General features: G+C 43.5%; 81 protein-coding genes and 5 pseudogenes (1 of these 86 only partly in view). 12 read left to right on the forward strand and 74 right to left on the reverse strand.

The genetic code is table 11. The features are described from left to right. The 8 genes from gucD to G475_RS0101685 form a co-directional block, all read right to left on the reverse strand. Nucleotides 1-352: the 5' end (the start) of an alpha-ketoglutaric semialdehyde dehydrogenase GucD gene (gucD, locus tag G475_RS0101650; RefSeq protein WP_035709777.1), read on the reverse strand. The gene continues 1,091 nt to the left of window position 1, outside the view; the window shows 352 of its 1,443 coding nt (coding positions 1-352); the start codon lies at nucleotides 350-352; its stop codon lies beyond the left edge, outside the window. Then, the gene (locus G475_RS0101655) at nucleotides 336-833 is read right to left on the reverse strand and encodes a TRAP transporter small permease (RefSeq protein WP_026699771.1); all 498 of its coding nucleotides are present in this window, start codon (nucleotides 831-833) and stop codon (nucleotides 336-338) included. The genes gucD and G475_RS0101655 overlap by 17 nt, the downstream gene beginning before the upstream one ends. A gap of 3 nt (nucleotides 834-836) precedes the next feature. Beyond that, nucleotides 837-2,120: a TRAP transporter large permease gene (locus G475_RS0101660; RefSeq protein ID WP_026699772.1), complete on the reverse strand. Its 1,284-nt coding sequence runs from the start codon at nucleotides 2,118-2,120 to the stop codon at nucleotides 837-839. Nucleotides 2,121-2,195: 75 nt separating this feature from the next. Continuing rightward, nucleotides 2,196-3,260, reverse strand: coding sequence for a TRAP transporter substrate-binding protein (locus G475_RS0101665; protein ID WP_026699773.1), 1,065 nt, complete (start codon nucleotides 3,258-3,260; stop codon nucleotides 2,196-2,198). Nucleotides 3,261-3,281: 21 nt separating this feature from the next. Then, nucleotides 3,282-4,931, reverse strand: coding sequence for a thiamine pyrophosphate-dependent enzyme (locus G475_RS0101670; protein WP_026699774.1), 1,650 nt, complete (start codon nucleotides 4,929-4,931; stop codon nucleotides 3,282-3,284). Beyond that, on the reverse strand, nucleotides 4,921-5,406 hold the full coding sequence (locus G475_RS0101675; protein WP_026699775.1) for a RidA family protein: 486 nt from the start codon (nucleotides 5,404-5,406) through the stop codon (nucleotides 4,921-4,923). The genes G475_RS0101670 and G475_RS0101675 overlap by 11 nt, the downstream gene beginning before the upstream one ends. Continuing rightward, nucleotides 5,399-6,346 carry an NAD-dependent epimerase/dehydratase family protein gene (locus G475_RS0101680; protein WP_026699776.1) on the reverse strand — a complete coding sequence of 316 codons (948 nt, stop codon included), beginning with the start codon at nucleotides 6,344-6,346 and terminating at the stop codon, nucleotides 5,399-5,401. Before G475_RS0101680 ends, G475_RS0101675 begins: the two co-directional genes overlap by 8 nt. A 12-nt stretch (nucleotides 6,347-6,358) precedes the next feature. Continuing rightward, nucleotides 6,359-7,495, reverse strand: a complete 1,137-nt coding sequence (locus G475_RS0101685; RefSeq protein ID WP_026699777.1) for a mandelate racemase/muconate lactonizing enzyme family protein — start codon at nucleotides 7,493-7,495, stop codon at nucleotides 6,359-6,361. Between the two features lie 160 nt (nucleotides 7,496-7,655). On the opposite strand from G475_RS0101685, the gene G475_RS24005 reads away from it, so the two are divergent. Beyond that, nucleotides 7,656-8,291 carry a GntR family transcriptional regulator gene (locus G475_RS24005; protein ID WP_035709778.1) on the forward strand — a complete coding sequence of 212 codons (636 nt, stop codon included), beginning with the start codon at nucleotides 7,656-7,658 and terminating at the stop codon, nucleotides 8,289-8,291. A gap of 50 nt (nucleotides 8,292-8,341) precedes the next feature. On the opposite strand, the gene G475_RS26225 is transcribed toward G475_RS24005, so the two are convergent. The 28 genes and pseudogenes from G475_RS26225 to G475_RS0101830 form a co-directional block, all read right to left on the reverse strand. After that, nucleotides 8,342-10,291, reverse strand: coding sequence for a CDP-glycerol glycerophosphotransferase family protein (locus G475_RS26225; RefSeq protein WP_051302052.1), 1,950 nt, complete (start codon nucleotides 10,289-10,291; stop codon nucleotides 8,342-8,344). A gap of 366 nt (nucleotides 10,292-10,657) precedes the next feature. Further along, nucleotides 10,658-11,845, reverse strand: coding sequence for a mandelate racemase/muconate lactonizing enzyme family protein (locus G475_RS0101705; protein ID WP_026699778.1), 1,188 nt, complete (start codon nucleotides 11,843-11,845; stop codon nucleotides 10,658-10,660). A 66-nt stretch (nucleotides 11,846-11,911) separates the two neighbouring features. Beyond that, the gene (locus G475_RS0101710; RefSeq protein WP_051302054.1) at nucleotides 11,912-13,264 is read right to left on the reverse strand and encodes a 2-hydroxycarboxylate transporter family protein; all 1,353 of its coding nucleotides are present in this window, start codon (nucleotides 13,262-13,264) and stop codon (nucleotides 11,912-11,914) included. Nucleotides 13,265-13,325: 61 nt separating this feature from the next. Next, on the reverse strand, nucleotides 13,326-14,378 hold the full coding sequence (locus G475_RS0101715) for a tartrate dehydrogenase (RefSeq protein ID WP_026699780.1): 1,053 nt from the start codon (nucleotides 14,376-14,378) through the stop codon (nucleotides 13,326-13,328). Nucleotides 14,379-14,843: 465 nt separating this feature from the next. Then, nucleotides 14,844-15,542, reverse strand: a complete 699-nt coding sequence (locus G475_RS0101720) for a GntR family transcriptional regulator (protein ID WP_026699781.1) — start codon at nucleotides 15,540-15,542, stop codon at nucleotides 14,844-14,846. A gap of 420 nt (nucleotides 15,543-15,962) precedes the next feature. Then, nucleotides 15,963-16,862 carry an arginase gene (gene rocF / locus G475_RS0101725; RefSeq protein WP_026699782.1) on the reverse strand — a complete coding sequence of 300 codons (900 nt, stop codon included), beginning with the start codon at nucleotides 16,860-16,862 and terminating at the stop codon, nucleotides 15,963-15,965. A gap of 72 nt (nucleotides 16,863-16,934) precedes the next feature. After that, nucleotides 16,935-17,855 (reverse strand): LysR family transcriptional regulator, encoded by a 921-nt coding sequence (locus G475_RS24015; protein ID WP_051302056.1) that lies wholly within the window; start codon nucleotides 17,853-17,855, stop codon nucleotides 16,935-16,937. Nucleotides 17,856-17,924: 69 nt separating this feature from the next. Then, nucleotides 17,925-18,955 (reverse strand): annotated as a pseudogene (locus G475_RS24020) (YfcC family protein). Beyond that, nucleotides 18,952-19,311, reverse strand: a complete 360-nt coding sequence (locus G475_RS27865; RefSeq protein ID WP_267880093.1) for a hypothetical protein — start codon at nucleotides 19,309-19,311, stop codon at nucleotides 18,952-18,954. Before G475_RS27865 ends, G475_RS24020 begins: the two are co-directional and overlap by 4 nt. A gap of 38 nt (nucleotides 19,312-19,349) precedes the next feature. Then, on the reverse strand, nucleotides 19,350-20,075 hold the full coding sequence (locus G475_RS27020) for a peptidase dimerization domain-containing protein (RefSeq protein ID WP_156911595.1): 726 nt from the start codon (nucleotides 20,073-20,075) through the stop codon (nucleotides 19,350-19,352). Between the two features lie 21 nt (nucleotides 20,076-20,096). After that, entirely contained in the window at nucleotides 20,097-20,297 is a 201-nt protein-coding gene (locus G475_RS27025) for a M20/M25/M40 family metallo-hydrolase (protein WP_156911596.1), read from the reverse strand. 57 nt (nucleotides 20,298-20,354) lie between these two features. Next, nucleotides 20,355-20,531, reverse strand: a complete 177-nt coding sequence (locus tag G475_RS27030) for a hypothetical protein (protein ID WP_156911597.1) — start codon at nucleotides 20,529-20,531, stop codon at nucleotides 20,355-20,357. Between the two features lie 214 nt (nucleotides 20,532-20,745). Next, the gene (locus G475_RS0101745; protein WP_026699783.1) at nucleotides 20,746-23,871 is read right to left on the reverse strand and encodes an alpha-mannosidase; all 3,126 of its coding nucleotides are present in this window, start codon (nucleotides 23,869-23,871) and stop codon (nucleotides 20,746-20,748) included. Between the two features lie 34 nt (nucleotides 23,872-23,905). Beyond that, a complete protein-coding gene (locus G475_RS0101750) occupies nucleotides 23,906-24,748 on the reverse strand; it encodes a carbohydrate ABC transporter permease (protein WP_051302058.1) in 843 nt (280 codons plus the stop codon). Beyond that, entirely contained in the window at nucleotides 24,748-25,668 is a 921-nt protein-coding gene (locus G475_RS24030; protein ID WP_233275712.1) for a carbohydrate ABC transporter permease, read from the reverse strand. Before G475_RS24030 ends, G475_RS0101750 begins: the two co-directional genes overlap by 1 nt. Nucleotides 25,669-25,683: 15 nt before the next feature. After that, nucleotides 25,684-26,952, reverse strand: coding sequence for an extracellular solute-binding protein (locus G475_RS0101760; RefSeq protein WP_026699785.1), 1,269 nt, complete (start codon nucleotides 26,950-26,952; stop codon nucleotides 25,684-25,686). 244 nt (nucleotides 26,953-27,196) lie between these two features. Continuing rightward, nucleotides 27,197-28,466: pseudogene (locus G475_RS24035) on the reverse strand (ornithine--oxo-acid transaminase). 175 nt (nucleotides 28,467-28,641) lie between these two features. Continuing rightward, nucleotides 28,642-30,036: a sigma-54 interaction domain-containing protein gene (locus G475_RS0101770; RefSeq protein ID WP_026699786.1), complete on the reverse strand. Its 1,395-nt coding sequence runs from the start codon at nucleotides 30,034-30,036 to the stop codon at nucleotides 28,642-28,644. 133 nt (nucleotides 30,037-30,169) lie between these two features. After that, nucleotides 30,170-30,373 (reverse strand): hypothetical protein, encoded by a 204-nt coding sequence (locus G475_RS27035; protein ID WP_156911598.1) that lies wholly within the window; start codon nucleotides 30,371-30,373, stop codon nucleotides 30,170-30,172. A gap of 41 nt (nucleotides 30,374-30,414) precedes the next feature. Continuing rightward, complete coding sequence (locus G475_RS0101775; protein WP_035709785.1) at nucleotides 30,415-31,269, reverse strand: SurA N-terminal domain-containing protein; 855 nt, start codon at nucleotides 31,267-31,269, stop codon at nucleotides 30,415-30,417. Between the two features lie 373 nt (nucleotides 31,270-31,642). Continuing rightward, complete coding sequence (locus tag G475_RS0101785; RefSeq protein ID WP_026699788.1) at nucleotides 31,643-32,107, reverse strand: hypothetical protein; 465 nt, start codon at nucleotides 32,105-32,107, stop codon at nucleotides 31,643-31,645. Between the two features lie 163 nt (nucleotides 32,108-32,270). After that, nucleotides 32,271-32,768 (reverse strand): transposase, encoded by a 498-nt coding sequence (locus tag G475_RS0101790; RefSeq protein WP_026699789.1) that lies wholly within the window; start codon nucleotides 32,766-32,768, stop codon nucleotides 32,271-32,273. 188 nt (nucleotides 32,769-32,956) lie between these two features. Then, complete coding sequence (locus G475_RS0101795; RefSeq protein WP_026699790.1) at nucleotides 32,957-35,728, reverse strand: S-layer homology domain-containing protein; 2,772 nt, start codon at nucleotides 35,726-35,728, stop codon at nucleotides 32,957-32,959. Nucleotides 35,729-35,898: 170 nt separating this feature from the next. After that, nucleotides 35,899-36,039: a hypothetical protein gene (locus G475_RS27040; protein ID WP_156911599.1), complete on the reverse strand. Its 141-nt coding sequence runs from the start codon at nucleotides 36,037-36,039 to the stop codon at nucleotides 35,899-35,901. A 96-nt stretch (nucleotides 36,040-36,135) separates the two neighbouring features. Further along, a complete protein-coding gene (locus G475_RS26230; RefSeq protein ID WP_156911600.1) occupies nucleotides 36,136-36,555 on the reverse strand; it encodes a hypothetical protein in 420 nt (139 codons plus the stop codon). Between the two features lie 85 nt (nucleotides 36,556-36,640). Next, a complete protein-coding gene (locus G475_RS0101815; protein ID WP_026699792.1) occupies nucleotides 36,641-39,757 on the reverse strand; it encodes an efflux RND transporter permease subunit in 3,117 nt (1,038 codons plus the stop codon). Further along, nucleotides 39,754-41,403 carry an efflux RND transporter periplasmic adaptor subunit gene (locus tag G475_RS0101820; protein ID WP_169728501.1) on the reverse strand — a complete coding sequence of 550 codons (1,650 nt, stop codon included), beginning with the start codon at nucleotides 41,401-41,403 and terminating at the stop codon, nucleotides 39,754-39,756. Before G475_RS0101820 ends, G475_RS0101815 begins: the two co-directional genes overlap by 4 nt. 404 nt (nucleotides 41,404-41,807) lie before the next feature. Further along, entirely contained in the window at nucleotides 41,808-43,109 is a 1,302-nt protein-coding gene (locus tag G475_RS0101830; RefSeq protein WP_026699795.1) for a TolC family protein, read from the reverse strand. Between the two features lie 287 nt (nucleotides 43,110-43,396). Here G475_RS0101830 and G475_RS24045 point away from each other — a divergent pair, with 287 nt between their 5' ends. The 4 genes from G475_RS24045 (at nucleotide 43,397) to tatC (ending at nucleotide 46,682) form a co-directional block, all read left to right on the forward strand. Beyond that, nucleotides 43,397-45,046 (forward strand): flavin monoamine oxidase family protein, encoded by a 1,650-nt coding sequence (locus G475_RS24045; RefSeq protein ID WP_051302060.1) that lies wholly within the window; start codon nucleotides 43,397-43,399, stop codon nucleotides 45,044-45,046. A 16-nt stretch (nucleotides 45,047-45,062) separates the two neighbouring features. Continuing rightward, complete coding sequence (locus tag G475_RS0101840; RefSeq protein WP_035709787.1) at nucleotides 45,063-45,599, forward strand: RidA family protein; 537 nt, start codon at nucleotides 45,063-45,065, stop codon at nucleotides 45,597-45,599. 34 nt (nucleotides 45,600-45,633) lie between these two features. After that, a complete protein-coding gene (tatA, locus tag G475_RS26620) occupies nucleotides 45,634-45,912 on the forward strand; it encodes a twin-arginine translocase TatA/TatE family subunit (protein WP_084413940.1) in 279 nt (92 codons plus the stop codon). A gap of 65 nt (nucleotides 45,913-45,977) precedes the next feature. Next, nucleotides 45,978-46,682 carry a twin-arginine translocase subunit TatC gene (gene tatC, locus G475_RS0101850; protein WP_035709949.1) on the forward strand — a complete coding sequence of 235 codons (705 nt, stop codon included), beginning with the start codon at nucleotides 45,978-45,980 and terminating at the stop codon, nucleotides 46,680-46,682. A gap of 217 nt (nucleotides 46,683-46,899) precedes the next feature. On the opposite strand, the gene G475_RS0101855 is transcribed toward tatC, so the two are convergent. The 8 genes from G475_RS0101855 to G475_RS27045 all read right to left on the reverse strand — a co-directional run bounded on the left by G475_RS0101855 (nucleotide 46,900) and on the right by G475_RS27045 (nucleotide 53,797). Further along, nucleotides 46,900-47,553 carry a class II aldolase/adducin family protein gene (locus G475_RS0101855; RefSeq protein WP_026699798.1) on the reverse strand — a complete coding sequence of 218 codons (654 nt, stop codon included), beginning with the start codon at nucleotides 47,551-47,553 and terminating at the stop codon, nucleotides 46,900-46,902. A 21-nt stretch (nucleotides 47,554-47,574) separates the two neighbouring features. Next, nucleotides 47,575-48,843 carry a TRAP transporter large permease gene (locus G475_RS0101860; protein ID WP_026699799.1) on the reverse strand — a complete coding sequence of 423 codons (1,269 nt, stop codon included), beginning with the start codon at nucleotides 48,841-48,843 and terminating at the stop codon, nucleotides 47,575-47,577. Next, nucleotides 48,840-49,340 (reverse strand): TRAP transporter small permease, encoded by a 501-nt coding sequence (locus G475_RS0101865; protein WP_026699800.1) that lies wholly within the window; start codon nucleotides 49,338-49,340, stop codon nucleotides 48,840-48,842. Before G475_RS0101865 ends, G475_RS0101860 begins: the two co-directional genes overlap by 4 nt. Nucleotides 49,341-49,356: 16 nt before the next feature. Then, nucleotides 49,357-50,367, reverse strand: a complete 1,011-nt coding sequence (locus tag G475_RS0101870) for a TRAP transporter substrate-binding protein (RefSeq protein ID WP_233275713.1) — start codon at nucleotides 50,365-50,367, stop codon at nucleotides 49,357-49,359. Between the two features lie 10 nt (nucleotides 50,368-50,377). After that, nucleotides 50,378-51,406 carry a zinc-dependent alcohol dehydrogenase gene (locus G475_RS0101875; RefSeq protein ID WP_026699802.1) on the reverse strand — a complete coding sequence of 343 codons (1,029 nt, stop codon included), beginning with the start codon at nucleotides 51,404-51,406 and terminating at the stop codon, nucleotides 50,378-50,380. 22 nt (nucleotides 51,407-51,428) lie between these two features. Beyond that, a complete protein-coding gene (locus G475_RS0101880) occupies nucleotides 51,429-52,049 on the reverse strand; it encodes a GntR family transcriptional regulator (protein WP_026699803.1) in 621 nt (206 codons plus the stop codon). A gap of 27 nt (nucleotides 52,050-52,076) precedes the next feature. Then, on the reverse strand, nucleotides 52,077-53,420 hold the full coding sequence (locus tag G475_RS0101885; RefSeq protein WP_026699804.1) for a four-carbon acid sugar kinase family protein: 1,344 nt from the start codon (nucleotides 53,418-53,420) through the stop codon (nucleotides 52,077-52,079). A gap of 221 nt (nucleotides 53,421-53,641) precedes the next feature. Beyond that, nucleotides 53,642-53,797 carry a hypothetical protein gene (locus tag G475_RS27045; RefSeq protein WP_156911601.1) on the reverse strand — a complete coding sequence of 52 codons (156 nt, stop codon included), beginning with the start codon at nucleotides 53,795-53,797 and terminating at the stop codon, nucleotides 53,642-53,644. 310 nt (nucleotides 53,798-54,107) lie between these two features. On the opposite strand from G475_RS27045, the gene G475_RS0101895 reads away from it, so the two are divergent. Further along, on the forward strand, nucleotides 54,108-56,312 hold the full coding sequence (locus tag G475_RS0101895; protein ID WP_169728502.1) for a YcdB/YcdC domain-containing protein: 2,205 nt from the start codon (nucleotides 54,108-54,110) through the stop codon (nucleotides 56,310-56,312). 465 nt (nucleotides 56,313-56,777) lie between these two features. Here G475_RS0101895 and G475_RS0101900 read toward each other — a convergent pair whose 3' ends face one another. The 17 genes and pseudogenes from G475_RS0101900 to G475_RS0101985 form a co-directional block, all read right to left on the reverse strand. Further along, on the reverse strand, nucleotides 56,778-57,206 hold the full coding sequence (locus tag G475_RS0101900) for a Na+/H+ antiporter NhaC family protein (RefSeq protein WP_324603198.1): 429 nt from the start codon (nucleotides 57,204-57,206) through the stop codon (nucleotides 56,778-56,780). 411 nt (nucleotides 57,207-57,617) lie between these two features. After that, on the reverse strand, nucleotides 57,618-58,613 hold the full coding sequence (locus G475_RS0101910; protein ID WP_026699808.1) for a Gfo/Idh/MocA family protein: 996 nt from the start codon (nucleotides 58,611-58,613) through the stop codon (nucleotides 57,618-57,620). Between the two features lie 63 nt (nucleotides 58,614-58,676). Continuing rightward, the gene (locus tag G475_RS0101915) at nucleotides 58,677-59,816 is read right to left on the reverse strand and encodes a Gfo/Idh/MocA family protein (protein ID WP_035709789.1); all 1,140 of its coding nucleotides are present in this window, start codon (nucleotides 59,814-59,816) and stop codon (nucleotides 58,677-58,679) included. Between the two features lie 81 nt (nucleotides 59,817-59,897). After that, on the reverse strand, nucleotides 59,898-60,791 hold the full coding sequence (gene iolE / locus G475_RS0101920) for a myo-inosose-2 dehydratase (RefSeq protein WP_026699810.1): 894 nt from the start codon (nucleotides 60,789-60,791) through the stop codon (nucleotides 59,898-59,900). Between the two features lie 91 nt (nucleotides 60,792-60,882). Then, a complete protein-coding gene (locus tag G475_RS0101925) occupies nucleotides 60,883-61,752 on the reverse strand; it encodes a carbohydrate ABC transporter permease (RefSeq protein ID WP_051302062.1) in 870 nt (289 codons plus the stop codon). A gap of 14 nt (nucleotides 61,753-61,766) precedes the next feature. After that, nucleotides 61,767-62,714, reverse strand: a complete 948-nt coding sequence (locus tag G475_RS24055) for a carbohydrate ABC transporter permease (RefSeq protein ID WP_051302064.1) — start codon at nucleotides 62,712-62,714, stop codon at nucleotides 61,767-61,769. A 58-nt stretch (nucleotides 62,715-62,772) separates the two neighbouring features. Further along, a complete protein-coding gene (locus G475_RS0101935; RefSeq protein ID WP_026699812.1) occupies nucleotides 62,773-64,074 on the reverse strand; it encodes an extracellular solute-binding protein in 1,302 nt (433 codons plus the stop codon). Nucleotides 64,075-64,096: 22 nt separating this feature from the next. Next, a complete protein-coding gene (locus G475_RS0101940; RefSeq protein WP_026699813.1) occupies nucleotides 64,097-64,924 on the reverse strand; it encodes a sugar phosphate isomerase/epimerase family protein in 828 nt (275 codons plus the stop codon). Nucleotides 64,925-65,220: 296 nt separating this feature from the next. Then, complete coding sequence (locus G475_RS0101945; protein ID WP_407636182.1) at nucleotides 65,221-66,078, reverse strand: class II fructose-bisphosphate aldolase; 858 nt, start codon at nucleotides 66,076-66,078, stop codon at nucleotides 65,221-65,223. Then, nucleotides 66,065-67,078 (reverse strand): inositol 2-dehydrogenase, encoded by a 1,014-nt coding sequence (gene iolG / locus G475_RS0101950; protein WP_026699815.1) that lies wholly within the window; start codon nucleotides 67,076-67,078, stop codon nucleotides 66,065-66,067. Before iolG ends, G475_RS0101945 begins: the two co-directional genes overlap by 14 nt. Nucleotides 67,079-67,096: 18 nt before the next feature. Continuing rightward, a pseudogene (locus G475_RS24060) lies at nucleotides 67,097-68,691 on the reverse strand (solute:sodium symporter family transporter). Between the two features lie 16 nt (nucleotides 68,692-68,707). Then, nucleotides 68,708-69,606 (reverse strand): annotated as a pseudogene (gene iolE, locus G475_RS24065) (myo-inosose-2 dehydratase). After that, nucleotides 69,575-70,600 (reverse strand): Gfo/Idh/MocA family oxidoreductase, encoded by a 1,026-nt coding sequence (locus G475_RS0101965; RefSeq protein WP_026699816.1) that lies wholly within the window; start codon nucleotides 70,598-70,600, stop codon nucleotides 69,575-69,577. Before G475_RS0101965 ends, iolE (G475_RS24065) begins: the two are co-directional and overlap by 32 nt. A 16-nt stretch (nucleotides 70,601-70,616) precedes the next feature. Further along, nucleotides 70,617-72,536 (reverse strand): 3D-(3,5/4)-trihydroxycyclohexane-1,2-dione acylhydrolase (decyclizing), encoded by a 1,920-nt coding sequence (gene iolD, locus G475_RS0101970; protein WP_026699817.1) that lies wholly within the window; start codon nucleotides 72,534-72,536, stop codon nucleotides 70,617-70,619. A 6-nt stretch (nucleotides 72,537-72,542) separates the two neighbouring features. Continuing rightward, entirely contained in the window at nucleotides 72,543-73,502 is a 960-nt protein-coding gene (gene iolC / locus G475_RS0101975; RefSeq protein ID WP_156911602.1) for a 5-dehydro-2-deoxygluconokinase, read from the reverse strand. A gap of 2 nt (nucleotides 73,503-73,504) precedes the next feature. Further along, a complete protein-coding gene (gene iolB, locus G475_RS0101980) occupies nucleotides 73,505-74,323 on the reverse strand; it encodes a 5-deoxy-glucuronate isomerase (protein WP_026699819.1) in 819 nt (272 codons plus the stop codon). A gap of 2 nt (nucleotides 74,324-74,325) precedes the next feature. Next, nucleotides 74,326-75,798 (reverse strand): CoA-acylating methylmalonate-semialdehyde dehydrogenase, encoded by a 1,473-nt coding sequence (locus G475_RS0101985; RefSeq protein WP_026699820.1) that lies wholly within the window; start codon nucleotides 75,796-75,798, stop codon nucleotides 74,326-74,328. A 212-nt stretch (nucleotides 75,799-76,010) separates the two neighbouring features. Here G475_RS0101985 and G475_RS0101990 point away from each other — a divergent pair, with 212 nt between their 5' ends. Both G475_RS0101990 and G475_RS0101995 read left to right on the forward strand, forming a co-directional pair. Continuing rightward, on the forward strand, nucleotides 76,011-76,769 hold the full coding sequence (locus tag G475_RS0101990; protein WP_026699821.1) for a DeoR/GlpR family DNA-binding transcription regulator: 759 nt from the start codon (nucleotides 76,011-76,013) through the stop codon (nucleotides 76,767-76,769). A 29-nt stretch (nucleotides 76,770-76,798) separates the two neighbouring features. Next, nucleotides 76,799-77,188 carry a tautomerase family protein gene (locus tag G475_RS0101995; protein WP_026699822.1) on the forward strand — a complete coding sequence of 130 codons (390 nt, stop codon included), beginning with the start codon at nucleotides 76,799-76,801 and terminating at the stop codon, nucleotides 77,186-77,188. A 15-nt stretch (nucleotides 77,189-77,203) separates the two neighbouring features. Here G475_RS0101995 and G475_RS0102000 read toward each other — a convergent pair whose 3' ends face one another. From G475_RS0102000 to G475_RS0102015, 3 genes are all read right to left on the reverse strand, one after another. Next, nucleotides 77,204-77,524, reverse strand: coding sequence for a PTS lactose/cellobiose transporter subunit IIA (locus G475_RS0102000; RefSeq protein WP_051302068.1), 321 nt, complete (start codon nucleotides 77,522-77,524; stop codon nucleotides 77,204-77,206). Continuing rightward, on the reverse strand, nucleotides 77,524-77,826 hold the full coding sequence (locus G475_RS0102005; protein WP_026699824.1) for a PTS sugar transporter subunit IIB: 303 nt from the start codon (nucleotides 77,824-77,826) through the stop codon (nucleotides 77,524-77,526). The genes G475_RS0102000 and G475_RS0102005 overlap by 1 nt, the downstream gene beginning before the upstream one ends. A 1,250-nt stretch (nucleotides 77,827-79,076) precedes the next feature. Next, complete coding sequence (locus tag G475_RS0102015; protein WP_026699826.1) at nucleotides 79,077-81,857, reverse strand: metallophosphoesterase; 2,781 nt, start codon at nucleotides 81,855-81,857, stop codon at nucleotides 79,077-79,079. A gap of 793 nt (nucleotides 81,858-82,650) precedes the next feature. Here G475_RS0102015 and G475_RS27050 point away from each other — a divergent pair. The 3 genes from G475_RS27050 to G475_RS0102035 all read left to right on the forward strand — a co-directional run bounded on the left by G475_RS27050 (nucleotide 82,651) and on the right by G475_RS0102035 (nucleotide 85,305). Continuing rightward, a complete protein-coding gene (locus tag G475_RS27050; RefSeq protein ID WP_156911603.1) occupies nucleotides 82,651-82,833 on the forward strand; it encodes a hypothetical protein in 183 nt (60 codons plus the stop codon). Nucleotides 82,834-83,236: 403 nt separating this feature from the next. After that, entirely contained in the window at nucleotides 83,237-84,475 is a 1,239-nt protein-coding gene (locus tag G475_RS0102030; protein WP_026699828.1) for a SulP family inorganic anion transporter, read from the forward strand. A 380-nt stretch (nucleotides 84,476-84,855) separates the two neighbouring features. Then, nucleotides 84,856-85,305 (forward strand): Lrp/AsnC family transcriptional regulator, encoded by a 450-nt coding sequence (locus G475_RS0102035; RefSeq protein ID WP_026699829.1) that lies wholly within the window; start codon nucleotides 84,856-84,858, stop codon nucleotides 85,303-85,305. 477 nt (nucleotides 85,306-85,782) lie between these two features. On the opposite strand, the gene G475_RS0102040 is transcribed toward G475_RS0102035, so the two are convergent. The 7 genes from G475_RS0102040 to G475_RS0102070 are packed head-to-tail and all read right to left on the reverse strand — an operon-like array spanning nucleotide 85,783 to nucleotide 92,595. Beyond that, nucleotides 85,783-86,316: a chromate transporter gene (locus tag G475_RS0102040; protein WP_026699830.1), complete on the reverse strand. Its 534-nt coding sequence runs from the start codon at nucleotides 86,314-86,316 to the stop codon at nucleotides 85,783-85,785. Between the two features lie 37 nt (nucleotides 86,317-86,353). Further along, nucleotides 86,354-86,881: a chromate transporter gene (locus G475_RS24070; protein WP_035709794.1), complete on the reverse strand. Its 528-nt coding sequence runs from the start codon at nucleotides 86,879-86,881 to the stop codon at nucleotides 86,354-86,356. A gap of 32 nt (nucleotides 86,882-86,913) precedes the next feature. Continuing rightward, entirely contained in the window at nucleotides 86,914-87,759 is an 846-nt protein-coding gene (gene dat, locus G475_RS0102050) for a D-amino-acid transaminase (RefSeq protein WP_026699831.1), read from the reverse strand. 34 nt (nucleotides 87,760-87,793) lie between these two features. Then, nucleotides 87,794-89,401, reverse strand: coding sequence for a gamma-glutamyltransferase family protein (locus G475_RS0102055; protein ID WP_026699832.1), 1,608 nt, complete (start codon nucleotides 89,399-89,401; stop codon nucleotides 87,794-87,796). A 25-nt stretch (nucleotides 89,402-89,426) separates the two neighbouring features. Beyond that, the gene (locus G475_RS0102060; protein ID WP_026699833.1) at nucleotides 89,427-90,923 is read right to left on the reverse strand and encodes a tripartite tricarboxylate transporter permease; all 1,497 of its coding nucleotides are present in this window, start codon (nucleotides 90,921-90,923) and stop codon (nucleotides 89,427-89,429) included. 51 nt (nucleotides 90,924-90,974) lie between these two features. Further along, a complete protein-coding gene (locus G475_RS0102065; protein ID WP_035709797.1) occupies nucleotides 90,975-91,514 on the reverse strand; it encodes a tripartite tricarboxylate transporter TctB family protein in 540 nt (179 codons plus the stop codon). A gap of 16 nt (nucleotides 91,515-91,530) precedes the next feature. Continuing rightward, nucleotides 91,531-92,595 carry a tripartite tricarboxylate transporter substrate binding protein gene (locus G475_RS0102070; RefSeq protein ID WP_051302070.1) on the reverse strand — a complete coding sequence of 355 codons (1,065 nt, stop codon included), beginning with the start codon at nucleotides 92,593-92,595 and terminating at the stop codon, nucleotides 91,531-91,533. Nucleotides 92,596-92,928: 333 nt separating this feature from the next. On the opposite strand from G475_RS0102070, the gene cuyA reads away from it, so the two are divergent. Next, a complete protein-coding gene (gene cuyA, locus G475_RS0102075) occupies nucleotides 92,929-93,924 on the forward strand; it encodes a D-cysteate sulfo-lyase (RefSeq protein WP_026699836.1) in 996 nt (331 codons plus the stop codon). A 598-nt stretch (nucleotides 93,925-94,522) separates the two neighbouring features. Here the strand turns inward: cuyA and G475_RS24075 are convergent. The 3 genes and pseudogenes from G475_RS24075 to G475_RS0102090 all read right to left on the reverse strand — a co-directional run. After that, on the reverse strand, nucleotides 94,523-94,840 hold the full coding sequence (locus G475_RS24075) for a sortase domain-containing protein (protein WP_026699837.1): 318 nt from the start codon (nucleotides 94,838-94,840) through the stop codon (nucleotides 94,523-94,525). A gap of 553 nt (nucleotides 94,841-95,393) precedes the next feature. Next, nucleotides 95,394-96,384 (reverse strand): annotated as a pseudogene (locus G475_RS24080) (ISL3 family transposase); the annotation flags it as partial. An 18-nt stretch (nucleotides 96,385-96,402) separates the two neighbouring features. Continuing rightward, the coding region (locus G475_RS0102090) for an ATP-binding protein (protein WP_026699838.1) at nucleotides 96,403-96,684 on the reverse strand (282 nt) is incomplete at its 5' end.

The raw sequence follows: 96,684 nt of genomic DNA on the forward strand, positions 1-96,684 counted from the left end.
TTTTCCACCCTTCGGCTGCATAATACCGCAGAATCTGTACTCCCCGCATCGTTTCCCCTTTGGCCTCCGCGAACGTTTTCCCCATTTCTTTCGTTAAACAGGCAGCAACGTCGTCGAGTCTCTCCTCCAGCTTCTCTGCCGCCCGGTACAGCAGACTTCCACGCTGTATCGATCCTGACTTCACCCATCCTTCCTTCGCTGCCCCTGCTGCGCGGACCGCTTCTTCTACCTCTTTTGGTGTAGAAGATGGAACTGTACCGACCAGCTCCCGGTTGTCCGCCGGGTTATAATTCGAAATATGGCCGCCAGCTGCTTTCCATTCTCCGTTAATGTAATTAAGACAATTCAACATGTTTCCGCTCCTTTCGATACTTCTTAAAAATCTGTACGAGGGACTCTATTAAAAACAAAACCATGATGACACCACTGACAGGAAGGGACAAATAGGCATAGCTGGTCGACCATCCTAGAATGGTGTAACGGATTCCCTGCTGCGCCTCTACCACTTCCCATCCTGTAACGGTCAAAATGATGAAAAACAGTAAAAATATCGTTCTTGTTATTAAATCAATAACTGTTCCCCATTTCTTAGGAATTTTATATTTTAAGTAATCGATGGCCAGATGCTCATTCCGCCTCAATGCCACCACCGCCCCCAAAGCAACGATCCAGATAATAATAAACTGAGACAAATCCACAGACCATAGTAGGGAATAACTGGTCAGCGTCCTGAGTAATATCTGGGTAACATTAAGCAGAAAGAGAAACAAAAAGATGACGCCTACCGTGTAGAATAAAACAGTCTCGATACCTTTCATTGTTTTTGTCCACATTTTCTACTCCCCCATCATAGAGTACGGAATCCAGGTAACTAAGGACGGTACAAAGGTAATAAGTAATAACACCGCTAGTAACGCAAGCACAAACGGAAAAATGGAACGACCTACGACATGGAAAGGGATCTTCCCAATCCTGGAAACGATATATAACAACGCTCCAACCGGAGGTGTGACAAGGCCGATCATTAAGTTCACGACAACCACCACACCAAAATGAATCGGATCCACCCCTAGTTCCAACGCTAATGGAAGCAGGACAGGGATAAAAATCAACATAGCAGGCAGCGCATCCATGATCATGCCGATAAATAACAAAAAGATGTTAACCAAAATGAGAAAGGTAACAGCATTGACATGTAAGGACAAAAACAATTCGGCTAATTGATCTGCCACCTGCTCTCCCGCCATGATCCAGGAAAAGATTCCCACAATGGAAAACAAGACCATGATGGTGGAGGCAAACACGCCGGTACTGGCAAAGATATGCACAAGATCTTTCCAGGAAATAGCCCGATAGACAAACATTCCTATTAATAACACGTAAGCTGTAGCAAGGATAGCCACTTCTGTTACCGTTACCATCCCTGTGATAATTCCAAGGATAATAATAACCGGAGCCACTAAAGCAAAAAAGGTATCTTTAAATAACGACATGAACTTTTTCCAGGACCTCTTGTAATCGACCACCGGCAGATCCTGCTTTTTCATCAGAACATAACAAATTACTAAGAGAGCGGCTCCCATAAGAAACCCAGGAATAATCCCTCCAAGAAATAACCGGCCTACAGAAAGGTTTGTGATAAGTGCCAGGAATACCATGGGTATACTGGGCGGAATGATGGGGCCGATGGTTGCTGCGGCCGCGTTAATAGAGGCGGAAAATCCCTCTTTGTATCCATCCTTTTTCATAGCCGGCAGCATGACAGACGAGACTGCACTGCAATCCGCAGGTGCGGATCCTGATACCCCGGCTGAGAATATGTTGACTCCGACCGCAGAGTAAGCGAGGCCTCCTTTTAATTTTCCAATAAAAAATTTTGAAAACTCTACCAGGCGTAATGTCATCCCCGACCGGTTCATCAGTTCTCCGGCCAATATAAAAAAGGGGATAGCAAGCAGCGTATAACTGTCTATTTCTTTCACCATGGTGGATGTTAATAGGTTAAGCGGAGTATCCGTTGCTACAAGCAAATAAATCATGGAAGCCGCACCCATGGAGATATAAATTTCCAGCCCTAACGCCATGAATGCAAACATTAGCACAAATAATAAAACAATCATTTCCTTCCCCCCTTTTTGCCAGAGTAGATCATCAGTTTGTTCTTCAGGTGAAAAGGGCGAGAAAATCTCCCCTCTTTATTGTTCCTTTAATTCATTGACGGTGTCTAAAAGCCCCTCCGGCCATAAGTCCCCATCAAATTCCTCTGCTGTGGGTTCCAGCGCTTCACGAATAGAGTCTACATCCGGCTCAATATATTCCATGTTTTCCTTTAGAAAATCAAGAGATTCATTGATCTGCTCCCGGGCTAATTCTGTCTGCATTTCGCCGGCTTCCACTGCTGCCTCTGACATGATCTCCTGCTGCCCGCTGCTTAAGGACTGCCAGAGCTCCTCACTGATATACCAACTTTTTACATCCCGGATGTAGTTCGTTTCCATGACGTAATCCTGGACTTCATAAAAGCTGCTGTTTTCCACGGTAATAAACCCATTTTCCTGAGCATCTGCTGTGCCTTGATTGAGAGCCATATACAAATCAGAAAAAGGCACGACGACCGGCTCCGCTCCGAGAGCTTCCATCGATCGTTGCACAATCGGAGCTTCCGCTGTACGTATTTTTAACCCATTAAAATCGTCGGCTGATTCGACGGGCTGGTTTGCAGTTAACTGCCTTGCTTCAGTATCACCAATGGATTTAATCACCCTTACCCCGGTTGCTTCTGCAGCTTCGTCAAATATGGGTTGAAATTCTTCCGAGTCAAGGATCTCTACCATCTGATCATAGCTTTCCCAGTAAAAAGGAAGAGATAGAATATTAAACGCTTCAGCTCCTTCCATCCAGCCGTAGGAAGATATTCCTTCATACATCATGTCTACCGTGTTGGTATTCATCCCGGAGAACATGTCATTAATGTCACCCAGTTCGCTGTTTGGAAAGACATCCACCGTGATAGAACCATCGGATTTCTCGTTTACCAGTTCCGCAAAATGATTCGCAGACTGGGTGGTTGGATCATCCTCTGTCCTAATGGTACCTAGTTTCAAGGTTATGTCTTCTTCTGCGGCAGCCTGCTCATTCTCTGATCCGCCTGCTTCTCCCGACGTTTCTTCTTCTCCCCCGTCACTTCCCGTCTCACTGCCACACGCGGCTAATACCAGCCACAGGCCCAATAACGCCGCCAACAACCAGAATTTTTTCATGGGTTATTCCTCCTAAAGGTTTTATTTATGAAAATCGGAAAGGTCCGATAATACCGAAATTTTCTCCGGGTCACAGATTACTTCAATAACAGCAGGTTCCTTTTGCTCCATGGCTCTTTTTAACGCGTCCGCAAACGAAGCGTCATCCTTTATACGCTCGCTTCTTATACCTATAGCTTCTGCCAATCCAGTAAAATCAATATCTGCCAGTGATGTTCCAATCACATGGCCTGGAAACTGTTTTTCCTGATGCATACGGATGGTACCGTACATGCTGTTATTAAATACAAGGGCAATCACCGGCACATTTTCTCTTTTGGCTGTTTCCAGCTCCTGCACCGTCATCATAAACCCGCCATCCCCGGATAACGAAACGACTGTCTGCTCCGGCCGGGCAAGTTTCGCGGCGATCGCTGCCGGCAGGCCGTAGCCCATTGCCCCGCTGGTAGGACCTATATAGGTATGGGCATTATGAAACTGATAGTAGTTGTGGAGCCAGGCGGAAAAGTTCCCCGCATCGTTTGTAATAATCGCATCCTCCGGCAGAATATTCTGCATGTTTCTAATAATTTGTTGCATGTCTACGGTGTCTGGGTGCGGCCTGTCTGGAATGGCCGTTGCTTCCAAATAGGCATTCCGACGCTGCTTGGCCCACTCTTTCCACTCCGTTTTAGGCTGCACCGTACTTTCTAATAAAGCTGTCAATGCTTTGGCAGCGTCTGCCGTTACGCCAACATCAGGAGGATAAACTTTTCCCAGCGTATCTGGGTCAATATCGATGTGAAGAAGCGTCATTTGCTCTGAAAAGAGTGAATAACTTTGAGTTGTAATTTCGGAGAAACGAGTTCCAATAGCCAGTACTACATCGGCTTGACGGGCCGTATCCAGAATAGCCGGAAGGGTCCCAAGACCAGAATGTCCTACATATTGTTCGTGATTGTTTGGAATGACGTCATGGCGCCGAAACGAAGCCAGCACTGGAATATTAGTCTTTTCAGCAAAGCGTTGTAATAACGCTTCAGCATCGGATAAAAGGACACCGCCTCCGGCCACGATCAACGGCCGTTTTGCTGTTTGCAATAATTCAACGGCTTGATTAATTTCATTTACTTCCGGAAAGGGGCGGGACACCTGGTAACCCGGAAGCTCTTTATAGGCGCTTTTTTCTCCTAATAGATCGGCCGGCAGAGAGATAACCACCGGTCCCGGCCGTCCAGATTGAGCAATCCGGAAAGCCCGACTGACCATTTCATTTGTTCTTCCAGGGTCTGTTAATTCATACGTCCATTTCGTCATGGGGGCGAACATCTGCTCAAGCTCTATTTCCTGAAACCCTTCCCGCCCCCGGAATCGCCGCTCGACCTGTCCGAGAAAAACTACCATCGGGGTGGAATCCTGATAAGCTGTATGCACTCCGATGGCAAGGTTGGATGCCCCTACTCCCCTGGTTGCTGCAGCTACCCCGGGTTTTTTCGACGCTTTTCCATATGCTTCCGCCATAAAAGAGGCTCCGCCCTCGTGCCTCGCAGCGACAAAATCGATGCTCCCGTCCTTATAAATTTCGTCCATTAGATCAAGAAAGCTTTCTCCCGGAACAGAAAAGACACGGTCAATTTGTTCCCGCTTCATGATCTCGACAATTTGCTTTGCAACGGTCCAGTTATTTTCCATAAAAATCCCCTTCTTTGTTTATTGCAGCTATCATTTCTATCTCTACCGGGGTGCTTCTGGGAAGCGCATTAACACCAATTGCAGCACGGGCATGCCGTCCTTTTTCTCCAAACACGCTTCCTAAGAGAGCAGAAGCGGCGTCTATCACACGGGGCTGGGCATCAAACCCTTCGGAGGACTGAACATATCCGGTTATTTTTATAATTTTTTCAATAGCATCAAGCGAACCGGTATGTTGTTTAATACAGGCGAGGCCTTGTAAAATACAAGTAATGGCAGCTTCCTTCGCTTCTTCTATGCTCACCACCGCAGGCACTTCTCCTTTTACTTTCACCTCCCCCTCCACTTTTGGAAGCTGGCCGCTGACGTAGGCTATATCGTGGTGAACAACAACAGGCACATAGTCAAAAGAAGGTTTAGCCGCAATAGGCAATAAATATCCCATTTCTTCCAATTTGGTTTCATAGTTAGACATGTTCATCCTCCAATACTTTTAAGTAATCCCGACAGGCTTTCCTTACGTCATAATCAGGAACATATCGTAAATCCTTCTCCACTCTGGAAACGTCAATCAGCGGGTAAGTATTCTGTTGGGAGGACTGTTTTTCCGCCCGGATGAGAGAGGACTCTGTCCATTGATTGACCGTCTCTGCAAGTTCTTCCCAGGTGGTCGTGTGGCTTTTTACGTTGTATATGTTTTCGAGTGGCCTGGCAGTTATAGCTGCTTTATAAAATAGCTCTCCCACATCTTTTACATACATTAAGTCCATAGGCTGCTCATGCTGTTTGATGGTTAATGACTGCTTCCGGTGGGCGGATTCAAATAAATCTACAAGACTATTTCCTGCTCCTTTATACCAGCGGCCGGGCCCATACACGAGCGGCAGCCGGAATGCTGCGATTTCCATCTGGTACATATCACGATAGTAATTGGTCATCAACTCATCCATGACTTTCGTGGAGCCGTAGAAGGTGTGCGGATTAACCGCCATCTTTTCATCCACCTTAACCGGGGCGTATTCCTCCTTCCATCCATATACCGTTGTGGAACTGGACCATAATACTTTATTAATCTGCGCAATTTGAGCAGCTTCGATCACGTTGTAAAACCCATGAATGTTTACTTGAAGAGCTTTATCGGGATGATGCCGGGCCCCCTGAGCCAGTCCGTCTTTTCCGGCGCCAAATGCGGCAAGATGAATAAGCACATCCGGTTTTACTTTTAAAAGACAACGCTGCAAGGAAGGAAAATCGGTGATATCTCCCTTGATTTGCTGAACATTTTCTCCAAGATCCTCCAACAGATTTTCTCCCACGCCAGGGCCGAACGTGGTGACTGCAGCGCCATGATGTATGAATGTTCTGGCGATATGGGATCCAATAAATCCGTCGCCTCCGATAATAACTGTTTTCATTTTCCCTCCCCCTTAACTAATGCAGTAGTGCTGTACTTTCTCTTCATCCAGTTCTACTCCCAGGCCGATTTTGTCCAATAAGGTGATTGTTCCATTTTCAAGCTGGATCGGTGAGGTGCCTATCTCGTCGCGCAGGCCATTTTCTCCAAGATCATACTCAAACATCATAGGCTCAGGTTCTTTTAAAGAATGAGGATAATAAGGGATAGACGCCATCAATTGTAATGCTGCGGATCTCCCTACAACTCCGCCCCATACATGTGGGGAAATCCTGATATTGTTTGCCTGAGCCATCATTGAAATGGCTTTGGCTTCATATATGCCCCCGCATTTAGCAAGATCGGGCTGGACGATATCCACTAACTTTTCTTGTATTAACTCTCGGAAACCATAGCGCGTATACTCCGCTTCTCCTGTTGCCAGTGTAATCCCGGGCTCCGCATGCTTAATTTGCCGAAAACCATGCAGATCGTGCGGCGGTACCGGTTCTTCCACCCAATAAAGCTCAAAGGGTTTCAGTCTTTCAATCATTTGAATAGCAAGATCAGGGGTGTAGTTCCCATTAATATCCACCATGATTTTAATATCCGGCAGGAGTGTACGAACGATTTCCACTCTTTCTATATCTTCCTGCAGGCTGGTTCCGACTTTTATCTTAATGGCCTGGAGACCGCTGCTTTCTACTAAATGAACCTCCTCCTTCAGTCTTTCCAGGCTGTTTGATTCTGTGATATAACCAGTAGACCCGTATGCCATAAAGGTATCCCGTGCTTTGCCGCCCAGTAATTTATGAACCGGCATCCCCAGTGTTTTTCCCATCGCATCCCAGGCTGCCATTTCTATGCCGCTGATGGCGCATACTAAGTAACCTTTCGACGCAAGATGATAAAAACCATTCAGTAGTTTGCTGGCAATAGTTGGATAGTCAAACAATTGCTTGGACAAGAACCATTCTCTTAATTCTTCAATCAAGGAATGAATAATCTTTGGAGATCCGAAAGCCTCTCCGTAACCAATCATTCCGCTTTCGGTTTTCAGTTTTACCAGGGTACATTGTCTTGCTGTCACTAATCCGCGTGCATTTCCATAGCTGTCTCCATTTCTTAATGGATAGCTTAAAGGAATGGAGTCAATTTCCACCACTTTCACTGTCGTCACCTCGATTTTATTTAATTGCTATAAATATTAATTTTCTGAAATATAAGATTGTTAACAATACTACAATGAACTTACAATATTGTCAACAATCTTATGATTTTCCTTGTTTTTATTTTTATCTTCCTTCATGATAGAGAAAGAGGTGAATAGAATGAAAATTGAGATAGATAAGCATCTTCCTTCTTCCCGGCGGGAACAAGTATTTATAAGAATTAGAGACGCGATTTTAACCGGAGAAATACAACCCGGAGAACGAATCCGGGAAAAGGAAATTGCAGAACTATTTGGCGTCAGCCGGGGGCCTATCCGAGAAGCGATCCGGCAGCTGGAACAAGAAGGCTTGGTTCATTCTTTCCCCTACAAAGAGACCGTAGCTGCCACGTTTACGGAAGAAGAAATTCATGATGTGTTTATTCCTATTCGGATTATACTGGAAAGCAATGCCATCAAGCGGTTTGAAAAAGAACCGATTCAGGACGAGGACCTTCAGCAATTACAACATTTCGTCGATCAGATGGTCGAAGCAGGAGAACATGAAGATTTGCCAACGCTGGTGGAAAACAATCTAAACTTTCATAAATATTTAGTCACTCTTTCTGGTTCAAAGTCTCTCGAACAAATCTGGAACAGCATTATCAACAGAATACGAATCCATTTTTATAAGCTCGGCCAGCAGCTTGACACCACATTGAAAGACCATGCCCTGGAGCACCAGGAAATTATAAACGCCATAGAAGCACAAGACATGGACCGGGCCATTACTTTATTAGAAAAGCATATAAAATAAAGTTTCAGGTGACAAAAAAATCGGCACATACAATAAAAGCTCTGTAGAGTTTATCTCCACAGAGCTTTTATTAGTGGCATTCGACAAAATCCGGGGGGTGACAGGCACGTTATCGTTCCTTTTTCGTTTGACGTTATTTGGACGTCATGTTTCCCGTGAGAGATGTGCGTCGTATCGAACTTGTCCAGGCGCGTTGTCAGGAAACGTCTCACGGCTTGGTTTTGGCTTTCATATTTTAGTTCAAAGACCGTCCCTGGTTTCATTATGTCTGTGATATCGATCCGGTAGGAGTCCTTTGTTTTTTCAAAGTAGTATTTAGCTGCACTGGACCGGTCTTCCCACAATAATTGGTTTTCCTTCAGAAATTCCGGAGACACCTCTGTGATTTCCACAAATGGCGGCGTTGCTTTTATTTGTTCCGCTACTTTCTTGCTTTGGCTGATCATCAGTATGCCTTTCTCATTAAAAGTCACCAGATAGTTGTGATGGAATTCCCCTCCTGGTACAGCTTCAGGATTAGACATCGCGTGATGGTTGACCTTCAGGCTTGTCATTGCACCATTTGACTTGATATTTAACAATACCTCGAACTGTTTATGCTTATTTTGCAGCTTTTCACAAGTCTGTACGACATCTTTCAGGGAGATCCTGTCCTCCTTCATCGGGAAGACGATATCCAGTGGAGCCTTTTCCGATTGGCTTTTTACCATAAGCTCTTTTTTCTCAATCACACCTCCGGCTGATGCCGTGTCCCTTACTATTAGGTCCCCGTCCTGGTACCTGACACGAACATCGTCTTCAGTAACGGCGGACGAGAGGACGTCGCCTTTTTGAAGAAGCGCGATCACTTTATCCGAGGCCCGGCCGTCATCCAGCGGATTAAATTTTTCCAGAAACGCCTCATATTTTTGCCGGCAGGCTCGGGCATTGTCTGTCACATGATGCACGGCTTCTGCAAGCTCCCGGTTATTCCGGACAATCGGACCAGGTACTTCTTTTTCGTAGTCAAAATAAAAACCCCGCAGGGAATCTCTGTATTCCTCTAAATCATAGGCAAAGAAAATCATGGGGCGCTGCAGGACACTGTAGTCAAACATAACGGAAGAGTAATCGGTAATCAGGATATCTGCTGCCAGAAATAACTCCTGTATATCAGCTTCAGAGGGGGCTTCATACGCAAAATCCGGATAGGCCTCCGCGTTTAATTGATTGACGACGAGGTAGTGCATCTTCAGAAGAAAAATATAATCATCTCCGAGCTCTTCTTGCAGGAACTCCAGATCCAGTTTCATGTCAAAACGGTAATTGCCTTTGGAATAGTACTGATTGTCACGCCAGGTGGGGGCGTAAAGGATGATTTTTTTATCCAGGGGAAGATGGAATTTCTTTTTTATCTCTTGAACCCTTGCTTCCGTGTCCTGACGAACCAGTGCATCATTTCGCGGGTATCCTGTTTCGAGGATATTATTGTAAAAATTAAAAGCTCTGCTGAATATTTTGGTGGAATACCGATTCTGGGAGATTAAATAATCCCAGCGCTGTGTATCTTTGCGTACATTATTTTTATATTTTTTGAGGGACTGGCTCCCAGCCATATGGATGGCCTCCAGGTCCAGTCCCAGCTTTTTCAGCGGGGTGCCGTGCCAGGCTTGAATATAGGTAGTTCCTTTCCGTTTCACAAAGACCCTGGGCTGCCGGCAGTCCATCACCCAGAATCCAGCCCTGGCCATATAATAAAAATAAGGAATGCTATTTCTTTTGATGACCTTGGCCTTTCCCGGAAGTTGATATTTTTCCGGCTCCTCAAAAATCCAGACGATCGTATACTCCTCATCCAGGGACCGTTCGACCATTCTTTCATAAATCGCTTTAGGGTTGCCCGAATAATTCCGGCCCAGATTGCTTTCGAAAATAATTAACTGCTTATCTATACTGGTGTTCAGAAACACCTTTTTATAAAGGTTTCTTTTAATGTTTTTCTTCACCTTGCCGAAAACCACAGGGGGTCACCTCAATCGTTTTGTGCATTATCTAAAAGGCTTTGATCCTTAACGGAATGCTTCTTTCTATGTATTTTTCTATTTCTGTTACTTTAACATACATTAACCTTTTTTTAATGTTACTCTTCTCCTGCCATTTTTCCAAATTAAGGTATTCCCTATTTTCAGCGGATGCTCCTTTGATTATAGTAGTCTTTTACGTTGGAATAAACAATAAAACCCTGAACCAGGACGTTTTATGTACCATGTCCCGGACTCAGGGTTTTATTGTACCCGCGTGTAATGGCGCAGTTTTTCAGCTTTTCTGTGTTTCATCACTTTCGACAAAAATCGAGGTTTTCCGGGGCGTGACAGGCACTGTTTTAGCTATTGATCCACAATAGACCCGTCAATACTTAGTCTTGTGTTTATTTCTCTTCGTTTGTAAGGAAATTTGGTTTCCGCTCCTTCGACTACATCTGTTCCTATCCCCGGTCTATCGGGAACTTCAATAAACCCCTGCGAAGCTCTTGGAACCCAGGTAACCATGTCACTCTGTTTAAAAGATTTCTGATTCACTGCCTTAGAGCTTGTATATTTTTCCGTCGCGGACACTGTTTCGTGGTCAGGAAGCTCCTGGATCGCCAGGTTTTCGGTTGCGATGGCTATTTGAAGACATGCCGCAGTGCTAACAGGACTTAATGGATTATGAGGAACGATCGGAATACCATGCGCCTCAGCTATCGCAGCGATCTTTTTAGTTCCGGTAATGCCTCCGCATAAACAGACACTGGTTCTGGCATAAGACATGGCGTTTCTTGAAAAAAGCATTTCAAATTCCTGAATCGTATGGATTCTTTCACCCGTTGCTATTGGCACATTTGATTTTTCGGCAACCAGAGCCATGGAATCAAAATTATCTGGAATCACCGGATCCTCTAAGAAAAAAGGATGGTATTTTTCAACCGCCTGTGCAAAAGCAATGGCTTCTCCAGGTTTCATTCTACGGTGTAATTCCAGACAAAGGTCTACATCATCTCCCACTGCCTCTCTGATTTGACGTACTCTATCCACCGCTTCATTTATCATTTTTGCATAAGGAAGGAAATAGGCTTTACTTCTCGGTTCATCGAGAAACGGAGATAAATGGCCGACCGCATTGTAACCTGCTTCTTTGGCTTTGACACAGGCGGCGACAAGCTCTTCTGTCGTTTCTCCTGATACATGGTAATACGTTCTCACCTTATCTCTGCATCTTCCTCCCAGCAACGTATACGTGGGAACATCAAACCATTTTCCGGCAATATCCCATAAAGCAATGTCTATTGCACTGATAGCACCCATAATCGCGGCGCCTCTAAAGTGGAAACAACGATACATGTACTGCCAGTGATGTTCTATTTGCAATGGGTCTTTCCCGATGAGATACGTTTTAAAAGTTTCCACTGCTTCCGCAGAAGCATCCAGAAAACCCCATGCTCCGGATTCTCCTATTCCGCTAATTCCTTCATCCGTAAAGACCTTTACATATAAGAAACGATTTACTGGAATTATTTTTATATCCGTGATTTTCATAATAATGACCTCTTTCAATAAAAGATTGCGCTTTATTTCTTTTAAATGTTCTTCAGTATTTGGTTTTTACATTAGTATGGAGGATAGAAGAGAGAGGATAACCAACATCATTGCTCCCCCTATACGGGAGGAGATTTGAAGAAAAGGCATGAGCCCCATTCGATCCCCTGCGCTTAATACTGCTACATCACCAGATCCTCCCATGTCGGCCATCCCCAATCCGGCACCAATAGCTGACTCCACAAAGTAGAAGCCTACCATTAAACCTATAAAGCCTGCAGCTAGTGCAGCCATGATAACGGTAAGAATCGTTAAACTAATGTAGCTGGGATTGGTAACGATTTCAAGTACACTTGCAAAGTCTATCATCCCGGCACTAATGGCAACCAATACAGCAGGCACCCATGCTTTTGTAATAAATTCATACCAATCCCCTGCCGCCTTTTCGATCTCCATCGGTAAGATGTTAATAATTTTCAGCAACGCTGCTCCTAAAATAATCCAGACGTAAGGGTGTAAAGCAGGAATTAAACTACCCAGCGCATTTCCTAATATATAAAGGGTTAAAGAAATAACAATACCGATAATTAAGTTGTTGATCGAAAACGGAAATGCCGAATCCTTATTATTATCTGCCTCAAACGTCTGCTCCTTTCCCTTTGTTCTCAACATAGCTCCGTCACCAGAAAAGTTTTTCATTTTGTTTTTTCTTTTACCTAGACCATTCAATGCCCCAGCAACTAAGATACAAATCATATTTCCTACCATTACCGCCGGAGCCAGCCTGGCTAACACTTCTCCTGGATCTCCTCCCTGGCTGGCAGCGTAAATTTCAGACATAGGGACAGCTCCCGCCGCCATCCCTCCTCCCATAATGGGGCCCACTACAAAAAACATCGCTTCAGTAAATCCAAATCCAATTAATTGGCCTGCGAGCCCTCCGGCCAGCAGCCCACATAATACTGCTCCTAACAACGGCACAAAAAACCTTATTCCAATTTTCATTAACAGGTTTCGATCCATACTTAAAATACTTCCGACAATAATTCCCGTTACTGCTAAATCGGCAAATCCGAATGTTGTGTAAAAATCATCAGTCAGGGTGGCTAAACTTTCCGGGAAGATACCCCAGTATAGAAATAAGGCAGGAATTAAGATGCAAAGAATCGGGCCTCCGCCAAACGTATTAAATACAGGAATGCGATCACCAACCCATTTGAGAGCTCCTCCCAATACCATCGCTACAATAAGGCCGCTCGTTAAATTATCCGGGAGTATCTCCATATATACTCCAATTAGAACAATAGCGACAACTCCAAAAAAAATTGGAACCTCCAAACCAATAATCTTTGTTCTTGGCCGCTGCTCCTCCCTATTTACGTGTTCATGTTCAGAAGCCGTACTCTCTTCCACGCTCATTTTCTCACATCCTTTTATTTGATAAAAATGAATAGCGGCACATATAAGTAAGCGTTTTCAATTAATGTAATTGCTTGATAACCTCTTCGGTTACATCTTCTGTCGTGTTTGTTCCGCCCAGATCCGGAGTTACGATACCTTTACTTGTTGTACGTTCAATGGCATCCAGCAAATGCCGTCCCATTTTTTCTTCCCCGAGGTGATCGAGCATCATTTTAGCTGTCCATATTTGTCCCATTGGATTTGCAATTCCTTTCCCCACAATATCAGGGGCTGAACCATGGACGGGTTCAAACATAGATGGGTAATTTCCATTAACATTAATATTGGCAGCTGGCGCCACACCGATACTTCCCATGAGGGCAGCACCCAAGTCCGTTAATATATCTCCAAATAAGTTACTTGCCACGATCACATCAAATTTTTCCGGATAGGTTGCAAAAAAAGCCGTCAACGCATCAATGTGCTGGGACTCTGTCTCTATATCAGGGTAACCCTGAGAAACTTCATCAAATATCTCATCCCAGAATGGCATGGTATAAACGATACCATTCGACTTAGTCGCACTCGTGACATGATTATTGCGTTTCAAAGCAAGATCAAACGCAAAACGCATCGCACGTTCTGTGGCTTTTCTTGAAAAAATATTATTTTGTACGGCAATCTCATCTTCTCCTTGATAAATTCTTCCTCCAACAGAACTATACTCCCCTTCACTGTTCTCGCGCACCACCATTAAATCAAAACCTTTTGGATCAGCTAGCGGAGAGCGTACCCCCTTCAACACCTTGGCAGGTCTAACATTAATTGACTGTTGAAATTCCCGGCGGATTTTTATTAACAGCCCCCAGAGAGAAATATGATCTGGTACAAGCTCAGCGTTTCCAACCGCTCCAAGAAAAATGGCATCAAATCCTCTTAATCTGGCCAACCCGTCTTTCGGCATCATTTCTCCATGCTTTAAATAGTACTCACAGCCATAAGGAAAATAAGTAAACTCAAACGTTACATCACCGGATATTTTTGATAACGCTTCCAAAGTTTTGACTGCGGCTGGCACTACTTCATTTCCTATCCCATCACCAGGAATAGCTGCGACTCTCAACGTTTTCACCTTGTTCATCTCCTTTAATTGTTTTTAGACGACGGTCGACTGGTCGACTGGTTCATTTGCATCGTATCGAAAAAATAATAATTTTGCAACATAAATATTTGAATTTTTGAAATCCGTTTCGAAAAAAAACGATCAAAAATCTAAAAGCAGCAGGGTTACAGTGTCACTTTTACCGAAAAAGTTTAATGTTGATAAGATAGCTTATCCTCACTTTTCCATGTTGTATAAAAAAAGAATGCTTAGCCAGGGGCTACGTTAGAATTCAGGCCAACTAAACTAGATAAATTTGATTATTATAACTTCTCATACAATCACTTTTCGAATAAATGAAAAAAAGTAATTCTAATCTTATTAAGACCGTAAAAATAAGATGAAAAAAGCACCCGCAGCATTCATTGGGTGCTTGAAAGATTATCTTTCGCTGTTATCGGTCAATCATTATTTGGTATATATAGGGGAGGAGTGTCAGTTACTATTTGATTCAGAGGAATTCTGGTTTTCGTTGTGGGATTTTAGAATCTCAAGCAAGTGGTCAATATCATGCTGCAAATGCTGTACCATTTCTTTCGAGGCGAGCTCCGCTTTTCTATCCTTCATAAGGGAGAAAATGCGGCGGTGTTGTTCTACTATCGTCCGGGCCCGATCGTCCCCCTTAAAATTCAAAACACGGAAATAATAGATTAACCCTCTTATATCTTCAATTTGTTTTCGAAGCCGGTGATTTCTGGAAAATTCTACAATTAAGCTGTGGAAGTGGCTGTTTAAGGTGATGATTGTATTTGAATCTTGATTCTCCAATATTGCCTGCTCGGTTTCTGCCAATTTTTTTTCAAGTTCATTCAATTCAATATCCTGAGCCAATTCTGTGGTCAGGCTTACCGCAAACGATTCAAGCGCCATCCGGCACTGATAAATCTCTTTAATATCTTCTATTGTAGGTTCGAATACAACAACTCCGGAATGATCAACTACTAATAGGCCTTCTTTTTCAAGAATGCGGATGGCCTCTCTTACAGGACTTTTACTCACGTTAAAATCCTTCGCTAATTGGGTTTCATTGAGACGATCCCCCGGCTCCAGCATCCCGTTAAATATCATTTTTTTGATAGTATAATAACATTGTTCATAATATGGCATACGTTTATCTATGACAAAATCATCCATACTTTCACCTTTTCTTATCAAATATAACTCTACTATAAGTGGTGTTGCTTCATCATTAATATTGTACCCTAAAATTTAAAGTTTAAAAAGCTGATTTTCCCAATTTGGCAAGGTTTGACCACCCCTTTACGAAAACTGGTGAAACACCATCCTTCTTCCTAAACTGAATTTTTTTCAGTAAAAAAACTGTCTTAAAGCAAGTATTCATCCGCTTTAAGACAGTCAAAAGTAGAACGGAACAACTCATTCAGATTTAATCTGTTTCTAAGTTTCATGTATTCGCCTTTGGGTTTATCCGAGTCGTCACACAGCGATCCAAGTATCTTCCATTTTATAAACATTCTACTAATCAGCTAGTCATTTTTGAAAAACCAAAATACCATTCGACAAATATCAACAACCTTCGGAAAGTGACAGGCACTAGTCGAGCAGTCTTTTCCCAAATAAAGAGGTCAGGAGTTCGACGGCCATGATGGCGGTTTGGTTTCTTTGATCTAATATCGGATTCACCTCGACCACATCGGCGGAGGTGACAATGTCCGCTTCGGAGAGCATTTCAAAGGCCAGATGGCTTTCCCGGTACGAGATGCCCCCGAGAACAGGGGTTCCGACGCCCGGAGCGTCCTGGGGATCGAGGGCATCCAGATCAAAGCTCAGATGCACATTGCTCGTTTTATGGTCGAAATACTGAACGCTTTCTTCCATGACCCGAGTCATGCCGAGACGGTCAATATCATGCATTGTATATATCTTGATGCCGTGATGCTGGATAAGCTCCTTTTCCCCCTCATCAATGGAGCGGGCCCCTATAATGACAATGTTCTCCGGTTTTATTTTCGGAACTGCCTTCCCAACCCCTGTTAATTGGGGATGTCCGAGGCCAAGGCTCACCGCCAGGGGCATCCCGTGGATATTACCGGACGGACTTGTCTCTTCGGTATTCAAATCAGGATGAGCATCATACCAGATTAATCCAAGGGTTTCATCCTGGATGCCGGCCGCCGCCACCGATCCGATACTAACACTGTGGTCTCCTCCCAGTACGAGCGGAAATTCGCCCCGCTGTGACACTTCCGTAAAATGTTCCATCAGCTCCGTACTCACCTGAACGATTTCATGGAGGTTTTTCAACCCTTCTTTTTGGGCCTCAGGTCGTTCTACCCGCAAATCCCCTTTATCGTTCACATCATACCCTAGTTCTTCCAGCTGCTCATGCAGATCGGCATAACGGAGCGCACTCGGGCCCATATCCACCCCCCGGCGGACCTGGCCTAAATCCATGGGCACCCCAATAACAGAAATCGTTTTTCTTCCATTCATCCAGTGACTCTCCCCTTCTTATCTCTCCCATTTATTATATTTCTCTATTTTTCCTGCAAGAACACTCTATGCCTAAGATGTCATTTCCCCTTTTCCGAAAGGCCGTAATACTCTATGATGAACGCTACCAAACGTCGCAACAGCCTGCCTGGCATCCTGCTGATTGCGGTAATAAAGCCAGGTTCTGCGGGTCGCTTTCGTCCCGTCTTTAAAAACAAGCGGGGAAAAATGCAGCCCCTGCCTGTCATCGAGAAAAAATTCCGGTACGATGGCGTAGCCCAGTCCCTGTTCGACCATGCGCACGCATGTAGCATAATTATTGACCTCCATTACAATATTGGGCTGTTCCTGAAAATATTCCTGCCACCACTGATCTACGACATTTTCAATCGCAATTTTCGTCTGATTCGGATAATAAGAAAGATAATCCGGTTCCTGAAACGCAATTCTTTCTCTGTAAGGCAGGTCATCCATTAGGATAGGTTCTTTCGATACCATCCCAATATTCTCTTCATCCAGCAGTACTTTTTCCCCGCCCCAATAGAAGTCTCCGCGAATGATGGCTATATCAATCGTGCCATCCTGCAGCTGCGAGAAAATTTCAGAACTCATGCCGGACTTGACGTAATACTTAATATTAACGTGCTTTTGATGAAACTCTCCAAGCAATGTGGGAAAAATATAATGGCAGAAATAATTGGTTACCCCGATCCGCAGGAAGCCGGCTCCCGGTTCCTGCATCATCCACAGCTTATCTTTTGTTTCTTTCAGCAATTTTCTCTGCCTTTTTGCATGTTGGACGAGATAGAGGGCTTCATCGGTCAATGCTGTTTTCCTGCCTTCTCTTTGAAAAAACGTTATGTTGAACTCTTCTTCAATCTGACGGATGCGGTAGGCTAGGGCCGGCTGGGATGTGTATAACCGCTCGGCCGCTTTGGTGATGTTGGGTTCTTCCTCCAGAAAAACAAGCATCTGGCAATCTTTTTCATCCATGGAACTGACCCCTTTTTTCTGCTTTTCCCTTTATTAAACCAGTCCGTTTCCAAGCATTCAACCCTGGGGTCAGGAGTAGTGAATGAAGTTGGCGATGACGACCATCACCGCTCCAAAAATCAGCCAGATGCAGATAAGCGGAAAGGCGAAACGGAACCATTTATGAAAAGCGATGCCTGATACCGCCAAGGCTCCCATAATCGTCGAAGACGTCGGATTGAGGAGATTGGTCATGCCATCCCCCAATTGAAAAGCCAAAACCCCTGTCTGCCTTGTAACGCCGAGAAGGTCCGCCAGCGGCGTGATAATCGGCATCGTAATAGCCGCCTGTCCGGATCCTGAACAAAAACCTGGAAACCGTAGATTCCCAATACTTGAATGGAGGATGGAAGGATATCAACGGTGCTGGAAGCAGCGTAAACGATAGTATCAATGATAGCCCCATCTTCCAGCACAACAATAACTGCCCGGGCCAGGCCAATCATGAGAGCTCCCATCACAATATTTCCGGCTCCATGGACAAACTCCTTCGCCAGCCGGCTCGGCCCATACCCATAAATCAGACCAGCGGCAATCCCCATACTTAAGAATAGAGAAGAAATCTCCATGATATACCACTGATGAACGGATACTCCCCACAGCAGCACAATAATACCGACAGCAAAAACGCTAAGTACAGCCAAATGTTTTTTCGTAATGGTCGTATCCATTTGTTGAGCAGCCATGTCGTCTTTTTCTGCGAGTTCCAGATCGTAGACATAACTGCGGCTTTTCTCGTTTTTCACTTTTAACGCATAGCGGGTGACATATATACTTGTAATTCCTAATAAAACAAGGAGAACAATAGCTCTCAGCCACATTCCTGAGAATATCGGAACCTCTGCAATCGTCTGTGCCACTCCGACACTAAAAGGATTCAATAAACCGGCGGTAAACCCAAGGTTCGTTCCCAGGATAACTATGGCCATCCCTACCATTGCATCATAGCCGAGCGACCTGGCTACCATAATTCCCAGGGGAACAAACACCATGGATTCCGTACTCATCCCCATCGTAAAGCCGCCTACCGAAAACAGTGCCAGAAATGCAGGGATGATCAAAATCTCCTTGTTGGAAATCCGGTCACGGCATCCACCGCTCCGGTCGATAAGATAATTTGAAAGGTTCCGCCAATAATCAGAATAAAAAAGATGACATCACTGGCGTCGTTAAACCCTTCTACAATCGAAACCGGAAATAACAGGGGATTAAACGGGTCGGCTTCCGTTTCTCCATAAGTACCTGGCACAACGACAGTCTGGCCGGAGCTTTCATCCTCCGCCCGTTCAAACTCTCCCGACGGAACGACGTAAGTTAAGAGAGCGGCAAATAAAATGATAATCACAAGTAATACATATGTATGTGGCATTTTCAAAAAGCGCCGGACCCACGTCTTCTCTTCCGGCGATGAATCCATTTTGCTGCTGCATCACAACCTCTCCTTTCTTTTTTATGTTATGAGCGTTTTGAGACGGTTTGCTTCCATTCTGTTTTTGCGTTTTCTACCAATTCTCTCGATGTGAGCAGATCATAGGCAGTCAGAGCCAGAGCTTTGGAAGACTGATTCAGCCCATCCATCCCTTTTTCAGAGCGGGTCGCTTCTGTAAAGGCATGCGTGTGGGTCACGGCCTCCCCAATGTTGATATACGGATGGATGGTCGGCACAATGTGACTGACATTCCCAATATCAGAGGAGCCGATGCCCTGTTTAATTTCAGAATCATCCACCTCCACTCCGATCGCTTCTAAGTTGTGCTGGAATTGTTTGGCAAGCGTATGGTTATTAATACGTTCGGCATAGGTTAAGCCTTCATCTGCCGAATAGGAAGCTCCCATGGCCTGTGTAGAACAGCCTACCGCCTCATAAAATCGCTGCTTCACCCGGCCGAGTTCTTCTGTGGTTTCGGCACGAAGCAGAAAACTCGCTTCGCAATGGTCCGGTATGACATTGGTCGCTTCCCCGCCTTTGGTAATAATACCGTGAATGTTCGCAGATTGATGCAGCGCGGGCAGAATCTGCTTGACCGCAATGAAGCTTTGTATCATCGCATCTAATGCACTGATTCCCTGGTCCGGATTGGCCGCTGCATGAGCGGAGCGCCCGTGAAAGGCAAGGTCTACATCTACACAGGCCAGACTCCCCCGCAGCGTCATCGTCCTGTCCCGCGGGTGACACATCATAGCTGCATCCAGTGCATCAAATCAGCCTTCTTCCGCCAGCATAATTTTCCCCCCGCCTTCTTCTTCGGCAGGCGTTGCAATGACGACGATTTTTCCCGGCAAATCAGGAACGGCATTTTTCAGAGCAGCTGCCGCGCTGACCGCAGAGGTTCCAATGATGTTATGGCCGCAGGCATGGCCTAAATCGGCCAGCGCATCATATTCTGCTATCAGGCCAATCACCGGCCCGTCTTCTGGTCCTTCCCATTCTGCGATAAAAGACGTCGGTAATGCCGGAATTTACGCTTTTTGAACACGGAACCCTTCTTCAAAAAGGGGTTCCGTTAACCATTCCATCGCCTGGTATTCCTGAAAGCTTAATTCGGGATGGTCGTGAATCTGTAGAGACAGCTGCGTCCATTTCTCTTTATGGCGGTCGATTTCCTCGATAATATTCGATTTATTTTCGTTCCTCATGAAGAATCTCCTTAATTCAAAATTTTCTTTCTATTAAAAGTTTATAGTTCCATCCAACGAAAGAAAAATAAAAAAATTATAGAGCTGCTATAAAATTTTTTAATGCCCTCACATACGAAGTACCGCTTCTCCACAACTTCATAAAAAAATAAGCATTATCATCTGCAGCCCCCTTAAAGGAACTGCTAAGATAATGCTGTCATTGAATCCCATGTTACTCTATCTTTATTTTAAATGTTTTTATTTCATAGGGGAAAATTGAAAATTCTATATCTGGCTTTCTCTGCTTTTCTCCTGTTTCTTTTTCCATGAGATCGGTTTCCACCCATTCTTTCACTTCCGCCCCGCTCTTCATTTCAATATTCCCTCGTTTGCCGCTGTATTCATGAAGCCTTACTATCACTTCATTTCCCTCTTCTGCTTGTTTTACAGCATCAATCATAATATGATCCGCTTCTGTTTCGAAAAGCGAAAAGGACAGCATGCCATTATTTATTTTCCCTTTTTTTATGAACAGCGGATTATTAAGGCTCCAGGCTTCTTTTACTGTCCCGCTTTCATACCAGTCCTTATCATGTGGATACAGGGCATAACAAAACGTGTGGTGTCCCTGATCTTGAGAAGGATCCGGCATGACTGCTGATTTGAGTAACGTTAATTTCATCGTGTTTTCTTTTATATCATGCCCGTATTTCGAATCATTCAGGAGACTTACCCCATAATCCCTTTCGGAAAGATCTACCCATTGATGAGCGACGGTTTCAAACCTGGCATAATCCCAGCTTGTGTTCCAGTGGGTCGGCCTTTTTACGTTTCCATATTGAATATCATAGGTGGCTTCCGTAGAACGGATATCAACCGGGAAAGCTACTTTTAACAATTGATTCTGTTCGTGCCAATCTACGTCAGTTTGAAATTCAATCCGCCTATTATCGGCATAGACAATGATATCCTGCTGAATGGTGGAGGTATTATAATTCCAATGAAATCGGATGACTGCTCTCAGCGCCCCTTGCTCTATTACTTCCACCCCTGTTAAATCTGAAATGATCTGCATTTTCTCTTTATAAAAAATGTCAATGTCCCATGCATCATAGTGTAATGGCTTATCTTCGAATACCTGAAAGACATTTCCTTTTTCATTAGGACTTAGTATGTCCCGGGCGTGTTCACGATCATATATTTTTGTAAAATGACCCTTTTCATCCCATTTTATTTGATAATAGGGGGTGAAAAGAGAGTCTGAAGAAATTTCAAAAGGAATGGCTCCCTCTTTATGTGGAAGTTCTTGACTTTCAAAGATCGTCGTATATCCTAAAGTCGGAACATTCTCCACTTGCACTAGTACGCCATCATGTCTTAACTGGGATTTTAATACCTTTCCTTTTTCATCAACCCACTGCGCAGCCCTCCCAGCTGGGATGAAAACCAGTCCGTTTACGTCCCAGGAAGAAGAGTTAAATACGGTATACGCCGCATCATTCTCGTTTGACATGATACGTTCCAAACTTGTATGTCTAATATTCGAGCCTATTTGGTCCGCTTCTTCATATTCCTTTTTGCTGTCCGTATACACTTCCTGAATGGAGGAGCCCGGTATAATATCGTGGAATTGATTACGCAGGATTATTTTCCAACCCTGAGAAAATAATGCCGAATGTTCTCTGGACCAAGCAGCGTTGAATACATAATGTAACGTATCGGCCCATTCCGCTTCCCTGTACAAGAGTTCCATATGACGGTTCATTTTCTTGTTGTACGCCTGGCTTGTGTACGTCCCTCTATGATATTCGAGATACAATTCGCCATCCCACTTGTGCACATATTCTTCCGTCTCTTCTATTCGCTGGTGAAGGTTCTGAAAGTAAGTATCCGCTCTCCCGGTTGTAACGTTAGGAAGCCCGGGCATTTTATCAAGACGGCGGATATTCTCCAGCATGTCTCGATTGACTCCGCCGCCTCCATCCCCATAACCATAGGAAATAAGCAACTCATCATTTATTTCCTGATCGTTGTAATTATCCCAGATGCCTTGGATACTCGCTGCTTTTATTTCTCCATTATAGGTGAATTTAGGGGAGCCATCCGGAGTTGTAATAAAGTGGGTCAAAATTTCAGAACCATCTATCCCTTTCCAGATGAACGTGTCATGAGGCAGGCGGTTGTATTGGTTCCAACTGATTTTGGTCGTCATAAACGTATGAATCCCGGACTTTTTTAGTATTTGCGGAAGCGCCCAGGAGTACCCAAATACATCCGGCAGCCATAAATAGTTGCAAGGGCTTATTCCTAATTCTTTTTCTAAAAAATGCTGCCCGTATAATAATTGTCTCGTTAAAGATTCCCCGGACGGGATATTACAATCAGCTTCCAGCCACATGGCTCCCCCCGCTTCCCATCTTCCTTCTTTTATTCTTTCCTTGATTTGTTCGTAAATTTCAGGATAATCGGTTTTGATATAATCATATAATTGGGGCTGGGTTTGCAAAAAGGTATATTCCGGATATTGTTCCATCAATCGGAGTACGGTAGAAAACGACCGGCCGCTTTTCTCCCTCGTATGCTTCAGTCTCCAGAGCCAGGCAACATCTATATGGGTATGACCAATTCCTCTGACAGTAAGAGGGTGGGATTGATGAATGTGGTCGATTTTTTTGTTTAAATACTCATCTGCCTGATAAATGGAAAGATAAAATTCATCACTGCCGGGCTTCGTCCAATCGATGAGTTGAAATGATTGATTTAATGCTTTTAAAAGATTTACTCGTTCCGGCTGATTTTCAGCAAGCAGCTGCACCGTTTCAATGGCAGCATTCGCCGTGAAATAGAGGTCATCCGTCTGTTGGTCCAGCCATGCCAGTTCGGCTTTTTTTATTTGATGTTCTTGTATTTCATGGTTCCCTTTTATTCCCTCCAGCCCAGACCACAGCCGGAATTGGAGCAGCACGGTTTTTCCAATCCTGTCCCTGGAGAAAAAAACTTCTTGATGATTAGCATCCACTCCTTGAAAAGGGGAGCCGTTCACGTATAGCAAGGATTCAAACCCGGAATTGTGTCCTCCGCCGGTTTTCCCAAAATCGAAAAGGCCAAGTGCTGTTTTTCCTTCCCATTCTTCCGGGATCGTTATTTTCTTTTCCAGCCAGATATATTTATCCCGTCCTTTCCATTTTTCTCCTGTTTGCATTTTGCCTTGATTAATGGAAGACGGTGGAGCGGAAGGGATCACTTCAGTGTTTTCTTCTTCCATAAAATCGAACGCATGTACTTTCCGTCTATCCCTATAACGGAAACTTTTTAGTTCGGCAATACGAGCTTTCACCTTTTCTACCGTCCAGAACATGGACATTCCTCCTCGTCTTCACCTAGTATCGTATCTACCCTTTGACAGCTCCGCTGGTAAGTGCACTTATGATATAGCGCTGCAGCAGGACAAACAGAATAATAACAGGCAGGATCGACAGGACACTTCCAGCTGCCAGATAATGGGTGGTAACGCTTGTCTGCGTGGATTGTAGATTTACAATTCCTACAGACACAGGATATAACCTGGAATCATCCAGCAGAATAAATGGCACCACAAACTGAGACCAGCTCTGAACAGCTATTAATATAGTAACGGAGGCAACACCTGGCACACTGACTGGAAAGATCACTTTCCTAAGGGTCTGCCATCGATTACACCCATCAATAATAGCCGCTTCATCTAAGTCATTCGGTATAGTGTCTAAATAACCCTTTAAAAACCAGGTAGAAAAAGGTAATACTACGGCTGCATAGACTATTACAAGAACATAAAAATTATTAAGAACACCAACCTGAGAAAAAAACCTATACAAGGGAACAGATACTACTACAGCAGATATCATTTGTGTCATAAGGATGATTAAAAGAAATTCTCGCTTCCATCTAAACGTTAATCTCGATAAGGCAAACGCAGCTGGAATTGCAATGGCCAATGTTAAGAGAACAGTAGCTATCACAATTTTTCCAGAATTAAACAAATACTGAACCACTGATGTATTCTGTAAAACATGAGCATAATTACTAAATGCTATTTCTTTTGGTATTAATCTGGGAGGAGCTGCAAAGATCTCCTGACGGTTTTTCAATGATAAAGAAACGACCCAGAATAACGGGAACAAAAAGCATATCAATATGACAGTGTAACTAAAGTACAGACTTCCCTTTATCATTATATTTGTTTTCTTTAAAGGCATTATTTATCTTTCCTTCCCAGCACTTTAAGGTAAACCATCGTCATCATCACATTGATAAATAACAAAACGACTGCTGTAGCTGTTCCTTCTCCCATATTAAATTTATTAAATATCGAATTATAGATGCTTAATGAAATGACTTCAGTACTTCTACCCGGGCCTCCCCCGGTTAATGCCATGACCATATCAAATGTATTAAACGTATCAATGGATATAATAATTAAGTTAATTAATAATATGGGGGAAAGGATTGGAAGTATCACACGTGTTAAACGCTGAATGGCATTGGCTCCATCGATTCTGGCCGCTTCAATGACATCTGAAGGCAGGGTCTGCAGCCCGGCATAAATTAAGATCATGCTGAAAGCCGTTCCACGCCAAATATTCGCTATCGTTACAGATAACAGGGACAATAAAGGATCGGATAAAAAAGGCTGCGGCCCCATCCCAATAAAACTAAGAATGTAATTAAATATTCCTGAATCGGTTTCGTTATACATGGTGTTCCAAATGATACCTATGATCACGCCCGGCACTGCCCAGGCAACTAATACTGCTGTTCTAACAATCACCGTTCCTTTGATCTTAAATTTTTCTCCCTGAACGATTAACAGTGATATGAAAAAACCACATATCAATTGAAAAACAACACTGAAAAAAACAAAAAAACTGGTGGTTGACAGCATTTGGTAAAACCCTGGGAGCGTAAATAATCGGATATATGAATTGATGGTGTAATCAAAATCCGCATCAATCAAGTTCGCATCCGTAAAACTAAGTCTAACGATTTGAAATATAGGGTATACAAATACAAACGCTAACACAGCAATAAGAGGAATAAGCCAGAGAAGAGGCGATGACCGCCAGCTCCCCCTTTTTTTCTCAGCATGATTTATGGTCATATTATTGTTGGCATCCATATTTTAAAACCTGCCTTAGTTGGAATTGGCCACTTCCCACGCATCATCTAATGCTTCTTCCGGGGTTTTATTTCCTGCGATAACATCTGATAGAGCGGTCTGCATCTCGACGGTAATGACTCTATAACTCGTGGCAGACGGCCTAACGTTTGCTTCTGTTTCCAGTGATTCTCTGAATTTCTCCGTAAACTCCGTCCCATCATAATCTTCCGATTCGTATAAAGTAGATAAAGCCGGGAGCTGATCAAGCGCATCCATCGCTTCGCCTGTAATAAACGTGTCGGTAATTAAGTCAAAGGCAGCCTTTTGTTTTTCTTGATCCTCCGTGAAAATTCCCCACGTCCATCCTCCGGAAGTGGAAGCCGGTTCGCCGCCTTCCATTTGGGGAAGAGGCGCGATATCCCAGTTTTCAAAATCGTCTCCTAATGTTTCCTTTAAGAAAGACTCTTGAAAGCTTCCCCCTAAAAACATGGCCGCATTTCCACCGGCAATTTCTTCGTTAAGATCCCCTTCAGCCCCGTAGCTGCTCATTCTTTGCGGCAATGCCCCTTCTTCTACGGCCTGCTGCATCGTTTCTAATACTTCTAACATTTTTTCTCTGTTTTCCCCTTCACCGAAGGTTGGATTCCCTTCCTCGTCCACCAATTCTCCACCCTGTCCCCAAAATAACGGCCAGAGCGTAGTCACAGACGCTCCTTCGCCTCTCCCCCCGGGCAGGATAATACCTTCATAGCCCTCCGCTTGAATATCATTGGCTGTCTCGATAAGTTCATCCCATGTTTCAGGCGGGGAGTCAATGACTTCGGTGTTATAGTACATCACCCGCGTATCCGTCCCCATATATAACCCATAGATTTTTCCATCTTCTCCCTTCATCACATCCTGGGCAAAAGGAAAGAAATCCTCTTCTTCCATCCCTTTTTCTTTCATCAGGTCATCCAAAGGTTGTAAATAGTCTTTGTACCGGTCCAGCAGATAACTGTCAATAGCTGCGAGATCAGGCGCTCTTCCACTATCCGCTTGTTCGAGAATTCGCGCCATCGCTTCATCGATATTACTGTTTTGGATCTCTGTTACTAATTCAACGTTGGGATACGCCTCTTCAAATTCCCTTACTTTCCCCGCAATATGTTCACTGGCTGCCTGTGTAGGGGCCTCCGGAGAGTAACCTGAGGTGGTAGACCACGTTAATTCGATTTCTTCTCCACCACTGTCTCCACCTCCGCAGCCCGTGATCATTAATAACAAAGAACAGATAATAGCGGCCCATATATACTTATTCAAATCCACTCCTCCTTCATGTTGAAAGCGCTTTAAAAAATGAAACCCCTGAGCTTCCCGGCTTGGCCCACTTCATGCCATATCATTTACGCCTTTTGTCCCACTATATTTTTGCGGTAAACATAACATGACAACGCTTTTTCAATTTCATACTTTTCCATTTTTCCAATCCAGGGCGGGGATGAGGGAGGGGGGATAAGAGAAAAATAGAGGCTGGAATGTTCCCAGCCTCCAGGTGATAGGTTAATTAGAAGGGGCAGAATGGGGAGCGTGACGATCGATCCCGCTCATTCGACAAAAACCGGGGCGTGACAGGCACGGACGGCCCAAAAACCGGGGCGTGACAGGCACGGACGGCCCAGTCCAGCTCAGCTTCCGTAATTACTAAAGGAGGGGCGAGGCGGATGACGGTTTCGTGAGTTTCTTTGCACAGCAGCCCCTTTTCTTTCAGTTTTTCACAGTACGGCCGGGCTGGTTCGTTCAGTTCGATTCCGATGAAAAGACCCTTCCCGCGTATGTCTTTGATGGCCGGGTGGTGAATCTCCCTCAGTTTTTCTTTGAAATAGTTTCCAAGCTTTTCCGAGCGTTCGGGCAGCTTTTCTTGTTCAATGACATCGAGGGCTGCGATAGAAACAGCGGCGCCGAGCGGGTTCCCCCCAAAAGTGGAACCGTGGGACCCTGGATCAAAGACGTTCAGGATCGAATCGTTGGCAGCCACGCAGGAAATCGGAAAAACACCGCCGCCGAGAGCTTTCCCTAGAATATACAGATCCGGCTTTACGCCTTCCCAGTCGCAGGCAAACATCCGGCCGGTGCGGCCCAATCCTGTCTGAATTTCATCTGCCGCAAATAATACATGGTGTTCTGCGCAAATATTTTTTGCTTCTTGAAGATACCCCTCGGGAGGGACGACAATGCCTGCCTCTCCCTGAATCGGTTCTACGATAAAACCAGCTGTTTGAGGGGTGATGGCGGATTTCAGTGCTTCTGCATCCCCGTATGGAACGACCTTGATACCCGGAAGTATCGGCCCGAATCCACGCTTGTATTCTGCTTCGGAAGAAAGGGAGACGGCGGTCATCGTTCTTCCGTGAAAATTCCCTTCACAGGCAATGATATCCACCTGGTTTTCTTCAATCCCTTTGTTATCACAGCCCCAGCGCCGCATGGCTTTGACCGCAGTTTCCACCGCTTCGGCTCCTGTATTCATCGGCAACACTTTTTCTTTATTCGTCAGCCGGCTTACTCTTTCATAAAACAATCCAGCCTGGTCATTGTGAAACGCACGGGAAGAGAGGGTGACTTTGTCGGCCTGCTCTTTCAAAGCCTGGATGATGCTGGGATGGCGGTGCCCTTGATTCAAGGCGGAATAGGCACTCAGCATATCCATATATTTATTTCCCCTCCGGATCTTCTACCCAGATACCCTCCGCTCTGGAAATAACCACTGGCAGGGGCTGATAATTCGCTGCTCCATATTGTTCGGATTGTGAAATAATTGTTTTCGTCGTTGTCAATGTAGATTCTCCTTTCCAATAAGACGATGCCCTTCCTTTATGCAAAAAAAATGCCAGCAGTTATTCGTGCTTTTTGAAGCCCCACGGCAGCATTTTGGTGCAAACTTTTTTTTCGAATGAAAAATAAATTAACTGTTGTAAAAAAATCACCCTTCTTCGGGTGATCTGCCGCGGGTTAGGTTCTTATCTTTTTACTTCCGAGTTTTTTCAGCCGGTACTGCAGGCTTTGCCGACTTAACCCAAGCCGTGCTGCTGCCTGCTTGATACTATAATTGTTCTGCTGCAGCACCTGCTTCACATACTCTTTTTCTTTATCAAACAAATAGTTTTTTAAAAAACGCGTCTCCCTGCCTGACTGTTCAGCCGTCTCTTGATTCTCCGCCGGTACTTCAAGCGCCATTCTTTTTCGGAAATGAAGGGGCAGGTGGGCGGTGGTAATTCTCTCCTGCTCTGTCATAAGGTTCATGGCGCCTTCGATGACATGCTCCACTTCTCTTACGTTTCCCGGCCAGTCATACGTTTGGAAAAAAGACCACACTTCGTCACTCATCCCTTTGACATTCATTTGAAAAAGTGCATTATACGTGCTGATAAAATAATCGGCCAGTTCGATCACATCGTGCTGCCGGTCCCGCAGCGGGGGAATAAAGAGGGACACGACACTAAGGCGGTAAAATAAATCTTTACGCAGGCGCTGTTCGGTGACGGCATCAATCGGATCCTCATTCATGGTAGCGATGAGCCGGATATCAGTTTCCCTTTCTTTCGTATCTCCGACTCTGCGGATTGTTTTTTCCTGAATGGCACGTAACAATTTGGACTGCAGAGGTGGACTGAGGGCATTAATCTCATCAAGCAGAAGGGTCCCGCCTTCCGCCTGTTCAAACAGGCCGGGCCGGTCCTCCGAGCCGGTAAACGCTCCTTTTTTCGTTCCAAATAAAAGTCCTTCAATTAAGCTGTCCGGAAGAGCCGCGCAATTCTGGCTGATCAAGGGGCCGGAAGAACGGCTGCTCCCATTGTGAATGCTTTGCGCGAACATTTCTTTCCCCGTTCCTGTTTCCCCGATAATCAGCACCGAAGAGTTCGTCCGTGTCGCCCGTTTGGCATGCTCCACCACTTCCTGCAGTGCAGGACTGCTTCCAAGGATACTCTCAAACGAATACGTCTTTCGGCCGCGCTTCATATTTTCCTGAATCATTCGTTCGAGTTTGGTGATATCCTGGGTAATTTCCAGCGCTCCAACGATACGTCCCTTTTGTTTTACGGGGAAGGTATGGTTTATCGTCGTAATTTCTCCTCCGTGATTATTCAAGTACGTCTGTTTTACATTCCTCGCCTCTGCTCCTTCCGACAGAGCGCTCTCCAGCGTACTTCCCTGTCCTTCTTTAAACTTAAATACGTCCGATATATGTTTATCCAGCACCTCGTCTGGGTTCATATTTTCAATCGCGGCCATCTTTTCATTGTAAATAACCGTTCTTCCCGTATGATCGACCGCGTGCACACCAAGATCGATTTCCTCCAGCAATTTTTCATAAATAATGCTCTGCCGCTTGTTTTCTTTCTCCAACCATTCATCCCGCCTTTTCCATCAAAAATTTTTCTTTATGCTACCACCTTCCTCTGCGAAAAGCAAAAAAATTTTTCAACATCCTCGATAAAAAAGAAGCTGCCTCAAAGGGACAGCTCCTTTTATGCTTTTATCAAACTACCAATGGGCGGGAGCGGTTGGCAGCGGCATTCAGCAGTTCGCCGGCTAAAAACGAGCACGTCCCGGGACCGGCGCCGGCCCTGAAACATCTTGTTCGACGAAGCAGCAGCCGAAGGGATTGCCCCGTTTGATGAAGCTGAGGGACGGCCGGAGGAAAGCGTCCGCCTACAGCAGCTGCCCATTTGCTTCTTTGCATTTTGCTACTTTGAATGGTCTTTTGATACAGCCCCGCGAAAGCTATAGGTTAATAGAGACGTCGGCATTCTTCCGAAGTTCCTCCACCAGGGCCTGAGAGGCTTCAGCTTCTTTTTGACTTTTCACCTGTTCTTTGAGATCCGGTTTCATTTCTTCAAACGATGGTGTTTCTGCGTCTTCTCCTTCTCCACTCATTTGAGCCTGCTGCGCTTTGGCCTGTTCATATGCCTGCTTCAGCTCTTCTTCGGTCGGCTCCACATCTCCAGTTTCTTCGGAAATTAACTGATCGATTTTGACCTGCGTTTCAATCTGGGCCATCACTTCTTCTTTATTCATGCCTTGTTGTTCTTTTAACGCTGTCATGAGTTCATCTTGAGAATTGAAATTATTTTGTTCCACCAGATCTTTTAAAGTACTGTCTATTTTTTCCTGGCTTGCTTCCAAATTACGGTTTTCTGCTTCCTGGGTCAGAAGTTCCGTCCCAACGAGGCTGTCTGCCACTTGTTGTTTCAACTGATCCTGGTCCACTTCTTCTCCTGTCATCTGCGATTGCATGGCTGCCTGTTGGAATTGCCCTTCATAAGATGATTTAAATTCTTCTCCCGATATTTCTTCCCCATTTACCGTGGCAACCACATCCGGTACATTCTCCAGGTCAGGCTCCGGCATTTCTGCCTGCTGGGAGCTTTCACCCTCTTGGGAGCCACCATCGCCGGAACCATTTTCCTTTTCGGAATCCGACTTACTATCTGATCCGCTGCCGGTCTGCTCTTCGTCCTGTGCTCCTGATTCATTATTATTAGCTCCCGCTGATTCATCCTCATTTCCGCATGCTGCAGTGACAGATAAGATCAATACAAGAAATAAGCTAAATACACTCTTTTTTAACAATGTCATTCTCCTTTTCTATCATACTACTGCCTCAAGGCGCTATGTTCCGTTCTCCTTATCCGGGTTACTGCTCCACCGTCCATCCCCCCAATTACCATCTGATTAATAGGTCGTCCTCCCTATGTTGTTCCAACGGTATCAGCAGAATATATCAGGGAGATGTCAGAGCGGAACTTCTTTTTTATTGCTTGAGGATGGAGAATGAACAGCAAAGACAAACATAAAATTCGACAAATCCCGGGGCGTGACAGGCACTGCTAAGGAAAAGCCATTTACCCCCGCCCGATCAAGTGTATATCTTAATCGGGGGCAGTAAATCCACAAACAAAAAAACCCCCTGTGATGCGGTTATCACAGGGGTTCCTGCATTCCATCCTTGTTATTCGAGGCTTATGGTTCCGTCACTTCCTATTATGATACTCTCTCTTTGCGGGTCTTCTATTTCATCATAGGGTTTTAGAAAATCTTTAGGAGGGGTTCCAATTAACGGGGTAAATATTCCATTTTCAAAGGATAAAAGAAAACTCTTTTCCTGATTCGTGGTCCCCTTATTCCATTCATATCGAAATTGCTGAATCGTATCGCTGGAAATGGGTTCTCGAAAAATTTCTCGTTCCGTGCTGCCATCTTTATTTACTATTTGACTGCATCCAAACCCGATGATTTCGTTTTCTTCAAACCTTTCCTTTCGATCAGGTCCCAGTTTTAATTCCCTGGCGTATTGATAGCCGCAACGGTTACACAGAATATAAGTCTCCCCGATTTTGTAATAGAAATCTTCCAGCGCTACACACGAACAGTTGGGGCAGGCAATTCTTTCAAGAACAGAAGCTATTCCTATCACATCCTTTTGTTAAATGGACTAGACGATAAAAAAGTTAATGGGAAAAACAAGAGTGGAAATTCGTGAAAGGAGGATAAAAGCAGGAGTTATATTCTTTATTTTACCTAATTTTTCAAAAAAAGCAATAAAACAAAAACGACAAAATCCGGGGCGTGACAGGCACCTATTCGACAATATCCGGGTGGTGACAGGCACTCAAAAAGATCGGCGGTTTGAGTTGAGGATTATGGTAGAAACGAAAGCTGCTCCATGGGTAATGTTCCGGTTTTTTGACGAGCCTGGCTTCGACTGGATTGTCATGAATATAGCGGCGCACCTCCATCATTCCTTCTTCATCTCTGACTCTGCTGGAGAAGAAACGCTTTTCAAAAACGTGGCCGCTTAATTCGTAGCGGGTGTTGTAATAATTGGCATAACGTTTATTGAGAAGAGCCATCACTTTGGAAATAGATTGTTCCCGGGCGCGCATCTGCAGATGATAATGGTTTGTCATAAGACAGTAGGAGGATAGTTCAAAAGGGGCTTTTTCGTAGGTTTGATGCAGGATATGGAGGAAGACTTCAAAATCTGTTTTATGGCGGAAAAGAGGATCCCGCCGGTTTCCTCTACTAACGATGTGATAAAAATAGTCAGGATACCATATTCTTCTCATTCGCGGCATGTCTTATTAAAAAACACCTCCTTTTCGGTTATGCAGGTAAACGCAACCTATACTTTATTCCACAATAAAAGAGAAAAACCCTCTTTCTATAAGCTAAACGGTTGAAATAACATTCGACAAATTACGGGTGGTGACAGGCACGTAAAAAGGCACATAAAAAAAGCCCTGCGGATGCAGGGCTTTTATACTTATTCGGTAGTGTCGACAGCATCTACGACGAAGCTGGCACCGCCGTATGCTTCTTTAAGCTCTACGACTGCCTGTTCATCGTTCGGGGAGTAAGTGACTTCTGCGATCATATCCATGCTGAGTTCCGCGTCGGAAGAGGTCAATTGATCGATGTTGTCAATCTGCCAATTGCCCTCTTCATCCTGGGACACGTCCAGCTCGTCTACGTCGTCAGCGAGCTCAAGGCTGTCGATCTGGGAAATGCTGTTTTCTACTTCCACTTCAACTTGTGCCAGGGTAGTGGTGAAGTCTCCTTCTACGTGTTCAAGGTAGATCGTAGCGGTTCCTTCTGATTCGCCGGTGGCTTCAAAGCTCATTGCTTCGGAAGCATTTACGTTATCTGTTTCATCGCCTGCGATACTGGCGACTTCCTCATCGCTTGTTCTTACTTGAAGCTGGCCGGATTCATCGAAGTTCTCCAACGCTTCTTCTACTTCGCTGTCACTAAGGTTAATGTCATCATACATGGCGCTCGCGCTGATTTCGAAGTCCAGTTCATCGGAGTCCTGATTGATTGATCCGTCCTCCAATGCATCCTGAAGATCAACGGATTCTGGATCAGCAGATAAGCTGAATTCGTCGACATCTTCGGAATCGAGCTGAACAAATTCGAGTATTGTCGAACCAATTTCTTCGTTGTCGTATGTGAAGTCAACCTGATACTCACCTTCGAGATCCTCTGGATAGGAAAGCTCTACTTTGCCTTCACTGTCCACTTCAACCGAACCTGAATCTACTTCGTTGTCCTCTTCATCTGTAATCGTATAGCCAATGCTTTCCCCTTCACCAAATGGCTGGTCGTACTGATCCAGGACCGTAAAGGTGTCAGCAGATGCGCTAGTAGTATAACGCTTTGTTGTTCCATCTGCTTCGATGCCGCTGACTTCCTGGTTAGCGACAACTTCAAGGTCGTATTCTACAGGATCATCCATGCCTTCAAACTGGACGTTCAGCGTCACATCGCCTTCTCCTGTAACCTGAAGACCATCCTCATTGTAGTAAGCAATCGAAGCATCACTGGAAGTTACAGTTTCAATTTCAGGGAAGGATGCTTCATCCGCATCTACTTCTTCACCGAAGCTGTTCGTGCCGGCAACCGGCATAATGTCATAACCTTCGTGATCCGGAGTAACAAAGTCATTCTCATAGCGGTCGCCGTTTTCATCAAACAGGCCTACTTCTGTTACCTCTGATACTTCCGCCTCTCCGCTTACGCTGACTTCCATTTCATCCGACTCTACTTCATTGCCGTCTTCATCTGTGATCTGCACAGCATAACGGAAGCTCTCCGGAATATCACTGTGTGTGCCGTCAATGATGCCTTCTTCCTGGGCTTCGTCCGTGTCAAACGGCGCTTCATTAGAGTTATATAAAAATTCTACTTCATAACCGGCATCTTCCAGATCTTCAACAGAAAGATTACGGATTCCGTTAACGGTGAAACCAAGCTGCTGGTCTTCCGCTTCCCTGATCTGATCTGTTGTTGCTTCGACGGAATCGACCTCAATCTCCGTATAATCAAATTCTGTCTCAAATCCATTGACGGACAGCGTGCCTGCCATGCCTTCGAGATCATTATCTTCATGTTCCACTACAACTGTTTCTCTGTCTTCTCCGATTTCAACATTGGTCGGGCTGACTTCTGTTTCTTCCTCGTCTTCATCTACTACAGATACGTTAAGCATGTCTTCTACATCGGAGCTGTCCCAATCTTCATCCAGTTCTTCTTCCAAAGTGATTTCAAAACTGGAGGTAGAGCGGACAGATAGATCTTCCACGGTAAGTTCAGAAGATTGTTCCCCGCCGCCTGTGAACGTCAAGCCGGTGTCCTCGCCTTGATAGGAAAGGCTGTATTCTTCATCGTCTGCCTGCTCTTCTGTTGTCAGACGAACCACGGTTCCTTCCGCGTCCTGACTCACTTCAGAATCCTCGGGAGAAATAGTTTCGGCATCCTCGACATCCAGGTCTGGATCAATGCTGAAGTCTTTCGCATTTACCTCACCATCGACGCTTCCTCTAAAGCTTACTTCAACAGTGGTGTTATTCACAGCTTCTGCCTGAACAATATCAGATTCTTCACCCTGATCCACTTCCATGGCGCGTTCAAGGAATACAGCGAACTGAGCCCTTGTTACCGTTTCATCTGGACGGAACATATTATCCGCTGTATCTGTAATATTATATTGTGCCAGGGTGCGGACGTTGTCCCGGTGACTTTCATGGACATCGTCGAGATCCACAACATTTGGATCTTCTCCGTCTTTCGGTTCAAGATCAAAAGCCCGAACAAGGATAGTGGCCATCTGTTCGCGGGAAAGGTCCATGCCTGCCGCAAACTGTGTATTATTTTCCCGTCCTTTAATTAACCCTTCTTCTTTAACAGCGGCCGCATACGGCGTGAAATAGCTTTCTGATGTCAGATCTTCAAATGGCGGTTCCACATCCTCATCAGTATCCAAATCAAAGGCTGCTACCAGCATCGCAGCTACCTGACCACGGTTGATTTCTTCCCCGGGACGATATTCCCCGTTCGAATAACCGCTGATAATTCCCTGATCCGCTAAGTTTTGAATCGAGCTCGACGCCCAATAGTCGTTATCCACATCCGGGAACGACTCCGCGGCATCCGCCTGCTGCACGTCTGCCGGTGTTACAGCACCAGCTGCTGCCACCATTGCTGCAGAAACGGATCCTGCGAGAAACCTGCGGTAAGTTTTTGGTTGATATGCCACACTAACTCCTCCTTCAAGAGAATAATAGATTATAACCATTTTGGGGTTCTGGAAAGACCTATTCCTGAAACTACTAAGTATTAAACATAAAACCCAAAAATGGTTGGGAATACAAACCTATTCCGGTCCTTCCCTTTTTCAACTTTAGAAGAAACCACATCATTTGAAAATCAATCATCGGAACCAATTCTTCTTCCCTCTTTTTCTTTTCTGCTGCCTGTGGTAGGCTGTTTTTCGTTATTTTTTGGTAAATGAATGACTCCCTGCCATGAACATCTAGATATTAATAGAATTTTCCATTTTTTCGACACGTGCCTGTCACCTGTCGTATACGACAGGTGACAGGCACGTGTCGAAAAAAAATAACCCCCGTTCCACTTCATAGCGGAACGGGGTTTTTTATGATTTTATTCCAGTGTGGCCTGCTCCAGCATTTCCCCTTCTTGGGCATAAATAACATCGACCGTTTGATCGGGATAGACCTCCCGGATCATATCCGAATGAGCGGATTTCATATCATCGGACAATTCCTGCCCAGCAGCGATGGAAATATCGATGTTAATGGTCTGGCCGTCTTCTCCATCGACTTGCTGGACCATCGCTTCTTCCACACTTTCTTCGCTTTCCAGCTGTTCTTTCAGATCTTCATTGGAACTGAGCTCTGCAGACGGGGCCTGCACTTCTTCATTGTTTTCTGTGTCTTCTTCTGTCTCCTGGTTGTCGGGAGCAGCTTGTTCTTCTGCATCTTCTCCCGAAGAACAAGCTGCTGCAACTGCCATTCCTGCTGTCAAAACACCTGCTAAAACCAATGTGCGTGCAAATCTCATACCAATGTCCTCTCCTTTTTTTCTCATGCCAAACGTAGTATATTTCATTCTTTCTATCCTTGTACAGGGCGTTTGTTCCTATTTTTTACATCTCTTCTCCAGCATTCATCTTTTTCATTCTCTTTTTCTCTTTCCGATTTTCTTTCTTCCGTTTGAACCATAACACCATATTATCCGATGCAGCATAAACCACTGGAATCAGGATAAGAGTGAACAAGGTCGAAAAAGCGAGACCAAAAATGATAACAATCGCCATAGGAGCCTGTGCTTCTGCCCCTTCTCCAAAGCCGATCGCAATCGGAAGCATCGCCAGAACCGTCGTCAGCACCGTCATCATGATGGGGCGGAGACGAGCCGGGCCGGCATCCAGGATCGCTTCATCGCGTTCCAGCCCTTCGTCCCGACGCTGGTTAATATAATCAACCAGGACGATCGCGTTGTTTACCACAATCCCTGCCAGCATAATCAAACCGATAAAGGCCGTGATACTTAACGGCGTCTGGGTGATAAATAAACCTACCATCACCCCGATGAGCGTCGCCGGCATCGAGAACATAATTACAAATGGCTGGATAAAGGACTCAAACTGAATAGCCATAACCGCATACACTAGGAAAATGGAAGCAATCAGTGCTAATCCAAGATCCCCGAAGGCTTCCTGCATATCCTCGGATTCCCCGCCGTAATCAACGGAATAGCCGCTCGGCATATTCATTTGATCCATGGCTGTCTGAACCTCGGTAGCTACATCGCCCAGCACGTAATCCGGGGCAATATCACTTGTGATATTGATCTGGCGCTGCTGGTCTTCTCTGCTAATCTGCGTCGGACCAGTTGTCTCATTTAACTCAGCAACAGCAGCCAGCGGTACGCCGGCTCCTTCCGCCCCGGTTAACGTTAGATTTCTAACATCCGCGAGCTGTTCTCTGGCGCTTCCCGGAAGGATGACTTCCACGGAGATTTCTTCGCCTTCCTCCCGGTATTCCGTGGCAACCTGGCCGTTAAAGGAGGTCATCACCTGTCCCATAATATTTTGATAGGTAAGACCATATTGCGAAGCCTGCTGCCGGTCAATATCAAGTTCAAGCTGCGGGTTGCCGTCCCCGGAAGAATCATCTACGTTCATTGTACCCGGGATGTTTTCTATTTCAAACATGGCCTGTTCCGCCAGGTCATCCAGCACTTCAATCTCCTGGCCGCTGATATTTATTGAAATCGGATCACCGCTGCCGGCTGCCCCGGACGCCATATTCTGCACAGAAATATCCGCCCCAGGGATCCGATCCGCCTGGTCGGAGAGTTCGGAGATGAGATCACTGGTTTCAAGGTCCCGTTCTCCGGAATCAATTAAGGAAATATTCACATCCGCCTGGTTATTACTGCTTCCACCAACCGGACCGCTTCCTCCGCCCACGGTGGAATACGTCGAATCAATAATGTCCTGGTAAGGCTCGATCATATTCCATACTTGATTGACAGCCTGCTGCGTCTCTTCCTGGGTAGAAGCTTCCGGGGTTTCCACACTGACCATGATTTCCCCTTCGTCTGATTCAGGAATAAATACAGCGCCTATCGCAGGAACCAGAGCCAGCGAACCAATCACCAACAGGAAGGTGAGAAAGATAACCGTTTTCCTGAATCGAAGCGACCAGCGCAGCATCCGCTGATAGCGGTCATTTACCGCCCTGCCGAATTTGTTAAGACGGCTGTCTTCCTTCGTCTGCATCGCTTCTTCTTTAATAAACTGGGAAGCAAACATAGGCACGATCGTTAAAGCTGCCAGCAGCGAAGCAATTAAGGCAAACGAAACCGTTAACGCCAGCGGTCCGAATAATTCGGAGGCAATTCCTTCGACAAAAACAAGCGGCAGAAAGACAACAAGCGTGGTACTCGTCGAAGCTACAACCGCACTTCCGAGTTCTTTTGCCCCGGCTATGGCTGCTTCTTTTCTTGATTTACCGTACTCCATATGCTTATAGATACTCTCGAGAATGACGATCGCACTGTCCACCATCATCCCGACACCAAGAGCAAGTCCTCCCATCGTCAGGATGTTCAAGGATTCTCCCGTGAAATACATCAAGGTGAACGTGGCAATAATCGAAATCGGAATGGAGATGCCAATGACCATTGTGGCCCGGATACTCCGCAAAAAGGCAAGCAGGACGAGCACAGCAAAAAGAGCCCCGAACAAGAGGTTGTTAAACACACTGTTAATAGAAGACTCTATGTAATCTGCAGCGTCATAAACGATTTCGAGCTCGACATCTTCTCCCAATTCTTCATTTAAGTCAGAGACAATGTCGCGCAGAGACTGTGATACGTCTACGGTATTGGCATCCGATTGTTTCATCATTGAAAACATCATCGATGAGCTGCCGTTGACAAAGGTTTCGGATCCCCCGTCTTCGACGGTATCCACAATATCCGCCACGTCGCTTAAGTGAACATTGCCTCCTTCCGGGAGCGGAATCAGCGTATTGGCGATATCATCTACCGCTGTAAATTCGCCATCCACACGAAGCTGCAAATCCCGGCCGCCGCTTTCCACTTCACCGACCGACCCGGAATCATTTTCTGCATTTAAGGCATTCACGACATCATCCGCCGTTAACTGATACCGGTTCAAGTCTTCAACCCGAAGCTGGGTCTCGATTTCCCGGTCCTTCATCCCTTCAATGCCGGCACTGGCTACACCGGAGCCCTGTTCGAGCTGCGGCTGGATTCGTTCCTCTGCCAGCTGCTGCATATCCAGACTCTTCGTATCTCCGGAGATACCAATCCACATCATCGCCTGCTGATTGGGATCAAAGCGGAGCACCGACGGATCGTCGGCTCCATCCGGAAGCTGAGCGGACGCGCCGTCAATAGCTTCACGGATATCAAGCATGGCCTGATCCAAATCGGTACCAAAATCAAACTGAATCATAATCAGGGAAGAACCGGAGGAAGACTGAGACGAAATCGTATCCAGATTGTCGAGTGTACCCATGGAATCTTCCAGCGGTTCGGTTACCGTTTCTTCAATATCTTCCGGTGCGGTTCCTTCATAGCTTGTCGTTACAATCGCAAACGGAAGGTCCATTTCCGGATACAAATCAATCGCCAGATTCCGGAAAGATACCATTCCTAAAACCAATACCATGGCGATCACCATGAATATGCCAACAGGACGTTTGACAGACCAACTTGAGAGATTCATTGTGCCATTCCTCCATCGCTATCCGAAGAATAGGCAGCTATCCGTTTCACTCCTGTATCATTCATGTAATCCAAGGAAGTTGTTTCTTCCTCTTCTCCTGATTCTTCGGAGTCTGTTTCATCTTCCGCCTCTTCGGAGGAATTGCTCCCTTCTTCGTTTTCAGCCTCCTCGACCGCGGTTCCGTCTTCCAGGAAGTACTGACCGCGGGTGATTACAGGGGTGCCTTCTTCAATATCTGCTTCCACTGCACTGTAATCCGATTCTTCGCGTACTACTTCCACCGGTACAAGCACTGCCTGATTCTCTTCCCGGATAAAAATCGACGGTTCTCCTTCTACATTAATGATGGCTTCCGTCGGCACAAGCAGGCCGTTTTCTACATGGGTTTCATATAACAGAATTTCCCCGTAAATCCCTGATCTCAATTCGTTATCGGGGTTATCCACCTGCACTTCTACGTTAAACATGCCATTATCATCGGAGGAATCCGCAATATGAGTAACCGTTCCTGTCCTGGTTTCCTCATTGGAAGGGAAGCGGACCTCCATTTCATCGCCTTCTTCAAAACTGGAAAGCTGCTCCGACGTAACCGATGCGGTCACATTTAATGTATTCATTTCTCCAATCGTGATCATGCTGTCCTGCTGGGAATAATATTCCCCCGGCTCTACTGTCACCGATAAAATTTTACCGGCACTCGGCGCAGTTACTACCGCGTCTTCCAGGTTTTGTTCCGCCTGTCTAACGGCGGTCTCCTGCTGTTCCACATTAGCCCGGGCATCTTCAATGCTCCCGGAAGCTTCATCCACGGACGCATTAGAAGACTCAATTCTCGCCCGCATTTCCTGCTTCGAATCCCTGGCTTCTTCCAGCGAAGATCTCGCTGATTCAACCTGGGATTCCAGCTGATCAATATTATATTCCTGCTTTGCCTGTTCGAGGCTGTTTTCTGCCTCTGTTACACTATCTTCAGCGTCTGCCACAGCATCTTCTGCATTTTCCAGCTCCTGTTTCGAAATCAACCCTTCATCAAAAAGCTGCTGGCTCCGGTTTCGTTCCCGCTCAGCCGTTGCCAGATTCCGTTCGGCGGTATCCAGCGCCTGCTCGGCATTCTCTATTTCATCACCATAATTTTCTTTGGCCTGTTCTAAATCAATTTGAGCCCGTTCATACTGCTCTTCTGCCTGACGGATCGCGTGATCAGCGTTATTCAGGGAAGCCTGGGATTCCTGCACACCAGCTTCCGCTCCCCGTTTACCGGCCTGCGAAATAGCAACGTTACTCTGTGCACTCCGCAGAGCAGCCCGCTCCTGTTCCAGCGTATTGCGGAGGGCGGAGTCATCCAGTCTCGCCAGCACCTGCCCCTGTTCAACCTGATCTCCTTCTTCCACCAGGACTTCGTTCACATCTGCTGTCACTTCAGGGGTTAACGACACTTCAGATAATGCTTCCGTTGTCGCGTTAACAATCCGAGTACCTTCCAGATCCCCTATTTCTGCTTCTGCTGTCTCCACTACGACAGCGTCTTCTTCCTCTGTGTCTACGTCTGCGGATTGACACCCCGATATCATAAAAAATCCCAGCACTCCAATCAAGACGTGCCATCTATGCAAAAACGATACGTTAACACCGCGGCTCTTCTTCAATTCCCCGTTTCCCCCATTCATTCAAAGTTGCCTATTCAATTATACGATAGATTCAGACTACCGCAATGGTTTCACTACAAATAATGGATGCCGTAACAAGATTTCCATCCAGCGCCCGCCTTTTTCTAAGTCGTGAGGCGGACCTCCATGTCTGTCCTATGTACTACCCTTGTTTTCCAGGGCGTTATGTACGAAAGAAATCTCTGTGCGGTTTTACAACATTCAAAAAAACCCCCCACCCAGACTATGAAAATGATTATGAAATATAACTGTTTAAAAACTAAACTATTTACTAATTTAAGCCAAAAGGGCTACAACGTCAACTATAATTAGAGAAACTCATAAACTCTTCACATTCTTTCCATAAAAAACCCTGCAGGGAGCGTTTCCCTGCAGGTTTATATTTACTGCTGTGAACTGTCTGATCCGGTTCCCTGGCCGGCCGAACCGGACTGCTGGACAAGACCGTCCTGCATCACTTCGATCTGCTGGTTCACCAGGACCAGATTCCAGCGTTCGGAGGCCAGCTGCTGCTCGGCCTGCTCCACCTGGAGACCGGCTAATTCATATTCAGATTCCGGAATGACACCAATATCGGCCTGCACCCGCAGGTTCCGGACATCTTTTTTGGCATAGTCCAGTTCATCCTGGGCCTGAAGAATAGCCTGATATTGCGTCGTCGCTTCATCAAACGTCTCCTCAATCGAGGATGTCAGGTCATTTCGAAGCTGCGTAATGTTTTCTTCTTCCGTTTCTACAGCGATGTCAGCCTGTTCCTTTTCAAATCGTGTGGCATCCTCATCATCATACACCTGCCCGCGGTCGTATTCGGCAAGTTCCAGGGCTTCCTTGGCATTTTGCATACTGAAAGAATTTTCGATAAGCGTCTCCGTGTCTGTTTCCTGTTCGATCGGCTGTAATTCATCGATCTTCGGCTCTTCCAGGCTGAGATCCTCATGATAGATAATGCAAATATCCAGCGCCAATATGGCCAAATCATGGTCATACTGCGAACGGGCTTCGTAGAGATCATCTTCAAGACGTCTCACTTCCCGCTGGGCGGTTTCGTATTCATTGCGGGACACCGTTCCGAGTTCATACTGCCGTTCCACATTGGAAACCTGTTTTTCTTCATTATTCAGAGAAGCTTCCGTCATCTCCATCTGATCTTCCTGCATGAGAAGCTGAACGAAGGCTGATTTCGTGGACAATTCCACACTTTTATGTGCTTCTTCCCGGTCATATCTTAATTGAATTTCATTGGAATCCATCTGCTTAATGGAATCTTCCAATTCCTCTAAGTTATCTTCCAGTGTTTCTATCTGGTTCTGCAGTTCCAGTCTCGTCTGGAACGTCCGCTCTCCCGTTTCATTCTGAAGGTCACGGAGATCATCCATCTGATCTTCGAGGTCTTCGATATCATCTTCCATATCACCGTAGTCATCCTCCGCTCCTTCCAACTGGCTTCGGATGTTATCAATTCTGTAATTTAGAAGAATGAGAGACGAATTATCCTCCAGGGCATAATCCACCGCCTCTTCAATTGAAAGCGACTCTATCGCATCCTCCGGTGTTTCCTCTTCCTGTCCGTCTGCCTGTGTCTCTTCTTCCTGACCATCTGCCTGTTCTTCCTCCGCCGATGCCGACATCGTGAACCCACTCACTGCAAGCAGTACAGCCATCCCCGCTGCAAAGAATCGTTTCATTCTATAACTCCCCCATTGGAAAAATTCATCACTTCTTACCTGTTTATTACTATAACGCATTTTCTTCCAGGGAAAAAGAAAAATCTCGCCCGATTCCACATATTTAAAAAAATCGACAAATCCCGGGGCGTGACAGGCACGGTATAATTATCATTATTTTAAAAAAATTTGGTATATTTTATAACGATTGAGTTAACTTTTCTTTTATTCCTTGATAATGTATCTATTGTGATAGTTTTACATTCTATCATCAGACAATTTTTCCAACGTCGGAAGGGGGAAGGATAGTGAGTCAAAAATTATTTGCAAAGGATGTTACCCGAAGACAGTTCTTGAACGATTTAGGAAAAGTCGGCGGTACTGTTGCTGTATTTGGTGCGATGGAAAGTTTAGGACTCCTGGCTTCTACACCTGCTAAAGCAGCCGGGAATAAGTTTCCGGATGAGGGGGACTTATCTGCGATTGAGAAAAATGGAAAAAAAGTAATTATTCTTGGGGCTGGGCTTGCAGGGATGTCAGCGGCTTACGAACTCACCAAATCCGGCTATGAATGTACAATTTTGGAAGCACGCGAAAGAAGCGGCGGCCGCAACTGGTCCATCCGGGGTGGTACTCAGTCTTCAGAGATTGATAAAGACAGACAAACATCCAACTTCGATGATGGGTTGTATCTCAACGCCGGTCCCGCCCGAATCCCACAGCATCACACGACGACGATGGGGTATTGCCGGGAGCTTGGTGTCAAATTAGAGCCATTCTCCAATATCAATGAAGCAGCTTATTTGTACAACGAAGGAGTGGGACGTATGTCCGGAAGCCGTATCAGGCGTAGAGAAGTCCGGACGGATATCCGGGGCTACACCTCTGAACTCCTGGCAAAAGCCCTGGATCAAGATGCACTGGATCAACCTTTAACGAACGAAGATCAAGAGAGACTCCTCTCTTACTTACAACAGAACGGCGGTCTTGATGATAACCTAACCTACAAAGGAACCTCCTCCCGCGGCTACTCCACTCTCCCCGGAGTAGAATCAGGATCTCACAATGATCCCTTTGATTTCAGTGCACTTTTGGAATCCCAATATGCGATGAACTTCAGCGGTGAATACAGCATTAATCAGCAGCCGATGATGTTTCAGCCGGTTGGAGGTATGGATCAAATCCCCAAAGCCTTTGAAGAAAAAGTGGGATATATGATTACGTTCCAGGCGGAAGTGCAGGAAATCCGTCAAACCGAAGACCGATGCCGCGTGGTTTATAAAAAGGCTTCCGGGAAAACCACCGAGGTGGAAGGAGACTTCTGCATCTGTACAATTCCGCTTCCAGTGTTAAAAGACATTCCTGCGGATTTTTCAAAAGAAATGACTGAAGCGGTCGGCGCCATAAATTACGCATCTACCGGCAAAATCGGATTACAATTTAAACGTAGATTTTGGGAAGAAGACGATCATATTTATGGGGGGATTACAGATACCAATCAGGATATTACACAGATTTGGTATCCATCCTCTGATTATCTGTCACAGAAAGGAATACTCGTAGGCTACTATAACTTCGGTGGAAGTGCGGAAAAGTTTGGAAACTATTCTTTTAAAAATCGGGAAAAATACGCCCTGGAGCAGGGATCCAAGATTCACCCTCAATATTTTGAGGATTTTGAAAATTCATTTTCCGTCGCCTGGCATAAAGTGAAGTATAACTTAGGAGGCTGGGCGAGCTATTCACAATCAGACCGGGACACTTCCTATCAGGTGTTAAAAAAACCGGACGGACGCATTTACCTGGCCGGAGAACATATCAGTTACTACACGGGCTGGATGGCCGGGGCGTTTGAGTCCATGGAAACCGTAGTGGAGGCCATTCATAATCGTGTCATTGAAAATGAGCCCCTCACCTCCCGTCGTTCTGCTGAAAAACAGGAAGCATTAATCGGATAATTAAAGGAGGAAAAACATGAAAAAATATATAAAAAATAGTGTTTTAGGTGGCGGCTTAGCCCTCGGCCTCGTCTTTGCAAGTTATTCTGCTTTTTCAGCACCAGCAGTGGAAGAGCCGACAGAACCCACTTTCTATGGTTCCGATTCATCTTCGATTTCTTCAGCGGTAGCTATCCCAGAAGACACAGCAACCTATCATACGAGTGGCACCGTTCCCCCTGAAATAGACCCTGAAGGAGAAACGGTGTACGAACGTTACGGTAATACAAAACAACAAGCTGTTGGAATTTTGGAAAAATTTGAAGAAGATCTGGGAGAAGAAGGACTCTCTTTAGAAGACGTTATCTATTTACGTGTTTATTTAACCCCAGACAAAGCTCTTGGGGGTGTCGTAGATTATGAAGGATGGTTTGAAGCGTATGGTGAATTTTTTAATAACGAAGACAATCCAGCAAAACCGGCCCGCTCCACTATGGGTGTGGAAAGTCTCGTCCATTCAGACTGGCTGATTGAAATCGAAGCTGTAGCCGCTTATCCAACGGAAGAAGAATAAAAATTTTCACCCTTACAAGGAGGTGGAGAAATATATGTTACAAAATATAGGTGTCCCCGGGCTCATCATTCTGCTCGTCATTGCCCTTATCATATTCGGTCCGTCCAAACTCCCGGAAATTGGACGAGCCGTAGGACGTACCCTGGCTGAGTTCAAACAATCCGCAAGAGACTTCATTGAAGAGGATTCAGAATCAGCCGTCCGCAATCGAGCCCCCTCTTATCAAGAACAAAATAAGGCCAAAAACACGGAAGCAGCAAGAGAGTTCCCTGTTCATGCAACAGATAAGGAGGATAAACAGAAAGCAAACTAATACACGTGGCAGGGTTCTTCTTGACCCTGCTTCCTTCATTGATAGGAATGAAAGAGGTGTATGCTGTGGAGAATACCAGCACAAGTCCGATATTAAGTCATTTAGAAGAAATGAGAACCCGATTGATTATTGTAGGGATCAGTTTTTTACTTTGCTTCGCCCTCTCCTTTGCTGTAGTGGGGGATATTTATTCTTTTTTAATCCGCGACCTGGAAGACGAGCTTGCCATTTTAGGACCGGGTGACATTATCTGGATTTATATGGCCCTTTCCGCCGTCATTGCTATTATTCCCATGATACCGCTGGGCGCCTATCAAGTCTGGTCCTTTGTCGCTCCCGGTTTAACGAGGGAAGAAAAACGTTCCACGTTATCGTATATCCCTCTGTTCTTTTTCCTTTTTATCGCTGGCTTGTCCATTGGGTTTTTTATCATCTTTCCATTAATTATGGATTTTCTGCTGGGACTGGCAGACAGCCGGTTTCAAACATTATTCACTGTCGACCGTTACTTCCGTTTTATGTTCCGCACGGTCATCCCGATTGCTTTCTTATTTGAACTGCCAGCCGTGGTCATGTTTGCCACCCAACTGGGGCTGATCCATTCCCGTCAGTTACAACGTTACCGCAAATATGCCTATTTTGTCCTTATCGCCATGGCTGTATTAGTCACACCACCGGATTTCATCACACCTTTACTCGTCTGTATTCCGTTGTTTCTGTTGTACGAAGCCAGTGTATTCTTTGCAAAACTCATAGAACGGAAAAACTAACACCGGTCCCAGGGTCCATTAGTACTTATAACCAATACACCCAGTCATTAACTAATGATAAAAATTATTAAAAGTTTTACAGTGAGATTACAAGAAAAAAACAGGTGTGGCGCACCATAAAAAGATGCTTTCCAGTTTTCCGGAAAGCATCTTTATTATATTTCTATTCGACAATATTCGCAAAATTCGGGGCGTGACAGGCACTTATCTCGAGCACTTATCTCGGCCAGTTTCTCACGGGTTTATACCCGGAGTTCTGGAGAAAATCCTGTTCCTGGCTGTGATCCAGGCCTTGCATGGTAATCCCTTTTTCCATCGCGGTAATGTGCATCCTGGCGGTGTATTCGAGGGTTTGAAGGGCCATCCTCGCTTCTTTGATATTTTCATCGTAAATGAGAATGCCGTGGTTCTCCAGAAGCATCACGTTTGTATCCTTTGCTTTTTCCTTGACAGCGTCGGCGAGTTCCCGGCTTCCTGGATGAAAATACGGAATCCTCTCCACTCGTTCCAGGTAATACATCGCCTCGACAAAGTAATTCGAAGGCAGTTCCACGTCGGAGCACGCGATCAATGTGCTGTAAAACGGAGACGCATGAAGAATAGCTCCGATCTCCGGCCGTTCTTCATACACAGCGCGGTGCATATTATGTTCTTTGGAAGGTTTTTTTCCGGACACCGGCCCTTCTTCCAGGGAACAGAGAGCGAAATCATCGATGGCCATATCGCCGACGTACGTGCCGCTCGCTGAAATATAGAATTGATTTTCATCTGCTCTGGCGCTGATATTGCCGGCGGTTCCCCATACAAGGTCATTCTCTCTCATAAACAAGCCCGCCTGATGTAGTTCTTTTAAAATAGGAAGATGCTCCATTCCATGTTCCACTCCTTTTCTTTATAAGCTTAACAGTCCAGTGGAGACCTGCGGTACGAATATAATAATGATAAGTGTTACAAGCACAGCAACATAAAACGGGACCATCCCTTTCGCCAGTTCATCCAATCTTAAATTGGCTATTCGTCCCGCTACAAATAGATTCAATCCTAACGGAGGGGTGACCATGCCGATGGCTAGTGTTACAATCATCACCATTCCAAAGTGAATGGGATCAATACCAAGCTGCAGAGCAACCGGTGCCAGGATCGGGGCTAAAATAATAATCGAAGCATTGGTCTCCATAAACATTCCCACAATTAACAGCAGCACCACGACAGCCAGAAGGAAGACGGATGGATTTTCCGAAATAGAGGTAAAAAATCCGGCAACCTGCTGCGGAATATTTTCAATCGTGAGTACCCAGCTGAACAACCCGGCAACAGCGATAATAAACATAATTGTAGACGTGGTAGAAATGGCTTGATTCAATACTTTTCCAATATTGCCAAAATGAATCGCGCGGTAAAAGACGGTACTGATTAAAAAGGCATAAGCTACCGCGACGCCTGCCGCTTCGGTTGCAGTAAAAATACCGCTGTAGATACCGCCAAGAATAATAAACGGCATTATGAGGGCGGGAAGCGTTTCAACAAAAGCCTTCCCCAAATCACGCGTACTCGTTTTTGATTCGCGGTAATATCCTCTTTTTTTGGAAATAATAATAACTGTTATAATCAGACCTGCGCCTACCAGTATTCCAGGTAAAATACCACCTATAAATAAATCCCCGATCGACGTATCAGCCGCCGTACCATAAAGAATCAACGGTATACTCGGCGGTATAATAATGCCAAGCGTTCCAGAAACCGATTGCACACTTCCGGCAAAATCACGGTGATACCCTCTTTCAGCCATCGCCGGAATTAAAATAGAACCAAGAGCGGCCGTTGCTGCAATACTAGACCCGGATATCGCGGCAAAAAACATCGTAGTAATGACCGTAACCATCGCCAATCCGCCCGAAAAGTGCCCGGTCAGCGCATTGGCAAAGTTTATAAGGCGCTGTGAAATACCTCCAAATTCCATAATAACCCCTGCAAGAATAAACAGCGGTATCGCAAGCAGCGGAAAGGAATCCAAAGAGACGAACGCACGCTGCGCAAGGACAACAAGCGGGGTACCGCCTTCTATTAAAAGCGCCAGACTGGTGGAAAGACCCAACGCCACTGCCACTGGCACGCCGAGGATAAACAAGGCGAACAGCGATATAACCAGAGCTGTAATCATTTGGTTTCACCTCCTACAGCGGTTTCATAATCGAGCCTCTGACTGCATATATTAGCAATTCCGTTCAGCGCCATAATAAGAGAACCTAGAGGAACCGCCGCATACACCCATGCTATCGAGAATTGAAGCGTTGGTGTGAGCTGCCCGATCACCGTAAAGGTCAATACCGTGCCGTAGTAACATAGAATAATAAAAAACACGGTGGAAATAATAGAAACGATGAATTGTAGTTTTCTTTTCTTTGCAGCGCTTACAACGTCCATTAAAAAATCAATCGCAATATGTTCTCTGTTTCTCACAGCAAGCGCCGACCCCAAGAACACAATATAGATCGTTAAATAACGTGATATTTCTTCCGACCATGCTAATGGAAAATTAATAATAAAACGGGTTATGACCTGAAAGAAAACTAGAACTACCAGAGCGACAAACATAGCGGACGCCACATATTTCACGACTTTATTCAAATGATCCACAGCTGCAATATACTGCTGCATGTCACAGACCTCCCTTTCACTCTCTCATCTCCACAATTTCGTCATAGAGATCTCGTCCATATTTGTCCGCCAGGTTTTCATTCACGGATTGAACTTTTTCTCTAAATAACGATTTATCGACTTCCACGATCTCCATCCCTGCATCTCTCATCGTCTGCATCGCATCTTCCTGCTGCTGGGATACGAGCTCATTTTGATACTGTCTTGCTTCCAAAGCAGCCTCCTCCACTGCCTGCTGTTCACTGTCGGTCAGCTTTTCATACGTCTTATCACTCATAAGCAGCTGCACATAACCATACACGTGATCCGTCAGCATCAGATAATCCTGCACTTCCTGAAGCTTGGCATTGGTGATAAAAGAAGCCGGATTTTCCTGGGCGTCAATGACGCCTGTCTGTAAGGAGGAATACACTTCGCTGAAGTTCATCGGTGTAGGGTTGGCGCCCATCGCATCCCAGCCTTCCACAGATGCTTCGATATTCGGCACCCTTATTTTCAACCCCCGTAAATCATCCGGGGTTTCTATTCTTTTGTTGGCGGTGAGTTCTCTTGGCGAGCGAATGAAAAATTCTAATCCTCTTACGCCTGTTTCTTCCAGCATCTCTGCCTGAAGGTTTTCCCCGCCTTCTCCATATAGGAAGTTTCTCAGATGCTCATTATCATCGAATAAATATGGAAGTTCTAGAATCGCGTATTCTTCGTGAAAGTTGGACAGCACACCGGCAACTAAAGCAAAGTCCACCGATCCGATCTGCATTCCTTCTACAAGGTCACGGTCTGAGCCGAGCGTGGAACTGGGATAAAGGTCTACCTCGACAGAACCATTTGTTTTTTCCTCTACCAGTTCGGCAAACCGCTGGGATCCCAAGTGCCAGGCATGATCTTCATTTTGAATATGACCGAGCCGCAGGGTTGTGACAGAACTGGCTTCTGTCGTCCCGGAGGACGAGCCAGCTCCCTGAGAACAACCCGCAAGCGTCATGACCAAAAGCATGGTTAAGACAGCAAGCGATTTCACGTGTTTCACAGTATACCTCCTAGTCATTAAAAGCTACTAATACTTTGACGGATTGATCCTCTTTCTTATCTACGATCCGGAACCCTTCAGCGGCTTGTTCTACTCCAAGACGGTGGGAGATGACGTTTTCCACCGGAATGTTATGCGCTTCGATGATGTTCAACGCTTCCTCGGTATCCGGACGGTTATAGGTCATGCAGCCAATGAGTTCTTTCTCCTGCTGTTGGAGCTGTTCCACATCAAGCTGCTGCTGATCGTGAAACATCGCAACGGTAACAGCGCGTCCGCCTTTCTTTAACAGTTTCAAAGAATCATTCACAATACCGGGAACCCCGGCAGTAATAAGGACTTTGTCAAAAGATCCGCCCATTTTTTCCTTTACTTTGCGGATCCAGTCGTTGTCCTCCTTGATGTTATGTGTCTCTTTTGCTCCCAGCTCCACTGCTTTCTGGAGAGAATAATCCAGCACATCCGTGACGACGGTTTGCTCTGCTCCTTTTGCCCGAACCGCAGCAAGTGTTAACAGTCCAATCGGTCCGGCCCCCAGGACAGCCACTCGGTCTCCCGGCTGAATGTCGGCTTTCAACGCGGCGTGGACGCCGACAGCCAGCGGCTCTGTCAAGACGCCCCGGTCATAACTGACCGAATCAGGAAGCGGGACGATAAGGGATTCAGGGGAAACAAAATACTCCGCCATCGTTCCTAACCATGTATCCATGCCCGGGGCCAGTCTTTTATCAGAATAATTGATATGGCCGGTCATTTCCCCTTCACTCTCTCCCGTGCCGAGCTGTGGTTCCACTGTGACCCGGTCTCCAATGTCCACATGCTTTACGTTCTTTCCTATTTCCACCACTTCTCCCGCCACTTCATGGCCGATCACAACGGGAGGCTTACGGAAGGGATGAAGCCCTTTATACGTATGGATATCCGATCCGCATATTCCTGCCACCGCGACTTTAATCAGGACTTCATCGTCTTGGATCTTTGGTGTATCAATATCTTTCACTTCTACTTGTTCAGCGTCTTCTACAAAGACTGCTTTCATCATTCTCCACTCCTTTTTTCTCTTACTGAAATAACATCTGTTTCGATTCCCGCAAGTGTTTTTTCATGAGCTCTACACTTTCCGCTTCATTCTTTTGCAGCGCCTCGTACAGCTGAACATGATCCTCATAGAATTTACGGATTCGCGTTGGATCTTTCTTTAGGTGCCGCAGGGTAATACGCAGCAAGTGGTCCTGATAGTTAATTAAAATACGGGTGATCTCTCCGTTTCCCGCGATTTCACTGAGCGCTAAATGAAACTCGTGATCCAGATTGGCAAACGTTTTAACATCGAGATTCTCCGCTGTTTTCCTGGTTTCTTCGAGATTTTTTTTCAATTCCTTTAACTGATCCCCTGTTATCCGAGGATAAATTTCTTCGCAGTTAAACGTCTCCAGCGCTATACGCAGGTTGTAGATATTGTTGATCCGTTCCACCGATAAATCGTGAACGAGGATGCCCTGTTTGGAGGAGACCGTGGCAAACCCTTCCGCCTCCAGCCGGGTCAATGCGTTTTTGATCGGGGTTTTACTCATTTCTAAATCATTGATCAGCGTTCGCTCCGACAAAAATTCACCCGGCGGGTATTCTTCTTCTAATATCTTTTCTTTGATTTTTTGATACGCTGCATCTTTTAACAGCATATATCCTCACTCTTCCCGTACCAGTTTTTAGTTCTCCGCCTTCCCGGCGGTAAAGACGTTTTCAAAAAAGTCTTCTCCCCCAAGCTGCCCGCTTTTTAATGCGATCTCCAGACCGTTGAATCGATCATCATCGGAGTAAGCATGGCACAACGGGGCGCCTGGCGCGGTGGATTCCAGCACTTCCAGACCATAGATACCCAGCTGCGACGTGACAAACCCGGAGGTATCCCCGCCCGAAATAACGAGCCTGCGCAGGGAGGATTGTTCCATGATGTGTTTCGTCCACTCTCCCAATCGTTTCCCGAGGTAAATACCCATCTCTTCCTCTGCGATTCCTTCGTTTTGAAGGTGGGCTCTTGTCTTTTCGATCGCAGCGTCGGAAGGGCCTTTCGCTGTGTACAACACGACTTTCTTCTTTTGATCCAGCAGGGCCAGGATGTGCTGAATAAAAGAACTCGGCACCTCTTCGGATGTCAGCAGCTCGTAAGGCACCTGTTCCATATGAAAGCCCGCTTCTTCTGCTTTTTCGAGCTGCCTTCTCGTGACATCCGACACGCTGCCCGAAACGACCAGCATTTGTTCTATTTTCTGGGCCTGTTTCGTTTGTTCGTAAGCTTTCGTTTGGCCTTCGGCTTTCCACTTGGCGGCCAGCGCGTATTCAATACCGGACGAGCCTATCATGAACTGCGGCTGCTCCTGCCGGGAAGCCCACATTACATCAGCAAACCAGTTCATGTGTTTTTCTTCCAGCGCATCGAAAATAGTGATATCTTCTGTATCCTCTAAAACCGAAGGCTCCGGCGCCGTATTTTCCATGTCCAGCACGGTCTTATATCCAATCGTCTGACTCGTCTGTTTTTGCAGATGTTTCCCAAGATCTGCTTCATCCATCGGGGTCACGGGATGCTGGGACATCACTGGATGTTCATCCAAACGGAAAACGTTCCCATGAAAGTTCGCAAAATGATTGCCAAACACCGTAAACCGCCCCAGATCAGGAGTACCCACTAAGAGAGGATACGTTGGGCCTCGAAAATAACGCTGCGACAGCTCACTGACAAAACCGATACTCCCGGTTTCCGGAGACGAATCAAACGTGGAACAAATTTTGTAATGTACGAAAAACGGGCGGATGGCCTGAAACAGCTCCCAAACTGGAGTTAATTCTTTCTCCATGCCGGAAGGATCCTTTGCCCGCGCCGTCCCCGCGACACCTATACACTGTACGCCTTCAAACCGGTCCAGCATCTCTTTTGTCGGCACATCCAAAAACAATATCGTACGAAGACCAAAACGGTGTAGCGCTTCCATTGCATCAGTAGAACCAGTGAAATCGTCTCCATAAAACGCAAGAAGAACACGATGATCCATCTATCCAAACTCCTCTACTTTTGAAATCTAACTTAGATCTAAGTTGTATCTAAAAGAAATCTATCACAATTTTAGTAATAGATCAACATTGATTTTAGGCCATGCCATACATAAAACCCTGCGGATAAAAACTCACCACAGGGTTCGATGCTTATGAAATCGACAAAAATCGGGGCGTGCCAGGCACCAGGACAACAAAAAAATCCTCTTCTACCAGAGGATTAAGATTTATTTTTTATATAATTTTTGACCAAACGACGGGTTTCTTCTCGATCTTTCTCTTTTTTGTGACCGAAGGCATAAGCCCCCTGCAGTGTTTTATCAATGTGATGAGCTAGTTTTTTGGATTTTTCGGATGAGACACGTGGCTTATACATGGTTTCATCCTCCTTTTCCTAAGTATAACGCAAATCAGCTTGTTAGAAGCAATTTCATCAATCACCATACGTTGATTTCCAATGGAAACGGCCCCTAACTATAGAATATTTTAAATTTATAATCAAGTTTATTCCAAAAGTTATCCAAATTTATGAGCTGAATACTAGCTACTCAACTCTTTTATTCATATAAAAACATCCCCTACCATTCTCAGCGATGAAAAAGATTATTCGACAAAAACCGGGGCGTGACAGGCACTGGCAAACTCTGGTACCATGGCTGTAGATTTAATTTATGGGAGGGAATTGGATGAATTCTAGGAGAATAGGAATAGTTTCATTGTCTGTGGCATTAGCAGTAAGTGCCTACGTTTCCAGCGCATCCGCAGAAGAAGCGGTCACCGAACAAATGGAGGCCGAGGAAGAGCAGATGGTGGAAGTAAGTGCAGCGGACGTGGATTTTACGAAAGAAGATCTGATCGAGCGTTTCTATGAATTGTTTCCTTCTGGATTTGATTTTCTGGAGGACAGCGATTTCCACATGAATCATTTCCGCGGGGTGGATAGAGATAGTGACGTCATCCGCCATCACTTAAGTTTTCAAAAAGGACCCATAGGGGAAGAACGGGTACGCGGAAGTGTGGAGTTTGTCGGGGAAGAATTGGAGCTGCAGTTTTTTGACTATCAGCCGGAAAATGTACAGGATGCCTTGTATCCAGCTGAGGTGACACAAGAAGAAGCAGAGGCTGCTGCTGAAGATTTTGTGAATAATACCGCAGCTGGCGAGTATGCATTAAGCGACCAACAGCGCCCAAGTATTTCCTTGGGAAATCAAACGCTGACGGAGCCTGTGGAGTATGAGTTCACCTTCCAGCGCATGAAAAATGACATCCCGGTTCAAAATCAGAATATCCAGGTAAAAATATTAGGAAACGGCGAAATCTCCAACTATAGAAATAATACATATCAACAAGAATCCGCTTCCTACGAAGAACAGGAAGATCTTCTGGAAAAAGGGGAAGCAGAATCCTCTATTGCAGATAGCCTGGACCTGCGCCTGCAGTACAGTGTCCAGCATGATTTTGAATCGAACGAAGAGGACGTCAGCCTTGTCTATGTCCCTTCTCCCGGGTTCCAGGGCATTCATGCAGGCACAGGGGAATGGAGCGTAAATAATTCCTTTGTTTCCGAGCTGCCGGAAGAAGACGAAGTAAAACGGCTCCGCGACGAGCCTCTTGAAACAGAGGCAGGTCCATTGTCCCGCGACGATGCGGAAGAAATGGCAAAGGAGTTACTAACTGTTTCAGAAGACGCGGAATTGAACATTGAGTCTGTCGAAGAAACAGAACGAAACGGAGTAGATGTCTTTTCTGTTCATTTTATGATCTATCGCGGCAGTTCCGGCTCCGGTACTAGTTTTGTTGTTGAAAAAGAAACCGGTGATATTGTCCAGTTCCGGAACGTCGATTATAATCAACAATCGCTGGAGGAAAATTTAACAGAAGAAGAAGCGTTGGAAGCGGCAGTGGAAGCAGTAGAAACCTACGGAGGCTCCTCCATTCACGAGTTTGCGTATCCCCTTAACGATGGAATCTCAACCCTTAGCAACAACGGTGTGTACCGTTTTTCTTTTCCGCAGGTGAAAGACGGCCTGCCCGTGCAGGGAAGAGCGTTGAATATCGGTATTTCAGCGGAAGACGGGGAACTCGTTTCGTTTAGCAGTCTGGGACAAGGAGAAATCGAGAGCTGGCCGGACCCTGAAAGTGCAGTGGACAAAGAAAAGGCCCTCGAAGACTATAAGAGTGAGCTGGACGTAGACTTGTCTTATGCCTCTCATGCCCAGCCGGGAGATGCCGATTCGTACCATCTCGTCTATCAGCCGGCGTATCAAACGAATGGCCTTTACTACCACGCGATAAACGGCGACTGGGAAGAGCCGCAGCAAAATGATTCGCCGGCCGAAAAGGTCATTACCGATCATTGGGCAGCGGACGAAATTAATTACATGGTACAATCCGGCATTCTTTCCATCGAGGAAGGAGAAGAGCTGGAACCGAATGAAGCTGTATCCAAAGGCACTGCGCTGGAAATGCTGATGAAATCCATGGAAAGCTTCTATCCAAATGATCCAAACGAAGAGCAGACAGCCACATTTGAAAATATCCAGCCGGATCATCCTTCGTTCCAGGTGGTAGAGCGCGCGGTCCGTGCAGACGTTATTGAGGCAGAAGGCAGCACCTTCCCTGTGGACGACACGCTGACCCGCGAGGAATTGGCCGTCTGGGTGGTGCGTTTGATGGAATTGGAAGACGCAGCAAAGCACGCAGACATGTATAATCTTCCATTTGAGGATGCAGACGATATCACCGACGAATATGCAGGGTATGCCGCCCTTGCCTATGCCGAAGAGATTCTTCAGGGAAGTGACAACCACTTCAACCCGGATGATGAAGTAACCCTGGCTCATTTAGCCGTCACCTGCTTCCGCCTGGCTGAAAAACAAGCGGATAACTAATAGGCGAAAAGCTGTCCCTATCACACTTCAGGGACAGCTTTTTAAAGTTAACGTTTTTCCAAGGACATCGACTCCACACCTGCAAGACCATCCGAATATTTCTCCCACCTTACAAAATAGAGTATAGGTCACCTCCCATCCATCCTATGTTTTCTTATGGGCATGAAATGCCGGTGAAGTCGGGATATCTTCGGCTCGGATTTTGCTGTACAAGCCTTTCCCATTGTTTGCATTTTTCAAGCGGATAAACCCCATATATTTCCACGAAGTCCGTTCCGATAATTTTCATTATATTGCGTTTATCTCCGGCATACGGGAATGGAGCACATCAGCGAGAAGACGTTCTTTAACAAGACAGACGCCAACTGCTTCGTATTTTCGCTGTCTTCAAAACCATTCTCAGCATCTGCATGCTTGTTGGACTGGGTGTCACTCCATTTTTTTCCTTGCGCAACCTCTTTCTAATCACAGGGCGTTTTTCTGATTTGGAGAAAGTTCTTTTTCCTGTATAGCTTCCTTTGCATCATCTCCGTATTCAATCGTAACTCCGGTGAAACCATAAATGATTACAACAATGGGACTCAATATCGCAAGAAATACATAAGGAGCGTAGGAAAATGCACTCACACCAAGAGTCGCGAACATAAAAGCACCGCATGTATTCCACGGCACGAGCGGCGATGCCATCGTACCCGCGTCTTCCACTGTCCGTGACAGATTTTTCATTTTCAATCGCCGTTTTTTATATTCTTCGGCGTACATCCGTGCCGGAATGATAATAGACAAATACTGCTCACAGCCTATGACATTCGCTGTCATAGACGTTGCCACGGTTGTATAAATCAGACTTCCTGTTGTTTTTGCCAATTTCATCAGGCTTTCTACGATAACTATAAAGAATCCGACTCTTCAGCGGCACAGCATGTGTTTTCAACAGATGGACAATATCTTTCTCCTTCGTCTACTTATTGCGGATTTCATCTATAGAAACGTACCCAATAAAGTGTGGTTTCTTTTTTGAGAAATAAATGGGCTGCTTTACAGGTATAGAACTTCTCTTCTACCTTGTCGTCGAGCGGGTGCAGAGAAAATGACTAAATGGGGTGTGATGCCTGTTTAAAAGCACGGTACAGCATGATTGCCTCCTCCTTTTCGTATTTATCATATCATGATATGTTCATAATATGGGGAGGCAGGCAAGAGGGTATTATGGCCGTGATTGGATTAAATATGGGAATTTTATATGTGTTTGTCATAAATACAGTACAAAGTCTGATAGGTTTCTACGTAATAATTTTCTAGATTTTAATTGTTGAAAGTAACGATTTTTCCTTTATTTAATGATTCATGACAGGCATCCAACACCTTCATATTTTTGATAGTATTCTCCGGTTTAAATTCCGGTTTCATCCCGTTAATTACACAATTAGATAAATACTCAACTCCGATGGTGTAATAATATCCTGAAATATTCTCTTCCCTTGTTTCCATATTCTCATTCGTAATAGTTAGCCTGCATTCTCCATCCGGTTGGGGAACGTAAGCTGCCGCTCCTTCAATTGTCCCTTTTGTACCTACTACCTCATAAGTATTCCGTTCTGTCATATTCATCCCGCAATCAAAATAAGCATTTACCCCATTTCTCATAGTCATGGTTACGACTGCTGACATATCGACTCCATACTCAGGATGGCGTTCCTCTGCCGCATATACTTTGACAGGTTCACTATCTAAGATATGGCGGATTGCGTGTATGCAGTAACAGCCAATGTCATATAGACTCCCTCCGCCGAGTGCCCGGCTCATACGGATATTGCCTTCCAATTCTTCCAGCATAAAAGTGAAACTGGAACGCATCAGCTTAACTTCCCCTATTTCCCCGGACGCAATGATTTCTTTCACCCGCTGATACTGAGGCTGAAATTGATACATCAGCGCTTCCATGAATAGCACATTACTCTCTTCACAAAAGCGAATCATATCTTGGGCTTCTTCAGCCGTTAAAGCAGCCGGTTTCTCACACAGGACGTGCTTCCCTCTTTTTGCTGCTTCTTTCACCCACTTCGCATGTAATCCATTTGGAAGCGGAATATAGACTATATCGATTTCCGGATCATCAAGCAGTTCCTCATAATTTTCATAAGCTTTTGGGATGTCATATTGCCGGGCCAATTCAGCAGCTTTGCCACTTCCGCTCGCTACAGCGGCCGGCTCGGCATTATCTGCCTGCTGCAAAGCAGGAATGACTTGTTTTTTTGCAATCGCAGCTGTACTTAATATCCCCCAATTGACCTTATTCATTTAGATGGACTCCTCCTATTTCACTTACATTTTTATGTCGGGTCACCTGAAATCCAGAGTCTTTCAGACAATTGATTTATTTTTTACATCCACCCATTTTTGATCAGCTGCTGATTCTAAAATCGCACTGACAGTGAGGTCAATAGATGCCCCGAATGCAAAGTCACAAATATATGAAGTGCCCTTAACAACAGCTGCCATCAATTCATGAACCTCCAATATTTTAATATCATTAAATCCAATCGCAATTCCTGGTGCGGGATTAAATGCAGTATACCCTTTATGCTCCGGTCCAAGGAATACCGTTCTATACCCCCTGTCTGCACTATTATCTGAAGTAAAATACACATTTACTTCATTCAACCGTTCCAAAGAATAATAGACAGAACCTTCTGTTCCCTGGATTTCATATGAAAGAAAATTCTTTCTTCCTGCCGCAATACGGCTGGATGAAAGTGTTCCGACAGCTCCATTTTCATAATTTGCAAGAACAGAAACCATATCATCATTTTCCACTTCTCCAAGATCATGAGAGCCAGCGGACGAAGGTCTTTGTTTAATAAAAGTTTTCGACAGCGCGTTTACACTTTCTATATTTCCCATTAAGAATTGGGAAACGCTGATCAAATGAGAACCAAGATCTCCAAGTGCTCCACTTCCGGAATATTTATTAATATGACGCCAGGAGATAGGGAGTGCAGGATCAAGCAGCATATCCTGATCATAGGTGCCGTCGAACCTCATGACGTTCCCGAGTTTCCCTGAATCAATCAGCTTCTTAATATAATAATTAGCAGGATTCATGACATTGTTGTAACCAACATAATTAATGACTCCTTTTTGTCGGGCTAAATCTGCTAGTTCTTTCGATTGTTGATAAGAAAGTGTCAATGGTTTCTCGCAATAGACATGTTTTCCGTTTTCCAAGGCAGCTTTTGCGACTTCATAATGAAAAGCGTTAGGAGTAGTAATATCCACGACATCTACATGCGGATCCTCCACTACTTCTTTCCAATCGATTGTCCATCTTGAAAAACCCCAATTATTACATGCTTTTTTTGCAGCTTCTTCACTTATATCAGTAACTATTTCAAAAACAGGTTTTCCATATTCCTGTCCAAAAGCTATAAGCGCATTAACAAACGCATTCGTATGTGCTTTTCCCATCCATCCGGCACCAATCAAACCAATTCTTATTTCCATAGTCTCTCCTTTCTCATTTTTCAATGATTCATTTGATATTAGATCGCCCTTCACATTTTTTGAACCGCTTAAAATCCTCTCCTACACACCTGCAATATCTTTAATATATTGACGGGCCATTAAGGCATACTCTAAAGGATCCGCCTTCCCGGGGTCCTGTTCCGCTTCAACCAGCAGCCACCCTTTATAATCAGCCTCGGACAATTTTCTAAAAACAGGTGCAAAATCAATGGTACCATCGCCTGGTACCGTGAATGCCCCCAGCCTTACAGCTTCCATAAAATCTATCTTTTCTTCTCTGACTATTGCTGCAACATCATCCCGTACATCCTTCAAATGGACATGAGCGATGCGGTCCATATGATTTTCCAGAATGGAGAATGCTTCATCATCAGAAAAATATAAGTGCCCGGAATCATAGAGAAGCTGGACACGTTCAGGATCTGTCAAGCTCATTAATTTATCAACTTCTTCTGATGTTTGTACCCCTGTCCCCATATGGTGATGGAAAACAATTTCCATCCCCTTTTCCTGCGCGAGGCTTCCCAATTTGTTCAATCCTTCAGCGAGCTTCACCCATTCCTCTTCCGTAAATACCGGCTTGTCATCAAACAATGGCACTTCCTTTTTTTGAATGCTGTGACCTTGTTCTGAGACAACAATCACTTTTGCTCCCATTTCGTGCAAAAAGTCCCTATGCTTAATAAATGTTTGCTTTGTATCTTCATAAGGCCGGGTTGTCAAAAATGTACTGAACCAGGCACTGGCAATTTCCATCTGCCGCAGCTCCAACGCTTTTTTAAGCACCTTTGTGTCACGAGGATATTTATTTCCGACTTCCGTCCCTGTGAAGCCGGCAAGCGCCATCTCACTGATACACTGTTCAAATGTATTGCAGCCCCCCAGCTCTGGCATATCATCGTTTGTCCAAGCGATAGGAGCAATTCCCAACCTAATATTTTCAGTATCAAACAATTATTACACCCTTTCCTCTTAATTCTTATCAAAACAAAAATGGCTGAGTTAATCTGTTCCGTTATCATCACTTCTAAAAATAAAACTCCGGTTATCCTTTAACTGCTCCCATTGTCATTCCTTTCACTAAATGCTTTTGTACCATGAAAGAGAAAATGAGTACTGGAAGAATAGACATGGTTGCCGCAGCTGTCAATGCACCCCAGTTGGTTTTATACTGAGTTATAAATGTTGATATACCAGCAGGCAATGTCATCACATCTGTATTGTTCAATAAAAACATTGCAAAAAGAAATTCATTCCACGTGAGGATAACAGTAAAAATCGAAGTTGCCACCAGGCCTGGCATAGCCAATGGCAATACAATTTTTATAAAAGCCATAAAACGAGAAGAGCCGTCAATCATCGCTGATTCTTCGAGGGATTCAGGAATTTCTTCAAAAAATGCTTTAAGCATCCATACTACAAATGGAAGATTAAAACCAGTATAAACAATCAGCATCGCCCAAAGAGTGTTTAGTAACCCCAGCTGCTGCATGATTAAATAAAGTGGAACGACTATAACAATGGGCGGCAGCATTCTTGCCGTAAGAATAAGGAAGGAGATCCTTTCATTTCGTTTCCCTCTCATTTTAAAACGCGCCAGACTGTAGGCAGAAAATGAACCTATCGTCAAACACAATAATGTTGATGCAAAAGCAACGATAGTACTGTTTACAAAGAACCCCACAAATGGATTGTTTGCAGAAAAAATCCCTTCAATCGGGTCAAAATAATGTTGCCAGGTGAAATTCTTCGGAAAAAATGTCTGCTTATCTGCGAAAAGTTCTCTATCTGTCTTGAAACTAGTAATTATCATCCAATAAAGCGGAAAAAGGACAAATATAATGGTGCTTGTCAAAAATGAAGCACGTAACACTTTCAGTCTCCATCCGCCAGGTTTCTGAGTCAGTACTGCCATATCCATGCTCCTTTCTAGTTAGCTGATTGTGAAGAATTCATCAGTTTGATCAACAAAGAGGAAATAATGATTGTAATTACCAGGACAATCAATAATCCTGCCGTAGCAAAACCAAAATCAGAAAATTTCATCGCTTGTCTATACATAAGAAAACTCACAGTTTCTGTAGCACGTCCAGGTCCTCCTTGTGTCAGAACAAATACCTGGTCAAATGTTCGCAGAGCATCCATCGTTCTGATAACAAGGGCAACAATGAGGATAGGCTTCAACATCGGTATCATCACATACCGGATTGTTTGAAATTTTGAAGCTCCATCAATATCAGCTGCTTCAAATGGATCTTTAGGCAAAGCTTGCATACCAGCTAAGATAATCAGAAAAACCATGGGTGTCCACTGCCAGATATCTACTACTACCAACGATAAAAATGCCATTACTGGTTCGCCCAGGAAATTTATTTTTGGCAGTCCGATACCTTGGAGCATATAATTAATAATACCCATATCAGTATTAAGCATTAACTTAAATACGATGGCTACGACAAGCGGCGAAAGCATCATCGGTATAATAAGCAGCCAACGGAGATACTTCATTGCTTTTCCATCTTTGGACATAATCAATGCCAAATTAAATCCCAGAAAAATTTGCGACCCTACCGCTAATGCAGTAAACAGAAGGGTGATGTAAATGGAACTCCAAAATACCCCGCTTGTAAATGTTTTTAAATAGTTATCTAAACCGGCAAAACCAGTAAATTTACCAAACGTATCGAAAGACGAAAAAGAGATAAAAATTGTATAACCAATGGGGAATAATGTAAGCAAGGCTAATATCAAAAGCGTTGGAGTCAATAGCATCCCGGCTAACCTTCGATCGTTGGATAAACCAGGTGCAGCAGTTTTTTTCTTGTTTGTTTTATGATTAGTAGGCACCCTCATAAAAGCCACTTCCTTCATGTTCATATATCTCACTCCTAAGAAGTTAAGAGAGGGGAATCCCTCTCTTAACTAATTCAATTGATTAGTATCCATTCTCTTCCATAAGCTTGCTGATTTCATCAGCTGCTTTAGTCAACGCTTCTTCTGCTCCAATTTCACCGGAAATGGCCCTGTTTAAGTAGGTACCATAGATTTGCTCAATTTCGGAATATAAAGGAGTACGCGGACGCCAGCGTGCTGATTGCAAACCCTCATGTACAGCTTCTAAATATGGGTAGTCCTTAAGCAATTCTTCATCTTTCAATACACTTGTGCGTGTGGGAAGACCCCCCAGCTTCGTCATTTCTGTTTGAACATCCTTAGAAGAAGCCCATTCTATAAACGAGAGAGCATTTTCTTTCTTATCCGAACCTTCAGGAATTGCAAATAACCAATTTCCAATCATTGGAGCGTGTTCATGTCCTTCTGCTTTTGGTACCAATCCATATCCCATTTTTCCAACAACTTCAGATTTCTCTTCATCTTCCATTGTCTGCGCCCATACCGGCCAAACAATTGATGATAAGGCATCACCGCCTGCCATTACACGGCCAATCTGATCCGAGTTGTAACTAGCTATACCCTCTGGTGCATTTTTTTTAAAATTTAAATATCTTTCCAATGCATCAATTGCTTCTGGATTATCGAGAGTTACATTCCAATCTTTGTCGAAGAAATCCGCTCCGTGGGACCATAGGAAGGCATTAAAGTTTGTAGCTACCGGATTGCCTCTAGCTCCCCGATGAACAAAACCATATTTAGTTTCCCCTTGATGTTCTTCGATTGCTTTTTCAAGATCTTCCCAGGTTTGAGGAATATCATTTAGAATATCTTTTCTATAGAAAAATAGCTGGACATTACCTACTTGAGGAACTGCATAGTATTTAGATTCTTCATCTTTATCCGAATTAGGAAGGCGCGGTCCCTCTGGTGCAGGCCACATACTTACTTGGCGGGAGGTCTTCACAAAATCCTCGTCAGGAGTATAACCTAATTCTTTAAGAGGGGTGAGGAACCCACCTCCTGCAAACATAGGCATCCAAGGATCATCAGCAAAGATGACATCATATGTTTTTCCGCCATTTCTCAGATCATTATAAATTCGTTCATACAAGGTGTTATAATCAAATTCATTCCATTCAACATTGATACCGGTTTCTTCTTCAAATTCTGGAATCATTTGCTTTACAGCTGATGATTCCACTCCGGCTACCATAGCAACGGATATCGTTTTATCTTCTTCGCTAGAGTTTTGATCATCATTATCTGAACTTTTCTCATCATTGCTTCCGCAAGCTGCCAAGATTAGTGACAATATCGTTAATACAGCTAGAAATTTCTTCATATTTATTCTCCTTTTTAATAATCTATTGTTTCATCCTTTGTATAACATTTTTAGTTTTTTCTTTTGCTGTACGGATACACTCCTCTGCATCTAACTCCCAGTACTCCGGACGGAATAATTCAACGGACGCCGGTCCGTCATATCCTTTTTCCTGCAGAGCAGAAATAATTCTTTCCAATGGGATGACTCCATCACCGGGCCAGACACGATGATGATCCCTTAATACTCCCGGCAGTTTGCCTTCGCAGTCATCAATATGAAATAGGAACAGATCATTAACAGAAAGCGTTTTCAACGATTCATAACTGGAGTTCATGCCGTAAAAATGAAAACAATCAAGCACCAATCCCAGCTGAGGATGCCCTATCTCTTCTATTACCTCTTTGGCCTTGTCGAGCGTGTTGATCGAACCATGAGGATAGCCGACAAATTCTAACGCAATTCTTAAATCCGTCCCTTCGATTACACTTAAGAAGTCATTTAATCGAAGTATTGTTTCCTGCTTGATTACATTCCAATCTTTCTCGATTCCAAATGCAGGTACTGCAACAATCGTGTTACATCCAACAGCAGCAGCGACCTCTACCATGAGCGAGAGATCATTCTTCATTAACCTGAAGTCTGTTTCATTTCTGAATGTAAATTCTTCTAACGCATTCAATGATAACGGTTTCAAAAAAGAAGAAGAAAAAAACCTTTTTAAATCTTCAATAGTATTGGTAAGTAAGTATTCTTTCAGTTTATCCAGGCGGATTTCAATATAGTCGAATCCATGTTTTTCACAAAGCAGTAAGTCATTTTCCAAGGTGGAATTGTTTAAAGTGACAGCTTCATTAAACGCAATTTTCATCTTATCCCCCTCTTTCTATGCTCCTTGTAGTTTAGAGTACGATAAACCCCCTTTTATTTGATAAATCAGTTCGGTATATAAATAACACCAAAACTTAATAATAAATTAACCTAAAAATAATTTAAAATAGTAATTAGGGTAAGTTTTGATTAATTTATTATTAACTTATGATTATAATAATATTGATTCAATCATTAGTCAATAAAATTTCTCAATTTTTTTGAAAGTTTAAAATAAAAAACGAAAATGAAATCGCATGACTCAGAAATCATGCGATTGCGCCACCCTTTTTTCTATCAAGCTTGTTGATAAGCACCTGTGCGCTTAATCACTTTTTCTATCGTTTGATTCAAAGCATCTTTACTTGGCTGTAAAACTTCCATCGGATTATGCAGTTCCGGATTTTCCATAAGATTCTTCCGCAGGGCATTCGACCAGGCAATGTTTAACTCCGTGTTGTAATTGATTTTAGCATGCCCATAGGATATCGTTTTTTCCAGTTCTTCATCTGAAATTCCAGAGGCTCCGTGCAGCACAAAGGGAATATCCAGGGTAAAACGAAGTTTTTCCATTTCTTTAAACCCTAAGTTCGGTTCGCCTTTATATTTGCCATGGACGGAGCCTAATGCAGGCGCTAAGCTGTCAATGCTTGTTTCCTGCACAAGTTGAATGCATTCATTCAAGTCGGCATAAAGCATATCACTGTACACCCCATCTTCTGTACCACCGACACTGCCGACTTCCGCTTCTACCGTTACTCCGTTTCTATGTGCATACTCTACTACTCTTTTAGTATTTTCCACATTATCTTCAATAGAGAGTTTAGAGCCGTCATACATAACAGAGTCATAGCCGGCATCAACGGCTTCAAAGCACCTTTCGACAGCCTGACCATGATCCAGATGCAGAACGGCCGGTACCGTCACATTCAACTCTTCTTTCATGAGCCGGAATGTTTGAGCCAGCAACCGGAATCCCCCCAGCTGATCGACGATTTTATCGGTTGTGCCTACGATCACCGGCGCCCGGCATTTCTTTGCGGTTTTCAATATGGATTCCATCCAGATCATCCCATTTGTATTAAATTGGGGAACGGCATATCTTTTTTTGAATGCGTCATTTAAAATATTGTACATCTCATCACCTGATTTCATCGTTCACTTTGACTGGTTTACTATTCTCCAGAGATTCTTGGGCCGCTTGCGCAATCCGCTGCGCCATAATGCCGTCTTTGAACACAATTTTTGTTTCTCGTTCTTTTATAATGCTTTCAATAAACTCTTCCGTTTCCGTAATAAACGAATCATTGTATCGTTCTAAGAAAAAGTGCAGAGGAAGATCGGATTCCACAGTCTGCTTATGATAATATTTCAAGTTGGTGGAGGTTTCATTATCAGCAACCAGCGCTCCGTTGTTGCCAAAGACTTCAATGCGTTGGTCATAGCCGTACACTGCTTCCCTGCTGTTATCAATAACCCCGAGTGCTCCGTTCGCAAAAGTAAGTGTGATAACGGCTGTATCAATGTCACCCTTTTCTCCGATAGCGGGATCGACCAAATTGGTCCCGCGCGCAAACACTTCCACCACTTCCGATTCGGAGAGGTACCTGGCCATATCAAAATCGTGAATCGACATGTCCATAAACATACCACCGGAAGACGCAATATAATCCGTGTGTGGCGGGTTTGGATCTCTCGATGTGATTTTTACAATATGCATATCACCGATTTTTTCGTTTTGCACTCTGTCTTTCATTTCGGCGAAGTTTTTGTCAAACCGCCGATTGAACCCCACCTGGAAATGAACCCCGGCAGCTTTTACCTCTTCATACGCCTCCAGTGTCTCTTTATCACTGAAACTGATAGGCTTTTCACAGAAAATATGCTTATTGCTGCGGGCTGCTTTCTTAATTAAGTCCGCATGTGTGCTTGTCGGAGAGCAAATAAAAACTGAGTTAATCTCTGCATCATTAAAAATATCCTCGAAATCCTTTGTCATCTCTTCCACACCGCTTTTCTGGAACCATTCCTGCAAATGATCCGCAAACACATCCGATACTTTTTTCAAGCGTACATGGGGATTTCTTTTTAAATTATTAATATGCAGCTTTCCAATTCGTCCCGCACCAATCACACCGACTACTACTTTTTCCATAACAATCACTTCCTTATCTTATTTGGCTAATACAAGCGGCGAAAATACAATATACATCACGACAACGGTCAGTAGTATAAGGAAACCAACCCACTTGGAATATTTCCATGGCGTCATTTCTACTTTGCTTGCATATTTCTCAAATTCAAAGTCCAATTTATCGGGCCTCGATATGCTGAACAGGTAAATGATAGCCATATCGAGGAAAAACAGAACACTCCACACGTACAAATAATGGACATCCGGTATCAGCACTTTGGACAAGCTGTACGTGACTACGTGAAATATAAATGCTGCTTTGGCCCCCATTGCAGATGTTTTCTTTGAATAAAAGCCTATTAAAATAATCGCAAGCAAAGGCATACTGTATAATCCATTAAATTCCTGTATAACTGCAAATAATCCCTGTGGAAATAGTGAGATTAATGGAGCAATTCCGGTTACAATTACTCCGACTGCAATTGTCAATATCCGGCCCATTTTGGCAATTTGTTGATTGGATGCCTGTTTATTGATCATCGGCTTATAAAAATCAAGGCTGAATAAGGTGATAGTCGCATTTAATGATCCGATAAAAGAGCTCATGATAGCACCAAATACTACTGCACCAAAGATCCCATAAGTCCATCCAGGAAGAACTTCATTGACTAAGACCGGATAAGCCATATCCATCTGCATGCCGTCTCCAAACAGTTGGTACGCAATAATTCCCGGAAACACCAGAGGAAAAAAGCGCCACATACTTTAAAGAAACCAACCAACATTGTGCCTTTTTGTGCTTCTTTCAAGTTTTTAGCAGCCAATGCTTTTTGGACAATCATTTGATTCGTACACCAGAAATACAGGTTATTAAAGAGCATCCCAAAAAAGAGAGTAGGCCAGGGTACAATTTCCGAATCTATGTCTCCCCAGGCATTTAACTTATCAGAAGATTCTGTAATAAGTCGATCCAATCCATTCAAAAACGTGCTGTCCCCTACTGTAATAATGCCTAATATAGTGACTAAAAGACCGCCAAGAATGAGACCGAGCCCATAAATAGAATCACTATGCGCAATTAAGGACAGACCACCTGCAAATAAATAAAAAATGCCAATCAGTCCGATACAAGAAGCAATGATGATAACAGCTGTCATCGAATTAACACCCAAAGATTCTTCAATGCCGAATAAATCATTGAATATTAAAGATCCTGAATACAATACGACCGGCATAAAACTCACCGTATATGTAAACATAAATAAAAACGATACAATTCGTTTTGTCATCGTATCATAACGGACTTCAATGAAATCCGATATCGTGTTGACCCCGTATTTGAAGTATTTCGGCAGAAAAACCCAGGCGCATAACACAATCGCAATCGAAGCGGTAACTTCCCAGGCCATTACTTCCATGCCTTTCACATAGCTCTGTCCATTCTGGCCGACTAATTGTTCGGTTGATAAGTTTGTCATAATAATAGACATACCAACCGTTGTACCTACGAGAGATCGCCCCCCGAGAAAATACCCTTCCGTATCCTTTTTATCTACATTTTTACTTCTGTAAAAAGCGTACAGGTAAATCGCCAATAAAATTCCTACAAAACTTGCAATTGCAAACCAATTCACGAGTAATGCCTCCTTGTTAAACAATGCTGTCTATATATTTTTTTGCTTTTAATGCATACTCGTAGGGATTGCATATTTTAGGGTCCTGTTCTGCCTCCACTATAATCCATCCCTGATATTCGTGTTTTACTAAATACTCCATGATTGGCTTAAAATCGATATAGCCGTCTCCAGGCACAGTGAACGCACCTTTTTTACCGCACCAAGGAAGTTATCTTTCTCATGGATGATTTCTTCTGCTATCTTTTCTCGTATATCTTTAAAGTGTACATGCTTGATCCTGTGAAAGTATTTGTCCAGGATATAGAAGGGATCTCCACCGGAAAATACGAGATGGCCGGTATCATACAGCAGGCTCACTTTATCCGAGTCTGTCTCTTCCATAAGCCTCTCAATCTCTTCGGTCGTTTGAATACCGGTTCCCATATGATGGTGATAGACGATGGTCATTCCTTTTTCATTAGCAAGCTCTCCCAGCTGTTGCAGCCCATCTATAAAACGTTTCCAATCTTCTTCATCAAAAACAGGCTTTTGCCCAAACAGTGCAGCGTCCTCTTTTTGGATACTGTTTCCCTGCTCTGAAACGACGATGACTTCAGCTCCAAGAGCGTATAGAAAATCCCGGTGTTCAATGAAGGATGCTTTTACGTCTTCAAACGATTCAGTTGTAAGAAAGGAGCTGAACCACGCGCTGGCTGTCTGTAGCCCTCTTAAGTCTAAATAGTGCTTCAATGTTTCCGGATCCTCCGGGTATTTATTGCCTATTTCTGTTCCTGTGTAACCAGCCAGTGCCATTTCACTGATGCATTGTTCAAATGTATTTTCAGCACCCAGGTCAGGCATGTCATCATTGGTCCTAATTGAATTCGTTCCATAAATCCGATCATCCTTCGTATTGAATTTCCACCAGCGCATCTTCTTCGAACGATCGCTGACACGCAGCAGCTACTTCTGTGCTGCGCAATCCGTCCCATGCTGTAATAGAAGGGTTCGTATTATCACGAATGCACCTTACAAAATCTTTCATTTCATCCATGTACGCTTCTCTGAAACGTTCCGGAAAGTTTTGCAACGTCGGGCGGACGACCCCGTTTTCATTAAATACGGTCACTTTGTTTTTATCGGGCGTTGCCGCAATTCGAAGCATTCCTTTCGTTCCAATTACTTCCGTTTCCACATGGTATCCGTGGCTGGCCGTTCTGCCTGCTACAAGAAAGGCGGTCACATCATTTTCGAGCTGCATCGTTACCGTACCGATATCTACTTCGTTCAGTTCCGCTAATTCCGGTGCCGCTTTGTTGCTTCCGGTCGCCCAGACTTTTTTTATTTCTGAGTTGGTGTACCACCGAATAACGTCAATATCGTGAACGCTCATATCTAAATAAATGCCGCCGCTTGGGCTTTTTTGGGCAAACTTGACAAAGCTTTCCAATCCATCAATCGGATCAATACCGTAGGAACGGATGATGGAAATATCACCAATATCGCCGCGGTCAATCATGTCCTTGGCATACAAATAGTCATTATCGAACCTTCGCATAAAGCCAAGATGAAAAACGCGGTCACTCTGTTCAATAGTCTCGATAGTGTCTTTAATATCCTTCACATCGAGCCCGATCGGTTTTTCACAGAAAACATGCAGGTTCTGTTCCAGGGCCGATTGAATATGCTGCGGGTGAAAACCGGAAGGAGTTACGATACATACCGCATCCAATTCGTTATTTTGAATCATGTCTTCATAAGACGTATACGTGTAAGGTACTTCATATTTTTTCTGGATCAGCTTATTAACCTCTTCATCCAAGTTCGAAATGGCTGTCAGCTCTACATTCTTGAGAGTTGAAATATTATCGACGTGGATTAAGCCTAATCGGCCTAATCCCGCTACGCCTATTTTAATCGTCTCCATTCATCTCACTCTTTTTTTAATATTGTTTAGCCCGGCTTCGCATTTCTTCTACTTCCGGCACTTTATTCATCACATTTTGATTGGCAGAGTGCTCCGAAATGCCGACATTCCAGAAACTATCGTACCCGTCTGTCATCGTTTTAGGGAGGACTTTAATTTGAATAAAGGTCGACTTTTTGCTTTTTTTCGCTGCTTCCAGAGCTTGTTCCAACTCTTGGTTATTCCGGGCTGTGTAAGTTTCAAGACCATATCCTTCAGCTACCTTCGCATAATCAATGTTGATAACGCTGCCGTTCACATCAGTAAATTCGGTACAGAAACTGTCGCTGCCATGACCCATCTGTAGGTTGTTAATGCAGCCATAGCCGGCGTTATCGAACAAAATAATGTTAATCTTTTGTCGGTATTGCAGGGATGTCACCAGTTCAGAATGAAGCATTAAAAAGCTGCCGTCCCCCACCATACTGTAGACTTCTTTATCAGGATGAGCGAGTTTCACCCCTAAGCTGCCTGCGATCTCATAGCCCATAGCCGAGTATCCATACTCAACATGGTAGGTATTTTCGACCGTCGGACTCCAGACTCGATGCATGTCTCCGGGCAGAGATCCAGCCGAAGTAACCACATAGCTTGAAGGATCGATAAGCTCATTTATTTTGATTAAAGCTGTTGTTTGGGCATATGCCGTGTTCAGTGCTTTTGCGTAGGCTTTGAGCTGGTCACGGCTGAAACCATCTTTCACTTCGGGTGCATAGTTTTTATCATCCAGATCTATATCGATTTCTGCGAGCCGTTCTCTTTCAGCTGTCCATTCTTGTTTATAGCCTGCCAATTCCTCCATAAACGAACTTTCATAGTTTCCAAGCATGTTATTCAGCTTTTGAACGGTAATTCGGGCATCTCCCACCAGTTGAACCGCATCCCACTTATAGGCCTGCATCCGGCTTACATTGATATTGATAAAGGACGCTTCCTCAAAGGCAAAGGCGGTCTTGGAAGAAGTGGTGAAATCGGTATAGCGTGTACCGACACCGATAATGACATCCGCCTGTTTTGCGGCTTTGTTTGCTGCCAGCGTTCCAGTCACGCCCACTCCGCCTAAATTATAAGGGTGGCTGGATGATACAGTAGACTTGCCGGCCTGTGTTTCCACAATTCCTATCCCAAACTTGCGGGAAAATTCCGCGATCTCTTCTCCTGCAAGAGAGTATTTTGCTCCGCCCCCGACAACCATAAGCGGCTTCTCTGCGCGTTGTAACACTGATACTGCACGCTTCAGGGAGTCTTCCGAAGGGAGGACACGGTCGACGTAATGCACTCGTTTCTCAAAAAACGTTTCCTCAAAATCAAAAGTCTCTCCTTCCACATCCTGGGCAATCGATAAGGTAACAGGCCCTGCGGTTTCCGGATCGGTCATCACTTCAAATGCCCGCAGTAAGGCAGCCATCAGCTGTTCCGGCCGTTCAATCCGATCCCAGTACCGGGACACCGGTTTCAAGGCATCATTCGTTGTAACTTTCTGGCTGTGAAACTGTTCAATCTGTTGAAGTACCGGATCCGGCTGGCGGTTCGCAAATGTATCTCCCGGCAGAAACAAAACGGGAAGATTATTCGCCATCGCAGTTGCCGCGGCGGTGACCAGATTGGCAGAACCCGGTCCGATGGAAGACGTCACAGCAAAGATTTTCCTGCGGAAATTCTCTTTTGCAAAGGCCACCGCTGCCTGGGCCATGCCCTGTTCATTTTTTCCCTGAATAACCTTTAAATCACCGGCATCTTCCTGCATTGCCTGACCTAGACCGAGTACATTGCCGTGACCGAAAATATTAAATATTCCTTCAACAAAAGGGGTTTCTTTTCCGTCAAAAGAAATGTACTGGTTGTTTAAGAATTTGATTAACGCCTGGGATGTGGTTAATTTCACAGTATTAGGCATAACGCTTCACCCTTCATGGTTTTGAATTAACGTCTCAATTTCTTCGACAGTCGGCATCGCCTCCGATGAACTGTGTTTGGAAACAACAATGGAAGCTGCAGCACTGCCGTACTTTAATGCTTCTTTTACTCCTTTATTCTGTTTCATGGCATAAATAAAGCCGGAGGCGAAAGAATCGCCTGCACCAAATGTTTTTAAAACTTGTGTTTTATAAACATCACCTTCTATGACGTTCCCGTTTCTGGTGAAAGCTTTTGATCCTTTTACACCATGCTTTACAACAATCAATTGAGGGGAATACTCAAATAGTTTCTTCACAGAGGCTTCGTCAGTTTGGTCTTCTGAATTTTCAAGCACATTAAATTCATCTCTTGTGCCGATAACTACATCTGCCATTCGTGCAGCTGCAGTCATATAAATTGATGTTTCCTCTTTGCTTTTCCATGTGTAAGGACGGTAATCCAATTCTATAATAACTTCCACCCCATTCTGTCTGGCGGTGTCAATAGCATGCAGTGCCGCTTCCCTGGATGGGGATTGGCTTAACGATGTGCCGGAAACGAGCAGTGTCTCAGCCGACTGGATGTACTCATCGTCAAAATCATTCACGTCTAAATACAAATCAGCCACATGATCACGATACATCAAGATACTGCATTCTTCCGGGCTTTTTATTTCTGTAAACGTTAAACCGATTTTTCTGCCTTCTGTATCTTTAGTGATATATTTGGTGTCGACTCCTGCTTTATTCATGTAGTCGAGTACGAAGTTTCCATGCTGGTCATCAGACACCTTTGCAATCATGCCGACGTCGAGACCAAGTTTAGCGGTCCCAATCGCTACGTTGGCAGGCGATCCTCCCACGTATTTTGTAAACGTCATCGTCTCTTCCATCGGACGGTTGTATTCCGTCGCATTTAAGTCGACAGCTGCTCTTCCGAATGTAATTAATTGTTTTTTTTCCATTTTCAATCCCTCTCCAGAATCCATTGATGATCTTTATCGGTATGGAATTTCCATTTTCTTTTTGGTCCTGCCATGACATTCAAATAATACAAGTCATATCCGTCCGGTACGCCCACAGGATGGTAGCCTTTGGGTACTGATACGCAATCCTGATGTTCAACAGCCATGGTTTCGTCCAATGCCCGGTCATCGGTATACACCCGCTGAAACACAAATCCCTGCTCTGGATCAATTTCATGATAGTACGTTTCTTCGAGCATCGACTCCTCTGGCAGGTTGTCCTGATCGTGTTTATGCGGAGGATAGCTTGAGAAATTGCCGCTGTCTGTATAGACTTCCACGACTAATAAGTTTTCCGGAATATCCACATCATCTGGCAAAATGTTATGCACGAGCCGCTGATTGGAGTATTTGCCGCGATATTCTTTATTGATATCGGATGCCTTAATGACTCTCGTCTCCAATACTTTACTGGAATTGGAGTAACAGAGCGCCACTTTTGCAAACTTATTGGCCTGGATCTGGAATTGTTTTGTAGATGGAATATAAATGCTGTCCGTTGGTATCTTTTCAAACACGGACTCTCTTGTGCCAAGGTTTGTATAAGCGTTCTCTTCCACATTCACATCGACATTGCCTGTTAGGATGACGGCACACAACTCAGTATTGGACAAGGTTTCTTCGTACCGGGACCCTTCTTCTATTTCAATGACTTTAAATTGGACATAGTCGAGGCCGGCGTTCGACTGATTCACATCCTGAATCAGCTTCACTCCGTCAGACAATGAAGTTTTGCCTTTTTTGTATAATAAATCAGCCATTTTTATTCCTCCTCGGAAAAATTAGGTTCAAGATGTCTTGCGGTTACAACCTTTTTGCGCGTATAGAATTCCACCCCATCTTTTCCATTTGCATGCAGCGATCCGAAGAAAGAAGATTTCCAGCCGGAGAATGGAAAGATTGCCATAGGAGCTGGCACGCCAAGGTTGATTCCTAACATCCCGGCATCAATGTTTTCACGGAAATAACGGATGCTGGATGCGCTGTCCGTGAATAAGCAGGCGCCATTGGCAAATTCAGATTGGTTTGCTACTTGGATACCCTCTTTGAGAGTCTTAATTTTTATGATAGATAACACCGGTGCAAAGATTTCGTCCTTCCATATCGTCATGTCTGTTTTGACATCTTCGAAGATGGTCGGTCCGACGAAGTAACCGTCGTCCGATGTTCTTTCGCGGCCGTCCAGAAGCAACCGGGCTCCTTCTTGTACTCCTTTCTCGATGTACTGGATCGTTGTTTCTTTGTTCTGCTCCCGGATTACCGGCCCCAAGAACACACCATCATCAAGTCCGTTCCCCATTTGAATATTTTCTGTTTCCGTTTTAAGCTTTTGTATAAATTCATCATAGATGCCCTCTTCAACTGCGATTACTGCTGCTGCCATGCACCTTTCGCCGGCAGATCCGAATGCGGCGCTGATTACTTCTTTCACCGCCTGATCTACTTTGGCATCATCGAGCACAATCGTGTGGTTTTTCGCCCCTGTCAGTGCCTGTACTCTCTTTAAGTTGTCTGTGCCTTTTTTGTAAACATGCTCTCCAACCGGTTTGGAACCCACAAATGAAACAGCTTTAATGTACTCATTTTCCAAAATACCGTTAACGATATCGTGAGCGCCATTGACGACATTGAATACGCCTTTTGGAAGACCGGATGTTTCGAGCAGCTCCACCAGTTTCTCAATCAGGAGAGGAGTTTTTTCGGATGGCTTCAGCACAAAGGTATTTCCTGTAGCGATCGCCATCGGAAACATCCAGCAAGGAACCATCATTGGAAAATTAAATGGTGTAATACCTCCGACTACTCCGACCGGGTAACGATAGTTGGTGCCTTCAATATCTGTGGCAATCGAAGACAGAGAATCTCCCATCATCAAACTCGGCGCACCGGCGGCGAATTCCACATTCTCAATACCGCGCTGTACTTCTCCTAGAGATTCATTCAGGCTTTTTCCGTTTTCTTTTGTAATGATTTCTGCCAGTTCCTGTTTATTATCCGTCAATAATTGTTGAAACTTAAACAGGATTCGCGCCCGCTTTGGAACAGCTGTATTTTTCCACTCCTCCGATGCCTCTTGGGCAATTGCTGCTGCATGGTCAAGTTCTTCTTTTTTAGAAAGGGGTACTTCAGCCATGACTTTTTTCGTCGCCGGATTAAACACGCTAATCGATTCTGTACTTTTACTTCTTTCCCACTCGCCGTTAACATAGTTTTTTAATGTTTTGATTTCTGACATTCTCATCCTCCCAGTAACCGCTTTCACGATATTGATTAAATTATGTTTATATTTTATAAACCAATCATAAATTAGTCAAGTATTAATTAATTCTTGAGTAACTATTGATTAATTTAAACAAATTGTTATGTGTTGCACACGTTTTTATGATAATATGTATTCAAATCTATTAAATGGAAATCATGTATGTAGTGGACATAGGGAGGGATGATATGAAAGTTAAGCGGTTAAGTCAGATAGAAGAATATTTAGGTGAAAAACAGGAAGCATCTTTAGAAGAGTTGAAAAATCATTTTAATGTCTCAATGAATACGATACGACGTGATATTAATGAATTAGCGCAAACCAATGTCATAAAAAAAGTGTATGGCGGAGTCATTTATAATAGCAGCAGTTCAACGACTACAGCTTATGAGGAAAGAAATATCAGCCACTATGCTGAAAAAAAGAACATCGGGAAACATTGTTCCAGGTATATTGAGCAGCATGATATTGTGTATATTGATTCAGGGACTACAACTCATTTTGTGCTCGACTCCCTTTCGCAGGATATTGAATTCACATTGATTACCAATAGTTTGGAGGTACTTAATAAAGCAGTTTCTTATCCAAACGTTCATATCATGATTATCGGCGAAACGTATAAACGTTCTACTAAATCTTTCACCGGGATTACCGATGATGAAACCATTACAAAATTCAATATTAATAAAGCATTTATGTCTGCTACTGCCTTCTCGATGAACAACGGGGCTTCTAACTCCGATCTTCTCGAAAACCGAATCAAAAAAATTGTCTGCGAACGTGCAAATGAAGTATATTTGCTGATCGATTCTTCCAAATTCGGCAAAAGCTCCTTGTTCACGTACAGTCATTTGGAAGATATTTCGGTTATTATCACGGATCAAAATATGGATCAAGCCTATGCAGACCAAATAAAAAAGGCAAACAAAACGATTGTTATGGTATAAGAAAAACATGAATAGAGAGGATGTAGATGGTGCCTTTATTAAAATTTCATTTGTACGAAGGGAAAAGCCCCGAACAAATCCAGACTATTTTAGATGTGGCCCATGATGTCATGGTGGAAGCGTTTGAGATACATTACAGAGACCGGTACCAAATGGTCCATGAACACAAAAAGTATCAAATGATCATGCAGGACACGGGGTTAGGTTTTGAAAGAACAGATGATTTTCTACTGATTCACGTATTTTCCAGGAAGCGGACGCAGGCACAAATAACAACGTTTTATCATAACCTCGCCCGGGACTTACAGAGAAAATGCCATATCCAACCTCATGATGTTATGGTTTCTATTGCTTCGAATGAAGATGAGGACTGGAGTTTTGGAGAAGGCAGGGCACAATTCCTGACCGGGGAACTGTAAATCGAGCAGGAGGGATCAGCCATTCCCTCCTACTCGATTTAAATGAATTTCTGCCAGCTCTTGCACCAAATCATAAACCATTTTGGCATTGGAAACGTGATCCATCGCATGAACCAAATAGACGGTAAGGGGCGTTTCCTGTTCCCTCGCATTCAGGTTCAACACTTCTGTCTGTTTTTTATGGGCATGAAGGAGGAAACTTTGAGCTTTCTTCATTTTCGCGTCATACCCCTCACGATCCAGAACTTTGGCACAGGCCAAAGCCTCAAATGCACAATTTTTAGACTGTCCCGCTTCTGTAATCAAAGGCATGAAGGAGGAAATATCCATCTCCATCAGGACAAGACCCCATTCAGCTGTTCAAACATACTATAGGTGTTCATATTATTATAATCGCTCACCGAAATGTTCAGCACTTCTGCGTTTGTTTCTTTTTTATAAGCTTCCGATTTATGATGAACTTGAGGTCCCAGAAGTACCACGTCCATATTGTTTTCTTTCACATATTCCAAACCTTCTTCGGTATTTTTCGAGCTGATATTCCACTTCTTATCGTTCTCCTTTGCCAAGTTTACCAGCTTTGTCACTAACAAGCTTGTTGTAATTCCAGCCTCACATACCACTATTACTTCTTTCATCATACTCACCCCTGTCTAGTACACAACCCACAAATGTAGTCAGTTTCAGCTTTATTGTCAATCCTATTCTCGCTCTTTTATTTTTCTCTCCCCTCTCGTTACTTCTTTTACGCATTATCGGTATTGTCAAAAAAAGGACTGTCCACTCGTAAAACCCTAAATTTTCAATAGTTATATAATCCTCATCTTTTTTAACAAAGTTTAAGATGTAATCATTAGAAAAATCATCAGGTTCCAGGTTATTTAACCAGTCTTCGAAGTCAAATATCGGCAGCACTTGGGCACCATTCACAACATCAATGCATAGAAAAGTATCTTTTTCGACAGGAGGCACCACCTTTGTTAAAATTAATTTTTAAAAATGCATGATCACTACTTGCATGAAAAACGTCAGTAAAAATTAACAAATGAAATAAGGCATATGTTAAAACAATTTAAAGATAGATAACATCATTACTTCGTCACCAACATCTAATAGTTGCCGAATCCCCAAGAAAGATGAATATCTCTGGATGGTGCGGCCATTTTTATAAAGAATAGAAATTCAAACCCTAGAAAATGTCTTGATATTCGTTCTACTCGTCCCCGCGGGAAAAAAGTCATTGGGTGAGTAATAACTTATCGTGATCTTCAGGCCCATTATATTGATAATCATCCTTTGATACATGTTTATGTTTGTGTTTCCTATGGTAAAGTTTGAATGAACACGTATGCTTTTCGGGAAGCAGCATAGAACTAAAAAACCGCAAATGCGGGTACACCTGGTGTCCTGTACAACAGCCGTTTTAAGAGAGAAGGAGGAATAGACCACGTCCTTAGCCAAGGGGCAGTCTATTAGGGCGCCAAACATCACCATTAAAGGTAATGTCTGATATATATTCATTCCCTCCGGGAGATTAGCCGACCACCCTTAGAAGCCTTCTGTTGTACAAGTTATATTTTATGATAAACCCTCTCATATATGGTGACATACAGTCGCTCCATAACTAATGTAAACGTCAAATGCTCCTTGTCTAACCTTACCATAGACCGCATCCTTTGCCCATTTCTCTACTAGATTAACAACTCGTTCTAAGAAAACAGACAGGGTGATAGAATGCTATGCAATGGTCTGCATTCTCCAGGTCCACATAATCCAGGCTTCTTTTCATCTAAGTCCCTCCGATTTTTTTATATTTTTGATAAAAAGTTTAAAAATGCCATCATTCACTGTATTTAGTGAATAATGGCACAGGTCTAATTATCTATTTTTATTTATTTCTCGATGCCTTATTCTCTTCCAACACGTTTCTACCTTCAATCAGCCGTCTTTCATTTGTAACAAACATGCGCTGCTCTATCGTTAACTCCTCAAACATCTCTCCAGCTCTGCGAATCTGTTTTTCATCTTCCACCGTGACCTCCTCCGGATCTGGCAGATTACGGATCGCTTCCTTAACCTTTTCCACTTCTTCCGGTACAGGCTCCGGTTCCATCATGGTTCGGTTCAGGAGGGTAGGATGGTCCGCCATGGAATGAATCGCAGTATCATCCACGTACATCTCCGTTTTACTGATACCGCCGGAGTGAAAATAGTATTTCAGATATGCAGCATCGTCCGGTACCTCCGCCAGCATCGAAACAGGCTGCCATGTTTCGGCGGGAAGATCAGCATCCCGGGACAGTTTAATGTCAGAGTCTACCATTTCACCGGCTTCGTTGAAATACTGGATTTCGGTGACAACACTGTGGGATTGACTGATCTTATAAACCTGGGATTCGATAAGGTAGGACTGTCCTGCTTCTACATCGACCGGACTGCTTTCTAATCGAAGCGTGGCTTCATCCGTGCCGTCCAAAAAGTGGAGGCTGGCCTCACCAGTACGGGCATTAGTTTCCGAGCGTTCCAGAATAGAGTCCTCATGCGTGTCCATTTTCGTCCAGCCCTGAATCTTGTCCGTCCCTTTCTCTTCAAATCCTTCATTTTCAAAAGAAAGACCTTCTTCCCCGTTATCACTGGAGTCTTTGTCCAACGTAAAGGTATCGACGGTGTCCCCGTTTTTCGTTACGGCTTCGAGTGTTAACGTTCGGCCTTCAATCGTAATACCTGTATAGATCTGCTCCTCTTCTGTCAGTTCCCGGATATACTCATAGTCTCCGACAGGGTAAAATTTTGGCCCTGTAGTGCCGCCGATGACATAGGGCACACCTTCCTCCGGCTGTACGATACGGCCGTCTTTCATCGGCCAGGTGCGCGAATACGCGTGATCATGACCGGCAAGTACCAGATCGACTCCCGTTTCGTGAAATACCGGTTCCAGGACGGCCCGTACCTCCTCATTGGAACGGGTTGGATGCGTATGGTACGGAGAACGATGGGTCACTACAATATTCCATGTCTTGTCGGAGTTCTCCAAGTCTTCTCTCAGCCATAACGCCTGTGCCGCTAAATCCCCCTCGGAATTCAGCACAGCTATATGGGTATTGCTGTAGTCAAAAGAATAGGCCCTTTCCGTTTCTCCGTCCGGTCCATTTTCCGGGAGTTGAAACTGAGCATCGTAATACTCCATCCCATTGCCTACCGCTTCGTGATTTCCCGGGAGCGGGTACAGCCTCATATCCTTAAGGTAAGGAGTTCCTGCTTCAAACCAATAGTCCCATTCCGTCTGATTATCGCCGTTATTGACCATATCCCCGCCAAATAGAGTAAATGCCGCGTCAGGATACGACTCTGCCGCTTCTCTCATCGTTTCCGTCCACAAACTGTACCCAGCTTCGGACGGAGCCTGAGTATCAGTGGCAAAAAGAAATTGGAAATCTTCCTCTGCAACCGGAGCTGTTTGAAACCGGCCGGTCTCTGACCATTCTCCCTCTGTGCCGCTGCCCACCCGGTACTGGAAGGATGCATCCGGTTGAAGTTTGTCCACTTCTGCTTCATGAAGGCGCATTTCCCCAATATTGGTATCAAAGGAAAAATTACTGCCTTTTCCCTGTACAACCTCGTCACCGTCAAAAGCTTTGCCCTCCGGCACCACTTCAACAACAGTTTGCCGAACATCCGGATGAGTGCGCCAGGTAAAGGCTGCTGTTGTCGCCGGGTCCTGCGCCGACGTCAGCACAAGATTTTCCGGCTCCCTCGTGCCATGCTCATCATAAATGGGGAACGAAAATCCATTACTCGTTCTGCCATCATATACCGCATGCAGTTCTACCTCTCCTCCGAACAATGTTAACTGCTCCGTTTCCAGCACACCATTTTCATTCGTCACTCCAAGCGGCTGCCCCCATGCTTCGATAGTAAGATCCTTACTTTGCATCCAGCCGATTGTCTCGTCTGGCAGTTCCACCCGAATCCAGCCATCCTCGGATTTTTCTAAAATAGGAAGAAGTGTGTTTTGGCTCACCGTATCAACCTCATCACTCGATACATCCGGTTCATCGTACAGAGGAACCGTTTCACCATCAGGAACGGAAGCCACTTCCTTATCCGTTTTCCCAACAAAAACTTCTGCTCCCGGAAGGCTCTGCCCTGCTTCATTTGTCACCCTGATTTCTGAACCTTCCCTTTTAAAAAGGCCCTCTGCTGTAATCTCCATCGCCAGATCCTCTTCAGAGGAGCGCTCTATGAATGCATCGTCTAGATAGACTTCGGTATTGCTGATCCCTCCGGAATAAAAACCAAGGGTGGCATAAGCAGCATCTTCCGGAGCTTCGACAAACTGGGAAACCGTGGTCCAGGATTCTTCCATTAAGTCCTCTGCCCCGAAAAATTCGCGCTCCCGTACGATTTCTTTTTCGTCTTCATCGTAAAATCGTACATCCATAGCCAGACGATGGGATTGATACACCCGGAACACTTCTGCGCTGATAAAATAAGGAACTCCGGCTTCCACAGAAACCTTCTCACTTTCTACGTTTAATGAACCAGAGTTATCCTGATCGTTATAATACATGCTGTAGGTGCCTCGGGCAGCCTGTTGTTCCGAACGCTCCACCACGGATGGACCTGTAATACTCCCGGTCTGCCAGCCCGGAATGGACCCATTCTCCAACGGTTCCTCAAACCCTGCATTGCGAAATTCTTTTCTTTCTGTTCCACCGCTATTCCCGCCTTATATCTTCTTTAAAAGACTTTCGAACGGGCCTGCACCATACAGGCGGCTTTCACCGCATACGGCGCGCCGTCAGCGATTTCTTCTATTTATTTCCCTCCTTTCATCCAAACACAGTGGCGTAAATGGAATATGATGCCATTCTTAAAACTCTTTGAATATTTCGTAAAGCCTCCCTCGACAAAAACCGGGCCGTGCCAGGCACAAATAGAACGCATCCCAGCAGGATGCGTTCTAGCCCAATGTTCGTAATGAAATTGACAAAGCACATTGCTAATTCGTTCAATTCATGCAATTCGTGAGAAGCAAGTTGCAACATCATCACTCCCAGGCTAGTACGTTCCTTTATTAGAATGTTTAAATTTTCTCTAATTATACTTTATGCTTCATTAACTAAGTCTTCTTCTTTACTGATTTCATCTACAGATGAAACTGGTTTTTTAAGAATAAAGATAACAACAGCTGTCGCTAAAGATCCTATAAGCAATGCCATAATAAAAGCAAGAGGGTTGATCATAGTAAATGTAGCTAAAAGTCCAACGTGATGGACCCTGGAACCAGCCCCCCCAAAGCATACTCAAAGCTCCACCAACAGCACCTCCAACCCCGGTAGCAATGATACATCTAATAACATCTTTTAAAGTAATTGGAAAATAACCTTCTGTCATTATAAAAATTCCGTAGGAACAGCTGTTTTGAGAGTCTCCACTTCATTATTTGGGTAGATTGTTTTATGGAAAATCTATTGAAAACAAAGTCCCTGCCCGCCGCGATTGGTTTTCTGATAATGAAATACATACTCAACCCAGATGCCACGGGAGCGATTAAAGGAATTAACAACATCGGTTTTAATCCTTCCGCCCATGTCGGCACTTTCAGTCTGTCTGTTAAATTTTGTAATATATCCAGGCTGTAAAACCACACCACTCGCTGACGCTTCTCGGTAGTTCTCCTTGGCTTCTATCGTACCGTTTTAGCCGAGCGTGGATGCATATTGTTGACTTCCTCCCGATAAAAGCAGGCATTTCCTTAAGCGATAGTCGCCTCATTCAACATTAATCAACAAGGCTTCGATTTCCGCCGATTAATCAGGTATCCATCATCGATGATGCGAATTTCTTCATTTAATAAATAAATCATGGAATTTTGAACGATGCAGTGTTATAAATTATGAATTAGCGTTTATTCTAACAGTTGCTCCAATTCGATGGTTTAAACACCTCACATTTGTCCAAAAAAAGAATATCTCTTTAACAAATGTCATAACATCCTGAAATAGGTTAATCCATTTTATTACCCCAATATAGTAGGAGGAGCACATGAATAACTTATTACCTATAGGAGCTCAACTTAAATCATACAATCTAGAAGCGTTAAAACATGATAGTTATGCAGGTCTTATGGTTGCTCTTTTACTTGTTCCCCAAGCAATTGCCTATGCCATGATGGCAGGTATCCCTGCAGTTTACGGGCTTTATGCCTCTATTTTTCCTCTATTCGTTTATAGCTGTTTAGGGACGTCCCCGCTACTCTCCGTTGGACCTGTAGCCGCGGTGTCCATCATGGTGTTTACTGGATTGGCACCAGTATCTCCGCCCGGAACAGGCGTTTATGTTTCTTTGGTTGCTACGTTAACCTTGACGGTAGGATTAATGCAAATTTTGTTTTCCGTTCTACGCCTGGGGACTGTCTTTCAATATATTCCCCATTCTGTATTAAAAGGATTTATGAATGCCCTCGCTTTAACAATTATTCTCAATCAATTAGAACCACTATTTGGAGTCCCCTTTCAACGAGACTTGCCATTTATATTGGCATTGAACGATTTGTTTAATCACCTGGGAAGCGTAAAATTTTCTGTTATCTTATTTAGTAGTATTTTATTCGTTTTCTACGTCTTTCTCAGAGTTAAACGAATTCCCTTCGCGTCTCTTTTTATTATAATATTTAGTGGGCTTGTCGTTCATTTTTTTCATATAGAAGAATTTGATATCCAAATCGTAGGTCAAATTAAATCTGGATTTCCAACGTGGGAGCTCCCTTCACTTCAAGTAAATTATTTATCTACTATTTTACCCCTTGCTTTTTTTATCGCCTTGATCAGTTTCTTAGAATCTTTTGCTATGGGTACTCAATTGAGCCAAAACAAAGCAAAACCAATAGATCCAAACCAAGAACTATTCGCATTAGGTTTGGCAAATTTTGTCGGAAGTTTAACACAGGCTTTGCCTGTAGCAGGAGCTTTTTCAAGATCCGCAGTAAATAAAGATTCCAAAGCAAAATCTAGTGTCTCCTCTATTTTTACTGCATGTTTTGTTTTATTACTAAGCAGTCTTTTTACCTCACCTCTTGCTCTTTTACCTCATGCGACTCTCGCTATCATCATTATTTTAGCAGCACATAAACTTATTGACTGGTCTTCTATTGGAAGAAAGCCCATTGTATTGACAACTACCATAACCTCTTTGATTTTCGGATTAAAAATTGGATTTTTTATAGGGGTAGGGGCCTTTCTAATATTCTGGCTTATTAATAATACATTATCAGTACGTAAGTGAAATATCTATCAGGGTTGAGCACGAGTTAACTTTATAAAATGGATGGGTTATGTTGACGAACTCAAACCTAGTTGATATAAAGAGTAGAGAAAAGTGAAACTCTCAGCCACTAAGGATCATATTTCTCCATATATGTACGCCTATGATTTCCATAGCGCGGTATCAATAAGAACCTTTGATCGAATGAAAATACTCTTGTAATCGGTATATTTATCACTAATTTAAAAAAAAATAAATCATTGTATTTTGAAGGTTTTCATCCTTATAAACATTATTTAAATGTTACAATTAATAAACAAAGACACAATATTAACCTTTTATTTTTGTTCCACCAAAAGATATACTTTCTGTTGAAACAAAATGGAAGAAGGAGAAAGATCATTATAATGGATAATATAGACAGTAAGATTTTAGACTTACTAACTGAAAATTCTAGAATGTCTTATGTGGAAATTGGAAAACAATTAGGGGTTTCCAGAGTATCAATAAGAGATCGCATTCAACAATTAGTCAACAAAGGTATTATTGAAAAATTCAGTGTAGTTATTAACTCGGAAAAAGCCGGAAAAAATGTATCTGCTTTTTTCGAAGTAGACTGCGAACCTAAAGCACTGGTTGAAGTTGCAGAGGCTTTAGTGAACCATCCTTATGTTGCAAGCTGTTATCAAATGACAGGGCCTAGTACATTACACATGCATGTATTAGTTGAAGATATGGGAGAACTTGAAAACTTTATTAATAATGAATTGTATGCATTAGAAGGAATTACTCGTGTTGAATCACATATTCTGCTGCGGCGCTTCAAGAGCAGATCTGGACTTAAATTATAAAGAGATTCAAATACTTTTTTTCGACTTAACTCTAAAATCAAGAGGTTCATTTAGCAAAATTCTGGAGCGTATCATTTCCTCTTTGAATTATTATTCCATAAGTTGCTTCCCTTATATGTAATGCCATTCAAGCGTCAGGTTTGCCATTTCTCTGACTTATCTCTGCCATGACATAGATCCGCTTGTCCTAAAGAGAGCCACTACCTTAACGATAGTGGCTGGGGTTTTATTATTTCCAATTCCATTTCTTTCTCTCATGTAGGGACTTCCATCCATCAAAAGACGTACCATTCGATCCAGCAGCATCGCATCAGCTTAGACACGATTCACTTGTTTGCCTGGCTATCTTTCGCTTATGATGAACTTGTAATAGGTGATTGTGTAAGTTTAGTATAACAGCGGTGATGACTTCACATGAAACTCTGTACTATACCAGGAGTCGTTCGTTTGTCTTTCTCCTTACAAGAATATTCTTCGTTATCCTCCTAAAAACACCGCCCCATAAACAATTGATGAAAAGATGACCAACGCAGGGTGGACCTTGAATTTCTCTAATAAAATATAACTCAACACCAGGAGAATACCAGAACTCCAGCTTCCAATACCATTTACGGAACTATTTAAAAACTGAAATGTTAAAGAGGCTAATAAAACAATAATAACAGGCCTTATGTATATCGTTAATCGCTTTACTTTAGGAGAATCCCGATATTTAAGCAGAATTCCAACTAAAAGAATCATTAACAATAGAGAAGGGGCAATGGTTGCAAACATAGCAATGAATACTCCAAAAAATCCACCAACTTCAAATCCTATATAGCCCGCCATTTTCGTTGCTATTGGGCCGGGAAGACTATTACCAATTGCCAGTACTTCACTAAATTCACTTGTTGTCATCCACTCATGATTCTCGACTACTTCATGCTGTATAAGCGGAATGGAAGCCGGTCCCCCGCCATAACCTAATAAACCTGGCACTAAAAATGCTACGAATAAATTCAAGTAAACCATATCCTGATCCTTCCAATTCTATTCAAATCTCTTGCTGCTATTTTTTTTGAAGGAGAGCCGCAGCAAAGAGTGTTATAATAACAATCGCTGGATGAATATTCACAAATTCAATCAATATAATTCCCACAGTAATAAAAAGCATCAATACTTTCCATCCAAAATCTTTTTTAGATCTTTTGATGAAATTCCAAGTTAAGACACCCATCATCACTGTTACTACTGGTAAAACACCGTTTGTAACCCCATCCACCCAAGCTTGATCCTGGAAGTTGGATAAAGCTACAAATAATCCAATCATTAGAATGACAGTTGGCAAACTAGATGCTGCCACCCCATTTATAGCTCCTGGGACCCCAGCTTTTTCATACCCTATATATCCGGCGAGTTTCGTTACGATCGGTCCAGGTAAAGTATTCCCCAAAGCAAGAATGTCACCAAATTCGTCTTCAGTCATCCACTGATAGTTTTCTACTACCTCTTTATGTATTAATGGAATAGAAGCAGGCCCCCCTCCATATCCTAAAATACCAACTCTTAAAAATGCTCCAAATAAGGCCAGATGCATCTCTTTCTCCCCTTAGTGTTTGGATTAACTCATTAAAGAAGTCTACTTAAAAGATTTTCAAATGCTTCCTGGAGCTTCATTGTCACTTTCCCAGGTGATCCATTTCCTATACAATTGTTATCTATTTTTATTACAGGAACAATGTCTTTGGTAGTACTTGTGATGAATGCTTCTTCTCCTTGTAAAACATCTTCTTTCAAAAATGGTTCCTCTCTAGCTTCAATCTTCAATTGTTCAGCTAGTTCCAGGACTTTTAAGCGGGTTATACCATTTAATATATAGTTGTTTACGGGATGAGTATAGATAACACCCTTTTTTACAATAAAAAAATTCGTGGCACTACCCTCCGTGATAGTATTCGAACGATGGAGTACGGCCTCTTCCGCACCTTTTTTATTTGCTTCTTCTTTTGCAAGAACACTTCCAAGTAAATTAATACTTTTTATATCGTTTCTTAACCATCGTATGTCATCTTGAAAGATGGCGCTTATTCCGCTTTTTTGTTTCTCAATGGGCCTGTATAATTCTCTAGTATAAGCTATCATTACAGGGGCAACGGCAGGATTGGGAAAATCATGTGAACGTTGATTAACGCCACGGCTTATTTGAATATATGTGATACCTTCATTAATATTATTAATGTTTATTAGTTTTTCAATCTTCTTTTCTATGTCAGAAATAGAGGTGTTCATTTTTATAGATATTTTATTAGCACTGCTAAACAGACGCTCTATGTGTTCCTCTAGCCAAAGCGCTTTACCATTTAATATTTTAATTACCTCATAAACTCCATCTCCAAATTGATAACTTCGGTCTTCAATATGTGTGTACGCTTCCTTCCAGTTTACAAATTCATTATTAAAATATACCTTTTCCATTAAACTGCTTCCTCTCTGTAAAAAGTATGCATTACTACCAAACTGCCACTTGTCCATCTGTTCTCGGGTCCGTAGCGCCAATTAATAAATTATCTTCATCCTTCCAAATAATTTGGCCCCTGCCAAACTTTCCTCCGTGAAATTGTTTTTGAACTTGATGTCCTTTTTGTTCTAACTGCAGCGCTAAATTATTATCAAAATGTGGTTCAATAATAATTGTTTTATTGCCTATCCACTGCCAACGTGGAGCATCCATGCTAGCTTGTGGATTAAGATGAAAGTCGATAGCATTCATCGCTACCTGCAAATGGCCTTGCGGTTGCATAAAACCTCCCATTACGCCAAACGGGCCTATTGGATGAGTGTCTCTGGTTATAAATCCTGGAATGATAGTATGATAACTTTTTTTCCAGGGTGCAAGGGCATTAACATGTTTATGATCCAGCGAATAATCTTTTCCTCGGTTTTGAAGGGCAACACCAGTACCTTCTACGACCACACCTGAGCCAAAACCTTTATAGTTGCTTTGAATAAATGAAACCATATTTCCTTCATTATCAGCTGTGGCTAAATACACCGTGCCGCCTTGAGGGGGATTACCTGGAGCAGGTGTGAGAGCCTGATCGCTTATTCGATTGTACTGTTGCCTACTGTATTCTTCAGATAGCAACGAATCCACTGTAACATCCATGAATTCGGGTGCAGAAATGAATGCTTGGGCGTCTGTGAAGGCCAGCTTTATTGCTTCAATCTGCTTATGTATTGTACTTGCTGCATCTCTATTGATGAACTTGTCTTTTTTCAGCATATTCAACGCCATTAGGGTAATAATTCCCTGTCCATTAGGAGGGATTTCCCAAATATCGTATCCTTTATAATGAACGCTGATCGGATCCACCCATTCCACTTGATAGGATGAAAGATCATCTCCCTTGATCACCCCACCTTGCTCTTTGGACTGCTTTTCTATTTTCTCCGCAAACTCTCCTCTATAAAACCATTCTCCTTTTGTCTCTGCGATATGTTCCAACGTATCTGCATGATCTTGCATTTTAAATAGATCTCCAGGTTCTGGTGCTGTTCCATTATTAGTGAACGTTTGAAACCACGATTTAAATGCTTTATCATTAAATTGGCTAAATGTCTTAACTGCTTTTTTCCAGTTATAACTTACTGTGGGGGTAACGGCAAACCCATGGCGTGCATAGTCAATCGCAGGCTTTAACAGCTCTTTAAAAGATAGTTTTCCGAACCGCTCAGATAATGCAACCCAGGAAGCCGGGGCGCCAGGCACTGTCACTGGCAGCCATCCATATTCCGGCATTTGCTCATACCCACGTTTCTTTACTTTATCAATAGAAATCTCTTGGGGGGAATAACCACTTGCATTTAACCCATACAATTTGTCCTTCACCCAAACAATAGCAAAGGCATCTCCTCCAATACCATTTGAAGAAGGTTCAACTACAGTTAAACAAGCCGCTGTAGCAATAGCAGCATCTATGGCATTACCACCCATTTTCATCATATCCATTCCAACTTGAGCTGCAACTGGTTGAGAGGTGGCTACCATTCCTTTTTGGGCAAACATGACATTTCTTCGCGAATGGTATGGATACGACAACGAATCGAATGTTTTCATTTTTAACACCTACTTTTATAAAATATTATTTCGTTGATTGTTTCTTATTTTGTATAATCAACAGAATGACAGACAATATTGTTATTCCCAATAATGTGGCTGAAATAGGACGAGTGAAAAAGGGAGTTAATGTTTCCTCTAGTTCAAAAGCACGAAAAATATTTGTCTCCAATGAAGGTCCAAGCACTACTCCTAGAACCAAGGGAGCGAGTGGCACCCCAGCTTTGTTAAACAAATATCCTACAATACCAAAGACTAATAGTGTCCATACATCCAGCATAGAATTATTTAAAGCGAAAGCCCCTACGGAAGACAGCATAAGAACAACTGGAACAATGATGCCCTGCGGTATCTGGGTTATTTTTGCAAAATATTTTATAAGTAAAGCCATAGCGAGAACCATTACAATGCCGCTAATGATAATAGTCACATATATGCTCCCCACCAACGCTGGTTGATCTTGAAACAGTCTCGGACCAGGGTTTATCCCGTGTAAAATTAAGACACCAAACATAACAGCCATCGTCAAACTTCCTGGTATTCCTAAGGTCAAGGTTGGTATTAAAGCCCCTCCGATAATCCCGCTATTTGAACTTTCTGCCGCAGCTATTCCATTAGGGATTCCTTTACCAAAATCATTTGAGCGCTTTGAAAACTTCTTTGCTTGATCATAACTCACAAAATTTGCTGCAGTCCCGCCTACTGCAGGAATGGAACCTATAAAACTTCCAATCAAAGAGGACCGAAGCAGATTTAATTTTTGCCCTGATATATCTTTTAAAATTTGTAGATAAGGAATGGACATTTTTCGATTCATTTCTTTTAGCTTTTCTAAATTCTTGCTATCATATTGGGACTCTTCTAAATTTGTAAGAAGTTGCGAAAAAGCAAACGCTCCTATCAGCACAGGCAGCATTTCAATACCCCCGTTAAGAAAATCATTACCAAAATTAAATCTGATTTGTCCTGAGGGCGCCGAACCGGTTGTCGCAACTAAAAGTCCAATCATTCCAGTGATGATTCCTTTAAATAATGCCCCAGTTGACAAGCTTCCAACCAGTGTTAAGGCAAATATAATTAGCATAGATATTTCCCAGGGCCCAAACATCAAGCTAAATTCAGCAACTAATGGTCCAAAGACCACAAGTATGATTACACTTAAAATATTTCCGATAAAGGAAGATAACACCGCTATTCCAAGAGCACGACCTGGTTCACCATTTTTAGCCATGGGATGTCCATCAAAAACTGTAGCAATAGAAGAAGGAGTCCCAGGTATACCAAGTAAAATTCCAGTGATGATTCCTCCCACATATCCTCCAACTACAACTGAAATCATTAAAGCCAGTCCACTAACCGCATCCATTCCAAAAGTAAAAGGAAAGGCAAGTACGACACCCATCGTTACTGTGAATCCAGGAATTGCCCCCGAAATTATACCGGATAATGTACCAATAGTAATTAACAGCAATACATGAAAAGAAATAACTTCTTGAAACCCAAGAAGAAAAAAGTTGTCCAAATTTGAAAACTCCCTTCAGTGTTGTTTTTAATTACTTTCTCTTATATTCTTTTAAGGAAGCCTTACTCCTAATACTTCTGTGAACACAATAAATATAAAGAAGGTTGCTACAAAAGTAACTGACACGTTAATTATGTATAATTTAATACTTTTCATTTTCATTAACAGGGTTTGACCAATAAATAAAAATATTAGACTAGAAATAATAAACCCCACGTTATTTAACAGAAAAATATAAAGGGCAAATAAAACAAACACGAAAAAAGTTTTATAGTAATAGGAAAAAAAACTCCTCCAATTAAAATGTTTCTTTTCTTTATTTTCTTCTTGAGTTTTATTACTTATAGCTTTCATTACAATTTCTTTCATTATATATACACCAGTAAGACAAGCTAGTACTGCTAATAAAATTCTTGGATAGACTTGTGGGCCTACACGTAGAGTCGACTCTGATGCGAACCGAAAAGTTTCCATATACATCAATATACAAAAAAGCAAAATACCAATTGCAAAAGCCAGGTTCTTTTTGAACATGTTTTTGTAACTCCTTTGATAAAAGCCTTGAGCAATAAAAAAGAAAAATGCTTTCATTACTCAAGGCCCGCTATTATTCTAATTCCATCGATTCGGACAGTTCGATTAATTCTTGTTCTTTTTCCTCCACGAAATCAGAATATTCTTCTGAAGGTATGTGACGTACAATAGATCCTAAATCTTCTACAATTTCCTGAACTAACTCTGGATCGTTTGCCGCTTCTCCAAAAGCTTCTGATAATGAATGAACGATCTCATCTGGAGTACCTTTGGGAAGAAAAACACCACGGCTTGTACTATGTGTCATATCAATGTCTTCTTCTATAAAAGTAGGTATATCTGGATATGCATCTAAACGCTCTTCGCTGGCAATTCCAAGAGCTGTAAATGATCCTTCTTCAATTTGTTCACCAGCCGAAGGTACATTACCCATGGTTCCTTGGATCTCATTAGCTGTGACTGCCTGAATGGCATCTCCAGTGCCTTCATAACTAACTAAGTTTAAAGCATCTGACTCAATACCTGCTTCGTCCATCATCATTGTAATAAAGTAGTGTGAAGTAGAACCAGGAGTGTAGCCCCACGACACCTCGCCAGGATTATTATTTACATAATCGACAAATTCTCCTAACGTTTCGTATTCATTCTCAGAATTTATAACGGCCATATTTGGAGTCTCAGTAAGCAGTGATACAGGTTCGAATGCATCAAAAGAATAGTCAACAACCCCTTGAATATTAGCAGTTGCTATCACATCATGGCTTGCTAGGAAGGTATATCCGTCAGGATCAGATTTTCTTACTTCTTGTGAACCATTTGTAGATGTTGCCCCCTCCATATTCACGGGTACTATTTCTTGACCAAGGTGCTCCTCAGCATATGAAGCGAAAACTCTGAAAATAACATCAGTAGCTCCTCCTGGAGAATAAGGAATTACCATTTCTAATTCTTCTTCTGGATAATTTGAAATTTCTTCTTCACTTAATTCGACGCTATTTTCTTCTGATTCATCGTTAGTTCCAGAGCCATTCTCCCCAGTGATTTCTCCCCCTGTATTATCTTCTCCATTCCCACAACCTATCATTATCATTGCCAACAAACAAATAGATCCTGCTAACCAAACAAATTTTTTAGACAATTTACTGTCCCCCCTAAGTATTTTTCTTCTTCATCATCATATCAACCTATTTTAAAAAAATTATTACAAGTTTGTTTTCAACCCTCCTACAATAATAATTCCTAAACTTTCAATTTAGAATTTAACAAATTTTTTGATTTTAAAATAAATTTGGTAATTACCTGGTTTTTTCTAAAAGTTATTTATTCGACATTATCATTTATAACATGTCAAGTCAATCAAGTTTCTTATAAACTTTTGAAGGAAATTTAACATAAATAGTTTCTTTTTGTATTTTCTTTGGTTAACATATACATATCACAAAAGACATTTAATTTTATTAGGAGGTCAAAAATGAACCTAGCAAAATTTCCTCGCAGAATTTATACCGAAAAGGTTACACCCATTCAGTTCCTTCCTCAATTGTCAGAATTCTTAAACGGGCCAAATGTGTATATAAAAAGAGACGATTTATTAGGGTTAGTCGAAGGGGGAAATAAAACCAGGAAGCTTGAATTCTTAATTGCGGATGCGTTAGAACAGGGAGCAGACACCGTGATCACCTGCGGAGCTGTACAATCAAACCACTGCCGTCTTACTTTAGCTGCTGCAAATAAAGAAGGGCTGAAGTGCATACTCGTTTTAGAAGAGCGTGTACCAAAAAGTTATAATCCAAACGCAACAGGTAATAATGCACTATTCAGTCTTCTTGGCGCTGAAGACGTAAGAGTCGTACCAGGGGGATCGGACATGAATTTTGAAATGGAAAAAGTGGCTTCAGAATTATCCATTGTAGGACGAAAAAGTTATATCATTCCAGGAGGGGGTTCTAACGAAATAGGAGCTACTGGTTATGTTGCATGTACGCAGGAAATATTACATCAAACCTTTCAATTAAACTTAAATATTAATCATATCATTACAGCAAGTGGCAGCGGTGGTACGCATTCAGGTTTAATCGCAGGCCTTTCAGGTTTTAATGCATCTATCCCTGTTACTGGTATAAACGTAAGTAGAAAAAAAGAAGAGCAGGAAGAACTTATTTATAATTTATCAAACCGTACGGCATCGCACATTGGAGCAAACAAAGTAATCGACAAAAAGTTAATACATTGTTTTGATAATTATGTCGGAAAGGGATATTCTATCCCAACCAGCGAAATGAAAGAAGCAGTTCAAGTTCTTGCTAGAAAAGAAGGCATTTTGTTAGATCCTGTTTATTCTGGAAAAGCTATGGCGGGGTTAATAGATTTAGCAAGGAAGGATTATTTTAATAAAAATGATAATGTTCTTTTTATACACACTGGAGGCTCTCCTGCTCTTTATCATTATTCCGATGTAATGTTTTAATCTAAACAGCTGGACTGTGAAGTATGGGATATGGGCCAGGGTGAATTGAAAAGACTCCCTCGTTTTCTTAACAAGCTGCGGAAAAAGAAGTCAGATAAGATCCTGCAGGCCGGAGCCCAAAGCGGCTTGATGATTTCTCCGTGGGAACCTTGCCTGCGCAGGGCTCACCGTCCTCTTTATTCAAAGTACATTATAAATAACAAGCTCCACTAAGTTCTTTATACTTTTTCAGTAGCCTCTTTTCTTAAATATCACCATTTTTTTCGCAGCTTAATGGATAGCCCCCATTTAACAATCACTCTCCGGATTAGAACCAAGAAAAGTCACGTTTACTTTTTCACGGCAACGTCCGTTCAAAGACCGTCAAGCATGGCACTACTGATAAAGCTAGAAATTTAGTAATACACTAATTATTTTATTTGAATGAAAGGCAGGACCGATAAGGACAGTACTTTTTATTGCTTGGACGTCCTAACGTTTTTTCTCTGTTTTCATTTTTCTACAGGATAGGCATAGGTAACATAGCGATCCGGGGCGAATCCGACGTAATCAAACGGGTAACACGTACTCCCCACCAGTACTTCTTCCGAGCTTTCTCCTATAATGGAGGTATCTTCTTCCGGTACAATGGTTTTTTCCTGATTTCATATTCATATTTTCCATATGGCATTTCAACAATGTAGCGATCTCCCGTTTCAAATTCGCCGAAATTGCGGAATACCGTATCCCGATGGCCGGATAATACAATTTGGTTGCTCTGACCGGGAAATGCGGTGATAGCAACCTCATCAATTCGATTTTTTGCTTCTATCATTGCTTTACTTTGAGCCTGGTGATGATCCCAGTATTGATAACCAAATATCCCTATGAGAAGAAATCCTGAAATAATGAGTAAGTTTCCAAGTATTCTTGCCATCCCCTCCCTTCTCCTTCAAGGCGAGGTAGACCCACAATATTCCCATGATCAGATAATGTCTTCCTTATTCCCTGATAATAACTAAAGAAAATTGTATTTATTAAATTACTTCGTTATTCCACACTCCTCTCCGAGATAATTAATGCTTTACTAATCTAAATGTTTCTCGGACCATTTCAGAAATCCTTTTTTCTACGGTCCTAGTCTTTTCGTTATCATTGCAAAAAAGCGATTGTTGCTCAATTTCTTGAAAGATATAACTTTAAAACGACAATCTTGTAAGATAGGTTTAAGACAATTTTCTCCTGTAATCATTACTCTGCCTATGCATCAGTTCTATATGTGTACCTGTATGTGCACCTTTTGCTCCAATATATATTAATTTTTAATTAATCGTATTAAAAAAGATCAACTACTTCGTAGAAGAATCAATAAATCCAAAATCCGTGTTTCTCCTTCCATGTTCATCATTTCCACTAATACCTAACCCCCAATGTTTGTATTTTAGGTTCTAAGTCAATTGTTGGGGTGGAGGCCGTCGGCCTCTGCCCCTTTATCCTACGCTGATGTCCTGATGCTTCATTTGATGATGTAACAGAATTTTGCTCCGTAATCGATCATATCGTTTGAATCCAAAAGCGTTTCGCTTTATAACCTTGGTTTGGTTATTCAGCCCCTCAACAGGACCGTTCGTATAGCCGAATGTAAAACTGTTCAGAATCTCGTGCTGCCAATTCTTCAGCGTTTCAACAGCTTTCTTTAATTCAGGGAGACCAGAGGTCTCCACTTTCTTTGATGTCACGTCCCGGATGGTCTTTTTTCCGTTTGGCTTGATCAAACCAGGAACGAAACATTTCTTTCAGCTGGTAAGCATCTGTTAGGTCATTGGATAAGTTCAAATACCGCTCTAAATACCAATGCTGCTTCTCACTCAGGGTCTCAAGGGGTTTGTGAAAAACATGTTTCATCCGTTTGCACTTCTTGCGGTCATATTCATGAAAGTCTTTCTGGACATTACGGCGAATCAGATCCAGGGCCCAGTAAATATAACGACAGAAATGAAAGCGGTCTGCAATAATAATCGGAGATCCTAATGCCTGTTGGACAGCGGATTTGAAGGAAGGGCTCATATCCATGACTACCATCTCCACGTTCGCCCCTTTTTCCCGTAAATACTGTTTAACGGTAGCGGCGGTTCGATCCGGCAGAATATCAAGAGGTTCCCCGGTGCTGTCAGCGATAAGGACTTGATACTTGCCTTTGTTGGTATCCCCCTTATATTCATCGATGGCGAGGACCTCCGGCAGTTCTTGGACTTCCTGGATCGTTAATGCTGCCAGACGGTCAAACCGACGCATGGCGGTTGATGAGGACGTATGAAACTTGCGGGCGGTATCTTTAAAATTCTTGCCCTGAATCGTTCGAAGTCCTAATGCTTGATTCCATTCGGTCGTATGGCGTTGATAACGCTTCACAACACGGGTCTTTTCAGGGAATTTCTTTCCACAGGGGCACACATAGCGCCGCTTTGTAACCGTCAAGTTAATTTGAACAGTTTTTGCTCATTTATTTTGAACACTTTTTTCATCGAACAACGTTTCACGGTATTTGATACGATGGCTGCCGCCGTCTAAATGAATAACCTCTGATCGATGAAGAAGGCGATCCAGGATCGCCGTCGCAATCCCCTGATCTCCCAAAAGCTCTCCCCAATTCTCCGGCCCCTTGTTGGAAGTTAGAATAATGGAACTTCGTTCATATAGATGATTGATGAGATGGAAAAAGAGATTCGCTTCGTGATGGTCCATCGCCATATACATTAAGTCATCCATGATGACGAGATC

The organism is Salibacterium aidingense DSM 18341, from assembly GCF_000429685.1.
Classification (GTDB): Bacteria; Bacillota; Bacilli; order Bacillales; family Marinococcaceae; genus Salibacterium; species Salibacterium aidingense.

Bases quoted from the DNA above. Each gene is read 5' to 3' on its own strand.
- G475_RS0101745 (WP_026699783.1), bottom strand. From the start codon at position 23,871: ATGTTCTGGACGGTAGAAAAGGTGAAAGCTCGTATTGCCGAACTAAAA.
- G475_RS0102005 (WP_026699824.1), bottom strand. From the start codon at position 77,826: ATGAAAGAAGTAATAGTGGTATGTGAGGCTGGAATTACAACAAGCTTG.
- G475_RS0101655 (WP_026699771.1), bottom strand. From the start codon at position 833: ATGTGGACAAAAACAATGAAAGGTATCGAGACTGTTTTATTCTACACG.
- G475_RS0101665 (WP_026699773.1), bottom strand. From the start codon at position 3,260: ATGAAAAAATTCTGGTTGTTGGCGGCGTTATTGGGCCTGTGGCTGGTA.
- G475_RS0101830 (WP_026699795.1), bottom strand. From the start codon at position 43,109: ATGAAACGATTCTTTGCAGCGGGGATGGCTGTACTGCTTGCAGTGAGT.
- G475_RS24005 (WP_035709778.1), top strand. From the start codon at position 7,656: ATGAAAATTGAGATAGATAAGCATCTTCCTTCTTCCCGGCGGGAACAA.
- G475_RS26230 (WP_156911600.1), bottom strand. From the start codon at position 36,555: ATGAGATTTGCACGCACATTGGTTTTAGCAGGTGTTTTGACAGCAGGA.
- G475_RS24015 (WP_051302056.1), bottom strand. From the start codon at position 17,855: ATGGATGAAAAAGATTGCCAGATGCTTGTTTTTCTGGAGGAAGAACCC.
- G475_RS27045 (WP_156911601.1), bottom strand. From the start codon at position 53,797: ATGTATAAGCCACGTGTCTCATCCGAAAAATCCAAAAAACTAGCTCAT.
- iolD (WP_026699817.1), bottom strand. From the start codon at position 72,536: ATGCCTAATACTGTGAAATTAACCACATCCCAGGCGTTAATCAAATTC.
- G475_RS0101670 (WP_026699774.1), bottom strand. From the start codon at position 4,931: ATGGAAAATAACTGGACCGTTGCAAAGCAAATTGTCGAGATCATGAAG.
- G475_RS0101840 (WP_035709787.1), top strand. From the start codon at position 45,063: ATGAAAAAATATATAAAAAATAGTGTTTTAGGTGGCGGCTTAGCCCTC.
- G475_RS24075 (WP_026699837.1), bottom strand. From the start codon at position 94,840: ATGGCAAGAATACTTGGAAACTTACTCATTATTTCAGGATTTCTTCTC.
- cuyA (WP_026699836.1), top strand. From the start codon at position 92,929: ATGAACCTAGCAAAATTTCCTCGCAGAATTTATACCGAAAAGGTTACA.
- G475_RS0101680 (WP_026699776.1), bottom strand. From the start codon at position 6,346: ATGAAAACAGTTATTATCGGAGGCGACGGATTTATTGGATCCCATATC.
- G475_RS24030 (WP_233275712.1), bottom strand. From the start codon at position 25,668: ATGGATGCCAACAATAATATGACCATAAATCATGCTGAGAAAAAAAGG.
- G475_RS0101815 (WP_026699792.1), bottom strand. From the start codon at position 39,757: ATGAATCTCTCAAGTTGGTCTGTCAAACGTCCTGTTGGCATATTCATG.
- G475_RS0101985 (WP_026699820.1), bottom strand. From the start codon at position 75,798: ATGTCAGAAATCAAAACATTAAAAAACTATGTTAACGGCGAGTGGGAA.
- iolB (WP_026699819.1), bottom strand. From the start codon at position 74,323: ATGGCTGATTTATTATACAAAAAAGGCAAAACTTCATTGTCTGACGGA.
- G475_RS0102030 (WP_026699828.1), top strand. From the start codon at position 83,237: ATGAATAACTTATTACCTATAGGAGCTCAACTTAAATCATACAATCTA.
- G475_RS0101915 (WP_035709789.1), bottom strand. From the start codon at position 59,816: ATGGAAATAAGAATTGGTTTGATTGGTGCCGGATGGATGGGAAAAGCA.
- G475_RS0101965 (WP_026699816.1), bottom strand. From the start codon at position 70,600: ATGGAGACGATTAAAATAGGCGTAGCGGGATTAGGCCGATTAGGCTTA.
- G475_RS0101895 (WP_169728502.1), top strand. From the start codon at position 54,108: ATGAATTCTAGGAGAATAGGAATAGTTTCATTGTCTGTGGCATTAGCA.
- G475_RS0101710 (WP_051302054.1), bottom strand. From the start codon at position 13,264: ATGAGCGTGGAAGAGAGTACGGCTTCTGAACATGAACACGTAAATAGG.
- G475_RS0102040 (WP_026699830.1), bottom strand. From the start codon at position 86,316: ATGGTTTACTTGAATTTATTCGTAGCATTTTTAGTGCCAGGTTTATTA.
- rocF (WP_026699782.1), bottom strand. From the start codon at position 16,862: ATGAATGGAAGAAAAACGATTTCTGTTATTGGGGTGCCCATGGATTTA.
- iolG (WP_026699815.1), bottom strand. From the start codon at position 67,078: ATGGAAAAAGTAGTAGTCGGTGTGATTGGTGCGGGACGAATTGGAAAG.
- G475_RS24070 (WP_035709794.1), bottom strand. From the start codon at position 86,881: ATGCATCTGGCCTTATTTGGAGCATTTTTAAGAGTTGGTATTTTAGGA.
- G475_RS0101935 (WP_026699812.1), bottom strand. From the start codon at position 64,074: ATGAAGAAATTTCTAGCTGTATTAACGATATTGTCACTAATCTTGGCA.
- tatA (WP_084413940.1), top strand. From the start codon at position 45,634: ATGTTACAAAATATAGGTGTCCCCGGGCTCATCATTCTGCTCGTCATT.
- G475_RS27020 (WP_156911595.1), bottom strand. From the start codon at position 20,075: ATGATGTGTCACCCGCGGGACAGGACGATGACGCTGCGGGGGAGTCTG.
- G475_RS0101865 (WP_026699800.1), bottom strand. From the start codon at position 49,340: ATGCAGCAGTATATTGCAGCTGTGGATCATTTGAATAAAGTCGTGAAA.
- dat (WP_026699831.1), bottom strand. From the start codon at position 87,759: ATGGAAAAGGTATATTTTAATAATGAATTTGTAAACTGGAAGGAAGCG.
- G475_RS24055 (WP_051302064.1), bottom strand. From the start codon at position 62,714: ATGAACATGAAGGAAGTGGCTTTTATGAGGGTGCCTACTAATCATAAA.
- G475_RS0101790 (WP_026699789.1), bottom strand. From the start codon at position 32,768: ATGCCGCGAATGAGAAGAATATGGTATCCTGACTATTTTTATCACATC.
- G475_RS0101675 (WP_026699775.1), bottom strand. From the start codon at position 5,406: ATGTCTAACTATGAAACCAAATTGGAAGAAATGGGATATTTATTGCCT.
- G475_RS0101660 (WP_026699772.1), bottom strand. From the start codon at position 2,120: ATGATTGTTTTATTATTTGTGCTAATGTTTGCATTCATGGCGTTAGGG.
- G475_RS0101860 (WP_026699799.1), bottom strand. From the start codon at position 48,843: ATGATTACAGCTCTGGTTATATCGCTGTTCGCCTTGTTTATCCTCGGC.
- G475_RS0101940 (WP_026699813.1), bottom strand. From the start codon at position 64,924: ATGAAAATTGCGTTTAATGAAGCTGTCACTTTAAACAATTCCACCTTG.
- G475_RS27050 (WP_156911603.1), top strand. From the start codon at position 82,651: ATGGAAAATCTATTGAAAACAAAGTCCCTGCCCGCCGCGATTGGTTTT.
- G475_RS27865 (WP_267880093.1), bottom strand. From the start codon at position 19,311: ATGGATTCATCGCCGGAAGAGAAGACGTGGGTCCGGCGCTTTTTGAAA.
- G475_RS0101925 (WP_051302062.1), bottom strand. From the start codon at position 61,752: ATGGCAGTACTGACTCAGAAACCTGGCGGATGGAGACTGAAAGTGTTA.
- G475_RS0101775 (WP_035709785.1), bottom strand. From the start codon at position 31,269: ATGACATTGTTAAAAAAGAGTGTATTTAGCTTATTTCTTGTATTGATC.
- G475_RS0101720 (WP_026699781.1), bottom strand. From the start codon at position 15,542: ATGGATGATTTTGTCATAGATAAACGTATGCCATATTATGAACAATGT.
- G475_RS0101705 (WP_026699778.1), bottom strand. From the start codon at position 11,845: ATGAAAATCACGGATATAAAAATAATTCCAGTAAATCGTTTCTTATAT.
- G475_RS0101910 (WP_026699808.1), bottom strand. From the start codon at position 58,613: ATGAATAAGGTCAATTGGGGGATATTAAGTACAGCTGCGATTGCAAAA.
- G475_RS0101880 (WP_026699803.1), bottom strand. From the start codon at position 52,049: ATGCTGTTAAAAGATGCAGCGTATCAAAAAATCAAAGAAAAGATATTA.
- G475_RS0101875 (WP_026699802.1), bottom strand. From the start codon at position 51,406: ATGAAAGCAGTCTTTGTAGAAGACGCTGAACAAGTAGAAGTGAAAGAT.
- G475_RS0102055 (WP_026699832.1), bottom strand. From the start codon at position 89,401: ATGAAAACATTCGATTCGTTGTCGTATCCATACCATTCGCGAAGAAAT.
- G475_RS0101945 (WP_407636182.1), bottom strand. From the start codon at position 66,078: ATGAAATCAGGTGATGAGATGTACAATATTTTAAATGACGCATTCAAA.
- G475_RS0101885 (WP_026699804.1), bottom strand. From the start codon at position 53,420: ATGGATCATCGTGTTCTTCTTGCGTTTTATGGAGACGATTTCACTGGT.
- G475_RS0101750 (WP_051302058.1), bottom strand. From the start codon at position 24,748: ATGCCTTTAAAGAAAACAAATATAATGATAAAGGGAAGTCTGTACTTT.
- G475_RS0101855 (WP_026699798.1), bottom strand. From the start codon at position 47,553: ATGGAGCATCTTCCTATTTTAAAAGAACTACATCAGGCGGGCTTGTTT.
- G475_RS0102000 (WP_051302068.1), bottom strand. From the start codon at position 77,524: ATGGAGATGGATATTTCCTCCTTCATGCCTTTGATTACAGAAGCGGGA.
- G475_RS0101990 (WP_026699821.1), top strand. From the start codon at position 76,011: ATGAAAGTTAAGCGGTTAAGTCAGATAGAAGAATATTTAGGTGAAAAA.
- G475_RS27030 (WP_156911597.1), bottom strand. From the start codon at position 20,531: ATGAGGAACGAAAATAAATCGAATATTATCGAGGAAATCGACCGCCAT.
- iolC (WP_156911602.1), bottom strand. From the start codon at position 73,502: ATGGAAAAAAAACAATTAATTACATTCGGAAGAGCAGCTGTCGACTTA.
- G475_RS27035 (WP_156911598.1), bottom strand. From the start codon at position 30,373: ATGCAAAGAAGCAAATGGGCAGCTGCTGTAGGCGGACGCTTTCCTCCG.
- G475_RS0102065 (WP_035709797.1), bottom strand. From the start codon at position 91,514: ATGAAAGCATTTTTCTTTTTTATTGCTCAAGGCTTTTATCAAAGGAGT.